Below are 112,001 nucleotides of genomic sequence, written 5' to 3' on the forward strand. Positions count from 1 at the left end.
CCGAGCCCGGTGACGTCGACGGACCCACCGGGGACGACCGGCCCGGGAAGCGCGCGCGGGGTGGGGCCGGGCAGCAGCCCGCCCTCGACCTGCTCGCCGCGGACGAACGCACCCTCGCCCGCACCGTACGGGGCCGGCGCGTCGGTCTCGTGCCACAGAGCCCCGCCGCCCACCTCACCCCGGTGCGCACCGTGCGCGCCCATCTGGAAGAGACCGTACGGGCGCTCACCGACACCCCGCGGCGCGAGCGGCGCACGGCGGCCGAGGCGGCCGCCGAACGGGCCGCGTTCCCGGCCGGGCACCTCGACCGCTACCCGCACGAGCTCTCCGGGGGACTCGCCCAGCGCGCCGCCACGGCCCTCGCCCTGATCGGCGACGCACCCCTGCTGCTCGCCGACGAACCCACCACCGGACTCGACCGCGAACTCGTCGACCGCACCGCCGACGAGCTGCGCCGCCACGCCGACCAGGGCAAGGCCCTGCTGCTCATCACCCACGACCTGGCGGCGGCCCGCCGGGTCGCCGACCGGGTGGCCGTCATGTACGCCGGGCGCATCGTCGAACTCACCTCCGCAGCCCGCTTCTTCGGCGACTCCGGCCCCCGCCACCCGTACGCCCGGGGACTCCTCGACGCCCTGCCCGAGCGGGAGTTCACGCCCGTCCCAGGACTCCCGCCGGCACTCTCCGACCTGCCCGCGGGCTGCGCCTTCGCCCCGCGCTGCTCCCGGGCCGACGAGGCCTGCGCGGTGCGGCCGGAGTTCCGGACAGGGCTCGCCTGCCATCACCCCCCGGGAGCGCCCCGTGCTTGAACTCCACCGCGTCACCGCCGGATACGAGCCGCGCAGCCCGGTCGTCCGGGACGCCGACCTCACCGTCGCCCCCGGCGAGTCCGTCGGGCTGCTCGGCCCGAGCGGCTGCGGCAAGTCCACCCTCGCCCGGGTCGCCGCGCTGCTGCACCGCCCCGACGCCGGCCGGGTCCTCGTCGACGGCACCGAGATCCGGGCCTGGCGACACCGTGCCCCACGCGCCCTGCGCACCTCCCTCGGCGTCGTCTTCCAGCAGCCCCGGCTCTCCGCCGACCCGCGCCTGCGGCTCGCCGACCTGATCGCCGAGCCGCTGCGCGCGACCGGGCGCCGCGACCTGCTTCCCGAGCGGCTCGCCGCGCTCGTGCCGGCCGTCGGCCTCACCGAGGACCTGCTCGCCCGCCGGCCGCACGAGGTCAGCGACGGGCAGCTGCAACGCGCCTGCCTGGCCCGAGCCCTGGTGCTGCGGCCCCGGTGGCTGATCTGCGACGAGATGACCGCGATGCTCGACGCCTCGACGACGGCGGCCCTCGTCGCGGCCGTCGAGAGCTATCGCGCGGAGTCCGGCGCGGGGCTGCTCGCCGTCGGCCACGACCGGGTCCTCCTGGAGCGCTGGTGCGACCGGACGGTCGAGTGGGCGGAGTGCGCCCGTGGTCCGGGAGAGAATGCGGGATGACCAGCCCTTGGACGCCGCTCCCCGACACCCATCCGCTCGGCGGGATGCGGCCCGCCCTGGAGGCGGCGGAGTCGGTGCTCGGCCACGAGCCGCGGCAGGGGTACGAGGACCGCTGCTGGGTGCTGCACACGATCCACGACGGCACGCGCCGGGTGCGCTGGCGTGAGGTCCTGGCGGGAGTCGGCCGGCGTCTCGACGACTGGCCCCTCACGCCCTCGTACCTGGTCTTCCAGGACGTCCCCGGCCGCGAGGCCCACGAGGGCCCCTCGGCCGGGGAGATCGACCGCGACTGTCTCGTCCGGCTCACGGCGCTGCTCGCCCTGCACCACGCCGACGGTCCGGACACGGCCTGCTACGCGGCCCAGGCGCCCATCGAGGACGTCGGCTCGCCCGTTCCGGCCCGCCGCGGGCGCCTCGCCGACGCCCCCGCGCACCACGACCGGTCCTCGGGCCGCGGCGACGGGGGCCCGGCCCAGTTCCCCGCCCAGTGGTGGGCGGTCGACGGCTCCTGGTTCGTGCTGACCGACTGGGACCTGAGCGCCACGGAGGTCTTCGGCAGCGCCGCGCTCGTCGCCGGCCTCCTCGCCGACGACGAGCTGGAGGCCATCCGGCTGCCGAGCATCGCGGAGGCTCTGGGGCACGCCTGAGGAACGGCCTGCTCCGGAAAGTCACCCGGATGGCCGCCCTGCCGTACCGCCGTCCGGATCGTCCCTTCCGTCACACTGTCCGCCGAACGCCGCAATTCCGGTGCGGCGCAAGGAGGGTGAGCACGATGGCCATTTCCGTATCCGTGGTGCTGCTTCTGCTGATCCTGGCGGTGATCTTTCTCCGCAACGGCGGCCTGAAGGTCTCGCACGCCATCGTCTGCGCCCTGCTCGGCTTCTTCCTGGCGAGCACCAGCATGGCGCCGACCATCCAGAACGGGGTGGCCGCGACGGCCAACGTGGTCTCCAGCCTCAAACCCTGACCGTGCTCCGCTCGTACGTTGCATGATCATGAAGTGCCCGTGAAACGGCGGGCGTTTCCATGTACATCTCCAGCACTCGGGCCTAGCGTCGGCCGCCGGCGCGACCTTCGTACGGACCCGAGGAGCCGCATTGACCACCCGACCCCCCCCGCCGGCGAGCCCGCGCACTCGCGCTGGTCGCCGCCGTGAGCGCGACCGCCCTCGCGCTCGCCGCGCCCGTCGCCGTCGCCGACGGGATACCGCTCGCCCCCGGGCACCGGCTCGTCGACCACTACGAGGGGGCGCCCGCCACCGCCCGTCCCGTCCCCGCCGACGCTCCGCCCCAGCACCCGTACCTCGCCCCCAACGGGCGCAGCGGCATGCACGCCGACGCCGCCGGCAGCGGCACCCACCCCTACTCGGGGCCGCTGGGCCGCGAGCCGCGCGTCGACAGCGAGAAGATCGCCGCGCTCGGCGGCGAATGCGCCACCGTCACCTTCGACTCCGGCGGCCGGCTCGTCACCGTGTGCGGCACCTTCCAGGGCTTCCTGCTCAAGCTGCTCGACCCGCGCACGCTCGACACCCTCGCCGAGTACCAGCTGCCGCAGCGCTCCTCCACCGTCGAGGCCATCACCCGGCTCGACTTCGAGAAGATCTTCAAGGACACCTCCGGCGGCGCCTACTTCTACCTCGACGACCGGGACCGGGTCGTCCTCGCCGACTCCCGCCAGCACGTCCTGCGCATCGCACACCGTCAGAAGAGCGACGGAGCGTGGGAGTTCGTCGTCGAGAACGACTGGGACCTCACGTCGCTCGTCCCCCATGACTGCGTGAGCTGGACCAACCTCTTCCCCAGCGGCGTCTGCGACCCCGTCACCTCCGTCATGCCGGACTGGCAGGGCCGCATCTGGTGGGTCACCCGGCTCGGCCGGGTCGGCACCGTCGACCCCGCCACCGGCGTCACCCGCGCCGTCCGGCTCGACGGCGAGGAGATCCAGAACTCCTTCTCCGTCGCCGAGGACGGCGTCTCCATCGTCTCCGACCACGCCCTCTACAGCTTCCGCGCCGACGCCGACGGCACCCCGAGGGTCCAGTGGCGGCAGACCTACGACCGGGGCACCGGAACCAAACCCGGCTCGGTGAACCAGGGTTCGGGCACCACCCCCGACCTCTTCGGCCAGGGCGGCGCGACCTACGTCGCCATCACCGACAACGCCGACGACCGCATGAACGTCCTCGTCTACCGGCGCGGCACCGACGTCGCCGCGGCCGACCGCCTCGTCTGCAAGGTCCCGGTCTTCGGCTCCGGCGCCTCCACCACCGACAACTCCCTGATCAGCTGGGGAAACAGCCTCGTCGTCGAGAACAACCACGGCTACGAGAACCCCACCTCGCTCACCTTCGGCCGCAGCGTCGTGGGCGGCGTCACCCGCGTCGACGTCCGGCCCGACGGCAGCGGCTGCGACACCGTGTGGCAGAGCGACGTCCGTTCGCCGTCCACCGTGCCGAAACTGTCCACCGCCAACGGACTGCTCTACTTCTACGAGAAGCGGCCGAACGTCCTCGGCATCGACGCCTGGTACCTGACGGCCGTCGACTTCCGCACCGGCGCGCGGGCCTGGTCCCGGCTCACCGGCACCGGCCCCGCCTACGACAACAACTGGGCGCCCATCACCATCGGCCCCGACGGCACCGCGTACGTCGGCGTCTTCAACGGCATCGTCTCCGTCCGCGACGGCGCCTGACCCGGCCGGGTCCGCCACGCCCGCGCACGTACGGGTGCCCGGAACCCCCGCGGTCCCGGGCACCCGCAGCCGGTCGGGGCGCGTCGGTCACTCCATCTCGGGCATCTCGCCGACCGTGGTCCTCGTGTCGATCACCGCGAAGGCCGCCCCCTGCGGGTCGAGCAGCGCGGCGAAGCGCCCGAACGGGCTGTCCATCGGGCCGAAGACCTTCCGCCCGCCGGCCGCCTGGGCGGCCTCGACCGCCTTGTCGCAGTTGTCGACGGCGAAGTAGATCTGGATGTAGGCGGGGATCTCCGCCGGGAAGTCGTCCGCCGTCATCACCATCCGGCCGAGCAGCGGGTCGGCGCCGAGGTCGAAGACCCGGTAGTCGATCTTGTCGTCCTTCATCTTCTTCGAGCGGTAGCCGAAGACTGCCGCGTAGAAGGCGTCGGCCTTCGCCGGGTCGCGCGTGAACACCTCGGCCCACACGTAGCTGCCGCTCTCGCCCTCCAGCTCGAATCCCTCGTGGGCACCGGCCTGCCACACACCGAACACACAGCCCGTGGGGTCCTGCGCCAGGCACATCGAGCCGAAGTCGCCCACCTGCATGGGCTCCATCAGGATCGTGCCGCCCGCGCCCTTGATCTTCTCGGCCGTGGCGGCGACGTCGGGCGAGGCGAAGTAGAGGCACCACGCCGACTGCGGCTCGCCGTCCTGTCCGGGCATCGGCGGGACGACGGCGGCGACCGCCTTGCCGTTCTTGTAGGCCTGGGTGTAGTTGCCGAACTCCGAGGCGGACTCGCCGAAGGTCCAGCCCAGCACGTCGCCGTAGAACGACTTCGCACCGTCCGGGTCGGTGAACATCGCGTCGGTCCAGACCGGCGTGCCCAGAGGTCGTGAGGCCATGACGAAGACTCGCTTCCGATCGATGACGTCCTTGTCTCCCCGCCACGCTAGCCACCTCCGGCCCGCAGCGCTCGGTGACGCACGGTGTCCACCCGCGTGTTCCCGGACCTCGCCGCGGGCGGTCGGACCGCTACCGTCCGGTACGGTCCGCTCGGCCGCACCGGCGGGCCGCCGGGGCCCAGGGCCACCGGCGGCGCCACCGGCCGCGCACCGGTCCGGCACGGCCGATCCTCAGCGGCGGTACTCGCGCGCGTGCGGGAACAGCTCCTTGACCAGCGACCAGAACACCGGGAAGTCGGGGATGTCCTTCGCCTCCCGCGCCCAGCCCCCGTCGCCCGAGGTCCGCACCACGACCAGCCCGTCCCCGCGCCACTCGCACCGGCGCACCCGCTCCCACGGAACCACCGCCCCCGACGGCAGCCGGATCCCCTGGCCGTACAGGCCCACCTCGCCGAAGACCACGGCCTCGCCCGCCTCCAGGGCGTCCACCGCGGGCGGCATCGCGCGCCGTACCGTCTCGTCGAGCACGATCTGGGCGAGCTCGCGGATCTGCGAGTCGGCGGGAAGCGGCACCGTCTCCTCGTCGAGGAACCCGCCGACCGTCACCTCGCCCCGGGTGCCGGTCCGCAGCCGGTAGGCGTAGTGGGTGCCCGTGTAGCCGCCGTTCACATGGACGCGGGTGACGTCCTGGTGCATCGCCGTGACACACCGCCATGCCACGGCCCGCGCCTCCCCGCCCTCGCCGGGGAACACCAGCCCCCGCTCGTACAGGTACACGTACTCCCGGGGCCGCAGCGCCGCCACCCTGGTGCGCAGCAGCCGCCACAGGAACCAGGCCGCCGCCCCGAAGGGCACGAGGAGCAGGGGGACGCCGAGCCGTGGTCCGACCGCACGGCTCGCGAGGGCGGGCACCGTGAAGGCCGCGAGGGCGAGGAGGAGGGCGAGCGGCGGCGCCCACGGGGGCCGCCGCAACGCCCCCTCGTCGTCGGTGTGCCGGGCGCGGAACCCGCGCCGGTAGGCGCCGAGTCCCGCTTCCCGCGCCGCCCGTGTCGCCGCCTCGTCCGGCGGCGGCACCGTCACCCGGTCGAGCCGCTCCATAGCGCACCCCCCGACGGCATGATGACAGCGGCCGGGGGTTCGGGCCAGGCCCCGCGGGGTCGGCGCGCGCCCGGAGGGCCGGGGCGGCTACCTCGGTGCGGGCAGGCCCTGCGGGATGACGTGGTACCGGTGGAACGCGGCGTCCGGGAGCGGGAGTTCGGGACGCCAGAACTTCAGGGCCTGTGCCGAGGGCACGAACAGGGCGGTGGGCAGGGCGTCCGGCGGGAACCACTCCCAGCGCTCGATCTTGTCGGGCTCGGCGACGGCCGGGGCTCCGGTGTGGGCGTGCACGACCGTGGCGGCCGTCAGGCGGGTCAGCTCCGCCGTGGTCTCGGTGTCGAGGACCAGGCCGATCACCGACACGTCGGTGGCGGCGGCGACGAGCGTGGTCTCCTCGGCGAGTTCGCGGACCGCCGCCTGCTCGATGGACTCGCCCGGGTCCACCTTGCCGCCGGGCAGCTCCCACACGCCCGAGCGGTGCAGACCGAGCAGCACCCGGCCCTCGGCGTCGGTCACCACCACACCGGCGCCCAGGGAGGCCTGGGCGGCGGGCGGCTGGGCATTGCGGTGGGCGGACGCGGTCATGGTGTCTCCTCCTGCGGGGGCCGGTGCTGCCAGCAGCCAACACCATGCCACCGACAGCTCCGCGCGGCCCGCGGACCCGGCGGACCCGGTCCGCCCCGCGGACCGGGGAGGACCTACAGGACCGCGATGCCCAGCGGACGTGACCCCGCCGGGAGGCGGCGGGTCGAGCCGTCGGCGAGGTCGACGACCGTCAGCCCGTCCCAGTAGCCGTCGCGGGTGAACCCGCCGGTGACGTACGCGGTCCCGCCGTCGGCGGAGACGGCGACGCCCTCGTGCGGGCCGTCCAGCGGGATCACGCGCTCGCTGCCGTCCGGCTCGCGCACGGTCAGCGAGGGGCCCCGGTCGGTCTCCGGGTCGATGGGGCCCGTGCCGACCGTCAGCAGGGTGCCGTCGGGGGCGACGGCGACCCCGTGCTGGTGCGTGTTCGCCGTCATCGGCCGGATCTCCTGGCGCCCGGTGCGCGGGTCGACGACCACCAACCGCTCGCCCTCGAAGGGCAGCAACAGCTTTCCGTCGGCGGGCGACACGGCCGCGTAGTGCGGCTTCAACCAGGAGCCCAGACCGCCCTCGGTGCCGTACGGGGCCACCTCGATCCGGCGGGTGCGCAGGCTGTCGGCCCGCACCACGGTCACGTCGAAGGAGTCGTGGTTCGTCGCGTACACCTCGGACCCGTCGCGCGAGACGTCCACGTCGAAGGGGCGACGGCCGACCGACGCCCGGTCGACGACCCGGAGCGCCGTCGTGTCGATCACCTCCAGGGTGCCGTTGCCGCCCGGCACGTTGACGCCCACGTAGACCCGGCGCCCGTCGGGGGACAGGGCGATGCCCATGCCGCCGCCCCGGTACTCGCCGCTGGTCACCGGACCGGTCGCCGTCCGGAACGGCACGAGCGCGAGGCGGGTGCGCGTCCCGGTGTCCACCACGGCCACGCCCTCGGCCGTCGCGACCCAGGCCCGCCCGTCCGCGCCGACGACGAGGCCGTACGGCGCGGTGCCGACCTCGGCGGACGCGAACGGGCCCCGTGCCGGGTCGACGAACGTGACGGTGTCGGAGCCGAAGTCGGTCACGAGCAGGGTCCCGTCGGGGGTGGCGCCGGTCGGGGAGGGCACCGAGCTCGCCGGCGCGGAGGCCGTGGCCGGCCGGCTCCCGGCGGACCGGGCGGGCACCTCGCCGCCCTGGGCGCAGCCCGCGAGCAGGGCGACGGAGGCGGCCAGCACGGCGAGGGCGCGGGTTCGGTTCATCGGCGGGGCTCCCGGGGGGACGCACGGGTGGACGGACGCGGGGGCGGACCGGGCGGACGGCCCGCCCCCGCACCCATGCTCCGTCCGTCCGCGCCCGTCTCGGATCATCCGATCGGCTGACCTGCCCGTCGTCGCCCCGGACGGCCCCGGGGCCGTCGCCGCGAGCGGTGCCCCGCGTGCGGTGCCCCGTGTGCGCCGCAGGACGCCGCCCCGCCCCTCGTGGGCAGTGGGCGCGCGCGGTGCGGGCACCTGTGGGTGCCGCCCACGGTGACGGCTGCCTGTACGGGGGAGGCGCGCACCGGGTGGGCCGGGGCACGCGGACTGGGGCCCCCGGGGTGGGGGTGTCAGGTGGTCGGCAGGTCGGCCGCGCCGCCCCGGGTCACCGCGCGGACCGGTATGCCCGCGCGGTCCAGCAGGCTCGCGGCGACCGTGGCGCGGCGGCCGCTGCCGCAGAAGGTCCAGATCTCGCGGTCGCGGGGAAGCCCGCCGACGCGCGCGGGCAGGTCGGCGAGGGGGACGGCCAGGGTGCCGGGGACGCCGCCCTCGGGGCGCTCCGGGCGGACGTCGAGGGCGCGGACCTCGCCCAGGCGGGCGCCCAGTTCGGTCACGTCCGCCGTGCGGAAGGAGCGGAGGGGCCGGCCGGCGGCCGCCCATGCGTCCGTGCCGCCCGCGAGGACGCCGGCGACGTTCTCGTAGCCGATCCGCAGCAGCTGGACCAGGGCCGCCTCGGCGGCCTCGTCCTCCGGCTCCGGCAGGACGAGGACGAGCCGGGTACCGAACGGGACGACCTCGGCGACCAGGCTCGCGAACCGGTCGTCGAGCTCCTCGCAGAGCGCCCCCGGCACGTGCCCGGCGGCGAAGGTCCCGCGTCCGCGCCCGTCGACGATCTGCGCGCCCTCGCCGGCGAGCCCCGCGACCATCGAGGGCGACAGCGGCCTGGCCGTGGGCACGCCGCCGAGGACCGCGGGCCCGGAGCGGTTGAGGGGGGCCATGTGGCGGTAGTACGCGGGATACGGCGGCAGGTCCGTGGCACGCGCCGCGATGTACTGGGCCTCGTCGCGCGGCGCCAGTGCCGGGTTGTCGCGCCGTTCGGCGCCGACCGTCGTCGTCCGGCTGCGCCCCCGTGCGACCGGACCGGCCGAGCAGGAGCTGCCCGCGCCGTGCGTCGGCAGGACGCGGGTGGCGTCGGGCAGGCGCGTGAGCCGGTGCAGCGAGCGGTACTGGGCGCGGGCCAGTTCCTCGGTGTGCGCGGCGCCGGACAGGTCGGTACGGCCCGCGCCGCCGACGAGGAGACTGCCGCCGGTGAAGACGGCGGCCGGCGGGCCGTCGGGCTCGTCCAGGACGAGGTACGCGGTGTGCTCGGCGGTGTGCCCGGGGGTCTCGATGGCCCGCACGGTGACGTCGCCGACGGTGACCTCGTCGTCCTCGGCGAGCGGCAGGTGGTCGAAGGCGTACGGCGCGCGGGCGGGACCGGCCACGGTGGCGCCGGTCGCGGCCCGCACTTCCAGGGCGCCGGAGACGTAGTCGTTGTGGACGTGCGTCTCCAGGGCGTAGCGGATGCGCACCCCGCGCTCGGCGCACCGCTCCATCACCGCCCAGCTGTCCCGCTGCGGGTCGACGAGCGCCGCCTCGTCGCCGCTGACGAGGAGATAGCTGGTGTCGCCGAGCGAGGCGGTGGTCATGACCTCGATCTCGTGCACGTCCCGCACCTCCGCACCTCCCGCACCGCGCGTACCGTGCGGCTCAGACGACGACCACCTCGACGGAGGCGACCGGATTGCAGCCGTAACCGCCGGCGTTCCACGGTGCCCGCGGCGGCTGGACCTCGCCGCGCGCGTCGGTCGCCCGGGCGAGGATCCGGTAGCGGCCGGGGGAGTGCGGGGTCCAGGCGAAGGACCAGTCCGTCCAGGCGTACGGCCCGGAGGGCTCCGCAAGGACCGCGTCCCGCCAGGGGTCCGCCTCCGCGTCCGGCTCGTCCTCGTGCACGGTCCGCACCTCGACCCGGCGCACCGCCACCCCGTCGCCCGTCCAGGCGTGCCCCCGCACCACGGTCTCCCGGCCGCGCCGCAGGTCGTCGTCCTGCTCGGGCGCGGTCACCAACGACTTGACCCGCAGCCCGGTCACGGGCCCGCCCGCGGTGCCGTCGGCGTCGACGAAGACGTACTCCTGGGTCTGGAACACCCCCGCGAAGGGCTCGGTGACCGCCCGTACCCCGGCCAGCCACTTCACGTCGGTCACCGCGAAGCGCCCGGGCACCACGAGCCGGACGGGCGCGCCGTGTTCGGGCGTGAGGGGCGCGCCGTCGAGCCGCGTGACGAGCAGGGTGTCCGGGTGGACGGCGACGGCGAGCGGCAGGCTCCGTTCGAAGGAGGTCCGCCGGCCGCGTACGGTCCCGGAGTCGGCGCCGGTGAAGACGAATTCGACCGCCGCCGGTGCGACCCCCGCCCTCTCGGCGAGCAGCCGGAACGGCACGCCGGCGACCCGGACGCAGCCGACCGCCCGCTGCCCCCAGGGCAGACCGCGCGGCCGGGGACTCATCCGGGCGCGCCCGTTCCCCGCGCATTCGAGCACGACGTCGAGCTCCCGGTGCGGGAGGGCGGCCAGCTCGGCGCGGTCGAGGGTGTACGGGTTGCGCACGGCGCCCTCGACGCGCAGCCGCCACGCGCCCGGCGGGGTGTGCGGGACGGCGAAGTGGTCGCGCACGAAGAGGGCGCCGGCGGGGGTGACCGGTGCGGCCAGGGCGGCCGACGGCGTCTGGGCGTTGTACGGGTCGGCGGTCACCGTCTCGGGGGACCAGGCGGTGGCGCCCGGCCCGTGAGGGAGTACGGAGGCGCACATGGTTTCTTCAGGCTACGCCCGGAATCCGCACCTTTCTCGGCAATTCGCTTTTACTGCAATGAACCTATTGACATGCGGTGAATAGGGAGGAGACTCGTCAATACACCGGACAACCGGAGAGAGCCGCACCCGCCGACGGAGACGTCCGAAGGCCCGCGTGACCCGATCTTGGCTCTGGCCAGGCCCCCGGCAGATCCTGGCGGTGAACGGAGTCGTCGGCGACGACCGACGATCCGGGAACCGGACGAGGACTGCCGGGGACTGTCGTGTCCGGCCCCCCTCGGGCGGCGACCGGGCAGCCCTCGGCCCCCCTGCCGGGGCCTCCTGACTCCGACTGACGGACCCTCCTCGTGCGCCCGCGCGTCCCTGCGGCATACTGACCCCTCCTTGATCAACAGAATGTTTAAGGAGGAGTCTTGGCCGCCAGTTTCAAGACGGTCATCGAGGTGGGCCCCGCCCACCTCGCCCAGGCGGAGGCCCTCGGCCACGCCTTCCAGCAGGCCATCGCACCGGCCACCGTCAACTACGACTTCGACCACATCCGCGACGCCGCCGCCGCGCTCCCCGGCAGCGCCATCGTGAAGATGGTCCGCGGCTGGGGGCTGCAGGAGGAGGCCCCGGTCCTGGTCATGGTGCTCTCCCTCAAGGAGGCGGTGCGCCAGGCCCTGCCGCCCGAGGCGGCGGAGGCCTCGTTCTGGGAGACCATCGAGCGCGAACTGGTGAGCGCCTTCACCGGCCTCGCCAACCAGGAGGGCCTGCCCGGGCTCTCGTACTACGAGGTGGGCGCTGACCGCACCCGCTACTACCGGGACCTGTTCTTCGCCCTCCAGGACGAGGAGACCGGCGCCTACCTGTACGCCGTCGCCTTCTGCATCGACGTCACCGTCGGCCTCGACAAGGCCCGCGTCGGCGCGCTGCACATGACCGACATAGCCCCGTTCGCGATCCGCCTCAACGCGATCGTCGTCCGCCAGGAGCTCACGCTCGCCCCCGCGTGATCCCGGTCCGTCACGGCCCGCCGTCCCGGGCCATGGCCTCACGTCCTACCGAGCGGTAGCGTCCGTGCGCAACCGTAGCTCGGCGGAAGGGTGAGGCACGCGATGGACCAGCGGTTCGGCGACTACCAGAACGAGATCTATCTCAACGGGCTCTTCGGCACCCCGCCCGAGCTGCCGATGTCCTTCGCCGGGCTCGAACAGCGGGCCGAGGCCGCGCTCCCGCCCTCCCTCTGGTCCTACGTCGCCGGCGGCGCGGGCGACGAACACACCCAGCGCGCCAACGCCGAGGCCTTCCACCGCTGGGGCCTGGTGCCCCGCATGATGGTCGGCGCCGCCCGGCGCGACCTCTCCGTCGACCTGTTCGGGATGCGGCTGCCCAGCCCCCTGTTCATGGCGCCCGTCGGCGTCATCGGCCTGTGCGCCCAGGACGGACACGGCGACCTCGCCACCGCCCGCGCCGCGGCCCGCACGGGCGTGCCGATGATCGCGTCCACCCTGACCGTGGACCCGATGGAGCAGGTGGCCGCCGAGTTCGGCGACACCCCCGGCCTGTTCCAGCTCTACACGCCGACCGATCGCGACCTCGCCGAGAGCCTCGTGCGGCGCGCCGAGGCGGCCGGCTTCCGCGGCATCGTGGTCACCCTCGACACTTGGGTCACCGGCTGGCGCCCCCGCGACCTCGCCACCGCCAACTTCCCCCAGCTGCGCGGCCACTGCCTCGCCAACTACACCTCGGACCCGGTCTTCCGGGCCCGCCTCGCCAAGGCCCCGGAGGAGGACCCGCAGGCCGCCGTCCTGGAATGGACCGGCATCTTCGGCAATCCGCTGACCTGGGACGACCTGCCCTGGCTGCGCTCGCTCACCCAGCTGCCGATCGTCCTCAAGGGCCTCTGCCACCCCGAGGACGTCCGCCGCGCCAGGGACGGCGGGGTCGACGGCGTCTACTGCTCCAACCACGGTGGCCGGCAGGCCAACGGCGGCCTCCCGGCCCTGGACGCCCTGCCGGACGTGGTCGAGGCCGCCGACGGGCTGCCCGTGCTCTTCGACTCGGGCGTCCGCACCGGCGCCGACGTCGTCAAGGCGCTCGCCCTCGGCGCCACCGCCGTCGGCGTCGGCCGCCCGTACGCGTACGGCCTCGCCCTCGACGGCGCCGACGGCATCGTCCACGTGCTGCGCTCGCTGCTCGCGGAGACCGACCTGATCATGGCCGTGGACGGCTACCCGACCCTCGCGGACCTCCGGGCGGAGGGCGCCCTGCGCAGGCTCTGAGAGCCCGGCGCGTGGCGCGTGGCACGTGGAACTCGGCGCGGGCCGGGCGCGGGTCGGCCCGCGCCGAGGGGATCAGCGCCGGCCGAGGACCTCCGCGATCCGGGAGAAGCCGTCCGCGCCGTGGCCGAGCCCCACCGTCCGGCGGGCCAGGCCCTCGGCGGCGCGCATCACGCCCGCGTCGATGCCGTGCGCCTCGGAGGCGTGCGCGATGTGGCTCATCGACGACACCGCGGAGGTCAGCGGATTGCCCTCGCCCGAGTAGCCGCCGCTTTCCACGTCCTCCGCCCATTCCTGGAACAGCGGCGGCAGGATCGCGCCGATGCCCTGCGCGAACGGGGCCAGCTCGCGCGGCGAGACGCCCTCCGCGCCCGCCACGGCGAGCGCGTGCACGTAGCCCGCCATGGACGTCCAGAAGATGTCGAGCAGCGCGATGTCGTACGCCGCCGCGCGGCCGATGTCCTCGCCGAGGTGGGTGTGGGTGCCGCCCAGCACGTCGAGCACCGGCCGGTGAGCGCGGTAGAGCTCCTCGGGGCCGCTGTGGATGAAGACCGCGTGCGGCGTGCCGATGGTCGGGGTCGGCGTCATGATGGCGCCGTCGAGATAACGGATCCCGTGCGCGTCGGCCCACCGGCCGGTGTCCCGGGCCCGGCCGGGGGTGTCGGCCGTCAGGTTCACCAGGGTGCGCCCCTTGAGCGCGGTGGTGACCGCGTCCTGGCGCAACACGGCGTCCGAGGCGTCGTAGTTGACCAGGCACACGATGGTCAGCGGGCTCGCGGCCACCGCCTCGGCAGCGCTCGCGGCGCCGACCGCGCCCTGGGCGACGAGCTCGCGGTCTCGGCCCGGAGTGCGGTTCCACACGGTGGTGCGCACCCCGGCGGCCACGAACGCGCCGGCCAGCGCACGCCCCATGGGGCCGAGCCCGATCACGGTGACGGCCTGGTCCGACGTGGCCTGCGGGGAAGAAGACATGGGGGAACTCCCTTGTAACGGAGGAAACTGAGGCAGGAACGGCAACGACGAGCCGAGGAAAGAGAAGGACGGGGACGATGGGGCGCATGCGGGCCCGGGACACGGACGTGTGCGGCGTGACCGCCGCCGTCGCCGTGATCGACGGCAAATGGAAGACCCTGCTGCTGTGGCTGCTGGAATCCGGCCCGCACCGGCCCGGCGAACTGCGCCGGAAGGTCCCGGAGATCAGCGAGAAGGTGCTGACCCAGGCACTGCGGGAGATGGCGGCCGACGGACTCGTGCACCGCGAGGTGCACGACGTGGTGCCGCCGAAGACGGTCTACTCGCTGACCGACGACGGCCGCGAGCTCTCCGTGGCGCTGGCCGCGCTCTCGGCGTGGGGCCACCGTCGGCTCGACCGGCTCACCGCGGAGCAGGCCGCCTCCTGAGGCCCCTGGTACCTCGTCACTCTCCTTTCCCTCGGGCACCACCAGGCTCTCCCGGGGCGTGCGCGGCGACAAGTACCCACAAAAAAGTGGGTATGCCGACGAGGTTCGGCGCGGGCCCGCGGTCAGCTCCCGGCATGACGCCCCGTGAAGTACGATGATCGTCGTACTTTGACGATCGGAGGGGGAGACATGGCGGCGACCACCAGGACGGTCAGGTTCCACGCGTACGGCGGCCCCGAGGTGCTGCGGATCGAGGACGAGGCGGTGGGCGGACCCGGGTTCGGCGAGCTGCGCGTACGGATCGACGCCATCGGCCTCAACCGCGCCGAGGTGCTCTTCCGCGGCGGCGTCTACATCGAGGACGTCGAGGAGTTCCCCGCCCGCCTCGGCGCCGAGGCCGCCGGCGCGGTGGAGGCGGTCGGCGCCGGGGTCACCGGCTTCGCGCCCGGCGACCCGGTCAGCGTGGTGCCCGCGTTCTCCATGAACGCGTACGGGGTCTACGCCGAGCGCGCGATCGTGCCCGCCTCCGCCGTGCTGCACCGCCCGGAGGGGCTCGGCGCGGTCGACGGCGCCGCGGTCTGGATGCCGTACCTCACCGCCTACGGGGCGCTCGGTCAGGTCGGCGGCATGAGCGCGGGCGACACGGTCGTCATCACCGCCGCGTCCAGCAGCGTCGGACTCGCCGCGATCCAGATCGCCCGGCGGCTCGGCGCCGTCCCGATCGCCACCACCCGCACGACCGCCAAGAAGGCCGCCCTGCTGGCCGCCGGCGCGGCCGAGGTGATCGTCGACGAGGAGAAGGACCTGGTCGAGCGGGTGCGCGCGGCGACCGGCGGGCGCGGCGCCGAGTTCGTCTTCGACGCCGTCGCCGGGCCCGGCGTGCTCGACCTCGGGCGGGTCGTCGCGCCCGGCGGCACCCTGTTCGTGTACGGCGCGCTGAGCGGCGAGCCGACCCCGTACCCGGGCTTCGACCTCGGCATGCCGGCCCTGAACATGCGCACGTACACGCTCTTCGAGACCACCCGCGACCCCGAGCGGCTGCGGCGCGCCGCGGCGTTCGTCTCCTCCGGGCTGCGGTCAGGGGCCTTTCGGCCGGTCGTCGACCGCACCTTCCCGCTGGAGCAGATCGCCGAGGCGCACCGCTACCTGGAGGCCGGCGCCCAGGTGGGCAAGATCGTCGTCACCGTCGATCACGACGCCTAGGGTGTCCTCCGCCGGTCTCGCCGATCACGCCGGGCTCGCGGCGCCCGGCACCGATCACGCCGGGCGGGCGGTCCGGCGTTCCCGGCGCGGCCGACGGCGGCGCCGGGGGCGGTCGGGCAGCCAGCCGAAGGCCAGCGAGCTGCCGACCAGGCCGAGCAGCATGCCGACGAAGAAGCCGCCCAGGTTCGACGTCACCCAGCTCGCGAGCGAGGCGAGCACGCCGATCACCGAGTAGAACAGGCGCTGGCGGGGGTTGAGCACGATGAGCAGCCCGCACACCACCATGATCATCGGCAGCACGTAGCCCGCCAGGCTGTCGGCGCCGGCCGTGAGGATCACCGAGACGCTGGCCCGCTGGGTCATCAGGATCTCCGCGCCGCCGAGCGCCAGGGCCAGCCCCGCCCCGAACGGACGCCGGTGCCGCCAGCGCCGGAACGCGCGCCAGGGGTGCCGGCGGCCGGACGCTTCCGCCATCAGCAGCCCTTCGAGCTGAAGCCCATGTGCAGATCGGGCAGGGTGAACCGGGTGGCGGTCGTCGCGTAGTTGTTCTGCCGCACGTTCTTGATGTCGACGGTGTCGGCCTGCTGGCCGAAGGAGCCCAACGGGCCCTTGATCGGGGGCTTCTCGAAGGTGCTGGCGTCCCCACCGATCTCGATGTTGTCGAACTCGGCGAGTTTCGCCGCCATTTCCGTGGAGTCGGTGGTGAGCCCCGAGGCCTTCACCGGGGTGCCCTTGTTGCCCGCGGTGATGACCAGGTTCGTGCCGCCCAGCTCGACGCTCTGGCACAGGTTGGTGAGCTTCGCCTCGCGGATCGCGGTCACGATGACCAGCACCTGGCCGCCGGTGTCGCCCGCGTTGGGGCTGCCCTCGGCCATGTTGTCCAGTGCGCCGAACTGTCCGAAGCCCGTGCCCTCCAGGGTGTCCGCGGTCACCGTGAACGGCATGCCGGAGATGGCGAACTGGGCGGCGAGCGCGCCCTGGGCGGTGAGGACCACCAGCGTCGATGCGGCGAGGAAGGCCGGCACGCCCATGAGGGCGGCGCGTCGGTAGCGCACCCCGCCGCGTCTGTCGGAATCGCCCGGCGGGCGGGGGGAGTCGGGCTCGGGGGTGCCTGAGGACAGAGCCATGCGGTGCTCCTGACGTGAAGAAGGAATCGGAGCGCGGCGACGTCCTGGCGCGGACAGTTCCCCAACCCGCCTGGGTCTTCCCGGACTCGTGCGGAGGCAGTCGTGCCGCAGGGAACCGAAACGGACCGTACGCGCGGTATGGCGGCTCGTCAACTACCCAGTAACAAATGCTTGTTGACGATCATTCAGGCACAGTTCCCGGATGGCCGGACCGGTCACCCGGATGCGGTGAAGGGTGCCACGACCACGTGCACGAGCACGTCCAGGAGTTCGGGCAGGCCCCGGCCGGCATCGTCAAAACGGCCCTCGTCCACCGCCCGGATCACCGCCGCGTGGACGGCTCCGACCACGGTGTCCACGAGCTCCGCCCGCGCGACTCCCGGCGGGCCCGGGGGAGCGTCCGCGAAGAACCGGTGAAAACCGGCCAGAAGTTCGACCCGCGCCTGACGGCCCGCGGGCCCCACCGAGCCGATCTCCACCGCCATCGTGGCGAACGCCGGGTTCTGCGCGAGCAGATCGAGCAGCACCCGCAGCCCGGCCCGCACGGCGACCGGCCAGGCGCCCGCGCCGCCCGCCCCGTCGTACGACCGCTGCATGGCCCGCACGACCGTCTGCGTGCCGCCGCGGAACGCGGCGAGCACCGCGTCCTCCTTGCCGGAGAACAGCTCGTAGAAGACCGGGCGGGTCACTCCGGCGGCCCGGCAGATGTCGCTGATCCGCGCGCCCGTGTACCCGTTGGCCGCGACCGTGCGGGCCACCCCGTCGAGCAGCCGCTCCCGCTGCCGGGAGGCCACCTCCTCGGGGGTGAGCCGGCGCGGCCCCGGGCGCAGCGAGCGCTCGGGCTCGCGGCCCGTGCGGGCTCCCGGCAGGACGAGTTCCTCCTCGGCGTCCCGAACGCTCGTCATCGGCCACATCCTTCTGCGGTTGTTGACGTCACATACTCGCCAGGATTACAACCCTGATGGGTTTTCCTCTCGGTGCACCGGGCGGACCGGTGGGGCCGCATCCCCGTGGGACGGGACGCACCTCCACCGCACACCGCGCAGCACACCGAGTATTACGCTCCACCCCGTATCGCGACACCGCCGCAGGAGATCCGTGGCGCCGGATCGTTCCGGCGGTGGCCGTCGCCGACCTCGCAGCCGCGTCACCACGCACACGTCACCCCGCATCCGAGTGCCCGTGCCCGTCCCCCGCGCGCGGTGCTCCCCGGCACGGGGCCGTGGCGTGATCCCCCGCGCGGCGCGCACCCCTCCGACGAGCCCCCACGGGCACGCGTCCGCGTGCCCGCGCACCCACGCCGACCATCGAGTTCTCCCACCCTCCGCCGTCGTGCGAAAGGAACCCCCATGGACAAGCGTGCTCTCTCCGCGGCCTTAGGCGCCGCCGTCGCCGCGGTGCTCGCGGTGACCGCCTCCGCCTCCGCGACCGCCTCCGCAGGCGAGGTCCTGACCACCGGAAGCGCGGGCGGCGCCGCCGTCGCCCCCGGTGACGTCCTCTCGGCCTCGCTCGCCTCCGGGACCAAGGCGAAGATCTCCACCACCGCGGGCGGCAGCACCGGCATCACCTGCAACACCTCCGCCTTCACCGCCACCGCGAACACCAACCCCGCCGCGCCCGGCACCGCCACCGAGACGGTCACGGCCCACACGCTCAGCAGCTGCACCACCAACATCGTCGGCGCGACCGGTGTCCAGAGCATCACCGTCAACAACCTGCCGTTCGCCGCGTCGGTCACCTCCGGCGGCTCGCTCACCGTCTCCGCGGGCGTCGCGGGCCCGATCCAGACGACCCTCAAGATCAACACGATCCTGGGCGTCACGACCTGTGTCTACCGGGCCGGCAGCCTCACGGCGACGCCGAGCAACGCCGACAACTCGCTCACCTTCACCGACCAGCTGTTCAGCAAGTACAGCGGCCCGGGCACCTGTCCGGGCAGTGGCTACTTCTCCGCGAAGTACGGTCCGGTCCTCGACACCAGCCAGGCCGGCAGCCCGGTGGTGTTCGTGAACTGAACGGCACCAAAAGGGACATGACACTCCGTCGTACATGACACTCCGTCGGGCATGACGCCCCGGAGGACGTGACGCGTCCCGCGACGGGGCGGCTCCGGAGCCCGAGGTCTACTGGAGCCGCCCCTTCGCCACGCCCCGCTCCCGCGCGAGCGCACGCCGACCCGGCTCCGCACCCTCGCGGAGGTGCGAGGGCACGGAGCGGGGGGACGCGGGGGGACGGCGGCGGGCCGCCGGGCGCTCAGCCCCGCAGGCGCGCCAGCACGGCACGGACGGCCCGGTCCACCGCCTCCCGGGTCTCCTCGGTGTGGTCCAGCGTCTCGAAACCGTGGCGGGCGTGGGGAACGTCGACGAGGTCGACCTCCGCACCCGTCTTCTCGGCGGCCATGAGGAAATCGTCGACCGTCCTCTGCAGGACCGGGTGCTCCAGACCCGCCCGGGTGAGGACGACCGGCGGGCTCGACGCCCCCACCGCGTCCACCGGTCGGAACCGGCCGGGCACGGCACCCCAGCTCGGCGGCGGTGCCAGCATGGGGTAGTTCAGGGCCACGCACCGCAGCCACGGCGGGGGCGTCGCCAGCCAGTCCGCCGCGAGCAGGCCGCCGGCGGACAGGAACCACAGGGCGATCCGGTCACCGTCCACCCGGGGGTCCGCCCGGACCAGCTCGACCGCCGCGGCGACGTCCTCGGCCGCCGTCGGGTAGGCGTCGGGCCCGTACAGGCGGTGGTCCAGGGTCGCGCCGACCGCTCCCAGGCCCGCCACGTGACCGCCGTACCCCGAAAAGGTCGGCCAGTCGCGCGGCGTGGGCCGCTGGTCCGGCGAGACCGGCCCCCCGTGCACGAACAGCACGGCCGGGCGGGGTCCTTCGGCCTCCGGGAGGTACAGGTCCACCGCCCCCCGGCGCTCGCGAGGGCGTGCCGGCACGTCGAGGAGGAACGTTCCCGTGTCGGCGGGCGGCGCGCACTCCGGGACGGTCAGCCGCTGCCCCTGGTCGGCGGCGGCCAGCAGCAGGATCTCGGCCAGCGGGCCGGGAGCGGAGAGCATCGGCCAGTGGCCGGTGTCGAGCTCGAAGAAGCCCACCCGCGGATCGGCGAGCACCCGGAACTGCGGCGGACCCGACACGACCAGCATCTCGACCATCGAGATCCCCGCACCGTCCGCCGTGCACAGCACGCCCGTCGTCGGCCGGTCGAAGGGGCTTCCGGCCAGGCGCAGCGGCTGGGTGAGGGTGCGCAGCGGTTGCGGCGAGGCCAGCCGGTCGAGCCGCGCCAGGTCCTCGGCGGACAGGCCCGCCGTACTGCCCCAGCGCCCCCACTCCTCGCCCACCGGCGCCGGCACGGACCCGCCGGCCCCCTCCGCTCCGGCTCGTTCGGCGACGGACGGGTCCGGCACGAGCGCGAGGGCCGCGTCGCCGTCCGCCGGCATCCCCGCGTCGAGGTACACCACCCGCGCACACCGCTCCGGCCTGCGGTCGGCGGCCCCGAGCGCCGGATGGATCCCGTAGTCGTGCCCGACAAGCACGACCTCCTCCCCGGGCGCGATGCCGTCGATCACCCCCACCACGTCCTCGATGTGCGTCTCCAGGTCCACGTCCGCGGCCGGGCCGGAGCTCGCCGCCGTGGACACCCCGCCCCCCTCGCCCATCCCGGAGAGCGTCACCCCGTACGCCTCGGACCCGGCCTCCCGCAGCCGGGCCGCCACCTCCTGCCACACCCACCCGCCGGTGAACGGCCCTGACACCAGAACGAAAACCGCCATCGCGTACTCTCCTCGCCTCGCGACGCCCTCATCTCGTACGGCGGCACCGTAGGAACTCCCCCAGGGGGAGGTTCAAGCGAGGACCTCGGGCGGGTTCGCGGGTACCGCGGAGGTCCCGTGGGGGCGCGGGGCCCGGGGGGGCGCCGGGAGGAGCGCGGGTCGCCGGGGGCGGGCCGCGGGAGGGTTGCGAGGGGGCCGGGGGAGGGGCCGCGGGGGGCCGTGGGAGGGGAACGTACGCTCGTGCTCATGGGACTGGACATGACGGTGCTCATCGCCGACCGGGCGTGGCTGGACGAAGTGCCGCCGGGAGAACGGCTGGAGCGCCTGCGGGACGCGTGGTACGACGACGCCACGGGCCTCTGGGACCCGGACCGGGAGCCCCTCGACAGCGGCTGGGAACGCCCCGACGGCCCCCACGCCGACCGGTTCGACGTGTACGAGTTCCCCCACGGCGCCTCGTTCAAGGCGCACTTCTGGGCCGGGATCCGGTGGGAGCACTGTCGCGAGCACGTCGACCCACGGCTGCGCGAGCCGCTGGACACCTTGCTGGGCGGCCTGTTCTGGGACGGGACCGACGGCGAGGCGGAGCACGTCGATCCCGAGGTCTTCGGCGACGGACCGGGCACGTACGGGCTGCTCCTCGCCCGATCGCCTGACCGCGTGCGCGAACTGGCGGCGATCTGGGCAGAGTTGACGAAAGGCCCGGACGGCGGGCTCCGTGCCGTCCGGCCGGCCCACGACGAGCACGCCGCCGATCCCCACGGCCGGATCGGCGATCTGCCCGCGTTCGAGCGGCTCCTGGGCGACTGGGGCCGGATCCTCACCGAGGCGGCACGGCGGGGCTGGGTCGTGGTAGGGCTGAGCGAGTGACGGCGGCACGCCGGCTGCCGCCCGCAGTCCCGCCGCCGGACCTCGGCCGGCGACCGACGCGGTCCGACGAGTGATCATGATGCGAGAGTGAGGCGATGCGGAGGAGCGTCGCGGGAGGAGGCCGGGGCGTGGGATCGGGAACGGTGGCGATCACCGGGGCGGCGGGGACCGTGGGTCCCCCACCGTGGGAGGCGCTGCGCGCCGGGGCGGCGCGGCGGACCCTGGTCGACCGCGTACCCCGCCGCGCGGGCGGTCCGGGGGCGAGGTCCGCGCCAGGGGGCCGCCCGTGACCGAGGACGCCGGTCGGTGGAGCATCGGCGAACTCGCCGAGCGCGCGGGAGTCACCGTCAAGACCGTCCGCTTCTACTCCGACCGCGGACTGCTGCCCGAGGCAGGCCGCAGCGGCGGCGGCCACCGCCGTTACGGACCCCAGGCCTTGGACCGGCTCCGGTTGATCCGGTCGCTGCGCACGCTCGACCTCCCCGTGTCGGACGTCGGCCGGATCCTCGACGAGGACGACGCCCTGGAGGACGTCGTCGCCCGTCGGCTGAGCGAGGTGAGCGGCCGACTCACCGCGCTGCGCTGGCGCGAGGCGTCGCTGCGACTGCTGCGCGACTGCGCCCCGGAGCAGCGGGCCGAGCGGCTGAGGCTGCTCGGTGGTGTCACTCTGCCGCCCGACACGACGGCGCTCGCGCGTTTCTGGCGGCGCACCCTGCCCGTACGCCTGCCGGCCGCCCTCGCCGCCACGGTCGTCGACGCGGCCGTCCCGCAGCCCCCCGCCGATCCGACGCCCGCACAGGTCCTGGTCTTCGCCAGGCTGCACGCCCTGGTCGCCGCGGCGGCCCCGCCCGTCGTCCACCTCGCGGGCCTGGAGCACCGCCCCGGTGTGCTGTACGAGGGGCTCGGCGAGGCGTACGACCTGGCGGGGCCGGACCTGCGGGCCGGGCGGGCGCCCGCCCACGGCGAGGCGCTGGACCGCTTCGTCGCCGCTTACGCGGACGCCCTCGGCACACGCGACACCCGTGCCTTCCGACGCCGGCTCGCCGGACTGATGGTCGCGGGCGCGGACCCGCTGATCGGCCGCTACTGGCACCTCGCGGGCGAGCTGGTCACCGAGCACGACGGCCCCACCCCGGGCGCCGTCCACGGCTGGCTCTGCGCCGCCCTGAAATCGGATCTCCGGCCGTCGTCGGGGATCGAGCCCTGTCCGGCGTGGACCTGGTGAGCGGAGCCGGTGAACCCGGCCGCCCACGACGGCCGGACGGGTGGGCCGGGCGGCTGGGCCGGGGGCGCCGCAGCGCCGCTCACGCCGGCCCGGCACCGCCGCCGCGTCGCTCGTACGCGAAGTGGGCCGCCGCCACGGTCGCCGGCGCCGCGACGGTCAGGGCCAGCGCCCAGCCGAGGCCCGCGTGGAGGAGCACCAGCCCGCCGGTGAGGGCTCCGAGCAGCAGGGTCAGCGCGGAGAGCAGCCGGCGCAGGGACGGGGCGCCCCAGTGGTCGGCCGCCAGACCCGTGAGCGAGCGGGTGAGCACGGTGGTGGTGAGGTCGGGGACCGCCAGCCGGTGCGCGACGGCGTTCTGCAGCCCCATCGCGGTGCCCATCAGGACGAGCACGGGGTACCGGCTCGCACCGGCCTGGTGCGCGACGAGCGCGGCGGCCAGCAGGACCGCCTGCACGACGACCAGGGGACGGAACGGCACCGTACCGGCTCCCCGACGCCATCGCCCGGCCGCCGCCGCACCGAAGAAGAAGGCGGACAGCGCGGTCAGCGAGCCCGCCGTCGAGAGGCCGGCGGCGCCGGCCAGCGCGAGTCCGCAGAAGACCACGTTGCCCGTCATGTTGGCCACGAACACATGGCCCAGACCGAGGAAACTCGCCGCGTCGACCAGCCCGCTCGCGAAGGTCAGCACGACCAGCAGCCACGGGAAGGGCCGGAAGCGCTCGGTGTCCGGGAACAACCGCCACGCCCGCGTCCCCCGATGCCCTCGCCCGGCCCCGCCTTCGCCCGCGTTCACCGCCGAAGACCCGTGGACGCCCCGCCTCCACCCCGCAGCCGCCGTCCTCCGTCCGCCATGACCCCAGTGGATCAGGTCCGCGGAACCGCCGCGACCGGACGGGCGCCGAGTCCTCCCGCCGACGTCCGCCACGCGCCGCCCGAGCCGGCCGCCCCGCCCGCTGGGGCCCTCCCCCGGCGGTTGCCGCCGGCCGGGCAGGGGGCCTCGCCCGCCCCGGCGGGACACCCGCTAGCGCTCCGCGGGTGCACGCAGGCGGCGGAGCTGCGCGTCCGCCCGGCGTACGCCCTCCTGGTAGCCGTGGGCCAGGCCCAGTTCGCGGGCCCGGGCGAGTGCCGCCTCCGCCTCCGAGGCGCGGCCCAGGTCGAGCAGGGCCGTGCCGGCCGTGGTGTGCAGCATGCTGTGGCGGATGCCCACCAGGCCGTTGACGGTGTCCCCGTCGAGGGCGAGGCCCTCGTGCGCGCAGGCGAGGGCGGCGGCCGGATCGCCCGCCGCGAGCAGCTGGCGGGCGCGGTGCTCCACGGCCAGGACCTCCGTCATCACGTCGCCCGTGCCGCGCACGAGGGCGACGGCGCGTGCGGTGTGGCCGAGCGACTCGGCGGTCACGCCCGTTCGGTCGATCGCGACCGCGAGGTTGACCAGGGCGGTCGCCTCGCTGGACGGTTCGCCGGCGCGGGCCGCGAGTGCGGGCGCGAGCCGTAGGTGGACCAGGGCCTCGGCGAGCCGACCGTCCTGGGTGAGCAGCCAGCCGAGCAGCGCCCTGGCCCGTGACTCGGCGTCAGGGTCGTCGACGCGAGCGGCCGAGTCGATCGCGTCCTCCAGGAGCGGCACCCAGCCGTCGTGGCTGTTCCACAGGATGTACGGCCACTGGAGGATGCCGATCCGCCAGGCGCGGTCGTGGTGCCCGGCGGCCCGCGCGGCGGCGACGGCCGCCGCGAGGTTGTCCCGCTCGGCCGCGTACCAGAGAAGCGCGGCGTCCCGGCCCGCGAAGTGCGGAGTGGTGCGGGGCACCCGGGCGTCGGGCGGCGCCGCGCAACACGGCAGGTCGTCGGGCTCGGCGGCCCGGGCGGCCGCCATGGCCGTCAGCGTGTAGTGGTCGAGCAGCCGGAGCAGGGCGTCCTCGTCGGGGTCGAGACTGCGGGCGTAGAGCCGTACGAGATCGTGCAGGGCGTGCCGGCCCGGCGCCCACTCGGTGAGCAGGTGCGCGTCGCAGAGCCGGTCGAGGGCCTCGGCGGCCACCGCGGGTGCCCGGTCGAGCAGCGCGGCGGCGGCCTGGCGGTCCAGATCGGTGCCCGTGACCACCCCCAGCTGCCGGAACAGCCGCGCGGCCTCCTGCGGCAGCCCCTGAACGGTGAGGCGCAGCGCCGCCGCCACGCCCGATCCGTCGGCGCAGTCCGCGCCGTCCACCGAGAGCAGGGCCAGGCGGCGCTGCTCGTCGGCGAGTTCGGCGGCGAGGTCGGCGAGCCGCCAGCCCGGCCGTGCGGCCAGCTGAGCGGCGGTGACCCGCAGCGCGAGAGGCAGCCCGTCGCACAGCTCGGCGAGCCGGCGGGCCGCGTCCGGTTCGGCGGCGACGCGTTCGGCGCCGACCGCCGCCGCGAGCAGCGCGGTCGACTCGTCGATGCCGAGCACGCCGAGCGGCACCGGCCGGGCGAGCTCGCTCACGACCAGCCCGCCCAGCCGCAGCCGCGAGGTCACCACGGTCGCACTCCGTGCCCCGGCAGGCAGCAAGGGCCTGGCCCGGTCGGCGCTGCGCACGTTGTCCAGGACGACCAGCAGGGCCCGGTCCTCGGTGAGCGACCGGTACAGCGCTGCGGCCGCCGTCGCCGACTCCGGCACCTGACGCGGCGGCACCCCGAGGGCCGGCAGGAACTCGCGCAGCACGTCGGCCGCGTCGATCCCGTCGTCGGAACTGAACCCCCGCAGGTCGGCGTACAGCACCCCGTCCGGGAAGTCGCCGGCCCGCCGATGCGCCCAGTGCAGGGCGAGCGCGGTCTTCCCGACCCCGGCGGGCCCGGTGACCAGCGCGACCCGCGCGGTGTCCACGGCGGCGTCGAGCGCGTCGAGCTCCCGGGTGCGCCCGAGGAAGCCACGGGGGGTGCGGGGGAGGAGATCGGGAGCGGGGAGGGACGGGGGAGGGGGAGCGGGGGTGGCCACGGCGCCCCCGGGCGCCACCGCTCCCGCCGGAGCGCTCCAAGGGGTCCCGGGGGGTGCGGCGTCGGCGGAGGGGAAGGCGGAGCCGGGGCCTGGGCCTGGGCCGGAGGCGGAGGCAGCCGAGAACGCGGCGACGCCGGTCGCCCCGCCGCCCCCTGGCAGGACGCCGTCGGTGACGGACCCGGTGGGGTGGGCGCCGATGGGCAGGGACCCGGCAGGCTGGGTGCCCTCTCGGGCGAGCGCGCCGGCAGGCGCGTCACCACCCGCGTGGGACCCGGCGCCGCCCGACGCGTGGCCGCCCCCGTCGACGAACGCGCCGCCCGTGACGTGGGCGCCGTGCGCGAACATCCCGCCCGGGCCGGGTACGCCGCCTGAGCCGGGTATGCCGCCCGGGCCCGGTACGCCGCCCGGGCCGGGGTGGTTCGCGACGCCTGCCGCGCGGGCGGCGCCTGCCGGGTCCGCGAAGGCGGCCGTGCCGAGAGGGCCCGCCCAACCCGAGGTGTCCGGCGCGCCGGCGAGGGACGGCGCGTCCTGTGGGCTCGGCCCGCCCGCGGCGCGGTGGGCGGTGTCGCCCGGGCCGTGGCCCGTCGTGGTCACGCCGTGGCCCGGCGGCCAGGCCGGTGCGGTACGCCCGGCGTGAACGTCGGGTGCGTGGTTCCACACTCCGGGCAGGGTCGGCCGCGCCGGGTCGCCGGCCGGCCGGCGCGGGTCGTCCCCGCGAGCGAGGGCCGCGTCCGGCCCCGGCAGGCCGGCCGGTCCGTGCTCGGTGCCGCCCGGCCAGGGCACGGGCTGACCGACCGACGGCAGCCCGCGCAGCACCGCCTCGTACGCGGCGCGCAGCGCGGGGCCCGGGTCGACGCCGAGATCGTCGGCGAGCTGGGTGCGGGTGCGGTGGTAGCAGTCGAGCGCGTCGGACTGGTGGCCCGCCCGGTACAGCGACAGGATCAGCGCGGCCGCGAGGGACTCGCGCAGCGGGTTCGCGGCGGCCTCCGCGCGCAGCAGGGCTGCCGCCTTCGCGTGTTCGCCGAGGCGCCCGTACGCCGCGGCCAGCTCTTCCACCGAGACGAGCCGGGTCTCCTCCAGGGCGCGGGCCGCGACGAGCAGCGGTTCGCTCGCGACGGTGCCGGTGAGGGCGGGGCCGCGCCACAGGGACAGGGCCTCGCGGAGCATGAGGACGGCGTCCGCCGGGTGCTTCTGGTGTCCGGCGAGCTGGACCAGCTCCTCGAACCGGTGGGTGTCGAGGAGCTGGTCGGGCATGCGCAGCTCGTACGCCTGGGCGTGCGTGGCCAGCTCCACCCCGTAGTCCTCGGCCCCGCCCTGCTCGAAGAGCGCCCGGAGCCGTGAGACGTGTCCCTGGACGACGGTGCGGGCGCGGGCGGGCGGGTCCTCCTCCCAGACCGTGTCGATCAGCCGGTCGACGGGGACGACGGCGTTGGCGCGCAGCAGCAGAGCCGCGAGTACGCTGCGCCGCTTGGCGGGGCCGAGCGGCAGCTCACCTGTCTCGGCCGCGATGGACACCGTCCCGAGCAGGCGGAACTCCACCCGGCCCTCCTTGTCACTGTGTTCTCTTCCGTGGGTCTACCAGTATCCCCACCCCCTCGCCCACGGCCGTTGTCGGAACCCTCCAGACGTCGGATGAGGCCGGAACCCGCGGTCCCGGGCCAGAACCGGCCGTTTCAGGCGTTGGGGTCGAACGGGATGCCCGACGGCATGGAACGGCTCAGGTGGGAGGCGAAGTCGGAGTCGCGGATCTTCAGCGTGGCCGAGCCGAAGTTCGCGCCCGTCAGCTTGTCGCGCAGGCCGGTCGGGTAGCCGTTCCAGCCGACGAGGCGCGGGTAGAACCAGCCGCCCGTGGAGTTCTCGATGCGGTCGTCGGTGCTGTTGGCGAAGCGGTAGCAGTGGGTGGAGAGCCCGTCCTTGTGGTACACGATCTTGGGGTGGGTGCCGTCGAAGCGCACGGCCGAGCGTGCGGCGATCTGGTAGCTGCTGTGCTGGGACACCGACACGTACTTGACCTCGTCGGAGTTGATCCACACCACCACGTGCTCCCAGTCGTGGGTGTGCCCGAGGGCGAGCGGGCCGATCGTCGCCTGGTCCTTCTCGTAGTAGCCGGCGTACATGACGGCGCACCAGCCGTTGTTGCACTTCGAGCGGGAGTAGCTGTTGGCGGAGGCGAGCTGGGCGGGGTCGTGGCAGTTCCCGTTGACGGCGCCGCCGAGCTTGAGGCCCGGGTTGAGGGTGCCGTCGGAGCCGATGGCGGCGGTCATGTAGCAGCCGTCGGTGTCGAAGTCGTACGCCGGGGCGAAGGTCTGGTCGAGGCCGTCGGCGTTCTGGGGGAGCGGGGGGAGCACGGCGGCGTAGGCGGTGGCCGGAACGCCGAGGACGAGGAGCAGGGCGCACAGCGCGGCGGCGAACGCCGACCGCCGGGCCGTCGGTGCGGATAGCAGGTGCATGTCAACTCCTTGCGTGGTGAGGGGCGGCCCAGACCCTCGCAGCCCCGCCGACGGACCGTCAAGGCCGCCCGCCTGAACACCGGTCGAACCCTCGCGGCACGGGCGCGGGTACGGGCGCGGGCGCGGGTACGGGCGGGGGTACGGGCACGGGTACGGGCGCGGGCGCGGGCGCGGGTACGGGTACGGGTACGGGCGCGGGGCCGGGCCCCCGCTCCGGCTGCCCCGGTTCCGGTCCCGGCTCCCGCTTCTGCTCCCGCTCCCGCTCCGGCTCCGGCTCCGGCTCCCGCCGGTTCGGAGTCACCGGCGGCCCGGCCCGCGAGGCCGGAACCCGTGCGGGGCGGGCCTCCCGGACCTCCGGACAAAGGAGTGGCCCCCTGCCGTGCTTCCTTGGCACGATGCGGGTGTGACCACGTTGTTCCTGATGGTCGGCCTACCGGGGGCCGGAAAGACCACGAAGGCCCGACAGCTGGCCGAGGAGCACGGCGCGCTGCGCCTGACGCCCGACGACTGGATGATCCCCCTGTTCGGCGCGGCGGAGGCGGAGGGGAAGCGCGACGTGCTGGAAGGGCGCATGCTCTGGCTCGCCCTGGAGGCGGTCAGGCTGGGCACCGACGTCGTGGTGGACTACGGCTGTTGGTCCCGGGACGAACGCTCGGCGATCCGCTGGCTGGTGGAGGCGGAGGGCGCGCACTTCCACATGGTCTACCTGCCGGTCGACGACGAGACCCAGCGCGCCCGTATCGCCCTGCGTCGGGCGACCGCCCCGGAGGAGACGTTCCCGATGGCCGAGGCCGACATCGTGCACGGACGCGCATGCTTCGAGGAGCCCGACCTGGCGGAGCTGTCGTGCAGCGGGCCCGTGGACCCGCCTCCCGGCGCGGCCGACTGGCGGGAATGGGCCGCCCACCGGTGGCCGTCGTTCGCATGAGCCTTTCGGGGCCGGGACCGGGACCGGGACCGGGATCCGGGCTGGGACCGGGGCCGGGGCCGGGGCCGCGGGCGGGGGCGAGGCGCGGGCGGCACGCCGCGCCTCTGCCTTTCGGCAGAGCGGCGCCTCCACCGTGAGGTGCACGTGTTCGCGGGCCGGCGGCATCGATACTGGTCGGCGTGGTACGCACTCCTCCGTTCTCCCCTTCCTCCCGTGGGCGGCCCTTCCGGCGGCCGGCCTCCGGAGCGCTCCGGGCGACGGCGGAGACGGTCGGCGCCGGGGCCGCGGGGCTCGGGGTGTGGGCAGCGGTCGGCCATCTCGGCTTCCTGGCCCACCCGTTCGCACAACTGCTCGCGCTCGCCGCCGGTGTCGGGCTCTTTCCGCTGCGCCGGCGCTTCCCCCTGCCCGTGCTGCTCGTGCTCGCCGCGCTCACCGGGCTCGCGCCCTGCGTCGGGCCGGTGACCGCCGCGACGGCGTACACGGCGGCCCGCACGACGGCCTCGGCGCGGCGGCGCGGCCGGCTGCTCGGTGGGGCGGCCGTGCTCGTCGTGGGGTGCGCGACGCTGTCCGCCCCCTGGCTCGGGCCGGGGGCGGCGGAGTACGGGTTCGCGCTCGGACTGGTGCTCACCGCGACCGCCGTGGTCGTCCCCGGACTCGTCGGTACCTCGTACGGGCAGCAGCGGCGGCTCGTACGGGCGCTGCGCGAGCGCGGGGACGCGGCCGAGCGGGCCCGGCGGTACGCGGACAGCGAGGCCCGGATCCACGAACGGTCCCGCATCGCCGCCGAGATGCACGACCTCGTCGGACACCGGCTCAGTCTCATCTCCCTGCACGCGGGCGGACTGGAGCTCGCCCTCGAAGGCGCCGACCCCGAACTGCGCGAGGAGGCCGTACTGGTGCGGCGCACCACCCGCGACGCCATGCGCGAACTCCGCCAGGCCCTCGGCGTGCTCGGGCCGCTCGGGCGGGACACCGGGTCCGAGGCGCTCACCGACGCCACCGGTACCCGCGCCGACATCGAGACCCTGGTGGCCGAGTCGCGGGACGGCGGCATCGCCGTACGCCTCGACTGGACCGGGCCCGACCTCGACACCCGGCCCGCCCGGGTCCGCCGCGCCGTGCACCGGGTCGTCCGCGAGAGCCTGACCAACGTGCACCGTTACGCGCCCGACGCGCACGTCACCGTGACCGTCGTCCACGAGGACGGGGCGGTACGGGTCGACGTGCGCAACGGCGCCCCTCCCGCGCCCCCCGCCCCTGCCGACGGCACCGGCACCGGCCGCGGGCTCACCGGCCTCCGGGAGCGCGTCGAGCTCCTCGGCGGGACCTTCGACGCCGCGCCCCTCCCGACCGGGGGCTTCCGGGTCGGCGCGAGCATGCCGACCGAACCCGGCGACGCCCCCGCTCCCGCAGCCGTTCCCGCCCCCGGTCCCGCAGCCGTCCCCGCCCCCGGTCCCGCAGCCGTCCCCGCCCCCGGTCCCGCCCCCGGCACCGTCCCGTCGTCGTCGCAGCCGCCCGGCATCGGGACGTGGGGAGTCGGCGCGTCCTCGGGTGCGCCCGGCGAGGGCGGAGAGGCCGTCGGCGGGCCGGTCGCCGAACGCCTCACCGTGCAGGGGCTCACGCTCGCCCTCGGGCTCGGTGCCCTGAGCGTGCTCATGGTCCTCGGCGTCGCCTTCGTGTACGCGAGCGCGCCGCGCCAGGACGCCGGGCCGCGCCCGCTGCCCCGGGTGGGCATGACCTACGACGACGTGGCGGCGGCCGGGGTCCTGGACAACGCTGCCGTCCGTGCCGCCGCCACCGGGCACGAGCCCCCGCGCCCCGCCGGAACGGCCGGCTGCGTCTACCCGTTCGCGGGCGCCACCGAGTCCCGCCCCGGCGCCCTGACCGTCGCCCGCTACTGCTTCGACTCCGCACGCCGCCTCATCGCCATCGACCGCTTCACCGTCCCGTCGGTCCGGGACGCCGCACCCTGGGAGACCCCGTGACCGGATCCGAACGGCCGCCCGTCCGCGTCCTGCTCGCCGACGACGAGGCGATGATCCGGCACGGCGTGCGCCTGATCCTCCGGCACGCCGAGGGCATCGACGTCGTCGCCGAGGCCCCGGACGGACGGCGGGCCGTCGAACTGGCCGCCGCCCACCACCCCGACGTCGTGCTGCTCGACATCCGGATGCCGGTGTGCGACGGGCTCGCCGCGATCGCCCCGCTGCTGGCCCTCGACCCGGCGCCCCGCGTGGTGATGCTGACGACCTTCGGCGACGACGAGAACGTCGTACGGGCGCTGCGCGAAGGCGCCGCCGGGTTCCTGCTGAAGGACGACGGGCCGCAGGAGCTCATCAGCGCGGTACGGGCGGCCGCCGCGGGTGACGCCGTGCTCTCGCCCGGTGTCACCGGGACGGTCGTCGCACGGATGCTCCGCGCCCCCGACCCCCGGGACACCGGAGGTCCGGCCGCGGACGAACGGATCGCCCGGCTCACCGCACGCGAGCGGGAGGTCCTGACGATGCTCGGCGAGGGCCTGTCGAACCAGGACATCGCCGACCGACTCGGCATCGGCACGGGCACGGTGAAGACCCACGTGGGCGCCATCCTGGACAAGACCGGCACGACCAGCCGCGTGCAGGCCGCCCTCCTGGCGCACCGCACGGGCCTGGCGCCCTGACCGACAGGCCCGGACGACCGTCGTCTTGCCTCCGCCGCCCGGCAGGGACCGGCGGCCCGCGCCCAGGCCCTTCGGCAGGGCCGGGCGCCTCCGCCCTTCGGCAGGGACCGGCGGCCCGCGCCCTGGCCTTTCGGCAGAGCCGTGCTCGTTCGCCCCCGTCCTCCGGCAGAGCTCACGTCCCGCCTCCAGGACGACGCTTTCCGCAGGTCAGGGCCGCGAGGATGAATCCGTCCCCCGGCCCTGGAGAACTCCTCCCGGGCCGTCGCACGCCAGGCGGAGTTGCCATGTCACAGTCCTTGCCCTCCTTGCCCTCCTCCCCTTCCTCTCCTTCCTCCTCGCGCGCCGCGCTCAGGGAGCCGGCCGCCGCGCGCGCGACCCGGCTGACCAAGACGTACGGCAAGGGGGAGACCCGCGTCACCGCGCTCGACGCGGTCTCCGTGGAGTTCGCGCGGGGGCGGTTCACCGCCGTCATGGGGCCCTCAGGGTCCGGCAAGTCCACTCTGCTGCACTGCATGGCCGGCCTGGACCCGGTGAGCTCCGGGTCCGTCCGGATCGGCGACGTCGAGCTGTCCGGGCTGGCCGACCGGGAGCTCACCCGGCTGCGCCGGGAGAAGGTCGGCTTCGTGTTCCAGGGGTTCAACCTGCTGCCCACCCTCACCGCGCTCGAGAACATCACCCTGCCCCTGCGGCTGGCCGGGTGGCGGGCGGACGCCGCGTGGCTGGACGCCGTCGTCGGCACCGTCGGGCTCGCGGACCGGCTCTCGCACCGGCCCGCCCAGCTCTCCGGCGGTCAGCAGCAGCGCGTCGCAGTGGCGAGGGCCCTCGCCTCCCGGCCCGAGATCGTGTTCGCCGACGAACCGACCGGCAACCTCGACTCCCGCTCCGGCGCCGAACTGCTCGGCTTCCTGGGGGACTCGGTGCGCGAACTCGGCCAGACCGTGGTGATGGTCACCCACGACCCCGCGGCCGCCGCCCACGCCGACCGCGTGGTGTTCCTCGCCGACGGCCGCCCGGTCGACGAACTGCACGAGCCGAGCTCCGGGGCCGTCCTGGACCGGATGCTCGCCTTCGAGGCCCGCGGCCGTACGTCCTGAGGCCGGCCGGAGCCCGCCGACCCCGCTGTCCGCCCGGTCGTCGCCGTCCCCGTCCCGCTCCTCGTCCGTTCCTCCTGCGAAAGCGCTCCTCATGCTGCGAACAGCCCTGCGCAACGTCCTCGCGCACAAGGCCCGACTGATCATGACCGTCCTCGCGGTCGCCCTCGGCGTCGCGTTCGTCTCCGGCTCGCTCGTCTTCGCCGACACCACCGCCGCCGCCTACCGGGCCTCCTTCGCGAAGAGCTACGCCGGTGTCGCCGTCACCGTCGAGCCCGTGTACGCCCCGGGCGCGCCCGCCGACCGGCGCGCCCCGGTCCTCGACGACGCGCTCGCGGCCCGGCTGGGGACCGCGCCGGGAGTCGCCGCCGTACGGCCGACGGTCGACGGCTCGGTGACCCTGGCCGCGAAGGACGGCTCCCCGATGCGCGCCGACGACGCGATGGGCAGGCTGGCCGCCGCGTACGTCCCCGGAGCCGACGGCACGGACGACCGGTACCCGCTGACCGCAGGGCGTGCCCCGCGCACGGCCGGGGAGGTGGCTCTGGAGCGCGGTACGGCCGCGGCCGGCGGGTACGCCCTGGGCGACACCGTCAGCCTGGCCGTCGACGGGCCCGTGCTGCGGATGAAGCTGGTCGGCCTGGTCTCCACCGACGACACCCGGGTCACCTCCGGCGGCACCCTCGCCGTGCTCGACAAGGCCACCGCGCAGCGGCTGTTCGCCGCTCCCGGCCGCTACACCGGGATCGACCTGTCCACCACGCCCGGCACCGACGCCGTCGCACTCGCCCGGCAGGTCGAGCCGTTGCTGCCCGCAGGCCGGGCCGAGGCCACCACGGGCGCCGCGAAGGCCGCCCAGCAGGCGGTCTTCATCGGCACCAAGACCGACAGCTACGCCCGGCTGCCGCTGATCTTCGCCGTGGTGTCGCTCTTCATCGGCTCGTTCCTCATCGTCAACACCTTCACCATGCTCATCACGCGCCGCTCGCGGGAGATCGCCCTGCTGCGCGCGATCGGTGCCACCCGCCGCCAGGTGGTCGGTTCCGTGCTCGCCGAGGCGGCCCTGGTCGGCCTGGTCGCGTCCGGCGCCGGGTTCGCCCTCGGCCTCGGTGTCGCGGCCGTCCTGCCGGGGCTGCTGGGCACCGCGGACGACCCGGTGCCGCGGGGACCGCTCGTCGTCGGACCCGCCCCCGTGCTCGCCTCCCTCGTCGTCGGCGTGGGCGTGACCGTGCTCGCCGCGTGGCTGCCGTCACGCCGTGCCGCCCGGATCGCGCCCGTCGAGGCGATGCGCGCCGCCGAGCAGCGGTCCGGGCCCACCGGCGGGGCGTCCCGCGCACGGGCCGCGATCGGCGGGGCCGCGCTGCTGCTCGGCACCGGACTGCTGGTCTCCCTGAGCGACGCCGAGGACGCGTCCGACGCCAACCTCCGGACCGCGATGCTCGGTTGCGCTGTGCTCGTGACGGGACTGATCGTGCTCGCCCCCCTCCTCGCGGGCCCGGTGATCCGGCTCATCGGCCGGCTCACCGCACGCCTCGGCGTCGTCGGCGACCTCGCCAGGGACAACGCGCTGCGCGATCCGCGCCGCACCGCTGCCACCGCCGTCGCCCTGATGATCAGCACGGCGCTGGTCTCCGGCCTCGCCGTGGTCGACCACTCCGCCGCCCGGGCCCTGGACTCCCAGGCCGCCGCGGGCCTCGGCGCGGACCACGTGATCGGCACCCGCGTCCCCACCACCGCCATCGACGCGGCCGCCGTCCGGCGGGTGGCCGAGCTGCCCGGTGTCGCGACCGCCTCCGCCGTCGCCGACTCCACCTTCTCCGTCGGCGGCTCCGTCCGTCAGGTCTCCGGCGTCGACCCGACGACCGTGGGAGCCGTCATGAAGCTGCACTTCACCAGCGGGTCGGTCGAGGACATCGGGCCGGGCCGGATCGCCCTCTCCAGCACCTTCGCCCGCGAGCAGCGGGTAGGCGTCGGCGGCCGGCTCGACGCCGCCATCGGACCCGGCGTCGGCGACGGCCCCGGTCAGGGCGGGCGCGGGGGTCTGCGGTCCTACACCGTCGTCGGTGTCTACGAGGACAATCCCACCGCCCAGGACGTGCTCGCCTTCCGCGGCGACGTCCAGCGCCACGGCTTCCTGCCCGGCTCCGTCCAGCGCGTCCTCGTGACCACCGCCGACCACGGCACCGCCGGGCCCGGCCTGGAGGAGCGGCTGCGCGAGGCCGTCGACCACAACCCGCTGCTGAAGGTACAGAGCCGTGACCAGCTCGTGCGGGAACAGGCCGGGGTCGCCGGCGACCTGATCACCCTGGTCCTCGGACTGCTCGCCATCGGCGTGGTCATCTCCGCGCTCGGCATGGTCAACACGCTCGCCCTCTCCGTCGCCGAACGCACCCGTGAGATCGGTGTCCTGCGCGCCCTCGGCATGGACCGCGCCGGCGTCCGGCGCATGGTCCGGCTCGAATCGCTCGCCGTCGCCGCGTACGGCACGCTGCTCGGGCTGGTCTGCGGCCTGTTCGGTGCATGGCGGGTGAGCGGGCTCGCCAACGGGGCCGTTCCCCAGTACGTGTTCTCACCGCCGTACGGCACCCTCGCCCTGGTCGTCGTGCTCTCGCTGGCCGTCGGCGCGGCGGCGGCCGCGCTGCCCGCCCGCCGGGCCGCCGCGCTCGGCCCCCTGCGCGCGGTCGCCGATGCCTGAGGGCTCCGGGGCGGGGGGCGCGTGAGGGGCGCGCAAGGCGTCAAGCAGGTGTGCCCGCTTCGCCGGATCGAGTGGGACGTGGGGGAAGATCGCGGCACGCGACGCCGGACACGGCAGGATCGGTGACGCCGGGGTCGACGACCGACGGGAGCCGTGGGGGCTCCCGGACCCCGGCCTGAGCGTCGTGCGCCGACATCGCCGCTCACCGCCGCCCCTGGACGAGGCTCCGCTCCGGGGGCGGTTGTCGTGCCTGCCCCCGCCGGGCCTCAGCGCACCTCGGCGTACAGCTCCTCCACGAGCCGGGCGACCGTCTCCGGCTCGCGCAGCATCGGGTAGTGGTCCGAGCCGGCGAGGCGGGCCAGCCGGCAGCCGGGGATGCGCGAGGCCATCCGCTCGTTGCAGCGGACCACCCCGGGGCGGTCCTGCTCGCCGAGGGCGAGCACGGTGGGGGCCGCGATCTCGCCGAGGCGGTCGTAGGCGGGCGGGTCCGGCTGCTGGTGGCCGACGTTGGCGAACCAGGCGGGCAGGACGGCCCGGAAGTGGGCGGCGGCGACCGGGTCGCTCTCGGGGCTGCCGCCGGCGGCCCTGCCCCACAGGCCGAGGCCGAGCCGGACGATGCCCTCCATGTCGCCGGCCTTCGCCAGCCGTTCGACCTCCTGGTAGAGCTCGGTCTCGTCGAGGTCGTCGTAACCGGTGACCACGGGCACGAACAGTGCGAGGCCCGCGACGCGCTCGGGGTGGTCGAGCGCGTAGCTGATCGAGGCGGCGCCGCCCATGCTGGAGGCCACGACGACCGCGCGGTCGAGGCCGAAGTGGTCGAGGACGCGGGCGAGGTCGGCGGCCGGGGAGTAAGGGGTGACAGGGGCGGGGGAGCGGCCGTAGCCGCGGGCGTCGTAGCGGACCAGCCGGCGCCGACCGTCGAGCGCGGGGAGGACCGGGTCCCAGATCGTGGAGTCGCCGACGCCCGGGTGGACCAGGACCATCGGGAGTCCGTCGCCTCCCGTGTCGTCCGCCCAGAGCTCACCGCCGTCGACCGGCACCGTGGTTTCCATGGGCCCAGTCTGGGCGCCGAGAGCAGTCGCACGCCAGCGGATCGGCCGTCGTGTCGACGTCGAGTACCGTGTCGGGCCAACACTTCTGACGGGCTGTCAGTCATGGCGCAAATCCTACCTGGACACCCCTACCGGCCGGTTCTACTCTCAAGTCACTTCGCGCCTACCCCCCACCCCACGCGTCGGGCCACGCGCATCGGCACCGCGTACGCCCGCACACGCTCGCGCACTGCCGTTCCGCATCACGCATCCGCACCTCCTCGCTCCCCACACTCCGACACCGAGGAGATCCCCATGTCCAAGCTGCTCGTCTCCGCGACCGGCCTCGCCGCCGCCGCGGCCCTCACCATCGGCGCCACGGGCCCGCAGGCCGCGTCGCCGACCACCCTGCAGCCGGCCGGCCACTCCTTCTCCGCGCAGCTCACCGGCAAGGCGACGTTCGTCGCCGGCTCCACCACCATGACCTGCACCGTCTCCGCGTCCGTGCCCACGACCGGCGCCAACAACAAGGTCCCGGCGGCCCCCGCCAACCACAACGACGCCGGCCCGGTCGCCGCCCCGATCAACCCGCCGACCTTCAGCGGCTGCACCACCAGCATCGTGGGCGTGAGCGTCACCGTCACCGCCAACGCCACCAACGGGGCCTGGACCCTCTCCGCCCAGAACGGTGCCCCCGCCACCGGCGGATTCACCATCCCGAAGGGCGGCGTCGTCCTCAAGACCAGCGGCTTCGCCTCCTGCACCATCACCGCTTCGCCCGGTGGCCCCACCGCCGTCAACGGCACCTGGACCAACGGCGCCCCCTCCAGCCTGGCGATCTCCGCCGCGCCCGTCCCGGCCACCGTCACCGGCGGCTTCCTCTGCCCGACGGGCAACCAGTCGGCCACCTTCACCGCCACCTACCGCATCACCGACACGACCGACGCGAGCCAGCAGATCACCGTGACGGGCTGATCGGCTCCGCACGGCCGGCCCACCTCACACCGGTGGGCCGGCCGTCGGCGGACGCCGGCGCCCTCAGGCCGCGGCCGCGACCAGCCCCTTGGTCTCCAGGGGGAGCTCCACGACCCGGTCGAGGGCGAGGCCCGCACGGTGGAGCAGCGCCTTGTAGTCGTCCAGGGAGCGCTCCCGGCCGCCCTCCACCACCAGCAGGTGCAGGTCCCACAGCGCGGCCAGCATGCCCGTGCCGTCGTCGGTGGGCATCCGGTCCAGAACGAACACCCGGGCGTCCGCGGTGAGTTCGTCGCGCACCCGACCGAGCAGGCGTACGCAGTGCCGGTCGTCCCAGCGGCCGAGCACCCGCGACAGCAGGTACACGTCGCCCCCCGCGGGCAACGCGGCCTCGAACATGTCCTGGCCGAGCAGCTCCACCCGGTCGAGGCCGACGGAGGCGGCCAGATGGTCGCGGGCCGACGGCAGGGTGTGCGGCAGGTCGACGAACACCCCGCGGGCGTCCGGGGCGGCCGTGAGGACCGTGGCGAGCAGCCGCCCGTTGCCGCCCCCGACGTCCACGACCCGCTGCCCGCCCGACAGTCCGAGGGCGGCCGGCACCGCGTCGAAAACGGCGTTCCCGGCGTCGCCGATCGCCCGCTGGAAGCGCCCCGCCGCCTGCTCGTCCTCGGCCAGGTACGCCAGGAGCGACTCTCCGTGGGCCAGCTCGAAGCCGGGGGTGCCGGTGGTCAGGGACTCCTCGGCGTGCCCCCAGGCCCGGTAGAACTCCTCGCCGTACAGCAGGCACGTGTCGCGCAGCGAGCCCGGCCGGTCCCGCAGCAGTTCGCCGACCGGGGTCGTGCGCCAGCCGCCCTCGCCGTCCGTCTCGAACACCCCGAGCAGCGCGAGGAGCCGCAGCAGGCGGTGGACGACGTCCTCGTCCACACCGGTGGCCGCGGCGAGCCGCGCGGTGTCGCGGTGGTCGGCGGCCACCAGGTCCGGCAGCCGCAGCCGGGCGGCGACATGGACGGCCTGGGTGCGCCAGGCGCCGGTGACGAGCTCGATCGCGGCCCGGAGGGCCTGCGGGTCGGTGGTCATGACGGGGTCTCCTTCTCGATGTGCGGCGTTCCGATGCCCGGGGAGCGCAGCTGCTCGACGGTGCGAGGGGAGCGGAGCGTGGACTCGCGCGTCATGGGTTCCTTTCGGTACGGGGCGGGGCCGGGTCACGGCTGGAGGCGGCAGGTCCGCCAACCCTCGGGGCCGCGTTCGTAGCGCAGCCGCTCGTGCAGCCGGCCCGTGCCGTCGGCCCAGAACTCCATCTCGTGGGGGACGAGTTCGAGGGCGATGTACGCGGCGGGGCGCGGCTGGGCACCGGCGGCGGCGAGCCGCTCGGCACGGGCGCGCAGCGCCGCCACCTCGTCGAGGCCGGTCAGCGGGGCGCTCTGTCGGGAGGCCACGGTCATGGCGTGGGTGGAGACGGGCCGGGCCGCCCAGAGGGCCTCCGCCGCGGTGTCGGGCAGCCGCCGCACCCGCCCGCTCACGCTGATCTGCCGGCTCGTCTCCCGCCAGTAGAGCAGCCCCGACGCCCAGGGGTTGGCGCGCAGTTCGCGTTCCTTGCGGCTGTCGTGATGGGTGGTGAAGACCAGGCCGGTGGCGCGCACCCGGGTCACGGCGACGATCCGGGTGGACGGCCGTCCCGCCAGGTCGGCGGTGGCGAGCGCCAGGGCCCGCGGCTCGCGGACGCCGACCGCCTCCGCGCCCGCCAGCCAGTGGCGCAGCAGCCCGATCGGGTCGGCGGGCGGCGCCGCGTACTCGGGGAAGGGCAGCGCGACCGTGCCGGTCAGGGTCTCCGACGGGCGCCGCTCCCGTCCGGTACCGGTGTGTTCAGACATGGATCCTCCCGTGGGCCACGGTGACGGCCTCGCCGCCCACCTCGACGGACACGACGTCCTCCCCGGACCCCTCGGCCCTGGCGAGCATCAGGGAGTCGCGGCCCAGCTCGACCCCCTGCCGGATCCGGACCCTCCGCCCGTACGGCACCCGCCCGTGCCGGGCCAGGTGGACGGCGAGCGGCCCGGCGGCCGAACCGGTGGCGGCGTCCTCGACCACGCCGTACGCGGGCGAGAACATGCGGCTGCGCCAGTGCGTCCCCGACCCGGCGAAGCAGTTCGCGGCCAGGTCCTCGAAGGCGGCGAGCGCCCGGTGGTCGGGCCGCAGCGCCGACAGCGCGGCGACGCTGCCGACGCCGACGAAGACGTGCCGGGGCCCGTTGCGGTAGACCTCCACCGGCAGCGTGGACGCGGCCACGCCGAGCGCCGCGAGCAGCTCCGCGGCCCGGTCGAAGAGCTGCCAGCGGGGTACCGGCTGCCGCATCCGGGCCGCCACGACCCGGCCCGCCCGCCGCTCCAGGACGAAGGGCACGGGCCCCGTCGCGGTCTCCAGGACGAGCCGCTCGCCGCGCGTGTACGGGCCCAGCGCGACGGCCGTCCCGAGCAGTGGGTGCCCGGCGAACGGCAGCTCGTTCACCGGGGTGAAGATGCGCACCCGGGCGTCCCCGCCTGCCGTCGGCGGCAGCACGAAGGTCACCTCCGACAGGTGCATCTCGCCGGCGATCCGCTGCATCACGCCGGCCGTCAGATCGGCGCAGTCGAAGAACACCGCCACCGGATTGCCCCGCAGGGGCTCCCGGGCGAAGGCGTCCACGACGACGTACGGACGCATGCCGGACCTCCTCTCATCGGCCGCGGGGGCCGGAGGGCTCCCGCAGGGCCTGCCGCGCGGCGCGGGCGAGGATGCCCGGCCCGTCGCGGGTCAGCACGGACTCGGGGTGGAACTGGAGCGTCGTGAAGCGCGGACCGCGCAGTGCGTGCACCTCGCCGCTGACCGGGTCGCGGCACAGCTCCACCGGGCCGACCCCCTCGACCACAGTGCGGTCGGCCGCGCCACGCGCCGCGAACGTGTTGTAGAAGCCGACCCGTTCACGCCGGCCGAAGAGGTCGATCTCCCGCTGCACGCCCTGATGGGGCACGTCCCTGCGGACCAGCGGCAGTCCGAGCTCCAGGCTGACGAGCTGGTGGCTCAGGCACACGGCGAGGAACGGACGCCGGCGCGCGAGCAGTCGGCGTGCCACCGCCCGGATCGTGTCCATCCGGGGGTGCCCGGCCTCCGCCGGATCGCCGGGGCCCGGGCCGAGGACCACCAGGTCGAAGGCCTCGGGCGGGCAGCCCTCGTCGTAGCGGCACACCGTCACATCGAGTCCGAGCGAGCCCAGTTGGTGCCCGATCATGGCGGTGAAGGTGTCCTCGGCGTCGACGACGAGCACCGTGCGGCCCGCGAGCCCGGGCGAGCCGGTGGTCCGCCCGGCACCCAGCCAGAAGCCCGACAGATCCGCGTTGCGCTGCTCCAGGGCGGCCCGCACCTCCGGGTGGGTGCCGAACGGCCCCGGCCCGTCGCCCTCCAGGGCGGCGAGCAGCCCGGCCGCCTTCGCCCGCGTCTCTGCCGCCTCCGCGTCCGGGTCGGAGTGGCGCACCACGGTGGCGCCCACCCCGATCCGCATCCGGCCCGCGGCGTCGATCTCGGCGGTGCGGATGAGGATCGCGGAGTCCAGCGCGCGGCCGCCCCGCTCGTCCCGCCCGATCAGCGCCACGACCCCGCTGTAGTAGCCGCGGCCCGTCGCCTCGTAGCGTGCGATCACCCGGCAGGCGCTCTCCAGCGGGGAGCCGGTCACCGTCGGCGCGAACAGGGTCTCCTTCAGGAGCTCCCGCACCTCGTGGTCCGTGCGGCCCTCGATCAGGTACTCGGTGTGCGCGAGGCGCGCCATCTCCTTCAGGTACGGCCCCACGACCCGGCCGCCGCCCTCGCAGATCCGCGCCATCATCTTGAGCTCCTCGTCGACCACCATCGACAGCTCGTCGCGCTCCTTCCGGTCGGCCAGGAAATCCATCACCCCGGGCAGGCTCGGCCCCTCGGGCGGGTGCCGGTAGGTCCCGCTGATCGGGTTCATCACGGCCGTCCCGCCCCGCAGGCTGACGTGCCGCTCCGGTGACGCGCCGACGAAGGTGGCGGCCCCGGTGTGCACGAGGAACGTCCAGTAGGCCCCCGACTCCTGTTCCAGCAGGCGCCGGAAGAAGGCGAGCGCGGTGTCGGGACCGTAGTCGCCCAGGTCCGCGAGGAAGGTGCGCCGCAGGACGAAGTCGGCGCCCGCGCCCTCGCCGATCGCCTCCCGTACGACCCGCCCCACCAGCTGCGCGTACGCCTCGTCGTCGAGGTCGAAGCGTCCGCCGGTGAGCGTCGTCGCCGTGCGCGGCAGCCGGGCCAGGGCCTCGCGCACCGGCACCGTCGACTGCCCGGTGACCGTCATGGCGATCAGCGGAGCACCGTCGTCGGCGCAGCGGAAGCCGCGCTCCGTGATCTGCCGGTACGGCACGACCACCAGGGACTCGTGGTGCGCGCCCCGGCCCGGCCCCGGCGGCCGGTCCGGCAGCGGGATCCCGGCGAGCGTGGGGGGCAGCGACACCCGGCCCACGAGCACGTCGAGCACGTCGGCGGCGTCCGCCGCACCCGTGCGGCCCGCGCCGGGCCGGTGCAGGAGCGCGTAGGCGGCGGGCCGGGGACCGGCGCCGAGGACAGCTTCCAGCGGCTCGGTCATGACAGGACCTCCTCGGTGGTGACGACCATGGCACAGCGCTCGGCGGCGTACCGCAGGGCGGCGTCGTGGTGCTCCCTGGAGAAGTCGCCGACCGCGTCGGCGACGAGGAAGACGCGGATGTCATGGGTGAACGCCTCGACCGCCGTCGCCAGCACCCCGACGTGGGCGTACACCCCGCACAGGACGAGCTGGTCCCGGTCCGCCTCCCGCATCCGGGCCAGCAGCCCGGAGCGGAAGAACGCGCTGTAGCGGCGCTTGACCAGGACCCAGTCGTCGACGGCAGGCGCGAGCTCCGGCACGACCGCACGGTCCTCCTCCGCCGCCCGCATGCCCGGCCCCCAGAAGTCCCCCAGCAGCCCGCGCTCCTGACGGGACATCGAGCCGGGCTGAGCGGTGTAGGCGACCGGCATCCCGCGCCCGGCACACCCGTCGCGCAACACCGCGGCCCGGCGCACCAGCTCCCCACGGGTCGGGGCCGGGAACGGGGCGAGGAAGTAGCGCTGCATGTCGTGCACGAGCACCACCGCCCGGCCCGGATCGATCCGCCACCGGGCGGTGTTGGCGGGCAGTTCGCCCGTCGACGGCAGGCGATAGGAGGGGATCGCCGGGATGCCGGTCATGACTCCTCCTGCCAGGCCCGGACGACGTCGAGCGCCTGCCACGGATTGAGCCGGGGATCGCAGAACGTCGTGTAGTGCTCCCCGACCCCGTCGAGGGCGTCGCGGTCCGAGGCGCACTCGGTCACCTCGTCCGGCGTGGTCTCCAGGTGCAGCCCGGCCGCCACGCCCCCGGCGGACGCCACCGCCCGCCGGAACAGGGTCACTTCGCGTCGCACGGTGGGCACGACCCGGGTCTTGGTGCCGTCGCCCGCCCGCACGGTGTTGCCGTGCATCGGGTCGCACAGCCAGCTCACCGGGTGTCCCGCCGCCTTCGCCGCCGCGACCAGCGGCGGCAGCCGGTCGGCCACCAGGTCGGCGCCCATCCGGGCGATCAGCGTCAGGCGTCCCGGCGTCCTGCCCGGGTCCAGCCGCTCGCACAGCGCGAGCAGTTCGTCCCGGGGCAGATCGGCGTCGACCTTGCAGGCGACCGGGTTGGCGACCCGGGCGAGCAGCGCCACGTGGGCCCCGTCGACCGCGCGCGTGCGCTTCCCGATCCACGGCCAGTGCGTGGTCCCCAGGTACAGCCGGCCCTCGTCGTCCCGGCGCAGCATCGGCACCTCGTAGTCGAGCAGCAGGGCCTCGTGGCTCGTCCACACCGGGGGCTCGGGGCCACGGGCGACCGGGTGCCCGTGCCAGCCCAGGTGCTCCATCACGTCCCCGGCCGCGAGGTAGCCGAGCAGGAGGCGCAGCGGATCGGGGGTCCGGCTCTCCACGTCGGGCTCGGGGCCGTTGACCATGTGCCCCTGGTACGAAGGGATTTCACGGCCGTCCACCCGCTCGTACCGGCTCGACCGCGGCTTGGCGTACTGGCCGGCGATCCGGCCCACCCGCAACACCGGTCCGCGCCCGGCCGTGCGCAGCTCCCCGGCCAGCAGATCGAGCACGGCGACCCGGCGTCCCACACTCCCCGCGGTCCGCTCCTCCGGGTCCTCGGCGCAGTCGCCGGCCTGGACGACCAGGGCTCCGCCCTCGGCCACCCGGCCGAGCAGCAGCCCGAGCGCCCGCAGGTCCTCGGACCGCACCAGTGCCGGCCGGCCCGCGAGGGCGGCCCGGACCCGCCGCGTCTGCCCCGGGTCGGGCCAGACGGGCTGCTGCTCGGCGCCCCGCTCCCGTATCTCGTGCAGCAGGTCTTCCACCACGGTGTTCGGCTTCATGTCGGTATTCCCTCGCGGTGGACCGAGGGCACCGGGATGCCCAGGGCGCGCAGCTGCGCGAACGGGTTCATGAACTCGCGGTTGCGCACGATGCGCCCGTCGGACAGTTCGAACGAATGAAGGAAGTGGTTCTCGTAGAACCCCTCCGGATAGCCGGGGAAGCGGATCCGGCCGTGGCCGTCGCACTCCACCCAGAACTGGTTCGGGTCCTGCGTCTCGAAGACGCGCACGCCGTACCACCGCCAGTCGGGGAAGCAGCGCAGCGACCACACCGCGTGCTCCGCGAGCCGGTCGCGGCCCCGGATCTCGATCGGGGCGCCGGTGTCGTTGGTCCACAGGCCGCCGCTGCCGTCCTCGGTGAACAGCTCGTGCCTGCGGAGCCGCTCCGGACCGAAGGTCTCCATGTACGTCTCGACGGTGCGGCGGTTGCGGCGGCGCAGCGCGTCCGCCTCGGCGAACCCCTGCTGCGGTGCGGTGCCGGACATCTCGGGCCTCCAGTGGTGCGCGGTGGGCGACGTCATGCGTCCACCCTCCGCGTCCCGGCGACCCGGGCACCCGGGGCTCCGGCCCGGCTCCGGCCCCGACCGCGACCGGGGCGGGGAGCCCGGTGCGCACCGGGACGCGAACGGGCCACCCGCCTCATGCGCCCGGCCCGCCGGGCGGTGGAGGCTGACTCCTCACGAACCGGAGGACCGGCCACGAGCCCGAGCGAAGGGCGACGGGCCCGGGCCGGCCCACGCCGTGCCGGGCGCGCCGTGAGACGCGCCGCGAGACCGGCCGCGAGCGGGAGGAGGCGCCATGGGGAGCGGGTCAGTCGTGGCGGGGCGGGACCGCCCCGTCGGTGCCGAGGCCCGCGTTGCGGGCCCGGACGATGGCCTGCGCCCGGTCGTTGACCTGGAGCTTGCTGAAGATGTTGGTCACGTGGTTGCGGACCGTCTTGTCCGAGATGGTCAGCCGGCGGGCGATCTGCCGGTAGTCGAGACCGCTCGCCAGCAGGTCCAGGACCTCCAGCTCGCGCGGCGTGAGGTCGGGGAACACCTCCCGTCCCGGCGCCGTCGCGAGCGCCCCGAAGAACGACTGCAGCCGCTCGGCGATCCGCGGTCCGAACACCGCGCCGCCGCCCGCCACGGTGCGGATCGCACCGATGATCTCCTCGCGCCCCGCGCCCTTGACGAGATAGCCGCTGGCCCCCGCGCGTACCGCAGCGAGGAGGTTGTCGTCGTCCTCGGACATGCTCAGGACGAGCACCCGCGTCTCCGGCCGGTCGCTGAGCACCCGCCGGGTGACCTCGATGCCGGAGGCGTCGGGCAGCCCCAGGTCCAGCACCACCACCTGCGGTGCGGTCCGCGCGCTCAGCGTGACCGCGTCCGCGGCCGACGACGCCTCGCCCACCACCCGGAACCCGTCCTCCGGCAGCAGCGCCCCGCGCAGGCCGTCCAGGAACATCGGGTGGTCGTCCACCAGGAGCACCGTCACCGCGGACGCGGCCGAGCCCTGGGAGCCTTCATCCGTCATGTCGATTACTATAGGTATGCATATGAACGCATGGAGTGAGAACGCGCCGTCGGGTTCCCACCGGGCGGAGGGCGAGCGCCAGCTGGCCGCCGCCGCCCTGTGCGCGGCCGTCACCCTCGCCCTCAGCGGCCTCTGGGTCTGCTACCTGCTCGTCAACCTCGGCTCGCCCGGGGTGGCGGAGAGCGCCCAGACCCTCCGCGTCCTCGTGTACGGGCTGCCCGCCGTGGCGGCCGGTGTCCTGATCCACGCGCACTGGCCCGGCCGCCCCGTCGGCTGGGTGCTCATCGTGTACGGGATGGCCGCGATCCTGCCCTACGCCGTGTCCGCCCCGATGTGGCTGGAGCACCCCACCGCCCCCGTGCGGGCCGCCGCACTGGGCCTGGAGGCGGCCGCCAACTGGGTCAAGATCACCCTCTGGTACTCCCTCCCGCTGTGGTTCCCCGACGGCCGGCTCACCCGTCGATGGTGGTGGTACGTGGCCGGCGTGGCCGTGTGGGTGGCCCCACAGGCCTTCTCCTACGCCGCCACTCCCGAGCGGTTCGGCGCGCCGAACCCCCTGGCCTCCGGCTGGTGGGCCGAGACCTCCGCCGCTCTCGACGTCCACCTCGCCGAGGCCCAGAACATCAGCGACTTCGTCCTCACCGCCGTCGGCAGCGCCGTGCTGCTCGACCGGATCCGTCGGGCCGCGCCCGGCCGGACGCGGCGGCTCCTCTCGCTCCTGCTCGGCACCTACCTGCTGTGGGCGGCCGCGCAGAGCGTGGCGTACTACCTCGACGACCAGTGGCAGTGGCCGATGCTCTGGCTGAGGGTGGTGGCCTCGGCCCTCTGGCTGGCTTCGGTGAGCTACGTGGTGGTCCGCACCGGCTCCTGGCGCATCAACCGCTCCGCGCGGCGCGTCCTCGCCGGACTCCTCGTCGTGGCGCTGCTCACCGCCGCCGACGTCGGCCTGGTGGCCGCTCTGGTCGGCGGCATCACGCCCAGCCGCGACGCCGACATCCTGGTCCTGGTGGCGGTCGCCTTCCTCATGGGGGCGGGACTCCGTCGCCTGGTCGCCTGGGCCGTGGGAGTGATCGACCGGCTCTACTACGGGGACCGGGCGCACCCCTATCAGGTGCTGCACACCCTCGCCGAACGCATCAGCCATGCCGGCAGCGCCCAGGACATCCCGGTCACGCTGTGCGCCACCGTCGTGGAGAGCCTGCGCCTGCCGGCCGCCGTCCTCACCGTGCACACCCGCGCCGGGTTCCGGACCCTGGCCGCCGCGGGGCGCCTCGGGGAGCACCCGCACCACTTCGACATGCTCCACCACGGCACCGTCGTCGGCCGGCTCTCCGTGAGCTCCCGCGAGGGCCAGCAGTCACTCGACGAGCAGGACACCCGCATCCTGTCCTCCCTCGCCAGCCAGGCCGCGCCCGCCGTCGCCTCCCTGCGGCTCCAGGAAGACCTGCGCAGCAGCCGGGAGCAGATCGTCACCGCCCGCGAGGAGGAACGGCGCAGGCTGCGCCGCGACATCCACGACGGCCTGGGCCCCGCGCTCGCCGGGCTCCGGCTGCGGGTCGAGAACGCCACCGCCCGGATGCCCGCCGAGGACACCCTGCGCGAGGCGCTGCGGCACGTCTCGGACGACCTCGGCATGGCCATCAAGGAGGTGCGGCGGATCACCGACCGGCTCGGCCCCGCTCCGCTCGGCGAACTCGGCCTCGACGGCGCGCTGCGCCAGCTCGTCTCCTCGTTCGACAGCGCCAGGCCGACCGTGGACGCCGTCCTCGAACCGTCGCCCTTGCCTCCGCTGCCGGCCGCCGTGGAGGTGGCCGCCTACCGGATCGCCGCCGAAGCCCTGAACAACGTCATGAGGCACGCGCGCGCCACCCGCGCCGAGGTCGGGGTGCGGGTCGACGGCGAGGCGCTGGTCCTCACCGTGGAGGACGACGGCGACGGCTTCGGCCACGAGGCGGACCACCGCGGGGTGGGACTGCGTTCCATGGCCGAACGGGCCGCCGAGATCGGCGGCCGGTGCACCGTCGACACCCCCGTGCGCGGCGGGCGCGGGACCCGGATCCGCGCATTCCTGCCCTGCTCGGTCGCCTCCGCGGCGAAAGCGCCCGCGACGGAGCTGCCGACGCCCGGCTGAGCGGGCGACCGGTCGGGCGCAAGGGCCCGTGGCGCGCGCGGCCGGTGGAGCGCACGGGCCGGTGGAGCGTAAGTCCGTCGGGCGCGCGGGCCGGTGGAGCGTACGGCCGGTGGCGCGCACGGGCGTACGGCCGGTCGGGCGCGCGGGCCCCGATGGCCGAGCGCACGGGAGAGCGCCCGCTGCCGGGTGACAGCGGGCGCCGCGGGTCCTGCAGGCCGGACTACGGCGGGCACTTCGGGCAGTCCCGCACGTGGTGCGGTGTGCAGGGCTGCCCGGGCCCGGCGCCCTTCGTCGCACGTGCGGCCCTCGATCCGAAGAGCGCGGCACTCGCGAGAGCCGCGAGGGCGAGCACGGATCCGATGATCTTGCGCTTCATTTCTGCTCTCCTCCTGTCGGTGCTCCGAGGGGGCGGATTCCTGTCTCATCGTGACCCCCGAGGTGTCCCGGGCACATGAGGCCCCTGACCCACCCCGGCCCATTCCGCCCCATCCTTCACAGGGCGACCGTCCGGCGGGTGAGCGCCGGCAGATCGGCCGGGCTCTTCGCGCGGACCGGCGGCCGGACCGGGCGGCGTACGGTCGCCCCGTACTCCTCCCGCCACAGCTCGAACATCACGAGCGCCCAGACGGTCCGCGCCAGCCGCTCCGACGGCCGGGCGAGCTGGGCGGCCAGCAGCCGCTCCACCGAGCGCCGGCTCAAGAGCCCGGAGACCCGGAGCCGGGACGGAGCGAGCGTCTCGCGGACGAAGTCCATGAGCGCGCCGCCCGGCACCAGCAGTCCGGAGAGTGCCCGGGCCGGTCCCGGGCCCGTGGGGTGCGCGGTGGAGTACGGCTCGGCGGCCACCCACAACCGGCGCGTCGGCCAGGGCAGCACGCCCCGGACGCCGTGCGCGGCTCCGAGATGGGCCGTGCGCCGCAGTCCGCGGGCCGGCAGCAGTTCGTCCAGCTCGAAGGCCGTCAGGGCCGCCCGGCGTGATCTGCGGTCCGCCTCCGTGCCGAGCCGCGCCGCCAGGCCCCCCGCCGCGTCGCCGCGGTCCGCGAGGTACGCCGCGTAGTCGCGGCTGTAGAGCCGGGTCCGGTGCGCGGCGGGGACCGGCGCGAGGGCCTCGACGTAGCGGGCCGCCCAGTCCTGGGCGGAGTCGCCGACGGCGAGTTCCACGCGCCGCCGCCCGCCGACCACCACATCGGCCGCGTCGGAGGCGAGGACCGTCCCGAGACCCTGCCGCCGCGCGGTCCCGTAGGCCGCGTACGCGACGAGGGAGCCCGGGTCGGCCTCGGGCAGCCCGAGGCGCCAGGCCAGCGCCGGCAGCACCTCGGGCAGGTCCCGGGCCGCACGCCGGTCGAGCGGGTCGGAGCCGGCCCGGTCCCGGGGCCCGGGAGGACGGTCCGGCGCTCCGCCCACGGCGTCCCGTACCGGCACGCCGTACGGCGCCCGGTCGGCGGCCGGGCGGTCGGCAGCGGCCGGTTCCGACGTCCCGGAGTTGCCGTCCGCGGCCGGTCCGACGGACGGCAGGTCCGACCCGGCCAGCTCCCGCAGGAGGGCCGCGCCCCCGCCCGGCGAGCCGAGCAGCGCGTCCGCCGCGGGCCCGGCGCCCCGTCGCCGGGCCCGCTCCCCGAGGAGCTCGCGCCCCGGTGCGGGCGCGGGCACCTTCGGCGTCCCCGCCGGGGTACGGCGGACGAGCCGGAGGTCACGCCCCCGTTCGCACACGGCGGTCGTGGCCGGCGGCAGCATCCGCACGCCGTCGAGCACGGTCGCCCCGTCGAGCGTGGCGCCCACGGCGAGGTAGGCGTCGAAGCCCGGCTCCCTGAGCGAGGGACGGTCGGGCAGCAGGGCGATCAGGGCCGGGAGTTCGGTCGCGAACCGCACGATCCGGCGCACCGGGTCCCAGTGGTAGTAGAGCGGCACCGACCCGGCGTCGTCGGTGGCGAGCACGAGGAGCGGCACGCCACGCGTGTCGGCGACGGCCACCGCGTAGCCGCCCCGCAGACGCTCGGTGAACTCCGGCCCGTCCGCTTCGTGAGCGGCCCGGACCAGCGCCGCGTGGTCGTGCTCGGCGACCGCGTGCCCGGCGGCTTCGAGCCGGGACAGCAGCGGCAGCCGCACGTCGAGCCGACCGGTGAGGACGGCCGCCACGCCACCGGCGGCGCTCGCCCGCTCTCCGGCGAGCGCCCAGCCGCCGCCGCGCAGCACCCGGCCGCCGGCCTCCGCCCGATCGGCGGCGAACCGCAGCAGGTGCGGCGCGATGTCGGTGCCGAACTGGCCCAGGATCCGTGACATGGTGATCACGTCCTCTCACAGGGGCTGATGACATGCCCCTACGCTCGGCCGCCCGCCGTCCCGTCCACACGGGCACCGGGTCCGGTTCCGCTCCCACCCGGTTCCCGGGACCCGTCGCGCGACCGGCCGATCTTGGGCATCCTGGTGGCTCGAAGTAGGCCCCGGGAGGGGCGAGTCGGGGTGGGGAAGCGTAGGGGGGAGCCGTAGCCATGAGCGCGCGCGAACAGGCGGGGGAGCAGCAGGCCGGGGAGGAGAGGGCCTCGTCGGTGTCCGGCGGGGAGGCGCCGGGACCGGAGCAGCGGGGTGCGCAGGCGCAGGCGCAGGCCCGTGGTGCGACGGGGCCGGACGACGGGACGCCCGCTCCCACGGCCGGAACCGGGTCCCGGGACGCGACCGGGACGGGCGCCGCCACCGGGGCCGCCGCGGGGACGGGCGCCGCCACCGGGGCCGCCCGGCGGCGCCGCCCGCGGGCGCGGGTCGTGCTGCTCTGCGCGCTCGGCCTCTTCGTCACGGCCGTGCTGCTCACCGCCGGCGTCGGCTACTGGGCGTACCAGCACTACACCGGCCGCGTGGAGCGGATCCCGCAGACCTTCCCCACGAACGCGCCGGTGCCCGCCGCCTCCAAGGGCGGCCAGAACTTCCTGCTCATGGGCCTGGACTCGCGGTCGGACGTCCCCACGACCGGCAGCGACGCCAAGGGCAAGCTGTGGAAGTACGGCGACCAGCGCAGTGACGCGATGATGCTGGTGCACATCCCGGACGACCACTCCGCCGCCTACGTCGTGTCGCTGCCGCGCGACTCCTGGGTCGACGTCCCCGGCCGGGGACGGGCGAAGTTGAACGCGGCCTTCTCCTGGGGCGGCCCACCGCTGCTGATCGACACGGTGCAGCGGCTCACCGACGTCCGCGTGGACCACTTCGCCGTGATCGACTGGAACGGATTCCGCAAGCTGACCGACGCCGTGGGCGGCGTCGAGATCCTCATGGCGGACGGCGAGCGCCGGCAGATGAACGGAGAGCAGGCTCTCGCCTACGTCGGCGAGCGCAAGAACCTGCCGAACGGCGACTTCGACCGGACCCACCGGCAGCAGAACTATCTGCGGACGCTCCTGGAGAAGGTGATGGGTTCCGCGTCCCTGAAGGAACCGCTCCAGCTGAAGAAGACCCTCGACATCTTCACCGAGACGGTGTCCGTCGACGAGCGCTTCGGCGACGACGAGATGCGCCAACTGGTGTGGAACATGCGGGAGGTGAGGGGAGGGGACATGACCTTCATGAACGCCCCGGTGAAGGGCACCGGAACGGTGGGCGGGCAGTCGGTGGTCCACCTCGACCGGGCGCGCTGCGCGACCCTGTGGCAGGCCTTCAAGGACGACGCGCTGGGGACCTACGTGGACACCCACCCCATCGACCGACTGCGGCCCGCGACCAACTGACGGTCCGTGCCGGGGCGTCCGCGACCGGGCGAACAGCCGCCACATCGCCCGGCTCGCCTTCTGGCCCGCCGACCGCGACCGCGGTTGCCCCGGCGGCGGAGTCGTCGAGAACCGCTCCGGCAACAGCCGGACCGACTCGCGGTTCACGAAGACCCCCGCCGGGTTCACGGCCGGCCGGCGAGCGACCGCCCCCAGGAGCGCGGCTCCGGGTCAGCCGGACTCCGGGAAGTGGCAGGCCACCTCCCTCGCCTCCCCCGCCGCGGTGATCCGCAGCAGGGGAGGCTCCTTCCGGCAGATCTCCCGGGCCTTCGGGCAGCGCGGATGGAAGGTGCAGCCCGGCGGCGGCGCGGCCGGGCTCGGCGGGTCGCCGAGCAGCGTGATCCGCTCACGCGCCCGCTCGGCCGCCGGGTCCGGCAGCGGTACGGCCGAGAGCAGCGCCCGGGTGTACGGGTGGGCGGGAGCCCCGTAGACGCGGTCCTTCGGCCCGATCTCCACGATCCGGCCCAGGTACATGACCGCGACCCGGTCGCACACCCGCTTCACCACCGACAGGTCGTGGGCGACGAAGAGATAGGCCAGTCCGAGCTCGGCCTGGAGCCGCTCCATCAGATTGACGATCTGCGCCTGGACCGACACGTCGAGCGCGGAGACCGGCTCGTCGGCGATCACCAGACGGGGCCCCGTCGCCAAGGCACGTGCGATGCCGATGCGTTGGGCCTGCCCGCCGGAGAACTCGTGCGGGTAGCGGTCCAGATGCTCGGGGATCAGGCCCACGAGCTCCATCAGCTCGGCCGCCCGTTCGCGCGCGGCGGCGGCCGAACCGCCCTGGATCAGCAGCGGATCGGCGATGATCCGGGCCACCGTCCGACGTGGGTTGAGCGAGGAGTGCGGGTCCTGGAAGACCATCTGGATCTCGCGCCGCAGCGGCTTGAGATCCCGCTGCGGGAGCCGGCCGATCTCGCGTCCGTCGTACGTGACGGAGCCCGACGTCGGTTCGAGCAGCCGGACGATCATCCGGCCGGTCGTCGACTTGCCGCAGCCGGACTCCCCGACCAGGCCCAGGGTCTCGCCCCGCGCGATGTCGAAGGAGACGCCGTCGACGGCCCGCACCCGGGCGGCCCGCCGGCCCCGCCCCGGGAAGGTCATCGTCAGGTCCCGCACGGACAGGAGCGGGGACGTGCGCGGTGTGGTCATCGGACGACGCCTTCGTACGTGGGGAAGTGGCAGGCCGCCGGATGGGCGGCGGGGCCCGTGAGGACCGGGCGCTCGCTCGCGCACCGCTCCCGCTCCGCCTCGGGACCGAGGGCCGGACGCGGGCAGCGGGGCGCGAACGCGCAGCCCGGCGCGGGGTCGAGCAGGGACGGCGGGGAGCCCGGGACGGCCCGCAGCGGGGTGTCGTCCCGGTCGTCGAGCCGTGGCAGCGAGTCGAGCAGCCCTCGGGTGTACGGATGCGCGGGAGCCGCGAACAGTTCGTCCACCGGAGCCCGTTCGGCAGCCCGGCCCCCGTACATCACCAGGACCTCGTGGGCCACCCGGGCCACCACGCCCAGGTCGTGGGTGATCATGACGACGGCCAGGCCGCGGTCCTGCTGCACCCGGGCGATGAGCTCCAGGATCTGCGCCTGGACGGTGACGTCGAGCGCCGTCGTCGGTTCGTCGGCGATGAGCAGTTCGGGTTCGCAGACCAGCGCAGCCGCGATCATGACGCGCTGCCGCATGCCGCCCGAGAACTGGTGCGGATACTCGCCGGCCCGCCGCCCGGGTTCGGGGATGCCGACCTCGGCGAGCGCGTCGACCGCCAGGCGACGGGCGACCGCACGGCGGGAGCCGAAGTGCACCCGGTGGTGCTCGGCGATCTGCTCGCCGACGGTGTAGTACGGGTGCAGACTGGACAGCGGGTCCTGGAAGATCATCGCCATCCGCCGGCCACGCAGCCGGTTCAGCTCCCGCTCGGACAGCCCGACCAGCTCGCGCCCGCCGAGGGTGACCGAGCCGGAGACCTCCGCGCCGGTGTGCAGGCCCAGCACCGCCAGAGACGTGACGGACTTCCCGGAGCCCGACTCGCCGACGATGCCGAGGGTCCGGCCGCGCGGCACGTCGAAGGAGAGCGCGTCCACGGCGCGCACCGGGCCGTGCCGGGTCGGGAACACCACTGTGAGGTCCCGCACCGAGAGGAGGGGCTCGGGACCGGTCGTCATCGCGTCGGACATCAGTACCTCACTCGCGGGTCGACGACGGCGTAGAGCAGGTCGACGCACAGGTTGGCGACGACGATGAAAGCGGCCGCGAGGAGCGTTACCCCGAGGATCACCGGCTGGTCGCCGGTGGCGAGCGCCCCGTAGAAGAGCCGACCGACACCCGGCAGGCCGAAGATGGACTCGGTGATCACCGCGCCCGCGAGCAGCCCGCCGAGGTCCATGCCGAAGATGGTGAGGATCGGCGTCATCCCGGCCCGCAGGCCGTGCTTGACCACCACGGTCCGCCGTGGCAGACCCTTGGCGCGCGCGGTGCGGATGTACGGCTCGGCCATCGACTCGATCATCGAACTCCGGCTCTGCCGGGCGTACATGGCCGCGTACAGGACCGCGAGCGCCAGCCACGGCAGGAGCAGGTTCGACGCCCAGGAGACGGGGTCCGTGCCGAACGGCACGTACTGCGGATAGGGCAGCAGGCCGGCCACCCGGATCAGTCCGTAGATCAGCATCACCGAGGTGAAGTAGACGGGCAGCGAGGCGGCGGCGACCGCACCGACCATGAGCGCCCGGTCGGTGAGGGTGTCCTTGCGCAGGGCCGCCGTGATCCCGGCGCCCAGGCCGAGCGCCAGCCAGATCGTGGCCGCGCCGACGGCGAGCGAGGCGGAGACCGGCAGCCGGTCGACGAGCAGGTCCCAGACGGGCTGGCTGTTCTCGTACGAGTAGCCCAGGCACGGGAAGTCGCAGCGCAGCGCGTACGGGCCACTGCCGACGGTGCGCCCGGTGAAGATGCCGGTCACGAAGTCGCCGAACTGGCGCCACAGCGGCTGGTCGAGGCCCATGTGGGCGCGGATCGCGGCGAGCCGCTCGGTGCTGCACGACTTGCCGCACGCGGCCGCGGCCGGGTCGGAGGGCAGCACGTAGAAGATGACGAAGGTGATGGCGGCCACGGCGACGAGGACGCCGAGCACTCCGAGGAGCCGTCGCCCGAGGTAGACGATCACGTCCGGCCTCCCCGCGGGTCGAACACGTCCCGCAGCGCGTCACCGAGCAGCGTGAACGCGAGGACGGTGAGGAACAGGCAGAGGCTCGGCACCACGAAGTACATGGGGTCCGTGTCGTAGAAGGCGACGCTCTCGGCGATCATCTGCCCCCAGGAGGGGGTCGGCGGGCGGACCCCGACGCCCAGGTAGCTGAGCGCGGCCTCGGTGGCGATCATCCCGGGGACGATCAGGGTGGTGTACGCGATGACGGGGCCGGCCACTCCGGGCAGGACGTCGCGGGTGAGGATGCGCCAGTCCGAGGCCCCGCTGACGCGGGCCGCGTCCACGTACTCGCGGTGCTTGAGGGAGAGCGTCTGCCCCCGCACGATACGAGCGATGCCGGGCCAGCCGAACAGGCCGATGACCAGGGTCATGAGCAGGATCCGGTTGACGTCCTTGGCCACCGACATCATCGCGATCATGAAGATGAGGGAGGGGAAGGACATGGTGAGGTCCATGAGCCGCGACAGGACGCTGTCGACGCGGCCGCCGAAGTAGCCGGCCGCGACGCCCGCCGCGACCCCGGCGACGACCACGATCGCGGTCGCGGCGAAGGCGATGAGCAGGGAGACCTGGGCGCCGTGCACGACCCGGGCGAACAGGTCGCGACCGGTGACGGGCTCGACCCCGAGCCAGTGCTCGGCGGAGATTCCGCCGAGCGGTCCGAGCGGCAGTCCGCCCAGGTACGGGTCGACGGCCGACTTGTCGAACTCGTCGGGGCGCCAGCCGCCCAGGGCGCTGAGCAGCGGCGCGGTCAGTGCCACGAGGGCGAAGAGGGCGACGACGCCGAGGGCGACCAGGGCGGAGGTCCGGCGGCGCAGCTCGGCCCGGGCGAGCCGCCAGGGCCCCGTCGGGGCCGGGGGCCGCTTCGCGGCCGGTGCGGGAACGGTGGTGGTGGTCATGGCGGTGGATCAGCTTCCGCTCTTCGCGGGGTCCTTGAGGCCGACCGTGGCGTAGTCGAGCTGACCGCCGTACGAGGAGTGGCCGAAGGCGCCGGCGATGTTGGGGCCGACGAGCAGCGGCCGGCGCTCGACGACGGCGGGTGCGGTGGGGGCCTTGGCGAGGATCTGTCCGTCGAGCTCCTGCCAGGCCTTGTTCGCCCGCGCGGCGTCCGTCATCGCGGCGATCTCGTCCATGCGCTTCATGGTGGCCGGGTCGCGGAAGAGGGAGTGGTTTCCGGAGTTGCCCTTCTCCTTGATGTAGCGCCCGTCGAACACGAAGGGCAGGAAGGTGGAGCCGGAGGGGTAGTCGGGACACCAGCCGGTGTAGACGAGGTCGGTGCGGTTCTTGGTGTCGCCGATGGTGTCGTAGAAGGCGGACGGGTCGACGGTCTCGATGACGACCGTGATCCCGGCGCGGCCGAGGGACTGCTGGACCGCCTCGGCGACGCCCTTGTCCCCGTTGGAGACGGTGATCCGGGTGCTGAAGCCTCCGGGCTTGCCGGCCTCCTTGAGGAGCTGCTTGGCCTTCTCCACGTCGCCGGTGAGCGGGATCTTCAGGGTGTCGGGCTGCTTGCCGCCGGTGAAGAGTGAGCCGGGCATGAGCGCGGAGGCCGGGTCGTTGAGCGCCGGGCCGCCGGAGGCGGTGAGGACGGCCTCACGGTCGAGGGCGTACTGCACGGCCTTGCGCACCCGTACGTCGTCGAAGGGGGCACGGCCGGTGTGCATCTGCACCATCTCGGTGCAGTTGGTGGACTCGGCGAGGAGCCGGGCCCGGACGTCGGGCTCGGTGAGGACCTTCGGGGTGCTCTCCGGGCGGAGCTTGTCCCAGGGGACGGCGGAGGCGTCCGTGCCGGTGGCGGCGACGAGCCGGTCGTCGATCTGGTTGGCCTTGAGGCCCATCGTGACGACGATCCGGTCGGGATAGGCCTTGCGCACGGTGTCGGTGGCCGCGTCCCAGTGCGGGTTGCGGACCAGGGTGAGCTGCTTGTCCCGGGCGTACGACTCGATCTTGTACGGCCCCGAGGAGAAGGGGCGGTTGTCGTACTGGGGGCCCCTGTCCTGGGACTTGGGGACCGGAGCGAAGGTGGGGAGCACCGTCGCGTAGGGGAACTCGGCGAAGGGCGTGCGGAGTTCGAAGACGATGGTCCGGTCGTCGGGGGTCCTGATCGAGTCGAGGTGCCGGCCGCCGGCGGGTCCCTGGTAGCCCTCGGCGCCGGCCAGGTAGCGGGCGGCGTAGTCGGGGCCGCCGGGCAGGTCGGGGGAGAAGGAGCGCTCCACGTTGTACTTCACGTCCTGCGCGGTGACGGGGGAGCCGTCCTCGTACTTCAGGCCCTTCTTCAGTCGGAAGGTCCAGGTCCTGGCGCCGTTGGAGGAGGTTCCGAGGTCCTCGGCGAGGTCGGGGGTCAACTCGCCGCCTTTGACGCCCGGTTCGGCCTTGTAGGTGAGCAGGGTGCGGTAGAGCAGGCGGGTGCCGAAGTCCATGTCGCCCATCACCCAGTTGCGGGCGGGGTCGAGATGGGTGAAGTCCTGGTTGGACAGCACGTTGAGGGTGCCGCCCTTGACCGGGGTGCCGCCCACGATCCTGCCGTTGTTGCCGGTCGCGGGGTTGGCGCCGGTGCGACCGCTGCCCGCGGCGCCGCCGCCCGAGCCGGAGCAGCCGGAGGCGCCGAGGGTGAGGGCCGTCAGCACGGCCAGGGCAAGGGCGTTTCGGGTGTGCTTGTCCATCAGGAGTCACTTCCGAGTGCAGAGTTCGGGCAGCCGCGGGCCGGAGCCTCGGGGCGCGGGGCGCCGAGGGTGGCGTGGACTGAAAATGTGACCCGTAAAATAGTAATGTGAAATTGTACTGCGCAAGCCCTCGGACACCACAGAGAAGGTTCGTCGCATGACCGTCATCTCCCGCAACCCCGCCGACCCGGCCGACGTCCTCGTCCACATGCCGGCCCCCGGCGCCTTCGCCGCGGCCGACGCGGTCGAACAGGCGCGCGCCGCCCAGGCCGGCTGGGCCGCCGGCGGGGCGGCCGCCCGCTCCGCCGCCCTGGGCGCCGTGGCCGCCGCCGTCGAGGCCGCGGGGGCCGAACTCGCCGCGCTCGCCGTGCGCGAGGTCGGCAAGCCGCTGACCGAGGCGCATGCCGAGATCGCCCGTACCGTCGCCATCTGGCGTTACTACGCCCAGGCCCCCTACGAGCCCACCGGTGCCGTCCACGACACCGCGACCGGCCCCGGCCTGCTGCTCACCCGCAGGCGCCCGCACGGCGTCGCCGGACTGATCACGCCGTGGAACTTCCCCTTCGCCATTCCCAGTTGGAAGGCCGCCCCGGCGCTCGCCGCAGGCAACGCCGTGGTCCTCAAGCCCGCCCCCGAGGCCACCGCCTGCGCCCAGCGGCTCGCCGAGATCGTCGAACAGGTCCTGCCCGGAGGCGTGTTCACCGCCCTGCCCGGCGGCGCCACCGAGGGCGGTGCGCTCGTCTCCGCCGCCGACGTCGTCTCCTTCACCGGCTCCTCCGCCGTCGGCCGGGCCGTCGTCCGCTCCGCCACCGCCCGGGGCATCCCGGTGCAGGCCGAGATGGGCGGCCTCAACGCGGCCGTCGTGCTGCCCGACGCCGACATCGCCCGCGCGGCGGCGCACATCGCCGCCTCCGTCGCGGGATACGCCGGCCAGAAGTGCACCGCCACGAGCCGCGTGGTCGCCGTCGGCGCCGCCCTCGAACCGCTGCGCGAGGCCCTCGCCGAGGCGCTGCGCTCCGTGCCGGTCGGCGACCCCGCCGAGGGGGCGACCGTGTGCGGGCCGCTCATCACCGAGGCCGCCCGCGCCGACGCCGCCGCCGCGTGGCAGGGCCTGTCCGTCCTCGCCGGCGGCACCGTGCCCGACGCCTCCGGCTGGTACGCGGCGCCGACCCTCGTCGAGAAGGTCACCGCAGGACACCGGCTCCTGCGCGAGGAGGTCTTCGGCCCCGTCGCCGCGCTGCTTCCCGCCCGCGACCTCGATCACGCCGTGCGGATCACCAACGCGGCCCGCTACGGCCTCGTCACCTCCGTCCACACCGCCGACCTGAGCGCCGCCCTGCACGGCCTCGACCGGCTCGACACCGGCATGATCCGGATCAACGCCCCCACCACCGGAGTCGACTTCCACCTGCCGTTCGGCGGCGCCAAGGCCTCCAGCTACGGCCCGCGCGAACAGGGCCGGGCCGCACTGGACTTCTACACGTCCTCCCGTACGTACACGCTGTCGCCCGACCGGACCCCGTGACGCGGCAGACCGGCGCGCACGCCGCGGGGAGTTCGTGAACACCGCGTGCGGCACCGTTCCGATGGCGGTCGTGCCGGGGCCGTCGCAGCATGGAAGGGAGCCGGTTCCCTTCCATGCTGCGACCTTGGGAGCGACCATGCCCATGCTGCTGATCAAGGGATCCTTCCATCTTTCCGGCCGTACCAGCCCCGACGGGGACACGCTCCCGTTCACTCCCGACTACGTGGGCGAGTGGAAGCTCGTCCGGGGATGCGAGAAGCCGGAGCCCGCGTGGGACGGCCGCGTCAGCGTGCGTCTCGAAGGCGTCGACGCGCTGGAAACCCACTACGACGGGGTCTACGGGGAACTGGCCCGGCAGCCGCGTGAGTTGGGGGACGCCGCGACGAACGCGCTGCTGAAGTGGCTCGGCTTCCGCGACATCCGGCGCGTTCCCGACCCCAAGAAGCCCGGCCTGGAGAACATCTCCGCGATACCCGAGACGGTTCCGGGCTACATCCTCACCAGCGGCACCGACGCCTACGGGCGCTGCGTGGCGTTCGTCGGCCGGGGCGCCCCGCCCGGGCCCAGCGGCTACGAGCTCAACGTGTCCAAGGAGCTCCTGCGGGAGACGGCCAACCATCACATGCTGACCCAGGGCCTGGCCTACCCCATGTTCTACTCCGGTCTGCCCAGGGAGCTGCGCGAGGAGCTGGCCGTGGCCGCCCTGCAGGCGAAGGCGGCGCCCGGGAGGGGCGTGTGGCGGCGCGACGCGAACGGCGAGACGGTCGACGTCACCCTGCGCGGGGCGAAGGTCATCGGCATGACCTCGATCACCGACGAGGCCGTCATCCTGCCCAAGCTCTTCCGCCGCCTGAAGGAGTACCTGTCCCTCGGCGGCACCACGCTGGACTCCTTCCCCGCGTACCTGGGTGGAGCCATGGACAGGTTCCGCATCCTGGCGCCGAACCCCTCGGACGAACTGGTCGGCCTGCATCATGTCGTCAGGGTCGTCAACGGTGGGACCGTCCTGATGACCCACGCCTCGGAGGACCTCCTCTTCATCGAGAAATGAGCACCGCATGAGCGCACTCCTCGCCGTCGCCGGCGCCACCGGCCGGATCGGCCGCCGCGTCACCGGCCGCCTCGTCGACGCGGGGGCCCCGGTGCGCGCGCTCGGGCGCGACCCGGAGAAGCTGGCGGCGCTGCCGGCCGACGACACGAGGACGGCGTCCTACGACGACGCGGACGCCATGCGGGCCGCCCTCGACGGTGTGGACGCGCTCTTCCTCGTCTCCGCGCACGAGGGGCCGGGCCGGGTCAGGACCCATGCCACCGCCGTGGACGCCGCCGTCGCCGCCGGGGTGCGGCGGATCGTCTACCTCTCGTACCTCAATGCCGCGCCCCACGCGACCTTCACGTTCGCCCGCGACCACTGGCACACCGAGCAGCACATCCGTTCCACCGGCGTGGCCTTCACCTTCCTGCGCGACAGCACCTACCAGGCCGATCTTGCCGCGATGGCGTCACCCGAGGGCGTGCTGCGCGGCCCGGCCGGGGACGGCCGGGTGGGGGCCGTCACCCACGACGACGTCGCCGACTCGGCGGCGGCGGTGCTGCTCGCCCCGGGCCACGAGCACGACGGCGCCACGTACGACATGACCGGCCCGGAGGCGCTGAGCTTCGCCGAGGTCGCCGCCGCGCTGAGCAGGGCGACCGGGCGCACGGTCACCTACGTCCCCGAGACGCGCGACCAGGCCTACGCCTCGCGCGCCCGCTACGAGGCGCCCGACTGGCAGGTGGAGGGCTGGGTGACCTCGTACGAGGCGGTGGCCGTCGGCGAGATGGACGACGTGTCCGACGACGTCCGCACCCTCACCGGCCACCCGCCGCAGTCCTTCGACGACTTCCTGGCCGCCCATCCCCGGAGCCACCGGCACCTGCTGCCGCACTGATTAGCGCACATGTTCGAATGGCGAGGTAGGCTGGTCGTCATGACAGCGGCACGACCCGGCATCCCGGACCTCCCCGGCCTCCAGGGGTCCCTCTTCGACCAGGGAACCGACATCGGCCCCGGCTCCCTGGAGGGCGTCCGGCGCACGGAGCTGGGCGACGGCGCCTGGGTCGACCACCTGCCCGGCTGGCTGCACGGCGCCGACGCGCTGTTCCAGGAGCTCGTCACGGGCGTGCCCTGGCAGGCAGAGGAGCGCCGGATGTACGACAACGTCGTCGCCGTCCCCCGCCTCCTCGCGTACTACCGCGAGGGCGCCCCGCTCCCGCACCCCGCGCTCGTCGAGGCCCGCGACGCGCTCGGCACCCACTACGCCGGCGAGCTCGGCGAGCCCTTCGTCACGGCCGGCCTCTGCCTCTACCGCGACGGGCGCGACAGCGTCGCCTGGCACGGCGACCGCACCGGCCGCTCCGCCACCCAGGACACGATGGTCGCGATCCTCGCCCTCGGAGACCCCCGCGACCTCGCCCTCCGCCCGCGCGGCGGCGGCCCGGTCGCCCTTCGCCTGCCCTCGGGCCACGGCGACCTCCTGGTCATGGGCGGCTCCTGCCAACGCACCTGGGAACACGCCGTCCCCAAGACCACCCGCGCCGTAGGCCCCCGCATCAGCGTCCAGTTCCGCACGCGGGGGGTGGGCTGAGCCCCTACGCGTCCCGGAAGCCGCGGAAGGTCCCGCCGTCGTCGTCGGCGGCGTCGGCGAACTCGGCGAAATCCATGTTGGCGATGCTGAGGTTCGCCGACACGTCGGCGAACCACCGCACCGGCACCCGGAACGTCCGCCCCGGGTCGTCCGCCAGATCCACGGCGAGCAGGGGGTACGAGGGGTCGGCGAGGGCGGCGGTGTCCGCGAGGAACAGGTGGAACACCCGCTCGTCCTCCCCGGCGGCGCGGTCCACCGCGGCCAGCCCCGGCACCTCCACCTCCGCGAAGCGCGCGTCGCTCACGCAGGTCGCGTGCGGATGGCTGTCCAGCGCGTCGAGCGCCGCACGCAGCGGCCCAGGCCTGGTCGTCGGCGAAGTCGGTGCGCAGGACGAGGGACGTGAGGTCGTCGGGCTGGGGAAGAGTCATGCCGATGATCGTCTCATCGGCGGCCGCGGTGCCGTCACCGCAGTTGGCGCCGTACCAGTTCGTGGAACAGGCCGTCCGGGTCGGCGAGGAGTGCGGCAGGGGGGCCCTGCTGGACGACGCGCCCGTCCGCCATCGCGATCACGCGGTCCGCGTCCATGATCGTGGAGAGGCGGTGGGCGATGACGACGCGGGTCGCGCGGAGGGCTCGGGTGGACTCGATGACCACGCGCTGGGCCTCGTTGTCGAGGGCGCTCGTGGCCTCGTCGAGGAAGAGGACACGCGGCTTGCGGATGAGGGCGCGGGCGATCATCAGACGCTGGCGCTGGCCGCCGGAGACGGTGCCGCCGCCGTCCGAGAGCATCGTGTGCAGCCCCATCGGCATGGCCTGGACGTCCTCGGCGAGGCCGGCGAGCGCGAGGGCCTCCGCGACCTCCTCCAGGGTGAAGTCCTCGGCGCCGCGCACGCAGTCGAGGATCGAGCCGGACAGCGGCTGGGCGTTCTGCAGGACGACCCCGCACTGGCGTCGGACGGCCGCCTGGTCGAGGGCGGCGAGGTCCTGCCCGTCGTACAGCACGCTGCCCTCCGTCGGCCGGTCGAAGCCGATGAGCAGCCGCAGCAGCGTCGACTTGCCGCAGCCGCTGGCCCCGACGATCGCGACGAACTCCCCGGGCGCCACCCGCAGATCGACGCCGTCGAGGACGAGCGGCCCGTCCTCCGCGTAGCGGTACGACAGCTGCCTGGCCTCGAGCGCGCCGGTCAGCACGCCGGGTCGGGCCGCGCCGTCGCGCACCTCGGGCGCCGCGCTCAGGATCGGCTCGACCTGCTCGAAGACGGGCAGGACCGCCGCCACCGACAGCAGGGCGCCGGTCAGCTGGGTGACCGAGGACAGCAGCATCGTCAGGGCGGTGCTGAAGGTGAGGAACCCGGCCGCGGACATGCTGCCGCGGGCCGGGCCGGCCAGGAGCACGAACATCACCAGGGTGCACAGCGGCAGGCACACCGCGCTCAGCACGGCGAGCGTGTTCTGGATCCGCCCCACCCGCTGCTGGAGCACCCGGGTCCGGGCGAACTCCCGCGCCCAGGCGGCGTACGCGAAGCTCTCGGCCGCCGCCACGCGCAGCTTGGGCAGCCCGCGCAGGGTCTGGTACGCCTGGTTGTCGAGGCGGTTGCCGAGCTCGATCAGGCGCCGCTGGTAGCGCAGCTGCCACAGCCCGAGACCCAGGAACACCGCGCCCACGACGAGCAGCATCGCGAAGGCCACGAGCGCCAGCGGCACGCTGTGCACGAGCAGCAGGACCAGGTTCATCACGCCGACCGTGACCGCCTGCAGGCAGACCGGCGCGACGCCCGACAGCATCCGCCGGACCGCGCTGATGCCCATGGCCGCGTTGGCCAGTTCGCCCGTCGACCTGCCCGTGAAGAACGTCGCCGGGAGGCGGAGCAGGCGGTCCCAGACGGCCGGCTGCAAGGTGGCCTCGATCCGACCCTCCATGCGCAGCAGCGCGACGTTCTGCAGCAGCAGGAACGCGGCGCCGACCACGGCGGCCGCGACCAGCGCGAGCGCGGTCCGCACGATCAGGTCGTTCTCCGCGGCCGGCACGAACTCGCCGAGGATCCGGCCCGTGGCCACGGGCACCGTCGCCCCCAGGACGACGGAGACGAGACCGCCGAGCAGCAGGTCGCGCAGCTCCGGGCGGTTGCCCCGCACACAGAACCGCACCAGTCGCGGCAGACTCAGCCGGCCCTCGGGCAGCGGGCGGTAGAACATCACGGCCCGCGATGCGAAGTCGCCCTCGTTCCGGCCGTCGATCCGCTCCCGCCGGCCTCCCGGTTCGACCGCCACGTACCCGCCGCGCCGCCACAGCAGCGCCACCGGCGTCCCGTCCTCCTCGCGCCGGCCCACCAGCGGGCCGCAGTTCTCGCGCCACCAGCGTCCCCGCAACCCGACCGTCCGGGTGCGCAGGCGCGAGGCGAGCGCGATGCCCTCGACAGGGTCGGTCCGGTCGTCGGCGCCCGGCCCGACCGTCGCGGACAGGGCGATCCGGGCGTCGCCCGCGACCAGCCGGCACACGGCGAGCGTCGCGTCGGCGCCGCCGCCCCGCCGGGCGCCCCGGCCGGCCCGCCCGATCGCGTCGAGCAGCGCGCGGTCCGCCTCGCTGCCGGCCGCCCGGCCCGCCGCGAGCCCCGCGGCCGTCCGGTCCTCGTGGGCGCGCTCGCGCTCCTCGATCCAGTGGTCGAGGGCGTACAGCAGCCGGTACTGCTGCTCGACCATGCCCTGCCACATCGTCGCGTCGACCAGCAGGGTCCCCGCCGCCTGCGCCTCGTAGGCGGCGCCGTAGCGCACGCTGCCGGGCGCGATCGCCATCCACACGACGTCGTCGTCGGTCCCGTGCGGCGAGGCGCCGGCAGCCCCGCCGAGCGGGGCCTCGTACAGCACGCGGAGGCCGCGCCCGATGCCGAGCGCGAAGGCGCTCTCCAGTGGGCTCAGGGCGGCCGGCGCGGCGGCGTCCGGCCCGTACCACTGGCCCCCGTACCACTGGCCGCCCGCCCCCTGTCCGTCGGTCCACTGCCCGTCGGTCCACTGCCCGGTCCGCCAGGTGTCGGTCCGCCAGGTGTCCGCCTGCCAGGCGTCGGCGGGCCGATGGCCCGGGTGCCCCGGCTGCTCGTACGCCGACGGGTGCAGCTCCCTCAGCTCCACGCGGCGCAGCAGGCACTCCCGGGAGGGTCGGCCCACCAGGGTGTGGTGGGGGCCCGCGGCGGGGCCGAGGAGGAGCGCGCCCGCCTCGGCGCGGCCGAGGAAGTGCCAGGCGCCGCGCCGGCCGGCGTCGACGGCGAACAGGTCGAGGGCGCCGTGCACGACGAGCCACAGCACGGACGGCCCTTCCAGGGACAGGCTGCGCAGGCCGGAGCCGTCGATTCCGGTGCCGAGCCCGCCGAGCGCGGCGACCACGGGGTCGTGCGGGTCGGCCCGGTCCTGCGGGACGGCCGGGTCGTACGTGCCGGGCCGGACGTCGGCGTCGGCCGGGACCGGGGGAGTCGTGGCGGGGTGCGGGGTCGTCACCTCAGTGCTCCTTGACCAGCTCGGCGTACGGGCCGCCCGCCGCCACCAGGTGCTCGTGGCGGCCGCGTTCGACGACCGTGCCCCGGTCGAGGACCAGGATCTCGTCGCTGTCGCGGACGGTGCTCAGCCGGTGCGCGATGACCACGCACGCGCAGCCGCGCCGCCGCAGGTTGTCGATGACCTCCCGCTCGGTGACCGCGTCCAGCGCGCTGGTCACCTCGTCGAGGACGAGCACGCTGGGGTCGCGGACCAGCGCCCGGGCGAGCTCGAGCCGCTGGCGCTGGCCCCCGGAGAAGTTCCGGCCGTCCTGCTCGACCCGGCTGTGGATGCCACCGGGGCGCCGGGAGACGACGTCCAGGACGGCGGCGTCGGCGAGCGCGGCGACGACCGCCTCGTCGGGCACCGAGGGGTCCCACAGGGCGATGTTGTCCCGGACGGTGCCCTCGAAGAGGAACACGTCCTGGTCGACGAAGGACACGGACGCGGCGAGCGCCCCGCGCGGGATGTCCTCCACGCGCATCCCGTCGACGCGTACGGCGCCCTCCCAGGGCGCGTACAGGCCCGCGATCAGCCGGGAGACGGTGGACTTGCCGCTGCCGGAGCCGCCGACCAGGGCGACCTGCTGCCCGGGACCGACCGCGAGCGAGAACTCCTTGAGCAGCGGCGCGTCGAGCGGGCTGTAGCCGAAGGTGACGTGGTCGAGCTCCACATGACCGGTGAGCCGGCGGGCCCCGCCGGGGTCGCGCCGGGTGTGGACCGGGTCGACGGGGAAGTTCTCGACGTCCTTGAGCCGGGTGACGTCGGCGGCGAAGTCCTGGATCCGGCCGGCGACGCCGTTGAGCCGCGTGATGGGCGCGGTGAAGCCGGTGACGAGGGCCTGGAATGCGACGAGCAGACCGACCGTCAGATGCCCCTCGACCGCCCGCAGTCCGCCGATCATGAGGATGAGCGCGCTGTTGAGCGCCGCGAGCGTGGGGGCGACGACCGCGAGCCACGCGCTCGGTACGCCGAGCCGCTGCTGCACGTCGAGGGTGACCGCGTGCTGCCCCGACCAGCGGCGGAAGAAGCCGCTCTCGCCGCCGGTGGCCTTGATGTTCTCGATGAGCTGCAGACCGCTGTACGAGGTGTTGGTCAACCGGGCGCTCTCGGCGCGCAGTTTGCGGGTGCCGGTGGCCCGGACGTGGATCGTGATCCGCATGGCGACGACGTTGAGCAGCGCGACGCCGATGCCGACGACGGTCAGCTGCGGGTCGTACGTCCACAGCAGCACCGCGTACAGCAGCACCACGACCGCGTCCACACCGGCCGCCGACAGGTCGCGCGCCAGGGTCTCGGCGACCGCGTCGTTGGACCGCAGCCGCTGGACCAGGTCGGCCGGGCTGCGCTGCGCGTAGAAGGCGACGGGCAGCCGGAGCAGATGCCGCAGGAAGCGGGCGCCGCCCAGGGTCGAGGAGACGATGCGTCCGCGCAGCAGGTTGGCCTGCTGGAGGGCGGTGAGCGCCGCCGTGAGCACCAGCGCGGTCGCCATCGCCGCGAACAGCGTGCCCAGCAGCGAGGACCGCCCGCCGATGAGGAACATGTCGATGTACGTCCGGCTGAGCGCGGGCACCCAGGCACCGACGGCCACCAGCAGGAGGCTCGACAGCACGGCCGCCGCCATCGTGCCCGACGTGCCGCGCAGCCGGCCCGGCACGGCGCCCAGGACGCCGGGTCTGCGGCCGCCGCGCCGGAAGGCGGGGCCCGGTTCGAAGACCAGCACGATGCCGGTGAAGGCCGGGTCGAACTCCTCCATGGGCACGAACCGACGGCCCTTGCCGGGGTCGTTGATCCACACGCCCCGGCGGCCGAGGCGCCGGCCCATCCCGTCGTAGACGACGTAGTGGTTGAACTCCCAGAACAGCACGGCCGGGGCGGCGACCTCGGCGAGTGCCGCCAGGTCCATCTGCATGCCCTTGGCCTGTAGCCCGTAACTCCGCGCCGCCTTCAGCAGGTTGCTCGCGCGCGAGCCGTCCCGCGAGACGCCGCACGCGATGCGCAGCTCCTCCAGCGGCACGAAGCGGCCGTAGTGCGCGAGCACCATGGCGAGGGCGGCGGCGCCGCACTCGACCGCCTCCATCTGCAGCACGGTGGGGGTGCGTACGGTCCGTGGCCTGCGGCGCGGGATCGAGCGGCCGCGGGGGGCCGGGCGGGGCCGGGTGCGGGAGGTCTTCTTGCGCGGGTTCACGGGAGCAGCCAGTCGACGGGGCGTTGCGAGGAGAGGTGGACGGAGCCGGAGACGGTGGTGCCGGAGTCGACGGCGTACGGGGGGCCGTCCGCGGACGACCACGCGTAGCCGGACGCGGTGGCGGTGGAGCGCTTCAGGGACACCAGGACCTCCACCGGGCTGCCCTGCCGGGTGAACTCGGCCGCGAGCCCGTCGTCACCGAGGAAGCCGCCGATCTGCGCGCGTGTCCGGGGGGCGCTGCCCACCGCCGTGACCCGGCCGCGCAGCACCCCGTACCGGTCGCGCGCGACGGACCGGACGCTCAGGTCGACGGAGGCCCCCACCCGGATCGAGGAGGCGTCGCCGCCGGCCGGCACGTACAGGACGGCGACCAGCGGGTCCTCGGGGCCGGTGACGCGTTCGACGGTCGCCACGTCGGCGCCGGTCGTCACGACGGTGCCCGTGCGGGCGAACAGCGCGGTCACCCGGCCGGCGGCCACGGCGCGTACGGGACGGTCGCCCTGCTCGGTGCGGACCACGAGGAGCGGCTGCCCGGCGGAGACCGCCCTGCCCTCGGCGACGAGCACCTCGGTCACCTGTCCGGCGACCGGGGTCTGCAGCAGATAGCGGCCCTCGGGATGGGTGAGGATGCCGGGCGCGCTCAGTTCCGAGGTCACCGTGCCGGTGAACGCCCAGAAGGCGGCGACGGCCGTCACGAGGACGGTCACGGCCAGCACGAGGCGCCCCTGCGGGCGCGCGAAGCGCACCGGAAGATCGAGTTCTTCGGGCGATTGCAGCTTGGAAAGCGCCTTTTGGCGAAACTGCATGAACCAATTCCTTCGACTGCATTTCCCGCGCTCCGGCGGCCGGGCGTCCGGGAAGGGGGTGTGAACCCCGGGGCGGGGAAGGCCCCGGGGTTCACGACCGCGGGGTCGCTCAGAGGCCGGCGACGCCGAGGCCGGCGTTCACCTGCACGCCGGTGATGCCCTGGGCCAGGCCGGGGACGCCGCTCACGAGGCCCTCGACGTTCGCCACGGTCTGCAGGGAGCCGACGGCGCCGAGGACGGTGTTGACGTCGCCCGACACGGCGCCGACGAGGCCGCCGTTGACGCTGATGACACCGCCGGACACGGCGTCCAGCTCGGCGTCGTCGATCACACGGGTCTCGAGGTCGTTACGCATGAAGCGCACCTTTCATCTCAGTGGGGGGAATCCGAATTACCGCGGCGCCGCAGATCAAAGCATGCGAACGGGTAACCGAGCCAATTGCGTTGACGCCTATTCAGCGCCGTTCGTGGACCCCGGACGACCCCGCGTGCAGCTAGATTCACCGAATGGCGACAGCTTCTCCGCAGAACGGAGTAACAGATTCCGCAGGCCGTGGAGCCCCACGGGAGGAAACGGGCGCACTCCGGCAGAAGGGCACCCGCACCGCACCGGCCCGCGAAGCCGTCGAGGAGACCCGGTCCGCATCACGCACACAATGTGCAAGTTTCCGGCAGGCGCCGTCGGGGTCTCCCCGAAGGGTTCACAGCCATCCGGAGCGCTGTGCCTGCAGCGCCATCTGGAAGCGGTTCGCGGCGCCGAGACGCGCCATCAGGATCTGCAGACGCCGGAACAGGGTGCGGCGGCTGACCCCGAGTTCGCGGGCGATGACCTCGTCGCCCGCGCCCCCGGCGAGCAGCCGCAGCAGCCGCCGGTCGGCCGGTGAGAGCCCGGCCGGGCGGGTGGTGCGGCCGTGGAACGGAAGGGCGTTGTTCCAGGACTGTTCGAACAGCGCCACGAGCGCCGAGAGCAGCCCGCACGGCTGCACCACCAGCATCGTGTTCACCACGTCCGCCTCCTGGATCGACAGCGACACCAGCGCGTACGCGTCATCGATGATCAGCAGCTTCACCGGCACCGACGGCAGCACCCGCGCCTGCTCGCCCGCCTCGATGCACGGCTCGATGACGTCCTTCAGGTGCCCGGGGTGCTCCAGCGACTCCCGGGAGTACACGACCCGCTGGGTGACCCCGCGCGCGAGCGTCGCCAGGGCGTCCTCGGTGGCGCCGACCAGCGGCACGTACGGCGGCGACTCGAACTGCCGGATCTGCTCGCGCGCGCTGGCCCACGCGTGCCGCATCCGACGCCCGATCGCCTCCCCGGTCACGACCTCCACGAGACCGTCGTTGTACGCCGCGAGCCGGTGCCGGCGGAAGGACTCGAAGGCGCCGCCGACGGCGATCCGCGACTCCTCCAGCTCCGCCGCCCGGTGCCTCGCCAGGATCTCCAGGCCGGCCGCCGGCGGCACCGGGGCCACCACGTCCCCGTCCCCGTCCGCCGCGCTGGCCAGACCGGCGTCCACCAGCTCCCCGTACGCCGCCGCGAGCGCGGCGCCGGACACCCCCGCCGCTTCGCCGATCGAGCCGAGCGGGGCGGGCGCCCCGTCGAGCAGCGCCAGGTAGACCCGGCCGGCGGCCCCCTCGATGCCCAGGAGCCGCAGGGCCTCGCCCAGTCTCTCGTTCGTCATACGCCCATTGTCGGCGCCGTCCGGCCGGCCGGTGTCCGATCAGTGCCACTGACACTCCCCGGCACCCGGCGCCCGGATCCGGGGCTAGCGTCCCTGCCGACGCAACGGGAACCGACCCGGACGAACACGAAGGGGCACGACGTGGCCAAGGGCCGAAAGAACGGTCTGTACGCAGGGATCTCCGACGAGCTGTCCGCGCTCATGCGCACCGGCTGGGCGGACACCGAACGGCACGACCTCACGCTCGACGAGCAGGCCCCCTACGCGGCCCGCCGCCGCGCCGCGCTCTCCGCGCGCTTCCCCGGCGAGCGCCTGGTGATCCCCTCCGGGAACCTCAAGACGCGCTCCAACGACGACACCTACCCGTTCCGGCCCTACTCCGGCTACGTGCACCTCACCGGCGACCAGGCCCGGGACTGCGCCCTCGTCCTCGAACCCCGCGCGGACGGCGGCCACGACGCCCACTGCTACCAGCTGCCCCGCGACAGCCGCGACGACGACGAGTTCTGGAGCGGCTACCACGCCGAGCTGTGGATGGGCCGGCGCCGCTCCCTCGCCGAGTCGGAGCGCGTCCTCGGACTGCCCTGCCGCGACGTCCGCACCGCGGCCCAGGACCTCGCCGCCTCCACCGTGCCCACCCGCATCGTCCGCGGCGTCGACCCGGCCCTGGAGGCCGCGGTGCGCACCGACGAGGAGCGCGACGCCGACCTCGAGGAGGCGCTGAGCGAGCTGCGGCTCGTCAAGGACGCCTGGGAGATCGGCGAGCTGCGCAAGGCCGTCGACTCCACCGTGCGCGGCTTCACCGACGCCGTCGCCGAGCTCTCCCGCGCCGTCGACACCTCCGAGCGCTGGATCGAGGGCACCTTCTTCCGGCGCGCACGTCTGGAGGGCAACTCCGTCGGCTACGGCTCGATCTGTGCCGCCGGCGACCACGCCACGATCATGCACTGGACGGACAACGACGGTCCCGTGCGCCCCGGGGACCTGCTCCTCTTCGACGCCGGCGTCGAGACCAACAGCCTCTACACCGCCGACGTCACGCGCACCCTCCCCATCAGCGGCACCTTCACGCCGGTGCAGCGCAAGGTCTACGACGCGGTGTACGAGGCCCAGGAGGCCGGCATGGCCGCCGTGAAGCCCGGCGCCGCCTACCGCGACTTCCACGAGGCCGCCCAGCGCCACCTCGCGGCCCGGCTCGTCGAGTGGGGCTTCATCCAGGGCCCCGCCGAGCGCGCCTACGAACTCGGCCTCCAGCGCCGCTTCACCATGGCCGGGACCGGCCACATGCTCGGCCTCGACGTCCACGACTGCGCGCAGGCCCGCAACGAGGAGTACGTCGACGGCGCCCTGGAGCCCGGCATGGTGCTCACCGTCGAGCCCGGCCTGTACTTCCAGCCGGACGACCTCACCGTCCCCGAGGAGTGGCGCGGCATCGGCGTCCGCATCGAGGACGACCTGCTCGTCACCGAGGACGGCCACGAGAACCTGTCCGCCGGACTGCCCCGGTCCGCCGACGAGGTCGAGGCCTGGATGGCCCGCCACGCCGGCTGACCGGGCCCGTGCCCGCGGCGCCGCGCCCACGGGGGGTGCGGCGCCGCGCCGGTCGCCGCCCGGTCCGCGAATGGACCGTCGCGGGGGCTGGGGCTAGTGTCGATACATAGGCCATAGGTGCGCCGACGCTCCCGCGGTCAGGCCGTTTTTCGCACGCCTCCTAGCCCCGCGGTGGAGGGCTCGAGGGCGCGCGGAAGGAGCCTGCCATGACCCGTACAGTGCGCGCGGCGATCGCCGTCGCGGGAACTGCGATCCTGTCCCTGAGCGTGGTGGCCACCAGCGGCGTCGCCCAGTCGGCGTCGGACTCGGACCAGCGTCAGGACATCAAGATCGGGCTGCTGCTCCCCGAGAGCAAGACCACGCGGTACGAGAAGTTCGACAAGCCCTACATCGAGCAGAAGATCCAGGAGCTGGCGCCCGGCGCCCAGGTCGACTACTACAACGCCGCCGAGAGCGCGACCACGCAGCAACAGCAGGTCAACACCGCGCTCGCGAAGGGCGACAAGGTGCTCATCCTGGACGCGGTGGACTCCAAGTCGATCCAGTCCTCGGTGGAGAAGGCCAACAAGGCCGGCGTGAAGGTCGTCGCCTACGACCGACTCGCCCAGGGCCCGGTCGACTCCTACGTCTCGTACGACAACCGCAAGGTCGGCGAACTGCAGGGCAAGGCGCTCCTCGACGCGCTGGGCGGCAAGGCCAAGTCCGGCGTGATCGTCATGCACAACGGCTCGCCCACCGACCCGAACGCCGCCGACTTCAAGGCCGGCGCGCACTCCGTACTCGACGGCAAGGTGCAGATCGGCAAGGAGTACGACACCCCCAACTGGGACCCGAACAACGCCAACCAGCAGATGTCCGGAGCCATCAGCGCGCTCGGCAAGGACAAGATCGTCGGCGTCTACTCCGCCAACGACGGCCTCGCCGCCGGCATCTCCACCGCCCTCAAGGCGGCGGGCATGAACGTGCCGCTGACCGGGCAGGACGCCCAACTGGACGCCATCCAGCGGATCCTGATCGGTGATCAGACCATCACCATCATGAAGCCGTACAAGCCCGAGGCCGACATCGCCGCCACGATGGCCGTCACTTTCGCCGAGGGCAAGCCGCTCCCGAAGGACCTCGCCCCCCTCACCGTCACCAACGGCAGCGGCAACAAGGTGCCGGCCAACCTGCTGACCCCGATCGTGGTCGACAAGACCAACATCGGTGACACCGTCGTCAAGGACGGTCTCTACACGGTCGACGAGATCTGCACGCCGACCTACGAGGCCGCGTGCAAGCAGGCCGGTCTGGAGTAACCGCCCGGCAACGGGCCTGGCAGGGGTCGGAGGCGGTTGCGGTGCCGGAAGCACCTGTGCTGACGCTACGGGGGATCTCCAAACGGTTCGGCGCGGTCCAGGCCCTGTCGGACGTCGACCTGGAGGTCCACGCCGGAGAGGTCGTCGCCCTGGTCGGCGACAACGGAGCCGGCAAGTCGACCGCCGTCAAGGCGATCGCCGGGGTGAACCCGCCCGACGAGGGCGTCATCGAGTGGCAGGGCAGGCCGGTCTCCATCAACCGGCCCCACGACGCCCAGAACCTCGGCATCGCCACCGTCTACCAGGACCTCGCGCTCTGCGACAACCTCGACGTGGTCGGCAATCTCTTCCTCGGCCGCGAGCTGCGCCGCTTCGGCGTGCTCGACGAGGTCCGCATGGAGCAGCGCTCCCGCGAGCTCCTGGAGACCCTGTCCATCCGCATCCCCAGCGTCCGCATCCCGGTCGCGTCCCTGTCCGGCGGCCAGCGCCAGACGGTGGCCATCGCCCGCTCCCTGATCGGCGACCCCAAGGTCGTCATCCTGGACGAGCCCACCGCCGCGCTGGGCGTCGAGCAGACCGCCGAGGTCCTCGACCTCGTCGAGCGGCTCCGCGAGCACGGCCTCGGGACCATCCTCATCAGTCACAACATGGTGGACGTGATGGCCGTCGCGGACACCATCGCGGTGCTGCGGCTCGGTCGCAACAACGGTGTCTTCGACAAGCGCGCCACCAGCACCGAGGAGATCATCTCCGCCATCACCGGGGCCACCGAGAGCGCCGTGACCCGGCGTCAGGCCCGCATCCGCGAAGAGCGGCAGGCTCGCGGGGAGGAGCAGCCATGAGACGCGACCGGAAACCCGGCGGGCCCGGTGGCGCCACCGGCCAGGAACCCGCGCCCGAGGCCGTACCCGCCGTCGACAGCCGGCTGATCGTCCGCGAGGAGGGATTCCGCGGATACCTGGGCGAGTTCAAGCGCAAGCTGCGCAGCGGTGAGCTGGGCTCGCTGCCCGTCGTCGTCGCGATCGTCATCATCTGGACCGTCTTCGGCAGCCTCGACAGCACCTTCCTCTCCGCCCAGAACCTCTCCGACCTCAGCCAGCAGATCGTCGGCACCGGCATGATCGCCGTCGGCATCGTCTTCGTCCTGCTGCTCGGCGAGATCGACCTCTCCGTCGGCTCCGTCAGCGGCCTGTGCGCGGCCGTCTTCGCCGTGCTCAACGTCCTCAACGGCATGAACGAATGGCTGGCGCTGCTGGTCGCCGTCGCCGGGGGAGCGGCCGTCGGCCTCATCCAGGGCTTCTTCTTCGCCAAGGTCGGCGTGCCCGCCTTCGTCGTCACCCTGGCCGGCAACCTCTTCTGGAACGGCCTCATGCTCCAGGTGCTCGGCAGCTCCGGCACCGTCAACATCCCCAGCGAGAGCATCGTCTCCAAGCTCTACTCGACCATCTTCCACAGCCCGGCCACGGCCTACGTCGCGGCCGCCGTGGGCGTCGGACTCTTCCTGCTCGCCTCGCTCCAGGACGCCAGGCGCCGGCAGGCGGCGCACGTGCCGTTCCGGCCGGTCGCCGAGATCGTGCTGCGCACGGTCGTCATCGGGGCCATCGCCTTCGCCACGGCGTACATCCTCAACCAGTACCAGGGCCTGCCGCTCGCCCTGCTGATCTTCCTGATCCTGCTGGTCGTCCTCGACTTCGTGCTGCGCCGCACCCGGTACGGCCGGCAGATCTTCGCGGTCGGCGGCAACATCGAGGGCGCCCGCCGGGCCGGTATCAGTGTGGCCTTCGTGCGCATGAGCGTCTTCACCATCGCCGGCACCATGGCCGCGGTCGGCGGCATCTTCCTCGCCGGCCAGATCCAGTCGGCCAGCCAGACCTCCGGCGGCGGCAACCTCCTGATGAACGTCATCGCCGCAGCCGTCATCGGCGGCACCAGCCTGTTCGGCGGCCGCGGCTCGGTCTGGTCCGCCCTGCTCGGCGCCCTCGTGATCGGCTCCATCCAGTCCGGGATGAACATCATGGGCGTCAGCAACGCCGTCCAGTTCATGATCACCGGTGCGGTGCTGCTCGCCGCGGTGGTCGTCGACTCCCTGTCCCGCCGCAGCCAGAAGGCCGCGGGGCGCGCCTGATCCCGCTCGGAGGCGCGACCCGCGACCCTCGGCGTCGCCAAGGGTGTCTCGCCGGTCAGGTCGGGCTCGCGCCCGGTCGACGGGACGCTACGGCTGCTGGAACCGCACCTCCGGATGGGCGGCGCTCGGCCCGGCCAGCAACGCCTGCGGGACGCCCTTCAGGTGCGCGTCGAAGAACGCGCCGAGGTAGGCCCGCGTCACCGTCAGCGCCCGGTCCGCCGGGATGGGGCCGGCCGGCAGGCCGAAGTGACGCTGGATCACCGGCGCGTCCGAGAACGTGAAGTGGTCGGAGCCCGCCACCGTCAGCCAGCGCTTCCAGCCGTCGAGCGCCCTCCAGGTGGTGTCCCAGGTGGTGTCCGTGCCGCCCGGACGGTGGGTCTCGTCGTCCGTGCCCAGGAAGAGGAACGGGCGCCCGCCCAGACCGCCCGCCGGCAGCGTGTCCCAGAAGGCGCCGTCCATGTTCACCCCGGCGTCGATCCGCCGGTCCGCGAGCATCGCCGCCGCGGCGCTCGCGCCGCCGATCGAGTGCCCGGCCATACCGATCCGGGTCCGGTCGATGGTCCGCGCGTACGGCCAGGCCGGTCGCGGACCGGTCAGCCGGTCGAGCACGAACCGCACGTCGGCCGCCCGGGCCGCCGTGACGTCGCCGCCCTTCGCCCGGCCGTCCTCCAGGGCTTCGCAGGCCACGCACGTGAGGATCCGCCCGCCCGGCACCGCGGTGCCCGAGGTCTCGTAGGCGTGGTCGACGGACGCGACGACGTAGCCCCGCGAGGCGAGCTCGACGGCCAGGTTCGTGAGCGTGAACCTCGGCACCCCGAACCCCGGCGACAGCAGCACCAGCGGATGCCGCCCCGGCGCGGGCCGCACGTCCTTCGCGCTGTAGGTGCCCATGCCGGCGAGCGCGCTCACGGACGCCGGGTCCGTGACGCCGACGCCCTCCAGGACACGCCGGGCCTCCTCCCGGGTCGCGTACGGAGCCGACGGCCCGGCCGTCCTGCGGGCCGCCGGATAGTGCAGCGTCACCATGAGTTCGCGGCCGTCGGCCTCGGGCACCCAGGGGTCGGGACGCGACCGGTCGACGAGATGGAGCACGGAGGTCCCCACGCCGGACTTCCCGGTGGGAGCCGGAAGCGCGAGCGGCCCGACGGAGTCGGGAGGGGGGAGAGCGCCGGGGGAGGCGGCAAGGGCGGAGACGGGCGGCGCGGGGGTGGCCGCCGTCGCGGGCAGGGCGGTCGCCGGTAAGGCGACCGCGCAGGCGAGAAGGGCGGCCGCGGCCGCCCGAGTCGGTGTGAGCATGCCCAGGACGCTACGGCGGCCGCCGCGCGACCCGCGTCAGACCACGGTCGGAACCCCGGGCACCGGCGTACCCCCGGAGAGGGACGCCCCCGTACCCCGCACGTCGCGTGCACCCCGGCGTCGGGGTGCCGGCGGTTGCGGATGCGGCCCACGGCGGGGTCCGGGATCATGTACGGGACAGGGGGGCCACTCTAGGAGGGCCGCGATGTCCATGATGGACAAGCTCAAGCAGATGCTCAAGGGCCACGAGGAGCAGGCCGGACAGGGCATCGACAAGGCCGGCGACTTCGTCGACGAGAAGACGCAGGGCAAGTACAGGAGCCAGGTCGACACCGGTCAGGACAAGCTCAAGCAGCAGATGGGCGGGTCGGCGCAGCAGCCCCCGGAGGAGCCGCCGCAGCGGTGACGCGCGGCGGCCGGCAGGCCCCGGTCCGGACGCCGGTCGGCGCCCTCCCGGCGCGCATCCCGGCGGGACGGCGCCACCGGCACCACCGGCACCACGAGCTCCTCGCCGTCCCGCGGACGGCGAGGAGCTCGACGTTCCTTCACCCGGTGACGGCCCGGCTCCCCGCGCCGGCGTGGGCGGCCCGCTCCAGGACGTCGACGATCGCCGCCGAGAAGGCGTCGAGGTCGGCAGGGCGGCGGGAGGTGATCAGCGGATGGCCGCCGGAGGTGTCGACGACCACCTTCCGGTCCCGCCAGTTCGCCCCCGCGTTCTCCAGGTCCGTACGCAGTGAGGGGTACGAGGTGATCTCGCGGCCGCCGACCACGCCGCTCTCCAGGAGGAGCCAGGGGCCGTGGCAGATGGCGGCGACGGGCTTGCCGGCCGCCGCGAAGGCCGCGACCAGACGTTGCGCCTGACCGTCGGTGCGCAGCCGGTCGGCGTTCACCGTGCCGCCGGGCACGACGACCGCGTCGTACTCCGCCGGTGCGGCCTGGGCCAGGGTGGTGTCCGGTTCGACGACGGCGCCGGGCCGGCGGTCGGAGACCAGCGTGAGAACGGGCTCGTCGCGCTTCGCGGCCACCGTGACGTGGGCGCCCGCGCTGCGCAGGTGCGCCATCGGTCTCTTCAGCTCGTCCTGCTCGATGCCGTAGTTCGTCGTCAGGAAGAGGACATGCGTGCCGTCGAGCGTCACGATCGCTCGCTCCTTCGATGTCCGCGGTGTCGGTGGCGGGTGCCGGTGGCCTTTCGCGAAGAGGCCTTCCACCAGCCGCTGCCCGGGCCGTCGGGGTTCATGCGGCATATCGTGTCAAAGCGGTGCAAACAGGGAATCATCTCTTCAGGACGCTCGACCGACGGACCCCGCCGTACGCGGCGCAGGCCCACCGCCACCGTCGAAGGAAACGCATGTCCTCCTCCACGCTCCGTTCCACGCCCGCTCCCCCCTCGTCCGGTGCCGCGATGCGGCGCGACGCGCTGCACGGCCTGCCCGAGGTGGACCGGCCGACCCAGGTCTCCACGGACCGGGCCCAGACCTTGTCCGCGGCCCTGCTGGCCCGACTGCGAGAACTGGAGCCGGGCACCCCCGAGCACGCCTACGTCCGCAACACCCTCGTGGAGCTCAACCTCAGCCTCGTGCGGTTCGCCGCACGCCGGTTCCGGAACCGGCCCGAGCAACGGGAGGACATCGTCCAGGTCGGCACGATCGGCCTGATCAAGGCGATCGACCGCTTCGACCCGTCGCGCGGCATCGAGTTCTCGGCCTTCGCGCTGCCCACCGTCGTCGGCGAGATGAAGCGGTTCTTCCGCGACACCAGCTGGGCGGTCCGGGTTCCCCGACGCCTCCAGGAGCTCCGCATCGACCTGGCCAAGGCGGGCGACGCCCTGGAGCAGCGGCTGGGGCACCGCCCGACCCGCGCCGAGGTCGCCGCCCACCTGCACCTGCCCGAGGACAGCGTCGCCGAGGGCGAACTGGCGGCCCGCGGCTACACGGCGCGGTCGCTGGACGTCTCCGTCGCCGACGACGGCGACACCCCGCACGTCGGCCCGAGCCGGCTCGCCGCCTCGGAACCCTCCTACGAGCTCATCGAGGACTTCGCCTCCCTGAAGCCCCTCATCGCCCGCCTCGACGAGCGCGACCGGCGCATCCTGGCCCTCCGCTTCGGCGAGGACCTCACACAGGCCGAGATCGGCGAGCGCCTCGGCCTCTCCCAGATGCACATATCCCGCCTGCTCACCCGCATCCTCGCCGAGCTCCGTACGGGCCTGCTGACGGACGCGCCCGAAGAGCGCACGGCCACCACGAAGGCCACCTGACCCGCCCCGCCCTCCCGGTGCTCCTGGGCTCCCGCCCCGGAGCACCGGGAGGTGTGCGCGGGGGAGCACCGGGAGGTGTACGCGCCGGGAGGTGTCGCACGGGAGACATGCGCACCGGGAGGTGTCGCACGGGAGACATGCGCACCGGGAGGTTGTGCGCATCGGCCGGTCCCGTCAGGCGGCGGCTCCGGGCACCACCGGGTCCGGCGGCTCCGGTGCGGTCGCCATGGGGCGGGGCGTCATGGGCTCGTGCGGCGGGGCCGGCAGGTGCTCGACCATGAGACGGTGGCGCTCGAACGCCAGCTCCCGGCCGTCGGCGTCGGTGAACCGACCCGTCACCTCGTAGACCCCGCAGTGCGCCCGTCCCACCGGCAGCCGCTCCGCCGGCAGCCGGACCTCGTACGGGCCGCCGGGACGGAAACCGCCGAGGACCGTCCTGGTGCTCGCGATCGTCACCCCGTCCCACGCCCGGGTGTCCTCGAAGGCCAGGCCGTCGATCTCCTGGCCGAGCCGGAAGGTGAGACCCACACTGACCACGGCGCCTTCCGGAAGCACCAACGGCTCCCTTTCCACGGTGTCCCGCAAGGGCACTTCGACGGGTCCCAGCCCCTCCGTGTGCAGGCACACGCCCAGCAGGGTGAAGTCCTTCGCGACCTGGTCTTTCACGACGGGTCACCGCCTTTCGGAACGGGGGCGGTGTGCCGGGCCGGTGCCGCGCAGGGCGAGGGCCGCGAGCGCCGACGCTCCCACCGTCGCACCCGCGACGGCCCGGCCGGCGGCCGGTGGCGGGCGAGAGCGGTATACGGCGAGTGTACGGCGGCCGCGGTTCCGAAGGCCCGGTGGTGCGCCGCGGTCCCGGCCGCGGACACCGTCGAGGGGTATCCGGCCCCGGACCGCGCCCCCGCCCGGAACCACGCGACGGCCCACCACGGGATCATGGCCGTGGTGCTTCGTGGAGCGGTGCTCGCGCCGCCGTGGCGCCCGCGCGGCTCACCACCGGTACCACCGGCTGCCGCCGGCGCGCAGCAGGAAGCCGAGCAGCCACACCACGAGCAGGGCGATGGCGATCCACCACAGGAGGTGGAGGGCGAAGCCGCCACCGAACAGGAGCAGGATCACCAGCAGGACGAGAAGAATCGCGAGCATGACGGGCCTCCTTGCACCGGCCGGTCGTCCGCGCGGGGTCGCGCACTACATGTGGCCCGGGGGGACGGGGTCGGGCGGCGGGTTGCCGGAGGACGCCGGGGGCGCCGAGGACACCGGCGGTGCCGGGGGCTCCGAGGGAGCCGGGGCGGCCGCGGACGCCGGGGTCTCCGCAGGCGCGTCCGGGGTTTCGGGCGGGGCGTCGCCGGGGCGGAGCCTGCCGCGCCAGCCGCCGGTGGCCCGCCCGCGGTCCTCCATGAACGTCTTGAACCGGTACAGGTCCCCCTGCACGCGGCTGTCGACCATGCCCAACGCGGCCCCGGCCCTGTCGGTCAGGGACTGCGGCTCGACGTCCATCGCCAGGCTCACCCGGGTGTGGGCGTCGTCGACGCGCCGGAACGTGACCACGCCCTTCTGCCGTACGTCACCGCCCACCGTGCGCCAGGAGATGCGTTCGTCGGGGAGCTGGTCGACGATCTCGGTGTCGAACTCGCGGGTCACCCCGGCGACCTTGGTCCGCCAGTGGCAGAGCCGGTCGTCCACCTGCCGGACCTCTTCGACGCCGTCCATGAAGCGGGGGAACTCCTCGAACTGGGTCCACTGGTCGTACACCTGCCGGAGGGGAGCCTCCACCTCGATCGTGTCGTGCACCATCGCGGGTCATCTCCCTCGGTCGGCGCGGTTCCCGTCGCCTGCGCGGCTACCCCCGAGCGCGTTCGGTAACCGTCGCCACGGGACCCGGGCGGACGGGACCGAGGGGCGGTCGCTCGCCGCCCGCGGGTCGCCCGGCGCGCGCCGGGCGCGTCGAGCATCGACGGCTTCCCGGTCCATGCCGGGCTCCCGCGGGACCGGTACGTGGCCGCCCGCTCCGGTTGAACTCCCGGCGCGCGGAATCCTCTTGACGTGCTGCCGACAGCCGGACCGCGGCCCGATCACCGGCCCGCGCGGCCGTTCCCCGCGCTCCGTCCGACGCCTCGCGCTGGTGCGCGCGCACGTCGACCGGGGGTCCCCGTCGGCCCACCTTCAGGACCCGTGTCGGCGAAGGCGGACCGCGCCCCGGCTCCTGGGGCGCACGTGACGTGGGAGTGCGATCACGGGGGCGTCTGCCTAGCCTGTTTCCTACGCGCCCGCCGAGGCGCCGCCGGGGCCGTGGAGGGCCCCGTTCGTCAGCCCGCTCGTGACGTGGCGGGAGATCCTCCCCGACACGCCCCGTGGAAGGATGCATGCAGCACGTTTCTCCCGATACTTGGTGAGCCGCCTGTCCTGACCTCCCCGTCGCGTGGCGGGGCCCACCGCGCGGCCGGAAGGAGATCGTCATGCTCATCAGTCACGCCTTCGAGGACGGCGTTCTGCACGTGTCGCTCCTGCGCGACCTCGACGTCACCAGCCGGGCAGCGGCGTTCCTGGAGACCGAGGCCCTCCTCCACTCCCACCGGCCACGGCTGGTCCGGGTCCAGCTCCCGACCGCCGACCCGTCGCCCGCCTCACTGAGCGCGCTGTCCCGGGCCCGGCGGCTCTGCGAGGCCCTCGGCATCCCGCTCACGGTGGTCGGTCCCATGAAGGTCCCGCGCCGGCCGCCCCACCCCACGGCGGCGTAGGACGGGGCGAGGTGTAGGACGGGGCGGCGCGGTCCGACCCGGTCGGCTCAGGCCAGGAACTCGCCGTCGCGGGCCACCACGAGCCCGCCGTGCACGACCACGTCCCGCCGCGGCATGTCCACCACGACCTGCGGCAGGCACTCGCCCCGCACGAGGACGAAGTCGGCCGGCGCGCCGGGCGCGAAGTCGGCGTGCGGGAGGCGCATGACGTCCGCACCGCCGTGCGCGGCCACGCGGTAGCAGTCGGCGAGTTCGTCGTCGAGCCGGACGTCCGTCACCCAGCCGAGGATGTGCGCGCGGTGCAGCATGTCCGCGTCGCCGAACGGGCTCCACGAGTCGCGCACACCGTCGGAGCCGAGCCCCACCCGGACGCCGTGCTCGCGCAGCTTGGCGATCGGCAGCACGAGCGAGTCCGACGGCGCGACCGTGGTCAGGGCGATGTCCAGCTCGCCCAAGTCGGCAGCGACGGAGGCGAGTTCGCCGTCCGACAGGGCGGGCAGGCAGAAGACGTGGCTGACCGTCACCTTGCCCGCCAGACCCAGGGCGCGCGTGCGGTCGATGATGCCGCGCAGGGTGGTGACGCCCTTGGCGCCGCGGTCGTGCAGGTGGATGTCCACGCCGGTGCCGTGGCGCTCCGCGATCCCGAAGACGAGGTCGAGCTGCTCGTCGAGCGCCTGGTCGAAACCGAGGGGGTCGATGCCGCCGATCATGTCGACGGCCCCGCTGCGCGCCGCCTCCTCCAGGAGCCGCGCCGTACCCGGGGTGCGGATCACGCCGTGCTGCGGGAACGCCACGATCTGTACGTCGAGCGCGTGACGCAGCCGCTCGCGGGCTTCGTTCAGGCCCTCCACACCGGCCAGACCGTAGGCCGGGGCGACGTCGGCGTGCGCCCGCATGGCCCGGGTGCCGCGGGCGACGGCGTCGGACATCAGGCCGTACGCGCGCTCCGCGACCGGGCGGCGCTGACTGCGGAACAGCTCCACGTCCTGGGCGACGTAGTCGGCGATGGCGCTCGCGGGCTTGCGCGACACCCAGGAACCGCCCCAGGTCGTCTTGTCGGGGTGGATGTGCGCGTCCACGAGCGACGGCAGCGCGATCCGCCCGCCGCCGTCGACCACCTGCGCGCCCCGGGGCGCGGGCCCGTCGGTGACGCGTCCGTCGACCACCACGAGGTCCTGGGCCCGCGCCTCTCCGAAGGGGCGCACATCGCGGAACACCACGGCCCGGGCCCGCCGCCCGGCGCCGTGTGCGGTGACCGGGGCAGCGGCGGAGCCGGGGGAGGGCGCGGCCTCGGCCGGAGCGGCGGACGCGCCCGTCGCGGCCGTCGTGCCGGCGAGGGCGGCGGCGCCGGCGAGCACGGTGCGGCGAGAGAGCGAGCCGACGGAAGAGACGGACGACGAGGCAGCGGCGGCGGAGGAGGACTGCATCGGGGCTCCTTGGATGCGGAGGCGGGGGCTCCCCATTTTGTATACCAAGCTCACGCGAGTGGACAAGGGTCATCGCATCCAACAGGGATTTCCCGGGGATGGTGGATGTTCTCGGCGTTCTTGGTATACAAATAGCGGGGCAGTGGTGGCGTCCCACCCTGGCCACGGCCTCCGCCACGGCCTCGCGGAGGCCTCCGCCGCTGCCCCGCCGAGGCCTCGGCCACGGCCCTCGCCGGAGCCTGGCGCAGCCGTCCCTCGCTCAGGCCGCCCCGAAGAGGGTGCGCAGGGCGACCGTCCTGCTGTCGCGTACGTGCAGCAGCGTGCTCGCCGCCGCGGCCTCCGCGTCGCCGGCCGCGATGTGCCGGTGCATCTCGGTGTGCTGGGCCCGCATGTGCGCGGGCTCCGCACGCAGCCCGAAGAGCAGGCGCAGCTGCCAGCTCAGCTGCTCCATCGTGCGCGCGAGCAGCGGATTCCCGGCCATGGCCACGACACCCTCGTGGAACGCCGTGTGGGCGGCCACCTCGCGCGGCCCCTCGCCCTCCGCCGCCGCGGACTCCGCCTGCCGCAGCGTCGCCTCGAGACGGGCGAGCTCCTCGGTGGCTCCGGCGGCCACCGCCCGCGCCGCCAGTCGCGACGCCTGGACCGCGAGGGGTTCCCACACCTCGTACAGGTGCTCCACGTCGGCGCGCTCCAGGCGCCGCACGCGGACGCCGCTGTGCGGCAGCAGTTCCAGGAGCCCCTCCGCCACCAGCGCGCGCAGCGCCTCGCGCACCGGGACGCGCGACATGTTCAGCTCCTCGGCGACCTCCCGCTCGACCAGCCGCGAGCCCTGCGCGTACCGCCGGTCGACGATCCGCTGCAGCACCGCCTCGCGGGCCTGCGCGCTCAGCGACGGGGCGGCCCCGCTCGTGCGGGGGCCGCCCTCCGCGCCGCTGACTCCCGCCGCCGTGTCCCCGCTGCTGCCGTCCGCCACCTGCTCCGACCTCTTCACGTCCACTTCCGTCCCTCGCCGCGCGTGCCCGCCGAGAATACGTCCGCCCGGCGGCGCCCACCGCCCGGCGGGCGCGGCCCGGACGCCGGGCTCCGCGCCCTTCTCCCGCGCCGGGGCAGGACGGGTGCACGCGAATCCGGATCGCAGCCGCCGACCCCCCGGCCGCACCTGCGCCCCGGCGCGTCACCAGCCGAAGCGGCGGTCCACGATGGCCGCGAACTCCTCGAAGGACAGGACGCGGTCGCCGTTCTTGTCGGCCTCGTCGAACAGCGCCGAGGAGTCGTCGGCGTCGCCCACGCCCCAGACCGGGATCACGCCCTGCGCGGCGAGGGTCGGGCCCTTGGACCGGAGGGCGGCGATGACCTCGGCGCGCGTCAGGGTCCCGTCCTGGTCGAGGTCGAGCGCGTCGAAGAGGATCCGGGCCTTGTCGCTCATCGTGTGTCCTGTTCCGCTGTGTGCTCCGGCCGCCGGGCCGGCCGACGCGTGTCGTGCGGAAGGACGCCGGAGCGGCCCCCGGAGTTGCCTCCGGCGGCCACCGGACCCGGACCGGGGTCCGGTGGCCGCCGAACGTCCACCTACGACGTTACGCCGTCACGCGCCACCGTCACGGCGCGTTCCGCACGGTGCCCGTGAACTCGGGTCCCCGCACCCGCTCCCAGTTCCCGTCGTAGGTGAACATCGCGGCCCGCAGCGACTCCGTCGGCTCGGCGACGTCGTCCTTGACGGTGGGCACCCGCACCTCGGTGCTCGTCTGCCCGGCGGGCACCGAGAACGCCGCGTACGCGCCGGCCTCGACCGGCTGGGACAGCGGGCGGGGCGGATCGGGCACGGCGTAGAAGGTGTCCTGGACCCAGCGCTGGTCGGCGTCGGCCGTCGACAGCTCCGTGCCGTCGGTGACCGGCAGGAACTCGATCCCGCCCGTGATCTCGGCGTCGGCGGCCGTGGACAGCGCCACCCGCCAGGTCAGGGCGTCGCCCTCGGCCACGGCGTCGGCGACGGGTGTCAGGGTCACCTCGGGCATCGGGTCGTCGTTCCGCGCGGTCACGCCGCCGCGATGCGCGCCGACCACGGCGCCGCGCACCGCCTTGACGAAGGCGTCGTGCGTCTCGTCGTAGCCGTACCGGCCGTTCCCCCTCACCTCGACCGGGACGTCGATGTCCTGGCGGCCCGGACGGACCGTGACCAGGCGCGAGGTGACCTCGTCGGTGCCGGGCTTCGGGACGAACAGGCGGACCTGGCCGCTGCCCTTGCCGGACACCCGCACCGGAACCCGGTAGGTGCGGACCCCGGAGTCGCCCTCGTCGACCGTCAGCCGACCGACGTCCACGCGCGCCAGCGCGGCCGGTCGCACCGCCGGGGTGCCGGGGCGCCAGCCCCAGGCGTCGACGAGCCAGGCGCGTCCGGTGGCGGTGCGCGGGGTCACCTCGAGCGCCCCGATCCGCTGGAGGTCCAGGCCGGCACGGGCGGCGGCGGCCAGCGGCACACGGACCTCGCGGGCCCAGTACGAGGCGGTGCGCTCGGTGCCCGGCATGCCGTCCACACGGACCCGGCCGAGCTGCGCGCGGCGACCCGACGCGTCGGTCACGGCGACGTCCAGGACGGTGCCGGTGCTGTTGGGCGGCACGATGAGGCGCATGGCCAGGGACTCGGCGCCCGCCAGGGACACCGGCCGTACGGAACGGACCGCGACCGGCGTGCCCGCGCGGGTCCAGTGCAGCGCGACGGCGTCGCGGTCCGGCTCGGCAGAGGTCTCCCAGTACGCGAAGTGCGGTGACCGGCCGGCCTCGTCGGGCGACAGGCAGGACTTGGCGGCGTCGGGGTCGATCTGCGCGCACAGCCGGCCCGCGCCGGCCACCGTGAGCGACGGGCCGGGCAGGAACGCGGGGGTGCGCTGCGCGCCGACGGCGTTCGTGACGACCCGGGCCGGGTCGGCCGAGGGGGCTCGGCGGCCGGTGCCGTCGAGCAGCGGACGGATCCGGTCGTCGCCGTCGACGAACAGCCGGGCGGCCGCCGCGATGTAGGTGGCGCCCGCGGCCTGCTGCTGGGGGGCGGTCAGGCGGGTGCGCGTCCCGGGGGAGCAGACCGGGTCGGCGCCGTCCTCGGACGAGAAGTCGTCCATGGCGAACGCCTTCGCCTGTCCCGGGGTCCACTCGCTGTTGAAGTAGTTGTGGTTGGCCCCGACCATGTAGACCGAGCTGTGCAGCGCGGTGCCCTGGCTGATGCCGCGGGTGCCGTCGGCGTAGATCTGTCCTTGGAGGTCGGCCACGTCGCCGTCGCACCCCGGCAGGATCGTCGCGGACGGCACGTCGGGCGCCGGGTTGTGACCGAAGATCGTGGGGCCGATGAGGACGTTGCCGCGGATCTTCCAGCGCACGGGGCCGCGGTACCCGTCCTGATCGGCGGGCGGTGCGTAGAGGCTGTCGACCGCGGCCCGGTTGACGCCCTCACCGCCGCGCGAGTGGCCGACGAGCAGGACGCGCGACAGGTCCGCCGCCGCGATCCCGCGCACGGCGGCCGGGGCGGCCGTGGGCTTCGCGGCCCAGTCGGCCCAGCGCGCCAGGTGCAGCCGGACCAGGGACGAGCGGGCCTGGGCGCCGCCGTCCTCGGCCCGGAAGTCCTGGCCGTTGATGCCGTTGGCTGATATGGACAGGGTCACGTACCCCTGGGAGGCCAGGAGCCGTTGGGCCTGCAGATAGCCCTGATGGCTCGGTATCGGCCGCATGCCGACCGGGCACGGCCACGCGCCGTTCACGTCCTCGGTGCCGGGCGTGTAGCAGGTGCCGTGCCGGCCGTGCAGGAAGAGGGCCACCGGCCGCTTCCCCGGGGCGTCGGCGGGACCCACCACGGCGGCGCGCATCTCGACGGGCTCAGGGAATCCGGGCAGGCGCACCGACGCGAGGGCGTACTCGCCGCTCACCGTGCGGTAACGGCCCGGCGTGCCGGGGTCGACGGGGTTGGCCGGCAGCGGGGTCTCGGCCCGAGCGACCGGCGGCGCCTGGGGACTCATGCGCGCCGAGCGGCCCGGGCCGGTCCCGTCCAGATCCCGGCCGCCGGCCGTCGCGCGCAGCCGCGTGCCCTCAGGGAACCGCTCGTCGCCGAGCGGCAGCCGGAAGGACCGGCCGTCCGGTAGCGCGACCGGATGGCCGAGGAGCCGCCCGTCCGCCCGGAACTCGACCCTGGCGTTCCCCATGGGGACCTGTTCGTCCGCCGTCCACACCAGGTGCCGGCCGGCGCCGGTCCCGGTGATCCGCCAGCCGTCGGGCATCCCGGGGTTCCCCTCCCGGGCTCCCGAGGGCGCCGCCGACGGCGACCCCGGCGACGGCTGGGCGTACGCCGGTCCTGGCGACGCGGTCGCCAACGCGAGTAGCGCCACGGCGGTGGTCACGCCGCGTGTGACACGTATCAAGACGTCTTCCTCACGATCCGAATCGTCGGGGCACCACCGGAAGACCCGACGTCGGACCCCCCGGTCCCTGGCGCCCCCCTCGATCCCGGAGGACGGGGGCGGAGACCGGGAGGTTGCGTGATGTGTCAGATATGGCTGATCTCTGATGTGGCGTCAGTGGCGTCAGTGGCGTCAGTGACATCAGTTGTGTCACTGACAGCAGCGATGACGACGGCCGTGGGCTGGAGGGCGTCTGCCCCTACGGGCCGTGGCTCCTTGACGGTTGCCGGTTGATCAGCCGCATCCGACGATCGGTGACCGATGCGATGCGGCGTGGAACGCCCTCCGCGGTGCGGGCTTGGCCAGGGTCGACGCATCGCTCTGCCGGGATGACCGCACGGGGTTCAGTGGTGCTCGGTCGTTCCTCTGCCTGCCTGGCGAAGGGCAACAGAGATCAGGAGGACGAACGCAGCTGCCGCGGTGCAGGTACGGGCGTCGTTGAACAGTTCCCAGCGGCTCAGGAACTCCGCATGGTCGGCCGGCGGCGCGGTGGCGGCCCACTGCTTGATGCGGCCGTTGATCGGGACGTTCCCGAACCGGGTGATCAGGAAGGACGCGACGGTCAGGAGCCCTGCGGTGGCTGCGAGGACGCGGGCTCGTCCGCGTGTCAGGGCGGCCAGGACGAGGGCACTGAGGGCCGAGACCGCCATCGCCCCCTGCACGGTGATCCCGTTCATCCTCATCAGCTCGCTGTGGAAGTCGAGCCTCATGTCGATCGGCACGGAATGGAAGGTGGGGACCAGGTTGGCTGCGCCGTAGCCGAAGGCTCCGGCGAGCAGACCGGTGGAGAACAGGGACAGACCCAGGAGGAGGCGGGTGCGCATCGGGTTCACGCCTCCTCGGCGGATCGCGTGAAACGGTTGATCGATTCTCCTCGCAGCCGGCCATCCGGAAGTCGGCGACCGTAGGCCAACAGCAGAAGGTCCTGTGCGGCGCCGAACACGGGTGAGCCGGAGCCGTAGGACCAGTCGAGGTCCTCGGCACACAGCTGCACCCCGGCAAGGTCGGCGCCGAAGAACTTCAGGCCGCTGGGCCGGATGTCGTTGAGCAGGATGCGCAGCCGGTTCTCGGGCACGCGCCGGTCGAGGCCGAGGGCGACGGTGATGTCCAGTCCGTGCACGACGTCGTGGCCGAGCGCAGCCGTGAGCCCGCCGACAGGTGGCGTCCAGGGATGGTGGGCGTTGTCCCGCAGGAAGGCGGCGAGCTCGGCGGTGGAGTGGGCGGCCGCATCCCTGCGCGCGACCCGATCGGTCATGCGGTGCAGGTTCCCGCGCGCCCTGACCAGTTCACCGAGCGTCGTGGGCAGGGAGAGCCGGAACCCCATCGACATGTGCGCCGTCACTTCGCGAACACGCCATCCCGCGCAGAGGCTCGGCTCGTTCCACTGGCCGGTTCGCAAGGTGTCGAACAGGTCGGCCAGTTCTCGGCGTTCCGCCGCGATCGCTGCCCTGACGTCGGCACTCTTCCCTCTGCGGGCTGTCGCGTTCTCCATGTGATCAAGCCTGCGGCCGACGGGCCGATAACGCCAGTAGATAGTTCTTCTGCGAACTAGAATCGCTGGTTATGGAACTCCGCCAGCTGCGCTACTTCGTCTGCGTCGTCGAGGAGGGCGGTTTCACCAGGGCCGCAGCCCGGCTGCATCTGGCCCAGCCCGGGCTCAGCGCCCAGATCCGCCAGCTGGAGAGGGAGTTGGGGCAGCCCCTTCTCGACCGCACCGGCCGGTCGGTGACGCCGACCGAGGTGGGCCGGGCGGTCCTGCCGTACGCCCGCGCCGCACTGGCCGCGGCAGAGTCGGTACGGCAGACGGTCGATGCGTACACGGGGCTGCTGCGCGGCCGGGTCACGCTCGGACTGGTCTCCGGCGCCACCGGCCACGCCTTCGACATCGCCGCTCTGCTCGCGGACTTCCACGACGCCCACCCCTCGGTGGAGGTGGCTCTCACCGAGGACGCCACGGAGCGGATGCAGGCCGCGCTCCTGGCCGGCGAGCTCGACATCGCCATCCTCGGAACGGCGGAGGAGGTGCCCCCGCCCGGAGCGGCTTTCCAGACGGTGATCGATGTCCCGCTGGTCGCCGCTGTCGCGCCCGGTGATCCGGTGCTGGACCGCGTCGACGGTGCGAGCGTCCCGCTCGCCGAGCTGCGGGACCGGCCGCTGATCTGCCTGCCGCGCGGCACCGGGGTGCGCACGACGCTCGAACGGGGCTGTGCGCAGGCGGGATTCCGGCCCCGCGTCGCCTTCGAGGCGGCAGCCCCCCACGTGCTTTCGCGGCTTGCCGCGCGGGGACTGGGCATCGCCGTGGTGCCTGCCGGTGAGGACGGGTCCCCACTCGACGGGCACCTTCGCACCCTGCGGATCGTTCGGCCCGAGATGCGTGCCCGCATCGTGCTGGCCTGGCAGTCCGGCGGCCCTGCGAGCCCCGCGGCCAGGGTTCTCCTCGACCGCCTGCGCGATGTCATCCCCAAGCCGTCCGCTTCCTAGGCTGCCTCCGATGCCGGTCATCGCCGTGCCCCAGCTGAGAAGGGCGGCGGGGTGGAGTGCGGCCTGATAGGCGATGGCGAGTCTGTCGCATCGCGTGGCCGGGCCGCGCCAGTGCTCGAGGCGGCTGATGCAGCGTTCGACGGTGTTCCGCTGCTTGTGGGCCTCGGGGTCGAAGCCGGGTGGTCGGCCGCCTCGGCGGCCTCGCCGCAGGCGGCGGACGACCTGGTCGGAGGGCTGTGGAACCATTGCGCGGATCCCGCGTCGGCGCAGGTGGGACCGGATGGCGCGGGAGGAGAGGCCCGGTCCGCGAGCACGGCCGACGGTCGTGTCCGTGGCCTGCCCGGCCCCGTCTCGCGGCACGCGGATGCGGGCCGCGACCGCTCGAAGGCCGGTGCGTCGCCGGCCTGTCCCGCGATGACGGTCAGGGCCGGGGGCCGTGCTTGGCCGTCCGCGGCGAGGTGGTGCGGTACTTCCATGCGATGGCCTCAAGGGTGCGACGGTGATCGGCCCACCGCCTGCCGCGGACCGGATCGGCCGGCATCAGCGGCCCGATCCCGCCCCACATCGCATCAGTGATCAGTCATCGGACGGACACATCCGATCAACTGACCGACCCATCAAAGAGACACGCTTCAGGCGTCCCAGTCCCAGGTGTCGAAATAGGCCGCCGTACCCGTGCGGCGGGCGTCCATCACGGCGGCGAGCCGGTCGAAGTCCCGCACCGGCATGAGATCACGCCACCGCTCCACCGGCAGGACCCGCACCTCGTCGTGCTCCTCGGGGGAGAGCGTGATCCCCGCGATCTGGCGGTCGGTCAGCCGGCCGCCGTCGAACACGTACCCCGCCGAAGCGTGCGGCCACGCCGCCCCCGGGAGCCCGAAGACCGCCGCCAGCATCCGCGGCGGCCCGGTCACCACGAGCCCCGTCTCCTCCTTCGTCTCCCGGACTGCGGTCTCCCACGGCCGCTCCCCGGCTTCCGCCGTGCCGCCCGCCCACTGCCAGGGGTGCTCCGGGCTGTAGACGGAACGCAACTGCACCGGCCGGTCCCGCTCGTCGGTGAAGAAGACGCACCCGAACACGGTCGCCTTCGGCAGCGACGCCGCGTACTCCTCGGTCGGCAGCCAGCTCTCGCTCACGCCGCACGTCCTTCCAGGGCGGGCGCGTCGCGCAGGTGCGCACGACACGGGCCGTGGCTGTCGACGATCAGCACGGGCGTGCTGGGGCCGTCCGTGCGGTGCTGCGCCGAAGCGGAGCCGGAAGCGGGCACGGCACTCACCTCTCCTCGGTTGCGGTCACGTGAGTTCTCGATGTCATCGGGACCAACGACCGGACGGCACCCTTCGACCTCACCTCTTTCGGACGATGTCGTGACGCGACACCCCGCCCGGCGCCCGGCGGGGCCCAGCGGGCCACCTGGTCGTCAGGGTCGGGGCGAGGGCCGCGCGGGCCGACGCGCCCGCCGCCGTCACGTCACCGTCAACGTCGTCGAAGGAGAAGCCATGACGCCCGCCGAGCACGCCACCGGATCCGCAGGCGGCCCGGCGGTCGAGCGATTCGGGCTGGGAACGGCCGCCGTAGGGCGTCCCGGCTACATCACCCTCGGACGCGACCTCGACCTGCCGGCCGACCGCGGCGTCCGGGCTCTGCGCGCCCGCACGCACGCCCTGCTCGACGCCGCCTACGCGGCGGGCGTGCGGTACTTCGACACGGCGCGTTCCTACGGCCGTGCCGAGGAGTTCCTCGCCGGGGGGCTCGACGCCCGGCCCGACGCCTCGGGCCAGGTGACGGTCGGGAGCAAGTGGGGCTACACCTACACGGCCGACTGGCACGTCTCCGGCGTGGCCGCGCACGAGGTCAAGGAGCACTCGGTGGCGGTGTTCGACCGTCAGATCCAGGAGACCCGGGCGCTGTTCGGCCGCAACCCCGACCTGTACCTGGTGCACTCGGTCACCCCGGACAGCCCGGCGCTCTCCGATCCCGCGCTGCACGCCCGGCTGGCCGGGCTGGCCGCCGAGGGCGTACGGGTCGGCCTCTCCACCAGTGGCGCGCGGCAGGGCGACACCGTGCGCGCCGCGCTGGAGGTGACGGTGTCGGGGACGCCGCTGTTCGCGGCCGTGCAGTCCACCTGGAACCCCCTCGAACCGTCGGCGGGACCGGCGCTCGCCGAGGCGCACGCCGCGGGATGGCGCGTGTCAACCGTCGTCCGACGGCGACTCCATGGACCGCATGGCCTCCTCGGCCCGCTTCTCCATCTCCTCCTCCGGAACGTCCTCGGTGTGCGTGGCGATGTTCCAGCGGTGGCCGAAGGGGTCCTCCAGCTGCCCGGTCCGGTCGCCGTAGAACTCGTCCCTGACCGCCCGCAACTCCTTGGCACCCCGGGCGAGCGCCTCGGCGAAGACCGCGTCGACGTCCTCGACGTAGACGTGCAGGGTGATGGGCGTGCCGCCGATCGCCTTCGGCGAGCGGAACTCCATCCCGGGGAACTCGTCGGCGAGCATCACGACCGAGTTGCCCAGTTCCAGTTCGGCGTGGCCGATCGTGCCGCCGGGGGCGGGCAGCCGCATGCGCTCGGTCGCGCCGAACACGGAGACGTAGAAGTCGATCGCGTCCGCGGCTCCGTCGATACAGAGGTACGGCGTGACGCGCGGATATCCCTCGGGGATGGGCCGGACGGCCATGGCTCCCGCCTTCCTGGCAGTGACAGTGAAAGTGTCAGTGACTGCGACCACTGATAGCCCGCACGCGCCGACCCGCGTGGGCGCCGCGCGGCAGTCCGTTCCCGGATACCCCGAAGGGCGGGCCGAGGGCGGGGCTCCCGTGGGGTGAGCCGTGTCTCATCGGAGCCGGTCCGCCTTGCTATGCAACTCGTTGCATAGCAGGATCGGCGGCATGGCGCTCGAACACGCGATCCTCGTCTCGCTGCTGGAGAAGCCGGGATCCGGTTACGAGCTGGCCCGGCGGTTCGAGCGGTCCATCGGCTACTTCTGGACCGCCACCCACCAGCAGATCTACCGCGTGCTCAAGCGCATGGAGAACGACGGCTGGGTGGAGGCCAGAGAAGTGCCCCAGCAGGGGCGGCCCGACAAGAAGGAGTACTCCGTCGCCGACCTCGGGCGGGCGGCGCTGTCCTCCTGGCTGGGCGAGCCGATCGAACCCGAGAGCGTCCGGCACGATCTCGCGGTCAAGATCCGGGGCGCCGCCTTCGACGACCCGGCCGCCCTCGTCCGCGAGGTCGAGCGGCACCGCCGGACGCACACCGAACGCCTCGCCCACTACCTCTCCGGCGAGACCCGGGACTTCACCGGACCCGATGCCCGCACACCGGCGCCCCCGGACGGCTCCCTCGACGCCGAGCGGGAGCTGCAGCACGTCGTGCTGCGCGGGGGCATCGCGTACGAACGCATGATGATCGCCTGGCTCGACGACGTCCTCGCCACCCTCGGCCGCTTCGGGCCCGGGCACTGACCTGGGGCTCGCCCCTGGACCGCGTTCCACCACCCGCAACCCTCGGCCGAGGGCTCCCGACCGAGCAGCCCCGGGTCGGAGACCTTCAGACCGAAGCTCTCGGCCGAAGACCTCCCGACCGAAGACCTTCCCACCGCAAACCTCCCATCCGAAAGGCGGCAACCATGGCCGACCCGCTGCTCTTCAACCCGCGGACCTACGACCCCGCGCACTTCGACCCGGAGACCCGCCGGCTGCTGCGGGCCACGGTCGACTGGTTCGAGGAGCGCGGCAAGCGACAGCTGATCGAGGACTACCGCACCCGCGCCTGGCTCGGCGACTTCCTCGCCTTCGCCGCCAAGGAGGGCCTGTTCGCGACCTTCCTCACCCCGAGCTCCGCCGCCGAGGGGGAGGGCCGGGACGACAAGCGCTGGGACACCGCCCGGATCGCCGCCCTCAACGAGATCCTCGGCTTCTACGGCCTCGACTACTGGTACGCCTGGCAGGTCACCATCCTCGGCCTCGGCCCCGTGTGGCAGAGCGACAACGCCGCCGCCCGCGCCCGCGCCGCCGAACTCCTCGCCCAGGGCGAGGTGTTCGCGTTCGGCCTGTCCGAGAAGACCCACGGCGCCGACATCTACTCGACCGACATGCTCCTGGAGCCGGACGGTGACGGCGGCTTCCGTGCCACGGGCTCCAAGTACTACATCGGCAACGGCAACGCGGCCGGCCTCGTCTCCGTCTTCGGCCGCCGCACCGACGTCGAGGGCCCCGACGGCTACGTCTTCTTCGCCGCCGACAGCCGCCACCCGGACTACCACCTCGTCAAGAACGTCGTCGACTCGTCGAAGTTCGTCAGCGAGTTCCGCCTGGAGGACTACCCGGTTGCGGCCGAGGACGTCCTGCACACCGGGCGCGCCGCGTTCGACGCCGCCCTGAACACCGTCAACGTCGGCAAGTTCAACCTGTGCACCGCCTCCATCGGCATCTGCGAGCACGCGATGTACGAGGCCGTCACCCACGCCCACAACCGCATCCTCTACGGCCGTCCCGTCACCGCCTTCCCGCACGTGCGGCGCGAGTTGACCGACGCGTACGTCCGGCTCGTCGGCATGAAGCTGTTCAGCGACCGCGCCGTCGACTACTTCCGCTCCGCCGGCCCGGACGACCGCCGCTACCTCCTCTTCAACCCGATGACGAAGATGAAGGTGACCACCGAGGGCGAGAAGGTCATCGACCTCATGTGGGACGTGATCGCCGCCAAGGGCTTCGAGAAGGACAACTACTTCGCCCAGGCCGCCGTCGAGATCCGCGGACTGCCGAAGCTGGAGGGCACGGTCCACGTCAACCTCGCGCTGATCCTCAAGTTCATGCGGAACCACCTGCTCGACCCGGTCGCCTACGAGCCCGTCCCGACCCGCCTCGACGCGGCCGACGACGCCTTCCTCTTCCAGCAGGGACCGGCCCGCGGCCTGGGCTCGGTGCGCTTCCACGACTGGCGGCCCGCCTTCGACGCGTACGGGCACCTGCCCAACGTCGCCCGCTTCCGCGAGCAGGCCGACGCCCTCTGCGCGTTCGTCACCACCGCCGCCCCGGACGAGGCGCAGAGCCGTGACCTCGACCTCCTCCTGGCCGTCGGCCAGCTCTTCGCCCTCGTCGTGCACGGCCAGCTCGTCCTGGAGCAGGCCGGCCTGACCGGTCTCGACGAGGACGTGCTCGACGAGCTGTTCGCCGTCCTCGTCCGCGATTTCTCCGCGCACGCCGTCGAACTCCACGGCAAGGACTCCGCGACCGCACAGCAGCAGGAATGGGCGCTCGGCGCCGTCCGCCGCCCGGTCGTCGACGAGGCCCGCACCGGGCGCGTCTGGCAGCGGGTCGAGGGGCTGTCGGACGCCTACGAGATGCCGGCGTAGGCGCGGAGCCGCCGCGGGCGCGAGGCCCCGGGGGCTGTCTCGGCCCGGGGTCGCGGACCCCGGGCCGAGGGGGTGCGCCGCCGCAGGGGCACGGCCGCGCACCGGCATGTCACCGGCACCGCCTACGATGACCGCCCATGAACACGAGTGACGACGACGGCAGACCCCTGGTCGACGGACGGTTCCGGCTGGTCTCCCGCCTGGGCAGCGGCGGGATGGGCACCGTCTGGCGAGCGCGCGACATCGCACTGCACCGCGATGTCGCCCTCAAGGAGGTCCGCCCGCCCGACCCGGCGGTCGAGGAGGCGAACCCCGGCTTCGCCGCGCAGCTGCGCGAGCGGGCCGTCCGCGAGGCCCGGGCCCTGGCGCGCCTGTCCAACCCGCACGTCGTGACCATCCACCACATCGTCGAGCCGCTCGACGGCGCGCACCCGTGGATCGTCATGGAGCTCGTCGAGGGTCGCTCGCTCTACGAGCGCCTGGCCGAGGGCCCGATGCCGGTCGCCGAGGCCGTCGTCCTCGGCCGGCAGGTGCTGTCCGCCCTGCGGGCCGCGCACGCCGCGGGCATCCAGCACCGTGACGTGAAACCGGCCAACGTCCTGCTCCGGCCCGACGGCAGCGCGGTGCTCACGGACTTCGGCATCGCCGCCTTCGACGAGGCGACGTCGCGGCTCACCTCCAGCGGCGACCTCATCGGCTCCGCCGAGTTCATCGCCCCCGAGCGGGTCCGCGGCGAGGAGGGCAATCCCGCCTCCGACCTGTGGTCGCTCGGCATGCTCCTGTACGTGGCGACCGAGGGCCACCACCCGCTGCGCCGCGCCACGAGCCTGGCCACGGTGGTCGCGGTCCTCGACGACCCGATCCCCGCGCCGGTGCGCTCCGGCGCGCTCACCCCCGTGCTGGACCGGGTCCTCGTCCGCGACCCGGCCCTGCGGCCCGACGGCGCCCAGCTGGAGCAGCTGCTCGCCGAGGCGGAGACCCGGGCCGCGGTGGGCCAGGGCCAGTCCGCTGCGGCGGCGCCCGGCGGCGCCGTGCCGCCCGCCGCCGGCCCGCCCACCCCGCCGCCCTACGCCCACCCCGCCTACGGGCCGCCCGGCGGATTCGGGCCGCCGCCCGCGACCCATGGCCACCCCGCACCCGGCGGCTTCGGCCCGCCCGTGGCGGCGCCGACCGTCCCCACCGGCGCGCCCCGCCCCGCAGGGGCCCGTCCGGCCCGGCGGGTCGCCGTCCTCGCGGGCTCCCTCGCCGTGGCGACGGCCGTCGTCATCGGTGTCGTCAACCTCGTCCCGGACGGCGGGGACAAGGGCGACGGGGCGAAGGGCGGCTCGACACCGACGAACAGCAGCCGCACACCGGGCGGGACGCCCGGCACCACCACGGCGAGCCCGCCCCCCACGACCCCCCCCGCGGCCGGCGGCACCCTCCTGACGACCGCGGGGGTCCGCGGCGTGATCGAGGCGTTCCGTAAGGCCAGCGGGAGCACGAACATGGTGGAGCTGACGATCTACGAGGAGTACGCGCTCGCCAACATCCCGACCCGGCCGGGCGCGAAGACCTACGACGCGTGGGAGTACCGCGGCGGCGTGGTCCGGAAGACCGGCCCCGGCGGCACCATCACCGCGAGCTTCGCCGACGAGCAGCCGATGGACGTCGCGGCCATGGCGTGGGACACGCTGCCCGCGCTGATGAAGCGCGGTGAGAAGGACCTGAAGGTGGAGAACCCGAACATGCGCTATGTCGTCGTCGAACGCTGGACCTTCAACGACGACCGTCCCACGATGCGCTTCTACCTCAGCAACGAGTACAGCGCGTCCGGCTACCTCGCCGCCGACAGCAGCGGAAAGGTCGTGTCGAGCCATCCGGCGGGCTGACGCGGGCTGACGCGGGCTGACGCCGGCCGACGCCGCCCGCGGGAAGGCTCACGCCGCGCTCACCTTGTCCAGCACCTCGTCGAGGGTCGTCGCCGCCATGATGAGGGAGAGATGGGTGAACGCCTGGGGGAAGTTGCCCAGTTGTTCGCCGCTCGGCCCGATCTCCTCCGCGAACAGGCCGACGTGGTTGGCGTACGTGAGCATCTTCTCGAAGGTGAAGCGGGCCGGCCTGATCCGGCCGGCCCGGGCCAGGGCGTCCACGTACAGGAAGGTGCACAGGCTGAACGTGCCCTCCGAGCCCCGCAGGCCGTCGGGGGAGACGCCCGGGTCGTAGCGGTGGACGAGGCTGTCGTGGACCAGGCCGCGGTCGATGGCGTCGAGGGTGCTCAGCCAGGCCGGGTCGGTCGGGTTCAGCAGGCCCGCGCGGGGGATGAGGAGCAGCGACGCGTCGAGGACGTCGCCGCCGAAGTACTGGACCAGGGCCTGGCGTCTCTCGCTCCAGCCGCGGTGCATGACCTGCGTGAAGATCTCGTCCCGCGCGGCGCGCCAGGCGTCCAGGGCGGCCGGTCGGCCGAACTCCTCGGCGAGCCGCAGCCCGCGGTCGAAGGCCACCCAGGACATCACCCGGCTGAAGGTGAAGTCCTGCTGCCCGCCGCGGGTCTCCCAGATGCCCTCGTCGGGACTGTCCCAGGACGCCGCGAGCCAGTCGAGCAGGCCGGACACGGCCTTCCAGCCCTGATAGGTGGGCTGGGGGTCGAGACCGCGGCCCTGTGCGAGGGCGTACAGGGCCTCACCGTAGATGTCGAGCTGGAGCTGGTCGGCCGCCCCGTTGCCCACCCGCACGGGGGCCGAGCCCCGGTACCCCTCGAAGTCCTCCAGGATCTCCTCGGGGAGCCACGGGTCCCCGTCCACCCGGTACATGATCTGCAGCGGGCGGCCGCCGGCGGAGGGCGCGCCGGCCCGCTCGGTCACGCGCTCGGTGAGCCACCCGGTGAACGCGGCGGCCTCGTCGACGAACCCGAGGTCCAGCAGGGCCCGTACGGCGAGCGAGCCGTCCCGGATCCAGGTGTAGCGGTAGTCCCAGTTGCGCTCGCCGCCGACGAGTTCGGGAAGGCCGAGGGTGGCCGCGGCGATCGGGGCGCCGGAGGGCAGGTACGTGAGGAGCTTCAGTGTGATGGCCGAGCGGTGCACCATGTCGGGCCAGCGTCCCCGGTACCGCGCCATGCGCACCCACTTCTGCCAGAAGTCGACGGCGTCCCACAGCGCCGCCTCGACCTCCTGCTCGTGCGGCAGCGGCGGGGCGGGCGCTTCCGGGCCCGCCACGGTGAAGGAGGCGCCGGCCATGTGCCCCTCGGTGAGGCCGAGGCGGCCGTGGACGTCGTACGGCCCGTCCTGCTCCAGCGGGACGTTCGTCTGGAGGAAGGCGCTCATTCCGGGGGCCCGGAAGGTCGCCGTGCGCCCGTCGACCCGCGTCTCGTGCGGATTGCTGCCGAAGCCGAACCGGGGCCGGCACTCCAGGGTGAACGTGACGGTCCCGCGGGTGCACCGCATCACGCGCAGGATGGCGTGCTCGTCCGTGGGCCGCCCGGTCCGGTCGGGGGGCATCCAGTCGATCAACTCGCCGACGCCGTCGGCCGACAGGAAGCGGGTCACCAGCAGCGCCGTGTCGGGGTAGTAGAGCTGCTTGACCGTCACGTCGGGACCGTCGACGGAGAGCCGGAAGTAGCCGCCCCGGTCGTGGTCGAGGAGTGCCGCGAAGACTCCCGGCGAGTCGAAACGGGGCGCCGCGAACCAGTCGACCACGCCCTCGTCCGAGATGAGGGCGGCGGTCTGCAGATCCCCCACCAGGCCGTGATCGGCGATGAGCGGGTATCGCTTCATGCCTCCACTATCGGCGACGGGGACCGAGGGCGACATCGGGGGACGCGGCCCGGCGGTGGCGGCCGCCGGTGCGGGCGGCGGGCGGGTTCGCGGGCGTCGAGATGCCGCCGCCGGACGGAGGGCGAACAATTGACTGCAGGACCGGCACACCCGCACGGCGTCGGAGCAGTCTTTCCGCTCGGGGACATTCCCATCCGAACTCGGCGGTGCCATGAACGCAGCAAGCCCGGCCCAGGGCAGACCGTCAGCGCACAGGCCCACGATCAGCGCCAAGGCGCAGAAGAGCTCTCTCTACCGGCTGGGGCACTGGTGCGCCCGGCATTTCATCGTCGTCATCGTCCTGTGGCTGGCGGCCGTCGCCGGACTGCAGATCGCCGACCGGGCGGTCGGCGGCCAGTACTCCGACAACTTCTCGCTTCCCGGTGTGCAGTCCACCGAGGGACTCGACGTGCTGCAGGCGCACGATCCGTCCGCCGGCGGTTACGGCGCCCAGGTGGTCCTCAACAACCCCTCCGAGCCGCTCACCCAGGACGCCTCCACGGTGAACTCGGTGGTCGCGTCGCTCCAGAAGCTGCCCGACGTGCTCACCGTGCAGAACCCGCTGCCGCCGCCGGGCACACCCCCGCCGACCCCGCCCTCGGGCGTGCCCAACACGGGCCCGCTGTCCACCGACGGCAAGACCGCCTACATCACCATCCGCTTCAGCGTCCCGCCGTCCACCCTGGGCGACGACTACCTGAACGGCGTCGACGCGGCCGTACAGCCGCTGCGCGCCGCCGGAGTCGACGTCGAGTACGGCGGATCGCTCGGTGAACTGGCCAGGCCGGCGGCCGACGACCGCACCAGCGAGGCCATCGGCTTCGCCGTCGCGATCGTGGTGCTGCTGATCGGCTTCGGCAGCGTCATCGCCGCGGTCATGCCGCTGGTCACCGCCCTCATCGGGGCGATCTGCGGACTCGCGCTGCTCGGTCTGACGGCGGCGGCCTTCACCTTCGGCACGGTCTCGCCGACCCTGGCCACCATGATCGGACTGGGCGTCGGCATCGACTACGCGCTGTTCCTGATCACGCGTCACCGCCAGAACGTCATGAACGGGCACGATCCCGCCGAATCCGCGGGTCTGGCGACCACGACGAGCGGCCGGGCGGTCCTCGTCTCCGGCTGCACCGTGATCATCGCCCTGTCCGGGCTGTGGGTCTCCGGCGTCACCTTCATCGGCAAACTCGGCCTGGCGGCCGCCTTCACGGTCGTCACCGCCGTCATCGCCGCGCTCACCCTGGTCCCGGCCATGCTCGGACTCGTCGGGCGCCGCATCGACCGCTACCACGTGCGCAAACCCGTCGCGGAGACCGACGCGGAACCCGGTGCCACCGCGCACGGCACCTGGCACCGCTACGCCCAGCGGGTGGAGCGGCGGCCTTGGTACTTCCTGGTCGGCGGCGTGGTCGCGCTGGTCATCCTGGCCTTCCCGCTGCTCTTCATCCAGCTCGGGCACATCGGCGACGGCGCCGACCCCAAGTCGTTCACCGACCGGCGCGCCTACGACCTGATCTCCACGGCCTTCGGGCCGGGCGCCAACGGGCCGTTGACCCTCGTGGTGGACCAGACCGCGGTGCCGGCATCCGATCGCTCGGCGCTCGCCGGCAAGCTCCAGCAGTCGCTCGCCAACGTGCCCGACGCGGCCTCCATCACCCCCCTGCAGCCCACTTCCGACGGTGACGTGCTGATCGGCACCGCCTACTCGGTCGCCTCCCCGCAGGACGAGAAGACCACCCAGCTCACCAACCACCTCGTCGACGACGTGCTGCCGCAGGCGGTGGCCGGCACGGACGCGAAGACCTACGTCACCGGCACCACGGCTTCCCAGGTCGACTTCCTCGACATCGTCTCCAGCCGGCTGCCGTTGATCATCGCGGTGGTGGTGGCGCTCGCCTTCCTGGTCATCCTCATCGTCTTCCGAGGGCTCCTCGTGGCCGTCAAGGCCGCCGTCCTCAACGTGCTGTCCATCGCCGCCTCGTACGGCGTCGTCGTGGCCGTCTTCCAGTGGGGCTGGGGCGGTCCCGCGCTCGGCGTCTCCGGCAAGGTGCCCATCGAGAGCTACGTGCCGATGATGATGTTCGCCATCGTCTTCGGCCTCAGCATGGACTACGAGATCTTCCTGCTGTCCCGGGTGCGGGAGGCGTGGCTGCGCACAGGCGACGCCGAGGCGAGCGTCGCCCACGCCCTGGAGATCACCGCGAGGGTCATCACCTGTGCCGCACTGATCATGGTGAGCGTCTTCGCGGCCTTCATCGTGTCCGACAACATCGTCATCAAGATGCTCGGCCTGGGGCTCGCGGTCAGCGTCCTGATCGACGCCACCATCGTGCGGCTCCTGCTCGTCCCCGCCGTGATGACACTGCTGGGCAGCCGTGCCTGGTGGACGCCGCGCTGGCTCGACCGGATCCTGCCGCACCTCGACACCGAGGGCGAGGACATGGAGGCCGACGAGGAGCCCAGCCGCGCGCCCGCGCGCTGACCCACATCGTGCACATTCGGACAAAGAGGTAGATGTCCCGCTATTGAGCTCCAATGCCGGAATGCTGAAGGAATTCCGGCATTGGAGCTATTTCTCTGCCGTAGTGGTGCACGGTGCGGTGTGCGTGATCTGAGTCACGGCCATTTCGCCCCGGAGAGTGCTGCCGGGACGTCAGATGCGCGCTGTCGGGGAGGGGTTGGCGAGCACCGCGTGGGTGAGTGGATTGATCCTTTCTATTTCCCGGAATGATCCATTTGCTTTGATTAATTTCCGTCTTGTTTTCGCCGGATGAATTCGCTTACGGTCACCCGGCAACCGGACGGAAACGCCTCATCCTGCCGCCGCCCGGGAACCGCACACACGACCACTTCCGGCAGGAGCGGGGGACCCAGGTTCGCCGCCGTCCCCGGATACCGGGGCGGCTCGGGGTGAAGCCGTGCCTCATGCGCGGCCGGGCATCTCCAGCCCGAACCCGACAGCTCACCTCGCAGGCGGAGGAGAGGACCCCGCCATGCGTGGACACGCCAAGCACCGCCGTTCCAAGAAGTCCCCGTTCGCCCGCGGCATCGCGGCCGTCGGCATCACCGGCAGCGCCGCGCTGGCCCTGCCGCTGGCCGGCGCGACGACCGCCGGGGCGGTCACCCCGCAGGCGGCCCAGACCGTCGCAGTCGAAAAGGCCGCGGCTCGGGTGGCCCAGGTCGCGCAGGTGGCGAAGGCGCCCGGAACGGTGCGCTATTCCGTCGTCGCCGGCGACTCCCTTTCGAAGATCGCCCGGAAGTACGCGGTGAAGGGCGGCTGGAAGAAGGTCTACCGCGACAACAGGAGCGCCGTCGGTGCCGACCCGGCCCTCATCCGGCCCGGCATGCGGCTGACCGTCGACGCGACCGGCGCGGCGCTCTCCGGGGTCAAGCGCGCGGCGGCCCCGACCGCCACGAAGGCGAGCACCGGCGCGGGCGCGGGCGCCGCGGTCCAGGCGGCGGCGCCGGCGAAGGCGACCTCGTACCCGGACAACCTCGACGGATGGATCCGCGAGGCGCTGGACATCATGGCCAAGAAGGGCATCCCCGGCAGCTACGACGGCATCCACCGCAACATCATGCGCGAGTCGTCCGGCAACCCGCTGGCCATCAACAACTGGGACTCCAACGCCCTCGCCGGCACCCCCTCCAAGGGCCTGCTCCAGGTGATCGACCCGACCTTCCGGGCCTACCACGTCGAAGGCACGGCCAACGACCCGTACGACCCCGTCGCCAACATCACGGCGGCCTGCAACTACGCCGCCGACCGCTACGGCTCCATCGACAACGTCTTCGGCGCCTACTGACACCGCTGACAGAAGGACAGTGCTCCCGCACCGGCCGGCCGGGCCAGGTGCGGGAGCACTGTCGTGTCCGCCCCAGGAGTCCCTGGGGGCGGACGGATCAGGCGAGGGCGGCCACGGCGGTACCGGCGAAGGCGTGGTCCTGCTCCGGGGCGCCGCCGCCCACACCGACGGCGCCGATGAGCCGTCCGTCGCGGTGGACGGGCAGGCCGCCGGCGATGAAGAGCAGCGGCCGGTCGAGCGCGGTGGTGAGGCTGTGGAACGGGCCGTCCGGCTTGACCAGGTCCACCAGGTCGGCGGTGGGGGCGTCGAGCTGCAGGGCGGTGTACGCCTTGCGGGTGCTCGTCTCGCCGGAGATCAGCACCGCCCGGTCGTCGCGGCGGAAGGCGAGCAGGTGCCCGCCGGCGTCGAGCACGGTGACGCTGACGGCCACGCCGGCGGCCTCGGCGGCTCGGCGGGCGGTGGTGAGCAGGGTCTCGGCCTCGGCGGTGGTCAGCGGGGTGACGGCGGTGGTGCTCATGGCGCTTCTCCTGGGGGATGGGGTGCGGGAGGAGGGAAGGGGGCGTGGGGGAGGGGGTCAGTGGTGGACGAGGACGCGGGCGTCCGCCCCGGCGTCCGCGGCGGGGGCCGCGGGGGCCCGCCGCTCCAGCGCGGCGGACCAGACGGCGAGGCCGAGGGCGGCGGCGGCGAGGACGGCGCCGACCCAGTTCGGGGAGGTGTAGCCGAAGCCGGCGGCGATGACGAGGCCGCCGAGCCAGGCGGCGAGCGCGTTGCCGAGGTTGAAGGCACCGATGTTCACGGCGGAGGCCAGGGTGGGCGCGCCGTGTGCCTGGTCGAGGACGCGCTTCTGCAGCGGGGGCACCGTGGCGAAGCCGAGCGCTCCGACGAGGAGGATGGCGATCGCGGCGAGGACCTTGCTGTGGGCGGCCACGGTGAACAGCGCGAGGACGAGCGCGAGCCCGCCGAGGGTGGTGTACAGCAGGGGCATCAGCGCGCGGTCGGCGTACCGGCCGCCGAGCAGGTTTCCGAGGAACATGCCGACGCCGAAGAGGACCAGCAGCCAGGTGACCGCACCGTCGGAGTAGCCGGCGACCTCGGTCATCATCGGCGCGATGTATGTGATCGCGGCGAAGACGCCGCCGAAGCCGAGCACGGTCATCGCCATCGCGAGCAGCACCTGCGGGTTGCGGAACGCCTTCAGCTCGCGGCGCAGCTGGGCGCCCTCGGGGCGGGGCATGGCGGGAACGAGCCTGACGATGCCGAGCAGCCCGATCACACCGAGTGCGGCGACGATCGCGAAGGTGGTGCGCCAGCCGACCGCCTGGCCGATGAAGGTGCCGAGCGGCACGCCGACGATGTTGGCGACCGTCAGGCCGGTGAACATGGTGGCGATGGCGCCGGCCTTCTTGCCCGGCGCGACGAGGTCGGCGGCCACGACGGACCCGATGCCGAAGAACGAGCCGTGCGCGAGCGAGGCGATCACGCGGCCGGCCAGCATCGCCCCGAAGCTCGGGGCGAGGGCGGAGACCAGATTGCCGATCACGAACAGGCCCATCAGCAGCGTGAGCATCCGCTTGCGGCTCACCTTGTCGCCGAGGACGGTCAGCAGGGGCGCGCCGATGACGACGCCGAGCGCGTAGCCGGTGACCAGCAGGCCCGCGGTGGGGATGGAGACGCCGTAGTCGGCGGCGATCTCGGGCAGCAGTCCCATGACGACGAACTCGGTCGTGCCGACCCCGAAGGCCCCGACTGCCAGGGCGAGGAGTGCGAGCGGCATGGCTCAACCCTTTCATGATTGCTTGAGTGGGCTCTCTATGTGCCTCCACAATAATTGCATACGCGCGATAAGTGCAATCGCGGGGTAGTCGGGGCGCTCACGCCCGCGCCACGGGTCGTCCACCGGGCCAGGGCGCGGCACGCCCGTCACCCGACCGCCCCACACGACGGTGAGCCGGTCCGGTGCGCGGCGGGTCGCGTGGTACCACGTCCAGAACACCCGGTGACCGCCACGATGCCGACGCAAGTCGGGCCAAGGAGCTGATAGGCATGTCGGCCGACAGCCCCGCCGGAGCACCGGACGAGCCGCCTCCGGATCCCTTCGCCCTGGTCAGGACCCGCGGATACGTCGGGCTCCTGGTCATGGCGGCGGCTCTCGGCGTGCCGATCTCCGCGGCCGCGTACGGCTTCCTCGCCCTGGTCGACGAGCTCCAGCCGTGGACCTACACCAGCCTGCCCAAGGCCCTGGGCTTCCGGACGACCCCTCCCTGGTGGCCGCTGCCGCTGCTCGCCGTCGCGGGCCTGCTGGTCGGAGCGACCATCCGCTACCTTCCCGGCATCGGCGGCCACAGGCCCGCCGAGGGATTGTCGACGAGCGGCGCCCCGAAACCGCGCGAGCTTCCGGGAATCCTCCTCGCCGCCGTGGCCACGCTGGCCCTCGGCGCCGTGCTCGGTCCCGAGGCGCCCCTCATCGCCCTCGGCAGCGGCACGGCCGTCTGGCTCGTACGCCTGCTCAAGCCGGACCTGCCGCAGCAGGCCGTGGCCGTGGTCGGCGCAGCAGGAAGCTTCGCCGCGGTCAGCACCCTGCTCGGGTCACCCCTCACCGGGGCGTTCCTCCTCATGGAGGCGTCGGGGATCGGCGGGCCGATGCTCGGGATCGTCCTGGTGCCCGGTCTGCTCGCCGCCGGCATCGGCTCGCTCGTCTTCATCGGTCTGGACAGTTGGACCGGCCTCGGCACGTACTCCCTCGCGCTTCCGGAAGTCCCGCACGCCCACACGCCCGACATCGCCGAGTTCGGCTGGGCGCTCGTCATCGGACTGGCGGCGGCCCTCGTCGGCACGGGCATCCGGCGGCTCGCCCTCCTGGCGCAGGCCCGTGTCGAGCGGCACCGTGTGACCGCCACCGTACTGATGGGCCTGGCGGTGGCAGCGCTCGCCATCGCCTACGCCGAAGGCACGGGGAGAGCCGCGACCGAGGTGCTGTACTCGGGGCAGTCCGCCCTGGGCCCGCTGGTCGCGAACAGCGCCGAGTTCTCCGTCGGTACGCTGGCCCTCCTCCTCGCCTGCAAGGGCCTGGCGTACTGCGCCTCGCTGAGCGCCTTCAGGGGAGGCCCGATCTTCCCGGCGATGTTCCTCGGAGCAGCGGGCGGGATCGCGCTGTCCCACCTTCCGGGGCTGGATCTGACCCCCGCGTTCGCGATGGGGATCGGGGCCATGTCGGTCACCATGCTCGGGCTCCCGCTGACCTCGGTGCTGTTGGCCACCCTGCTGCTGGGATCGCAGGGCCTCACCGTCATGCCCCTCGTCATCGTCACGGTCGTGGTCGCCTACGTCGTGTCCAAACGACTCGGTCCGCGACCGACCGTCGGGCCGCGGACTCCCGAACCCCACGGGCCGCCGACACCGACGCGGTGACATGCCGTCATGCGTCCGGGCGGCGTCGGCTCGCGCGCCGGGCGACCCCTCAGGAGTGCGCCGGGGGCCCGTTCAGGAGTACCAGGAGGCCTCGGTCGGGCGCGAGCGCCGGGGCACCTCGCGGGCCGGCATGGGCCTGCGTTCGCCGTCCGCGACCAGGGTGCTCGACGGCTCACCGCCGAGCGCGCCCGGGAGCGCCACCTCGACCTCGATGCCGCGAGGGGGGTCGGTGGGCAGGAGCGCGCTCATCACCGCCGTCCGGGCGCGGTAGCCGCTGACGCGGGCGGCGGCGACCTCCTTGCCGTCCACGAGGAGATCCAGCTCCCGCGTCCCGCCCGTTCGCAGGTCCACGGTGACCGAGCAACCCGCGTGCTCGCAGTGAAAGTGGTACTCGCGGCCCATGATCGCCTCCCTGAGGCGCCCGGAGACACATCCTCCCTTCATCGTGGCACCGGATGACGGCCGCGTCAGCCGGGGCCCGGCCGGCCCCTGCGCAGGCGGCCGGTGCGAGAGACGATCGAGGTAGGGCATGCCCCGCCGGCCGTGTGATCGCCGGGTGCCGGATCCCGAACCCGCGCGCCCGAGCGGATCGCCGACCTCCGGGCGAACGCGTCAGCAGGAGAGGAACATGAATGCGAGCAACGCGTCGAAGGGCGGGCGGGTCGGGCAGCCGGCTCGACCGTCGGTGACGGAAGGCCCTCGGCAGCCGGGTGCGGGGTCCGCGGCACGGAGAGGTGTCGGCCGCGTGCGGCGTGCGGCCGAGTGGGGCAGGGGGAGGTACACGGGGTCGTGGGCCGACTCCCTGCGGCAGCGGCTGGGCGCGGTGGACTTCATCGGCCAGGCCATGGTGCTCGCTGCCACGCTGCTGCTGTGCGCGGTGCCGTTCTTCCTGATCGTGACCGCTCTGGCCGGACAGTCGGCCGCATCGGCGCTGTCGCGACGGTTGGGCCTCAGCGAGCAGGCGGCGGCGGACGTCGGTCAGCTCTTCGCCTCCTCGTCCGCCATCTCCGCCGCGGTGACCGGGATGTCCTGGGTGTTCTTCGTCCTGGCGGGGCTCGCCGGGGCGAAGGCGGTCCAGCAGTTGTACCAGCGGGTTTTCGACGTCTCCGGCAAGGGGGTGGCGGACTCGGTACGCGCCTTCCTCTGGTTGGCGCTGGTCGTGGGCGCCATGTTCGCGGTCTCCGTGGCGGGGCCGGGGCTGCGCGCGAGCGGGCCGGTGCTGTTCTGGGCGACCCACCTCGTGGCGGCCGTCGGCTTCTTCTGGTTGTCGATGTGGTTCCTGCTCGCCGGCCGGGTCGCCTGGCGCGGGCTGCTGCCGTGCGCGGTCGCGACGGGTGTCTGCTGGGTGGGCATGATGGCGGTGTTCTCGGTGATCTTCTCCGACCTGATCGTCAGCTACGACGAGAAGTACGGCTTGATCGGGACCGTGTTCGCGTTCATGTCCTTCTTCATCGCGATCGGGGTGGTGCTGGTCCTGGGAGCGGCAGTCGGTCTGGTGTGGACGGAACACGGCCTGTCGTTCCGGGGTGCCCTGCGCAGGTTGCGCAGGAGGTCATGAGCGGCCGCGCCACGGCCGGCGGATCCGGGACGTCCAGGCGTCCATGACGGCCGCCGCGTCGCTCTGCCCCTTGGCTACGGGCCGCGCCGCGGCCGGCGGATCCGGGAGAGGGGGCAGGACCGGCCCGCGACTTCGCGCCCTCAGGGCGGCAGCAGCGTGCCGAGCGGGCCCAGGTCGAGATTGAGGTCCTCCAGCGTCAGCCCGTAGTGGTCGCAGAGTTCGACCATCCGGTCGTGGAGGAGCATCAGCGTCAGGCCGAGCCTTTCCTCCTGCTCCTCGGTGAGATCGCCTTGGTCCACGCGGTGCAGGGCTTGACGTTCCATCAGCTGGCGCAGCAGTTCGACGATGGTCAGGACGAGGGCGACGAGGTCCCGCTCCACCGTGTCCGGGTCGGCGTGGAGACGTCGCGCGGGACTGCGCCTCCGGTGCTCGGCGTCCGACAGTTCGTCCGCGCGCGCCGGCAGCAGGGCGAAGGCGCGTCGCGCGGCGTCGGCGACCTCGCGCCGCCGGACGGACCCCGCTGCGACGGGGCGGTCAGGGGGCGTGGTCACCGTGCCGTCCCTCCGGGGCGAGTGCGGGACCCGGAGCGTCGGCGGGGCCCGGCGGGAGGGGGGTGAGGGTCCACCGGTCGTCCTCCTGGACGGCGATGATGAGGGCGCGCAAGGAGATCCGCACCAGGTCGACGTCCGCGATCGACAGCACGAGGTCGCCGGTCAGGACGACACCTCCGCTCAGCAACCGGTCCAACAGGTCGATGAGGGCCACCTCCCGCTGGGCGAGCGCCGCCTGGTCGCGAGCCGTCATGGTGTGCGCATCTCCTCCGGCGCGTCGGGTTCCGTGAGCACGGCGAAGGAGTAGGGCGCCCACGGTCCGGTGATCTCGACGCGTACCCCGGGCAGGTCCAGGGTCGAACGCCGGACGCGTTCACAGAACTCGTCCGACCGGTCGTTCGGCACGAGGTAGGAGTCGTTGGCGACGTTCTCCCCCGTCCCGACGGCCAGTTGGCCCTGCTGCGGTCGGTGGTGCGCCAGCTCCACGGCAACCCCGCCGGCCTCCGCCTCGATCCTCCGTACCGCCTCGGCGGCGGCCGACCAGGCGGCCCCCCGGTCCTCGCGCTGCTGTCGACGCCGGCGGAGGTAGGCCCGGCCGGGGTCGGGGGCGTCCGCGTCGGCGCCGTCCGGCGCGGCGGGGCCGCGGGGTGCCTCGGCATAGACCTTCACCCCCCACTCCACGTGGTCGGCGAACCGGTTCAGCATGCGCGTGAAGGTCTCCGCCCCCCGGTGCAGCACGTCGCGCACACGGGCGTCGTCCACGTAGACCGTCGCCAGTCGGAGGGGGAGCACCGTCGTGCGGGCGGCGAGGAACTCCACGACGCCGTGGTGCGCACGCGCCACCCGCTCGAGCCAGTCCAGGTTCTCCAAGCGGACCTTGAGGGCCTCTTCGGAGAACTCGCCCTCCGGGACGGAACTGACCGCGGCCGCCACCGCGCCCGCGTCGACCAGACGCACCGCTGCCGACGCGACGCCCTCGACGCCGCGCAGGGCGTCCTCGTCCAGTGCGGAGGCGGGGCGGACGACGGCGTACGCGTAACTGAGCTCTTCGTCCATGACGTCAGTCCCGGTCTTCTTCGCTCACGTCGTCGACCTCGGTCTCGCTCTCCGCGCCCGCCTCGGCATCGGTGTCCTCGTCGGCTCCGGTGTCCGCTTCGGCACGGGCGCGGCTCTTCCTGCCCTCGGCCTCCCGGCGTCGGCTCCTGCGCTCGGGCGCCGGCCGCCGCTCGGCCTCCGACTCGGACGCACGGCGCCGTCGGGTCGAGCCCTCCGGAAGTTCGGAACGGGACCGGGACCGCGCGCGCAACGCCTTGACCTCGGCGCGCAGACGTTCGTTCTCCTCCTCCAGTTCCCGCCGGGGTTCGGCCCGCGAGGACAGGTCGGGGTCGTGCTCCCACCAGTCGATCCCGATCTCCCTCGCCTTGTCGACCGAGGCGACCAGCAGCCGGAGCCTGATGGTCAGCAGCTCGATGTCGAGCAGGTTGATCCTGATGTCTCCGACGATGACGATGCCCTTGTCCAGCACCCGCTCCAGGATGTCGGCGAGGTTCGCGCCCTGGGACTGCCCGTACGGGGAGAGCGGGCGCGCGACCGAGGGGCCGGCGGGGTCCGATGCAGCCACGACGGTTCGACCTCGCTCCCTGGGCGTCAGCGCTTACGGCTCCGACGGGTGGGGTGTTCTTCCTCCGCCGCCTCGTCGTCCTCGTCTTCGTCGTCCTCGTACCGTTCCTCGGGCTCCTCCTCCTCTTCCTCCTCCTCGTCGTACTCCTCCGCCTCGGCCTCCGCACCGGGCCGGTCGTCCTCGTCGTCTTCCTCGTCCTCGTCCTCGTCGTACTCTTCGTCCGGTTCTTCCCCGGCCTCGTACTCGTCCTCGGGCTCGCCCCCGTCCTCCTCCTGATCCCTGTCCTCCTCGTCCCCGCCCTCGCCCCGGGACTCGTCGTCCTCGTCGTCAGGGGCCTCGTCCCGGGGGCTCTCGTCGGACTCCTCGTCCGGGCCGGCGACGACCTTGCCGCCGCGGATCTCACCACGCCAGCTGCCGGTCGCCTCGCCCTTCATCATGACGAAGGTGCGGAAGGCCTTGAGGTCGAGCCGGGTGCGCCGGCCCTGTGCCCGTACGAGGCTGCCCGCCTTCTCGATGATGCCCTTGGGGTAGTACTCCATGACCAGCAGGACCTTGGTCAGGTTCTCACCCAGCGGGTGGAAGGTGACCACGCCTCTGGTCGTGCCCTTGGCGCCCTCGGAGGTCCAGGCGATGCGCTCGTCGGGGACCTGTTCGGTGATGGTTCCCTTGAAGGCCCGGTTCGACTTCGCGACCTTCACCTGCCACTGCGTGGTCGTCTCGTCCTCCTGCTCGACCGACACGACGCCCTTGGCGAACTGGCTGAACTCCTGGAACTGCGTCCACTGGTTGTAGGCCTCCGCGACCGGAACCCCGACGTCGATGTCCTCGATGATGGTCAGGTTCTTCTTGCCGGCGTTGGAGGCGGAGGAGCGCGGCTCGTCCGAATCACCGGGGGTCACCTTGTCCACGATGGCGTCCTTGGCGGCCGCGGCCGTGTCCTTGGCGTGGGACAGCCGGTCCTTGGCGTGGGAAGCCGTCTCCGCGATGTGGGAGGTCGCCGAGGAGACCTTGTCGGGCGTCACGGCCTCGACCAGCTTCTTACCGCCGTGACCGGCCACGTGCATGAGGGCGCGCGGTCCGATGTGCGCCCCGCCCACCTTCTCGGCCGCGTCACCGATGCGGTGGCCGACCCCGGTGAGCGCCTTCTCCAGGCGGGCCTGGAGGTACGACTCGAGCTCCTCCGTCAGGCGGTTGGCACCGGGGTTCCGGTCCAACAGCTTCTGTCCTCCGGACCCGCCGGAGCCGCGGGCGGCGTCCGAGCCGTCCTTCGCTCCCCGTTCCGAGCCCTTCCTGTCAGCCATCGTCCCGCCTCCTGGTACTTCCTGAACGGGTGCTCTTCGACGACGCGGACGTGGACGCCCGGTGCGTCGACCGCTTGGCCGTTCCTTCGGACTTCGCCGCCGGGGATGTGCTGCGGCCGGAGGAAGAAGTGCTGCGCCGCGGACGGGACTTGCTGCCCTCGTCCTCGTCGGCCGACTTGCCCTTCTCGCCGCGAGGCGGACGCTCGTCCTCGTCGGCCGTGCTCTTCCGCTTCTGCTCCGAGCCGTCCTCGCGGTCCGGGCTCTCGTCGTCCGGCGACTCCTCCGTGTCCTTCGCACGGTCGACGTCGCCCTCCTCGTCCTCCTCCCGCTTCCCTTCGCGCATGCCTTCGGTCCGGTCGTGCAGGGCGTCCGCCAAGTGCTCGGCCTTGGCGTTGAGCACCGTCGTCGCCGCTGCCTTGCCCGCCGTCATGAGCTCGCCGCGGACCTGCTGGTTCACATTGCTGAGGAACGGCGAGTGGGCGAGCGTCTTCCCGACCTGCCCGGGCTTGATCTTCGACCCTGCCAGGGCCATCGCCAGCCCGAGTGCGAGTTTCCCCTTCTTCGTGCGTCCCAGCACGTAGCCGCCGACCAGGGCGGCGCCGATCTTGCCGTTGTTCATGATGATTCTCTCCTCGCCGCGGCAGCCGCTCCTGCTCCGGCCTGCCGACCGACCGGGGCGCCGCCTATCCGCCGCCCGCCCCGGCATTCCGGAGCTGGTACGCCCGGATCTCCTCAAGGCGCTGCATGAGCGGCTCTTCCCGCTCCTCGAACTCCTCGTCGCCGATGAGGCCTTCCTCCCGTTCCCGTTCGAGGGCGGCGAGCGCCTCCTGAACCGGTCCGGGGTCGTAGTACTCCTGCTCGGCGGCCTGCACCACCTTGTCCAGCACCCACCCCACGCCTCGGAAGGGCGCGGCCGGCAGCATCAGGATCTCGGTCACCAGTCCCACGGTCTCTCCCTGCGGTTCCTTCCCGGCCGTACTCCGGCAGGTCGCGGTCAGGCGAAGCTGTACGGAGGCAGCGGCCCTCGGACACGTATCTCGACTCCCTCGGGCAGTTCCTCCGAGCCTTCTTCGGCGGCACGCGTGAACTCCTCGGCCTTCCCGCGGTCCACCAGGAAAGAGGCGCTCAGGAAGTACTGCTGGGACGGCTCCGCCAGACGTTCGGCCTGCGCCAGCGGTCTCAGTGCGGCGAGCACCGATTCGGCGAGCGCCGCCTGCCGGGCCTGCACCTCGTCGTTGAGCAGCCGGCCGAGTTCCAGCCGGTCCTCGTAGGCGCCGCCGCCGTCACGCGTGGCCTCGTTGAGCCGCCGGATCTGCTCCGACTCGTCCACGATCTGCCGCAGGACGGCCTCTTCCTCCTGGAGCCCCTTGACGTTGAACTCCACGCGATCGGTGAGTTCTTCGAGGCGGGCCGTGAACTGCTCGGCTTCCTCGTCGAGTACGGCGCGTACGGCCTCGTCGTTCTCGGCGACGAAGCCGAAGCTCAGCGGCAGCGTG

At 73.9% G+C, this 112,001-nt stretch carries 100 protein-coding genes, 3 pseudogenes and 1 riboswitch (2 of these 104 running past the window's edge); of the genes and pseudogenes, 40 read left to right on the forward strand and 63 right to left on the reverse strand.

All coding sequences use genetic code 11. The annotated features are described in order from the left end of the window. The 5 genes from AB0M16_RS05750 to AB0M16_RS05770 all read left to right on the forward strand — a co-directional run. On the forward strand, positions 1-809 hold the 3' portion of the coding sequence (locus AB0M16_RS05750) for an ABC transporter ATP-binding protein (RefSeq protein ID WP_365339122.1). Its footprint begins 274 nt before the window's first position; 809 of the gene's 1,083 nt are visible here — the last part of the coding sequence; its start codon lies beyond the left edge, outside the window; the stop codon is at positions 807-809. Then, on the forward strand, positions 802-1,479 hold the full coding sequence (locus AB0M16_RS05755; protein ID WP_365339124.1) for an ATP-binding cassette domain-containing protein: 678 nt from the start codon (positions 802-804) through the stop codon (positions 1,477-1,479). Before AB0M16_RS05750 ends, AB0M16_RS05755 begins: the two co-directional genes overlap by 8 nt. After that, positions 1,476-2,126 carry a hypothetical protein gene (locus AB0M16_RS05760; protein ID WP_365339126.1) on the forward strand — a complete coding sequence of 217 codons (651 nt, stop codon included), beginning with the start codon at positions 1,476-1,478 and terminating at the stop codon, positions 2,124-2,126. The genes AB0M16_RS05755 and AB0M16_RS05760 overlap by 4 nt, the downstream gene beginning before the upstream one ends. 125 nt (positions 2,127-2,251) lie before the next feature. Continuing rightward, complete coding sequence (locus AB0M16_RS05765) at positions 2,252-2,446, forward strand: hypothetical protein (protein ID WP_365339128.1); 195 nt, start codon at positions 2,252-2,254, stop codon at positions 2,444-2,446. A 185-nt stretch (positions 2,447-2,631) separates the two neighbouring features. After that, entirely contained in the window at positions 2,632-4,170 is a 1,539-nt protein-coding gene (locus AB0M16_RS05770; RefSeq protein ID WP_365339130.1) for a hypothetical protein, read from the forward strand. Positions 4,171-4,257: 87 nt separating this feature from the next. Here the strand turns inward: AB0M16_RS05770 and AB0M16_RS05775 are convergent, their stop codons facing one another. The 6 genes from AB0M16_RS05775 to AB0M16_RS05800 all read right to left on the reverse strand — a co-directional run bounded on the left by AB0M16_RS05775 (position 4,258) and on the right by AB0M16_RS05800 (position 10,817). Continuing rightward, positions 4,258-5,055, reverse strand: a complete 798-nt coding sequence (locus AB0M16_RS05775) for a VOC family protein (protein WP_365339132.1) — start codon at positions 5,053-5,055, stop codon at positions 4,258-4,260. Between the two features lie 231 nt (positions 5,056-5,286). Further along, on the reverse strand, positions 5,287-6,153 hold the full coding sequence (locus tag AB0M16_RS05780) for a DUF6585 family protein (RefSeq protein WP_365339134.1): 867 nt from the start codon (positions 6,151-6,153) through the stop codon (positions 5,287-5,289). 87 nt (positions 6,154-6,240) lie between these two features. Then, positions 6,241-6,738: an NUDIX hydrolase gene (locus AB0M16_RS05785; protein WP_365339136.1), complete on the reverse strand. Its 498-nt coding sequence runs from the start codon at positions 6,736-6,738 to the stop codon at positions 6,241-6,243. A gap of 113 nt (positions 6,739-6,851) precedes the next feature. Then, a complete protein-coding gene (locus AB0M16_RS05790) occupies positions 6,852-7,979 on the reverse strand; it encodes a YncE family protein (RefSeq protein WP_365339138.1) in 1,128 nt (375 codons plus the stop codon). 344 nt (positions 7,980-8,323) lie between these two features. Beyond that, positions 8,324-9,679 (reverse strand): rhodanese-like domain-containing protein, encoded by a 1,356-nt coding sequence (locus tag AB0M16_RS05795; RefSeq protein ID WP_365339140.1) that lies wholly within the window; start codon positions 9,677-9,679, stop codon positions 8,324-8,326. A gap of 43 nt (positions 9,680-9,722) precedes the next feature. Next, positions 9,723-10,817 (reverse strand): molybdopterin-dependent oxidoreductase, encoded by a 1,095-nt coding sequence (locus tag AB0M16_RS05800; RefSeq protein ID WP_365339142.1) that lies wholly within the window; start codon positions 10,815-10,817, stop codon positions 9,723-9,725. Positions 10,818-11,233: 416 nt separating this feature from the next. On the opposite strand from AB0M16_RS05800, the gene AB0M16_RS05805 reads away from it, so the two are divergent. Then, positions 11,234-11,815: a Type-2Aa cytolytic delta-endotoxin gene (locus AB0M16_RS05805; protein ID WP_365339144.1), complete on the forward strand. Its 582-nt coding sequence runs from the start codon at positions 11,234-11,236 to the stop codon at positions 11,813-11,815. 102 nt (positions 11,816-11,917) lie between these two features. Next, positions 11,918-13,084 carry a lactate 2-monooxygenase gene (locus AB0M16_RS05810; RefSeq protein WP_365339146.1) on the forward strand — a complete coding sequence of 389 codons (1,167 nt, stop codon included), beginning with the start codon at positions 11,918-11,920 and terminating at the stop codon, positions 13,082-13,084. A 72-nt stretch (positions 13,085-13,156) separates the two neighbouring features. Here the strand turns inward: AB0M16_RS05810 and AB0M16_RS05815 are convergent, their stop codons facing one another. Then, complete coding sequence (locus tag AB0M16_RS05815) at positions 13,157-14,053, reverse strand: NAD(P)-binding domain-containing protein (protein ID WP_365339148.1); 897 nt, start codon at positions 14,051-14,053, stop codon at positions 13,157-13,159. 77 nt (positions 14,054-14,130) lie between these two features. On the opposite strand from AB0M16_RS05815, the gene AB0M16_RS05820 reads away from it, so the two are divergent. Both AB0M16_RS05820 and AB0M16_RS05825 read left to right on the forward strand, forming a co-directional pair. Next, on the forward strand, positions 14,131-14,481 hold the full coding sequence (locus AB0M16_RS05820) for a helix-turn-helix domain-containing protein (protein WP_365339150.1): 351 nt from the start codon (positions 14,131-14,133) through the stop codon (positions 14,479-14,481). 189 nt (positions 14,482-14,670) lie between these two features. Next, positions 14,671-15,684 (forward strand): zinc-dependent alcohol dehydrogenase family protein, encoded by a 1,014-nt coding sequence (locus tag AB0M16_RS05825; protein WP_365339152.1) that lies wholly within the window; start codon positions 14,671-14,673, stop codon positions 15,682-15,684. A 54-nt stretch (positions 15,685-15,738) separates the two neighbouring features. On the opposite strand, the gene AB0M16_RS05830 is transcribed toward AB0M16_RS05825, so the two are convergent. The 3 genes from AB0M16_RS05830 to AB0M16_RS05840 form a co-directional block, all read right to left on the reverse strand. Further along, positions 15,739-16,158 (reverse strand): DUF6114 domain-containing protein, encoded by a 420-nt coding sequence (locus AB0M16_RS05830; protein ID WP_365339154.1) that lies wholly within the window; start codon positions 16,156-16,158, stop codon positions 15,739-15,741. Next, on the reverse strand, positions 16,158-16,811 hold the full coding sequence (locus tag AB0M16_RS05835; RefSeq protein ID WP_365339156.1) for a DUF6230 family protein: 654 nt from the start codon (positions 16,809-16,811) through the stop codon (positions 16,158-16,160). Before AB0M16_RS05835 ends, AB0M16_RS05830 begins: the two co-directional genes overlap by 1 nt. Before the next feature lie 215 nt (positions 16,812-17,026). Then, positions 17,027-17,716 (reverse strand): TetR/AcrR family transcriptional regulator, encoded by a 690-nt coding sequence (locus AB0M16_RS05840; RefSeq protein ID WP_365339158.1) that lies wholly within the window; start codon positions 17,714-17,716, stop codon positions 17,027-17,029. A 444-nt stretch (positions 17,717-18,160) separates the two neighbouring features. Between AB0M16_RS05840 and AB0M16_RS05845 the strand changes: the two genes are divergently transcribed. Continuing rightward, entirely contained in the window at positions 18,161-18,826 is a 666-nt protein-coding gene (locus tag AB0M16_RS05845) for a Tat pathway signal sequence domain protein (RefSeq protein WP_365339160.1), read from the forward strand. 238 nt (positions 18,827-19,064) lie between these two features. Here AB0M16_RS05845 and AB0M16_RS05850 read toward each other — a convergent pair whose 3' ends face one another. Then, a complete protein-coding gene (locus AB0M16_RS05850; RefSeq protein ID WP_365339162.1) occupies positions 19,065-20,582 on the reverse strand; it encodes a dienelactone hydrolase family protein in 1,518 nt (505 codons plus the stop codon). Between the two features lie 246 nt (positions 20,583-20,828). Between AB0M16_RS05850 and AB0M16_RS05855 the strand changes: the two genes are divergently transcribed. Together AB0M16_RS05855 and AB0M16_RS05860 are read left to right on the forward strand one after the other, a co-directional pair. Beyond that, positions 20,829-21,452, forward strand: a complete 624-nt coding sequence (locus AB0M16_RS05855) for a hypothetical protein (protein ID WP_365339164.1) — start codon at positions 20,829-20,831, stop codon at positions 21,450-21,452. Between the two features lie 286 nt (positions 21,453-21,738). Next, positions 21,739-22,677: a MerR family transcriptional regulator gene (locus AB0M16_RS05860; protein WP_365339166.1), complete on the forward strand. Its 939-nt coding sequence runs from the start codon at positions 21,739-21,741 to the stop codon at positions 22,675-22,677. 79 nt (positions 22,678-22,756) lie between these two features. Here the strand turns inward: AB0M16_RS05860 and AB0M16_RS05865 are convergent, their stop codons facing one another. From AB0M16_RS05865 to AB0M16_RS05875, 3 genes are all read right to left on the reverse strand, one after another. Continuing rightward, positions 22,757-23,410: a YoaK family protein gene (locus AB0M16_RS05865; RefSeq protein ID WP_365339168.1), complete on the reverse strand. Its 654-nt coding sequence runs from the start codon at positions 23,408-23,410 to the stop codon at positions 22,757-22,759. A gap of 285 nt (positions 23,411-23,695) precedes the next feature. After that, a complete protein-coding gene (locus AB0M16_RS05870; protein ID WP_365339170.1) occupies positions 23,696-27,157 on the reverse strand; it encodes a BTAD domain-containing putative transcriptional regulator in 3,462 nt (1,153 codons plus the stop codon). Positions 27,158-27,291: 134 nt separating this feature from the next. Beyond that, on the reverse strand, positions 27,292-28,068 hold the full coding sequence (locus AB0M16_RS05875; RefSeq protein WP_365339172.1) for an NPP1 family protein: 777 nt from the start codon (positions 28,066-28,068) through the stop codon (positions 27,292-27,294). Positions 28,069-28,471: 403 nt separating this feature from the next. Between AB0M16_RS05875 and AB0M16_RS05880 the strand changes: the two genes are divergently transcribed. From AB0M16_RS05880 to AB0M16_RS05900, 5 genes are all read left to right on the forward strand, one after another. Beyond that, a complete protein-coding gene (locus tag AB0M16_RS05880; RefSeq protein ID WP_365339173.1) occupies positions 28,472-28,996 on the forward strand; it encodes an AAA family ATPase in 525 nt (174 codons plus the stop codon). Between the two features lie 179 nt (positions 28,997-29,175). After that, complete coding sequence (locus AB0M16_RS05885; protein ID WP_365339175.1) at positions 29,176-30,981, forward strand: histidine kinase; 1,806 nt, start codon at positions 29,176-29,178, stop codon at positions 30,979-30,981. Next, on the forward strand, positions 30,978-31,658 hold the full coding sequence (locus AB0M16_RS05890; RefSeq protein ID WP_365339177.1) for a response regulator transcription factor: 681 nt from the start codon (positions 30,978-30,980) through the stop codon (positions 31,656-31,658). The genes AB0M16_RS05885 and AB0M16_RS05890 overlap by 4 nt, the downstream gene beginning before the upstream one ends. A gap of 284 nt (positions 31,659-31,942) precedes the next feature. Continuing rightward, on the forward strand, positions 31,943-32,752 hold the full coding sequence (locus tag AB0M16_RS05895) for an ABC transporter ATP-binding protein (protein ID WP_365339179.1): 810 nt from the start codon (positions 31,943-31,945) through the stop codon (positions 32,750-32,752). Between the two features lie 91 nt (positions 32,753-32,843). After that, positions 32,844-35,444 (forward strand): FtsX-like permease family protein, encoded by a 2,601-nt coding sequence (locus AB0M16_RS05900; RefSeq protein ID WP_365339181.1) that lies wholly within the window; start codon positions 32,844-32,846, stop codon positions 35,442-35,444. A gap of 266 nt (positions 35,445-35,710) precedes the next feature. On the opposite strand, the gene AB0M16_RS05905 is transcribed toward AB0M16_RS05900, so the two are convergent. Next, positions 35,711-36,496: an alpha/beta hydrolase gene (locus AB0M16_RS05905; RefSeq protein WP_365339183.1), complete on the reverse strand. Its 786-nt coding sequence runs from the start codon at positions 36,494-36,496 to the stop codon at positions 35,711-35,713. 294 nt (positions 36,497-36,790) lie between these two features. On the opposite strand from AB0M16_RS05905, the gene AB0M16_RS05910 reads away from it, so the two are divergent. Continuing rightward, complete coding sequence (locus AB0M16_RS05910; RefSeq protein ID WP_365339185.1) at positions 36,791-37,450, forward strand: hypothetical protein; 660 nt, start codon at positions 36,791-36,793, stop codon at positions 37,448-37,450. Positions 37,451-37,513: 63 nt separating this feature from the next. Here AB0M16_RS05910 and AB0M16_RS05915 read toward each other — a convergent pair whose 3' ends face one another. From AB0M16_RS05915 to AB0M16_RS05950, 8 genes are all read right to left on the reverse strand, one after another. Further along, positions 37,514-38,524 carry a methyltransferase gene (locus AB0M16_RS05915; RefSeq protein ID WP_365339187.1) on the reverse strand — a complete coding sequence of 337 codons (1,011 nt, stop codon included), beginning with the start codon at positions 38,522-38,524 and terminating at the stop codon, positions 37,514-37,516. Between the two features lie 125 nt (positions 38,525-38,649). Further along, positions 38,650-39,318: a phenazine biosynthesis FMN-dependent oxidase PhzG gene (gene phzG, locus AB0M16_RS05920; RefSeq protein ID WP_365339189.1), complete on the reverse strand. Its 669-nt coding sequence runs from the start codon at positions 39,316-39,318 to the stop codon at positions 38,650-38,652. Continuing rightward, complete coding sequence (locus tag AB0M16_RS05925; RefSeq protein WP_365339191.1) at positions 39,311-40,147, reverse strand: PhzF family phenazine biosynthesis isomerase; 837 nt, start codon at positions 40,145-40,147, stop codon at positions 39,311-39,313. The genes phzG and AB0M16_RS05925 overlap by 8 nt, the downstream gene beginning before the upstream one ends. Positions 40,148-40,160: 13 nt before the next feature. Beyond that, positions 40,161-42,074, reverse strand: a complete 1,914-nt coding sequence (locus tag AB0M16_RS05930) for a chorismate-binding protein (protein ID WP_365339194.1) — start codon at positions 42,072-42,074, stop codon at positions 40,161-40,163. Continuing rightward, on the reverse strand, positions 42,071-42,694 hold the full coding sequence (locus AB0M16_RS05935) for an isochorismatase family protein (RefSeq protein WP_365339196.1): 624 nt from the start codon (positions 42,692-42,694) through the stop codon (positions 42,071-42,073). Before AB0M16_RS05935 ends, AB0M16_RS05930 begins: the two co-directional genes overlap by 4 nt. Continuing rightward, entirely contained in the window at positions 42,691-43,869 is a 1,179-nt protein-coding gene (locus tag AB0M16_RS05940) for a 3-deoxy-7-phosphoheptulonate synthase (protein ID WP_365339483.1), read from the reverse strand. Before AB0M16_RS05940 ends, AB0M16_RS05935 begins: the two co-directional genes overlap by 4 nt. A 14-nt stretch (positions 43,870-43,883) precedes the next feature. Next, positions 43,884-44,408 carry a PhzA/PhzB family protein gene (locus tag AB0M16_RS05945; protein WP_365339198.1) on the reverse strand — a complete coding sequence of 175 codons (525 nt, stop codon included), beginning with the start codon at positions 44,406-44,408 and terminating at the stop codon, positions 43,884-43,886. 289 nt (positions 44,409-44,697) lie between these two features. Then, entirely contained in the window at positions 44,698-45,402 is a 705-nt protein-coding gene (locus AB0M16_RS05950) for a response regulator transcription factor (RefSeq protein ID WP_365339200.1), read from the reverse strand. Positions 45,403-45,424: 22 nt separating this feature from the next. Here AB0M16_RS05950 and AB0M16_RS05955 point away from each other — a divergent pair, with 22 nt between their 5' ends. After that, positions 45,425-47,533: an ATP-binding protein gene (locus AB0M16_RS05955; RefSeq protein ID WP_365339202.1), complete on the forward strand. Its 2,109-nt coding sequence runs from the start codon at positions 45,425-45,427 to the stop codon at positions 47,531-47,533. 220 nt (positions 47,534-47,753) lie between these two features. Here AB0M16_RS05955 and AB0M16_RS05960 read toward each other — a convergent pair whose 3' ends face one another. After that, on the reverse strand, positions 47,754-47,909 hold the full coding sequence (locus AB0M16_RS05960) for a hypothetical protein (protein WP_365339204.1): 156 nt from the start codon (positions 47,907-47,909) through the stop codon (positions 47,754-47,756). 116 nt (positions 47,910-48,025) lie between these two features. Next, complete coding sequence (locus AB0M16_RS05965) at positions 48,026-49,810, reverse strand: asparagine synthase-related protein (protein ID WP_365339206.1); 1,785 nt, start codon at positions 49,808-49,810, stop codon at positions 48,026-48,028. A 209-nt stretch (positions 49,811-50,019) separates the two neighbouring features. On the opposite strand from AB0M16_RS05965, the gene AB0M16_RS05970 reads away from it, so the two are divergent. After that, positions 50,020-51,246, forward strand: coding sequence for an LCP family protein (locus tag AB0M16_RS05970; RefSeq protein ID WP_365339208.1), 1,227 nt, complete (start codon positions 50,020-50,022; stop codon positions 51,244-51,246). Between the two features lie 210 nt (positions 51,247-51,456). Here the strand turns inward: AB0M16_RS05970 and AB0M16_RS05975 are convergent, their stop codons facing one another. From AB0M16_RS05975 to AB0M16_RS05995, 5 genes are read right to left on the reverse strand one after another with little or no spacing between them, the layout of a single operon-like run. After that, entirely contained in the window at positions 51,457-52,440 is a 984-nt protein-coding gene (locus tag AB0M16_RS05975; RefSeq protein WP_365339210.1) for an ABC transporter ATP-binding protein, read from the reverse strand. Further along, positions 52,437-53,456: an ABC transporter ATP-binding protein gene (locus tag AB0M16_RS05980; RefSeq protein ID WP_365339212.1), complete on the reverse strand. Its 1,020-nt coding sequence runs from the start codon at positions 53,454-53,456 to the stop codon at positions 52,437-52,439. The genes AB0M16_RS05975 and AB0M16_RS05980 overlap by 4 nt, the downstream gene beginning before the upstream one ends. Continuing rightward, on the reverse strand, positions 53,456-54,442 hold the full coding sequence (locus AB0M16_RS05985) for an ABC transporter permease (RefSeq protein WP_365339214.1): 987 nt from the start codon (positions 54,440-54,442) through the stop codon (positions 53,456-53,458). The genes AB0M16_RS05980 and AB0M16_RS05985 overlap by 1 nt, the downstream gene beginning before the upstream one ends. Beyond that, on the reverse strand, positions 54,439-55,383 hold the full coding sequence (locus AB0M16_RS05990) for an ABC transporter permease (RefSeq protein WP_365339216.1): 945 nt from the start codon (positions 55,381-55,383) through the stop codon (positions 54,439-54,441). Before AB0M16_RS05990 ends, AB0M16_RS05985 begins: the two co-directional genes overlap by 4 nt. Positions 55,384-55,392: 9 nt before the next feature. Further along, entirely contained in the window at positions 55,393-57,147 is a 1,755-nt protein-coding gene (locus AB0M16_RS05995; RefSeq protein WP_365339218.1) for an ABC transporter substrate-binding protein, read from the reverse strand. Positions 57,148-57,304: 157 nt separating this feature from the next. Here AB0M16_RS05995 and AB0M16_RS06000 point away from each other — a divergent pair, with 157 nt between their 5' ends. The 4 genes from AB0M16_RS06000 to AB0M16_RS06015 all read left to right on the forward strand — a co-directional run bounded on the left by AB0M16_RS06000 (position 57,305) and on the right by AB0M16_RS06015 (position 61,299). Continuing rightward, positions 57,305-58,672 (forward strand): aldehyde dehydrogenase family protein, encoded by a 1,368-nt coding sequence (locus AB0M16_RS06000; RefSeq protein WP_365339220.1) that lies wholly within the window; start codon positions 57,305-57,307, stop codon positions 58,670-58,672. Between the two features lie 136 nt (positions 58,673-58,808). Then, a complete protein-coding gene (locus AB0M16_RS06005; protein WP_365339222.1) occupies positions 58,809-59,723 on the forward strand; it encodes a nuclease in 915 nt (304 codons plus the stop codon). Positions 59,724-59,730: 7 nt separating this feature from the next. Next, positions 59,731-60,603: an SDR family oxidoreductase gene (locus tag AB0M16_RS06010; protein WP_365339223.1), complete on the forward strand. Its 873-nt coding sequence runs from the start codon at positions 59,731-59,733 to the stop codon at positions 60,601-60,603. A 39-nt stretch (positions 60,604-60,642) separates the two neighbouring features. Further along, the gene (locus AB0M16_RS06015) at positions 60,643-61,299 is read left to right on the forward strand and encodes an alpha-ketoglutarate-dependent dioxygenase AlkB (RefSeq protein ID WP_365339225.1); all 657 of its coding nucleotides are present in this window, start codon (positions 60,643-60,645) and stop codon (positions 61,297-61,299) included. Between the two features lie 4 nt (positions 61,300-61,303). Here AB0M16_RS06015 and AB0M16_RS06020 read toward each other — a convergent pair whose 3' ends face one another. From AB0M16_RS06020 to AB0M16_RS06045, 6 genes are all read right to left on the reverse strand, one after another. Next, complete coding sequence (locus tag AB0M16_RS06020; RefSeq protein WP_365339227.1) at positions 61,304-61,603, reverse strand: hypothetical protein; 300 nt, start codon at positions 61,601-61,603, stop codon at positions 61,304-61,306. A gap of 158 nt (positions 61,604-61,761) precedes the next feature. After that, positions 61,762-64,677 (reverse strand): NHLP bacteriocin export ABC transporter permease/ATPase subunit, encoded by a 2,916-nt coding sequence (locus tag AB0M16_RS06025; protein ID WP_365339485.1) that lies wholly within the window; start codon positions 64,675-64,677, stop codon positions 61,762-61,764. 112 nt (positions 64,678-64,789) lie between these two features. After that, positions 64,790-66,952 (reverse strand): NHLP family bacteriocin export ABC transporter peptidase/permease/ATPase subunit, encoded by a 2,163-nt coding sequence (locus tag AB0M16_RS06030; RefSeq protein ID WP_365339487.1) that lies wholly within the window; start codon positions 66,950-66,952, stop codon positions 64,790-64,792. A gap of 56 nt (positions 66,953-67,008) precedes the next feature. Then, positions 67,009-67,818: an HlyD family efflux transporter periplasmic adaptor subunit gene (locus AB0M16_RS06035; RefSeq protein ID WP_365339229.1), complete on the reverse strand. Its 810-nt coding sequence runs from the start codon at positions 67,816-67,818 to the stop codon at positions 67,009-67,011. Positions 67,819-67,927: 109 nt separating this feature from the next. Beyond that, the gene (locus AB0M16_RS06040; RefSeq protein WP_365339231.1) at positions 67,928-68,173 is read right to left on the reverse strand and encodes a hypothetical protein; all 246 of its coding nucleotides are present in this window, start codon (positions 68,171-68,173) and stop codon (positions 67,928-67,930) included. 346 nt (positions 68,174-68,519) lie between these two features. After that, entirely contained in the window at positions 68,520-69,503 is a 984-nt protein-coding gene (locus AB0M16_RS06045; protein WP_365339233.1) for a helix-turn-helix transcriptional regulator, read from the reverse strand. A gap of 141 nt (positions 69,504-69,644) precedes the next feature. On the opposite strand from AB0M16_RS06045, the gene AB0M16_RS06050 reads away from it, so the two are divergent. The 4 genes from AB0M16_RS06050 to AB0M16_RS06065 all read left to right on the forward strand — a co-directional run bounded on the left by AB0M16_RS06050 (position 69,645) and on the right by AB0M16_RS06065 (position 74,477). Then, positions 69,645-71,054, forward strand: coding sequence for an aminopeptidase P family protein (locus tag AB0M16_RS06050; RefSeq protein ID WP_365339235.1), 1,410 nt, complete (start codon positions 69,645-69,647; stop codon positions 71,052-71,054). Between the two features lie 206 nt (positions 71,055-71,260). Continuing rightward, positions 71,261-72,352 carry a substrate-binding domain-containing protein gene (locus tag AB0M16_RS06055; protein ID WP_365339237.1) on the forward strand — a complete coding sequence of 364 codons (1,092 nt, stop codon included), beginning with the start codon at positions 71,261-71,263 and terminating at the stop codon, positions 72,350-72,352. Positions 72,353-72,393: 41 nt separating this feature from the next. Next, positions 72,394-73,194: an ATP-binding cassette domain-containing protein gene (locus AB0M16_RS06060; protein ID WP_365339239.1), complete on the forward strand. Its 801-nt coding sequence runs from the start codon at positions 72,394-72,396 to the stop codon at positions 73,192-73,194. After that, complete coding sequence (locus tag AB0M16_RS06065; RefSeq protein WP_365339241.1) at positions 73,191-74,477, forward strand: sugar ABC transporter permease; 1,287 nt, start codon at positions 73,191-73,193, stop codon at positions 74,475-74,477. The genes AB0M16_RS06060 and AB0M16_RS06065 overlap by 4 nt, the downstream gene beginning before the upstream one ends. Before the next feature lie 87 nt (positions 74,478-74,564). Here the strand turns inward: AB0M16_RS06065 and AB0M16_RS06070 are convergent, their stop codons facing one another. Next, positions 74,565-75,773, reverse strand: coding sequence for an alpha/beta hydrolase (locus tag AB0M16_RS06070; protein ID WP_365339243.1), 1,209 nt, complete (start codon positions 75,771-75,773; stop codon positions 74,565-74,567). Positions 75,774-75,978: 205 nt separating this feature from the next. Between AB0M16_RS06070 and AB0M16_RS06075 the strand changes: the two genes are divergently transcribed. Beyond that, positions 75,979-76,179 (forward strand): antitoxin, encoded by a 201-nt coding sequence (locus AB0M16_RS06075; RefSeq protein WP_365339244.1) that lies wholly within the window; start codon positions 75,979-75,981, stop codon positions 76,177-76,179. Positions 76,180-76,318: 139 nt separating this feature from the next. On the opposite strand, the gene AB0M16_RS06080 is transcribed toward AB0M16_RS06075, so the two are convergent. Further along, positions 76,319-76,909 carry a type 1 glutamine amidotransferase domain-containing protein gene (locus tag AB0M16_RS06080; protein ID WP_365339246.1) on the reverse strand — a complete coding sequence of 197 codons (591 nt, stop codon included), beginning with the start codon at positions 76,907-76,909 and terminating at the stop codon, positions 76,319-76,321. A 266-nt stretch (positions 76,910-77,175) separates the two neighbouring features. On the opposite strand from AB0M16_RS06080, the gene AB0M16_RS06085 reads away from it, so the two are divergent. Beyond that, positions 77,176-78,030, forward strand: coding sequence for a SigB/SigF/SigG family RNA polymerase sigma factor (locus tag AB0M16_RS06085; protein WP_365339489.1), 855 nt, complete (start codon positions 77,176-77,178; stop codon positions 78,028-78,030). Between the two features lie 174 nt (positions 78,031-78,204). On the opposite strand, the gene AB0M16_RS06090 is transcribed toward AB0M16_RS06085, so the two are convergent. The 3 genes from AB0M16_RS06090 to AB0M16_RS06100 all read right to left on the reverse strand — a co-directional run bounded on the left by AB0M16_RS06090 (position 78,205) and on the right by AB0M16_RS06100 (position 79,827). Next, positions 78,205-78,696, reverse strand: a complete 492-nt coding sequence (locus AB0M16_RS06090) for a hypothetical protein (protein WP_365339248.1) — start codon at positions 78,694-78,696, stop codon at positions 78,205-78,207. Positions 78,697-79,020: 324 nt separating this feature from the next. Further along, positions 79,021-79,176, reverse strand: coding sequence for a hydrophobic protein (locus AB0M16_RS06095; protein WP_365339251.1), 156 nt, complete (start codon positions 79,174-79,176; stop codon positions 79,021-79,023). 45 nt (positions 79,177-79,221) lie between these two features. Then, complete coding sequence (locus tag AB0M16_RS06100; RefSeq protein ID WP_365339253.1) at positions 79,222-79,827, reverse strand: SRPBCC family protein; 606 nt, start codon at positions 79,825-79,827, stop codon at positions 79,222-79,224. Between the two features lie 662 nt (positions 79,828-80,489). Between AB0M16_RS06100 and AB0M16_RS06105 the strand changes: the two genes are divergently transcribed. Beyond that, positions 80,490-80,771 (forward strand): hypothetical protein, encoded by a 282-nt coding sequence (locus tag AB0M16_RS06105; RefSeq protein WP_365339255.1) that lies wholly within the window; start codon positions 80,490-80,492, stop codon positions 80,769-80,771. A gap of 47 nt (positions 80,772-80,818) precedes the next feature. Here the strand turns inward: AB0M16_RS06105 and AB0M16_RS06110 are convergent, their stop codons facing one another. The 6 genes from AB0M16_RS06110 to AB0M16_RS06135 form a co-directional block, all read right to left on the reverse strand. Beyond that, positions 80,819-82,198 carry an amidohydrolase gene (locus tag AB0M16_RS06110; protein ID WP_365339257.1) on the reverse strand — a complete coding sequence of 460 codons (1,380 nt, stop codon included), beginning with the start codon at positions 82,196-82,198 and terminating at the stop codon, positions 80,819-80,821. Between the two features lie 259 nt (positions 82,199-82,457). Then, positions 82,458-83,087, reverse strand: a complete 630-nt coding sequence (locus AB0M16_RS06115; protein WP_365339491.1) for a GntR family transcriptional regulator — start codon at positions 83,085-83,087, stop codon at positions 82,458-82,460. Positions 83,088-83,372: 285 nt separating this feature from the next. Then, entirely contained in the window at positions 83,373-83,624 is a 252-nt protein-coding gene (locus AB0M16_RS06120) for an EF-hand domain-containing protein (protein WP_365339259.1), read from the reverse strand. A 169-nt stretch (positions 83,625-83,793) separates the two neighbouring features. Then, entirely contained in the window at positions 83,794-86,454 is a 2,661-nt protein-coding gene (locus AB0M16_RS06125; RefSeq protein ID WP_365339261.1) for a hypothetical protein, read from the reverse strand. A 524-nt stretch (positions 86,455-86,978) separates the two neighbouring features. Then, positions 86,979-87,458, reverse strand: coding sequence for a DUF1772 domain-containing protein (locus AB0M16_RS06130; protein WP_365339263.1), 480 nt, complete (start codon positions 87,456-87,458; stop codon positions 86,979-86,981). A 5-nt stretch (positions 87,459-87,463) separates the two neighbouring features. Beyond that, complete coding sequence (locus tag AB0M16_RS06135; protein ID WP_365339265.1) at positions 87,464-88,126, reverse strand: maleylpyruvate isomerase family mycothiol-dependent enzyme; 663 nt, start codon at positions 88,124-88,126, stop codon at positions 87,464-87,466. 71 nt (positions 88,127-88,197) lie between these two features. Here AB0M16_RS06135 and AB0M16_RS06140 point away from each other — a divergent pair, with 71 nt between their 5' ends. Next, a complete protein-coding gene (locus tag AB0M16_RS06140) occupies positions 88,198-89,115 on the forward strand; it encodes a LysR family transcriptional regulator (protein WP_365339267.1) in 918 nt (305 codons plus the stop codon). Positions 89,116-89,145: 30 nt separating this feature from the next. On the opposite strand, the pseudogene AB0M16_RS06145 reads toward AB0M16_RS06140, so the two are convergent. The 3 genes and pseudogenes from AB0M16_RS06145 to AB0M16_RS06155 form a co-directional block, all read right to left on the reverse strand. Continuing rightward, positions 89,146-89,680: pseudogene (locus AB0M16_RS06145) on the reverse strand (transposase); the annotation flags it as partial. A gap of 67 nt (positions 89,681-89,747) precedes the next feature. Next, positions 89,748-90,251, reverse strand: a complete 504-nt coding sequence (locus AB0M16_RS06150; protein ID WP_365339269.1) for an NUDIX hydrolase — start codon at positions 90,249-90,251, stop codon at positions 89,748-89,750. Continuing rightward, positions 90,248-90,382 (reverse strand): hypothetical protein, encoded by a 135-nt coding sequence (locus tag AB0M16_RS06155; RefSeq protein WP_365339271.1) that lies wholly within the window; start codon positions 90,380-90,382, stop codon positions 90,248-90,250. Before AB0M16_RS06155 ends, AB0M16_RS06150 begins: the two co-directional genes overlap by 4 nt. A gap of 232 nt (positions 90,383-90,614) precedes the next feature. Between AB0M16_RS06155 and AB0M16_RS06160 the strand changes: the two are divergent. Beyond that, positions 90,615-91,298: pseudogene (locus AB0M16_RS06160) on the forward strand (aldo/keto reductase); the annotation flags it as partial. A gap of 9 nt (positions 91,299-91,307) precedes the next feature. On the opposite strand, the gene AB0M16_RS06165 reads toward AB0M16_RS06160, so the two are convergent. Then, positions 91,308-91,793: a VOC family protein gene (locus AB0M16_RS06165; protein ID WP_365339273.1), complete on the reverse strand. Its 486-nt coding sequence runs from the start codon at positions 91,791-91,793 to the stop codon at positions 91,308-91,310. A 211-nt stretch (positions 91,794-92,004) separates the two neighbouring features. Between AB0M16_RS06165 and AB0M16_RS06170 the strand changes: the two genes are divergently transcribed. From AB0M16_RS06170 to AB0M16_RS06180, 3 genes are all read left to right on the forward strand, one after another. Beyond that, positions 92,005-92,580, forward strand: coding sequence for a PadR family transcriptional regulator (locus AB0M16_RS06170; RefSeq protein ID WP_365339275.1), 576 nt, complete (start codon positions 92,005-92,007; stop codon positions 92,578-92,580). A 164-nt stretch (positions 92,581-92,744) separates the two neighbouring features. Beyond that, complete coding sequence (locus AB0M16_RS06175; RefSeq protein ID WP_365339277.1) at positions 92,745-94,472, forward strand: acyl-CoA dehydrogenase family protein; 1,728 nt, start codon at positions 92,745-92,747, stop codon at positions 94,470-94,472. A gap of 137 nt (positions 94,473-94,609) precedes the next feature. After that, positions 94,610-96,343 (forward strand): serine/threonine-protein kinase, encoded by a 1,734-nt coding sequence (locus AB0M16_RS06180; protein ID WP_365339279.1) that lies wholly within the window; start codon positions 94,610-94,612, stop codon positions 96,341-96,343. Between the two features lie 48 nt (positions 96,344-96,391). Here AB0M16_RS06180 and AB0M16_RS06185 read toward each other — a convergent pair whose 3' ends face one another. Then, positions 96,392-98,224, reverse strand: a complete 1,833-nt coding sequence (locus tag AB0M16_RS06185; protein ID WP_365339281.1) for a glycoside hydrolase family 15 protein — start codon at positions 98,222-98,224, stop codon at positions 96,392-96,394. Positions 98,225-98,435: 211 nt separating this feature from the next. Here AB0M16_RS06185 and AB0M16_RS06190 point away from each other — a divergent pair, with 211 nt between their 5' ends. Together AB0M16_RS06190 and AB0M16_RS06195 are read left to right on the forward strand one after the other, a co-directional pair. Further along, a complete protein-coding gene (locus tag AB0M16_RS06190) occupies positions 98,436-100,742 on the forward strand; it encodes an MMPL family transporter (protein ID WP_365339283.1) in 2,307 nt (768 codons plus the stop codon). Between the two features lie 351 nt (positions 100,743-101,093). Then, a riboswitch (cyclic di-AMP (ydaO/yuaA leader) is annotated at positions 101,094-101,249 on the forward strand. A gap of 4 nt (positions 101,250-101,253) precedes the next feature. Then, positions 101,254-102,066: a LysM peptidoglycan-binding domain-containing protein gene (locus AB0M16_RS06195; protein WP_365339284.1), complete on the forward strand. Its 813-nt coding sequence runs from the start codon at positions 101,254-101,256 to the stop codon at positions 102,064-102,066. Positions 102,067-102,163: 97 nt separating this feature from the next. Here the strand turns inward: AB0M16_RS06195 and AB0M16_RS06200 are convergent, their stop codons facing one another. Both AB0M16_RS06200 and AB0M16_RS06205 read right to left on the reverse strand, forming a co-directional pair. Beyond that, on the reverse strand, positions 102,164-102,583 hold the full coding sequence (locus AB0M16_RS06200; protein ID WP_365339286.1) for a heme-binding protein: 420 nt from the start codon (positions 102,581-102,583) through the stop codon (positions 102,164-102,166). Between the two features lie 57 nt (positions 102,584-102,640). Continuing rightward, positions 102,641-103,840, reverse strand: a complete 1,200-nt coding sequence (locus AB0M16_RS06205) for an MFS transporter (RefSeq protein WP_365339288.1) — start codon at positions 103,838-103,840, stop codon at positions 102,641-102,643. A gap of 269 nt (positions 103,841-104,109) precedes the next feature. Between AB0M16_RS06205 and AB0M16_RS06210 the strand changes: the two genes are divergently transcribed. Beyond that, the gene (locus AB0M16_RS06210) at positions 104,110-105,474 is read left to right on the forward strand and encodes a chloride channel protein (RefSeq protein WP_365339290.1); all 1,365 of its coding nucleotides are present in this window, start codon (positions 104,110-104,112) and stop codon (positions 105,472-105,474) included. Between the two features lie 72 nt (positions 105,475-105,546). On the opposite strand, the gene AB0M16_RS06215 is transcribed toward AB0M16_RS06210, so the two are convergent. Continuing rightward, a complete protein-coding gene (locus AB0M16_RS06215) occupies positions 105,547-105,876 on the reverse strand; it encodes a hypothetical protein (RefSeq protein ID WP_365339292.1) in 330 nt (109 codons plus the stop codon). A 343-nt stretch (positions 105,877-106,219) separates the two neighbouring features. Between AB0M16_RS06215 and AB0M16_RS06220 the strand changes: the two genes are divergently transcribed. Beyond that, a complete protein-coding gene (locus AB0M16_RS06220) occupies positions 106,220-107,032 on the forward strand; it encodes a YhjD/YihY/BrkB family envelope integrity protein (RefSeq protein ID WP_365339293.1) in 813 nt (270 codons plus the stop codon). Positions 107,033-107,172: 140 nt separating this feature from the next. Here AB0M16_RS06220 and AB0M16_RS06225 read toward each other — a convergent pair whose 3' ends face one another. The 8 genes and pseudogenes from AB0M16_RS06225 to AB0M16_RS06260 form a co-directional block, all read right to left on the reverse strand. Next, on the reverse strand, positions 107,173-107,583 hold the full coding sequence (locus AB0M16_RS06225) for a gas vesicle protein K (RefSeq protein ID WP_365339295.1): 411 nt from the start codon (positions 107,581-107,583) through the stop codon (positions 107,173-107,175). Next, positions 107,567-107,836, reverse strand: a complete 270-nt coding sequence (locus AB0M16_RS06230; protein ID WP_365339297.1) for a gas vesicle protein — start codon at positions 107,834-107,836, stop codon at positions 107,567-107,569. Before AB0M16_RS06230 ends, AB0M16_RS06225 begins: the two co-directional genes overlap by 17 nt. Next, on the reverse strand, positions 107,833-108,639 hold the full coding sequence (locus AB0M16_RS06235; RefSeq protein ID WP_365339299.1) for a GvpL/GvpF family gas vesicle protein: 807 nt from the start codon (positions 108,637-108,639) through the stop codon (positions 107,833-107,835). Before AB0M16_RS06235 ends, AB0M16_RS06230 begins: the two co-directional genes overlap by 4 nt. Positions 108,640-108,880: 241 nt before the next feature. Further along, positions 108,881-109,204, reverse strand: a pseudogene (locus AB0M16_RS06240) (gas vesicle protein); the annotation flags it as partial. Between the two features lie 26 nt (positions 109,205-109,230). Further along, positions 109,231-110,505 (reverse strand): SRPBCC family protein, encoded by a 1,275-nt coding sequence (locus AB0M16_RS06245; RefSeq protein ID WP_365339301.1) that lies wholly within the window; start codon positions 110,503-110,505, stop codon positions 109,231-109,233. Beyond that, a complete protein-coding gene (locus tag AB0M16_RS06250) occupies positions 110,498-111,124 on the reverse strand; it encodes an ABC transporter substrate-binding protein (RefSeq protein ID WP_365339303.1) in 627 nt (208 codons plus the stop codon). Before AB0M16_RS06250 ends, AB0M16_RS06245 begins: the two co-directional genes overlap by 8 nt. A 64-nt stretch (positions 111,125-111,188) precedes the next feature. Beyond that, positions 111,189-111,452, reverse strand: a complete 264-nt coding sequence (locus tag AB0M16_RS06255) for a gas vesicle protein GvpG (RefSeq protein ID WP_365339305.1) — start codon at positions 111,450-111,452, stop codon at positions 111,189-111,191. A gap of 47 nt (positions 111,453-111,499) precedes the next feature. Then, positions 111,500-112,001 carry the 3' portion of a GvpL/GvpF family gas vesicle protein gene (locus AB0M16_RS06260; protein ID WP_365339307.1) on the reverse strand. 212 nt of this gene lie beyond the right edge of the window, so only the last 502 of its 714 coding nucleotides appear in the window; the start codon falls outside the window, past its right edge; its stop codon occupies positions 111,500-111,502.

The sequence above is a fragment of the Streptomyces sp. NPDC051921 genome, from assembly GCF_040680975.1.
Lineage (GTDB): Bacteria > Actinomycetota > Actinomycetes > Streptomycetales > Streptomycetaceae > Streptomyces.

Excerpts from the sequence above, each read along its gene's own strand:
- AB0M16_RS06200 (WP_365339286.1), bottom strand. The coding sequence starts at position 102,583 with ATGAGCACCACCGCCGTCACCCCGCTGACCACCGCCGAGGCCGAGACC.
- AB0M16_RS06110 (WP_365339257.1), bottom strand. The coding sequence starts at position 82,198 with ATGCAGTCCTCCTCCGCCGCCGCTGCCTCGTCGTCCGTCTCTTCCGTC.
- AB0M16_RS06075 (WP_365339244.1), top strand. The coding sequence starts at position 75,979 with ATGTCCATGATGGACAAGCTCAAGCAGATGCTCAAGGGCCACGAGGAG.
- AB0M16_RS06105 (WP_365339255.1), top strand. The coding sequence starts at position 80,490 with ATGCTCATCAGTCACGCCTTCGAGGACGGCGTTCTGCACGTGTCGCTC.
- AB0M16_RS06085 (WP_365339489.1), top strand. The coding sequence starts at position 77,176 with ATGCGGCGCGACGCGCTGCACGGCCTGCCCGAGGTGGACCGGCCGACC.
- AB0M16_RS06035 (WP_365339229.1), bottom strand. The coding sequence starts at position 67,818 with ATGCAGTTTCGCCAAAAGGCGCTTTCCAAGCTGCAATCGCCCGAAGAA.
- AB0M16_RS06010 (WP_365339223.1), top strand. The coding sequence starts at position 59,731 with ATGAGCGCACTCCTCGCCGTCGCCGGCGCCACCGGCCGGATCGGCCGC.
- AB0M16_RS06165 (WP_365339273.1), bottom strand. The coding sequence starts at position 91,793 with ATGGCCGTCCGGCCCATCCCCGAGGGATATCCGCGCGTCACGCCGTAC.
- AB0M16_RS05835 (WP_365339156.1), bottom strand. The coding sequence starts at position 16,811 with ATGGCTCTGTCCTCAGGCACCCCCGAGCCCGACTCCCCCCGCCCGCCG.
- AB0M16_RS05915 (WP_365339187.1), bottom strand. The coding sequence starts at position 38,524 with ATGACCACCGACCCGCAGGCCCTCCGGGCCGCGATCGAGCTCGTCACC.
- AB0M16_RS06120 (WP_365339259.1), bottom strand. The coding sequence starts at position 83,624 with ATGAGCGACAAGGCCCGGATCCTCTTCGACGCGCTCGACCTCGACCAG.
- AB0M16_RS06055 (WP_365339237.1), top strand. The coding sequence starts at position 71,261 with ATGACCCGTACAGTGCGCGCGGCGATCGCCGTCGCGGGAACTGCGATC.
- AB0M16_RS06170 (WP_365339275.1), top strand. The coding sequence starts at position 92,005 with ATGGCGCTCGAACACGCGATCCTCGTCTCGCTGCTGGAGAAGCCGGGA.
- AB0M16_RS05825 (WP_365339152.1), top strand. The coding sequence starts at position 14,671 with ATGGCGGCGACCACCAGGACGGTCAGGTTCCACGCGTACGGCGGCCCC.
- AB0M16_RS05905 (WP_365339183.1), bottom strand. The coding sequence starts at position 36,496 with ATGGAAACCACGGTGCCGGTCGACGGCGGTGAGCTCTGGGCGGACGAC.
- AB0M16_RS06190 (WP_365339283.1), top strand. The coding sequence starts at position 98,436 with ATGAACGCAGCAAGCCCGGCCCAGGGCAGACCGTCAGCGCACAGGCCC.
- AB0M16_RS05850 (WP_365339162.1), bottom strand. The coding sequence starts at position 20,582 with ATGGCGGTTTTCGTTCTGGTGTCAGGGCCGTTCACCGGCGGGTGGGTG.
- AB0M16_RS05855 (WP_365339164.1), top strand. The coding sequence starts at position 20,829 with ATGGGACTGGACATGACGGTGCTCATCGCCGACCGGGCGTGGCTGGAC.
- AB0M16_RS05830 (WP_365339154.1), bottom strand. The coding sequence starts at position 16,158 with ATGGCGGAAGCGTCCGGCCGCCGGCACCCCTGGCGCGCGTTCCGGCGC.
- AB0M16_RS05800 (WP_365339142.1), bottom strand. The coding sequence starts at position 10,817 with ATGTGCGCCTCCGTACTCCCTCACGGGCCGGGCGCCACCGCCTGGTCC.
- AB0M16_RS06135 (WP_365339265.1), bottom strand. The coding sequence starts at position 88,126 with ATGGAGAACGCGACAGCCCGCAGAGGGAAGAGTGCCGACGTCAGGGCA.
- AB0M16_RS05930 (WP_365339194.1), bottom strand. The coding sequence starts at position 42,074 with ATGACCGAGCCGCTGGAAGCTGTCCTCGGCGCCGGTCCCCGGCCCGCC.
- AB0M16_RS05950 (WP_365339200.1), bottom strand. The coding sequence starts at position 45,402 with ATGACGGATGAAGGCTCCCAGGGCTCGGCCGCGTCCGCGGTGACGGTG.
- AB0M16_RS06250 (WP_365339303.1), bottom strand. The coding sequence starts at position 111,124 with ATGAACAACGGCAAGATCGGCGCCGCCCTGGTCGGCGGCTACGTGCTG.
- AB0M16_RS06235 (WP_365339299.1), bottom strand. The coding sequence starts at position 108,639 with ATGGACGAAGAGCTCAGTTACGCGTACGCCGTCGTCCGCCCCGCCTCC.
- AB0M16_RS05765 (WP_365339128.1), top strand. The coding sequence starts at position 2,252 with ATGGCCATTTCCGTATCCGTGGTGCTGCTTCTGCTGATCCTGGCGGTG.
- AB0M16_RS06125 (WP_365339261.1), bottom strand. The coding sequence starts at position 86,454 with ATGCCCGACGGCTGGCGGATCACCGGGACCGGCGCCGGCCGGCACCTG.
- AB0M16_RS05895 (WP_365339179.1), top strand. The coding sequence starts at position 31,943 with ATGTCACAGTCCTTGCCCTCCTTGCCCTCCTCCCCTTCCTCTCCTTCC.
- AB0M16_RS06180 (WP_365339279.1), top strand. The coding sequence starts at position 94,610 with ATGAACACGAGTGACGACGACGGCAGACCCCTGGTCGACGGACGGTTC.
- AB0M16_RS05965 (WP_365339206.1), bottom strand. The coding sequence starts at position 49,810 with ATGTCACGGATCCTGGGCCAGTTCGGCACCGACATCGCGCCGCACCTG.
- AB0M16_RS05995 (WP_365339218.1), bottom strand. The coding sequence starts at position 57,147 with ATGGACAAGCACACCCGAAACGCCCTTGCCCTGGCCGTGCTGACGGCC.
- AB0M16_RS06130 (WP_365339263.1), bottom strand. The coding sequence starts at position 87,458 with ATGCGCACCCGCCTCCTCCTGGGTCTGTCCCTGTTCTCCACCGGTCTG.
- AB0M16_RS05785 (WP_365339136.1), bottom strand. The coding sequence starts at position 6,738 with ATGACCGCGTCCGCCCACCGCAATGCCCAGCCGCCCGCCGCCCAGGCC.
- AB0M16_RS06065 (WP_365339241.1), top strand. The coding sequence starts at position 73,191 with ATGAGACGCGACCGGAAACCCGGCGGGCCCGGTGGCGCCACCGGCCAG.
- AB0M16_RS06205 (WP_365339288.1), bottom strand. The coding sequence starts at position 103,840 with ATGCCGCTCGCACTCCTCGCCCTGGCAGTCGGGGCCTTCGGGGTCGGC.
- AB0M16_RS06070 (WP_365339243.1), bottom strand. The coding sequence starts at position 75,773 with ATGCTCACACCGACTCGGGCGGCCGCGGCCGCCCTTCTCGCCTGCGCG.
- AB0M16_RS06095 (WP_365339251.1), bottom strand. The coding sequence starts at position 79,176 with ATGCTCGCGATTCTTCTCGTCCTGCTGGTGATCCTGCTCCTGTTCGGT.
- AB0M16_RS05845 (WP_365339160.1), top strand. The coding sequence starts at position 18,161 with ATGGACAAGCGTGCTCTCTCCGCGGCCTTAGGCGCCGCCGTCGCCGCG.
- AB0M16_RS05955 (WP_365339202.1), top strand. The coding sequence starts at position 45,425 with ATGAACGCATGGAGTGAGAACGCGCCGTCGGGTTCCCACCGGGCGGAG.
- AB0M16_RS06045 (WP_365339233.1), bottom strand. The coding sequence starts at position 69,503 with ATGACGAACGAGAGACTGGGCGAGGCCCTGCGGCTCCTGGGCATCGAG.
- AB0M16_RS05820 (WP_365339150.1), top strand. The coding sequence starts at position 14,131 with ATGGGGCGCATGCGGGCCCGGGACACGGACGTGTGCGGCGTGACCGCC.
- AB0M16_RS05900 (WP_365339181.1), top strand. The coding sequence starts at position 32,844 with ATGCTGCGAACAGCCCTGCGCAACGTCCTCGCGCACAAGGCCCGACTG.
- AB0M16_RS05815 (WP_365339148.1), bottom strand. The coding sequence starts at position 14,053 with ATGTCTTCTTCCCCGCAGGCCACGTCGGACCAGGCCGTCACCGTGATC.
- AB0M16_RS06005 (WP_365339222.1), top strand. The coding sequence starts at position 58,809 with ATGCCCATGCTGCTGATCAAGGGATCCTTCCATCTTTCCGGCCGTACC.
- AB0M16_RS06230 (WP_365339297.1), bottom strand. The coding sequence starts at position 107,836 with ATGACGGCTCGCGACCAGGCGGCGCTCGCCCAGCGGGAGGTGGCCCTC.
- AB0M16_RS05990 (WP_365339216.1), bottom strand. The coding sequence starts at position 55,383 with ATGACCACCACCACCGTTCCCGCACCGGCCGCGAAGCGGCCCCCGGCC.
- AB0M16_RS06175 (WP_365339277.1), top strand. The coding sequence starts at position 92,745 with ATGGCCGACCCGCTGCTCTTCAACCCGCGGACCTACGACCCCGCGCAC.
- AB0M16_RS06215 (WP_365339292.1), bottom strand. The coding sequence starts at position 105,876 with ATGGGCCGCGAGTACCACTTTCACTGCGAGCACGCGGGTTGCTCGGTC.
- AB0M16_RS05980 (WP_365339212.1), bottom strand. The coding sequence starts at position 53,456 with ATGTCCGACGCGATGACGACCGGTCCCGAGCCCCTCCTCTCGGTGCGG.
- AB0M16_RS05840 (WP_365339158.1), bottom strand. The coding sequence starts at position 17,716 with ATGACGAGCGTTCGGGACGCCGAGGAGGAACTCGTCCTGCCGGGAGCC.
- AB0M16_RS05780 (WP_365339134.1), bottom strand. The coding sequence starts at position 6,153 with ATGGAGCGGCTCGACCGGGTGACGGTGCCGCCGCCGGACGAGGCGGCG.
- AB0M16_RS06185 (WP_365339281.1), bottom strand. The coding sequence starts at position 98,224 with ATGAAGCGATACCCGCTCATCGCCGATCACGGCCTGGTGGGGGATCTG.
- AB0M16_RS05935 (WP_365339196.1), bottom strand. The coding sequence starts at position 42,694 with ATGACCGGCATCCCGGCGATCCCCTCCTATCGCCTGCCGTCGACGGGC.
- AB0M16_RS05875 (WP_365339172.1), bottom strand. The coding sequence starts at position 28,068 with ATGCACCTGCTATCCGCACCGACGGCCCGGCGGTCGGCGTTCGCCGCC.
- AB0M16_RS05790 (WP_365339138.1), bottom strand. The coding sequence starts at position 7,979 with ATGAACCGAACCCGCGCCCTCGCCGTGCTGGCCGCCTCCGTCGCCCTG.
- AB0M16_RS05760 (WP_365339126.1), top strand. The coding sequence starts at position 1,476 with ATGACCAGCCCTTGGACGCCGCTCCCCGACACCCATCCGCTCGGCGGG.
- AB0M16_RS05810 (WP_365339146.1), top strand. The coding sequence starts at position 11,918 with ATGGACCAGCGGTTCGGCGACTACCAGAACGAGATCTATCTCAACGGG.
- AB0M16_RS05910 (WP_365339185.1), top strand. The coding sequence starts at position 36,791 with ATGTCCAAGCTGCTCGTCTCCGCGACCGGCCTCGCCGCCGCCGCGGCC.
- AB0M16_RS06000 (WP_365339220.1), top strand. The coding sequence starts at position 57,305 with ATGACCGTCATCTCCCGCAACCCCGCCGACCCGGCCGACGTCCTCGTC.
- AB0M16_RS06040 (WP_365339231.1), bottom strand. The coding sequence starts at position 68,173 with ATGCGTAACGACCTCGAGACCCGTGTGATCGACGACGCCGAGCTGGAC.
- AB0M16_RS06210 (WP_365339290.1), top strand. The coding sequence starts at position 104,110 with ATGTCGGCCGACAGCCCCGCCGGAGCACCGGACGAGCCGCCTCCGGAT.
- AB0M16_RS05775 (WP_365339132.1), bottom strand. The coding sequence starts at position 5,055 with ATGGCCTCACGACCTCTGGGCACGCCGGTCTGGACCGACGCGATGTTC.
- AB0M16_RS06015 (WP_365339225.1), top strand. The coding sequence starts at position 60,643 with ATGACAGCGGCACGACCCGGCATCCCGGACCTCCCCGGCCTCCAGGGG.
- AB0M16_RS06140 (WP_365339267.1), top strand. The coding sequence starts at position 88,198 with ATGGAACTCCGCCAGCTGCGCTACTTCGTCTGCGTCGTCGAGGAGGGC.
- AB0M16_RS06100 (WP_365339253.1), bottom strand. The coding sequence starts at position 79,827 with ATGGTGCACGACACGATCGAGGTGGAGGCTCCCCTCCGGCAGGTGTAC.
- phzG (WP_365339189.1), bottom strand. The coding sequence starts at position 39,318 with ATGTCTGAACACACCGGTACCGGACGGGAGCGGCGCCCGTCGGAGACC.
- AB0M16_RS05975 (WP_365339210.1), bottom strand. The coding sequence starts at position 52,440 with ATGACCACACCGCGCACGTCCCCGCTCCTGTCCGTGCGGGACCTGACG.
- AB0M16_RS06195 (WP_365339284.1), top strand. The coding sequence starts at position 101,254 with ATGCGTGGACACGCCAAGCACCGCCGTTCCAAGAAGTCCCCGTTCGCC.
- AB0M16_RS05925 (WP_365339191.1), bottom strand. The coding sequence starts at position 40,147 with ATGCGTCCGTACGTCGTCGTGGACGCCTTCGCCCGGGAGCCCCTGCGG.
- AB0M16_RS05960 (WP_365339204.1), bottom strand. The coding sequence starts at position 47,909 with ATGAAGCGCAAGATCATCGGATCCGTGCTCGCCCTCGCGGCTCTCGCG.
- AB0M16_RS06245 (WP_365339301.1), bottom strand. The coding sequence starts at position 110,505 with ATGGCTGACAGGAAGGGCTCGGAACGGGGAGCGAAGGACGGCTCGGAC.
- AB0M16_RS05945 (WP_365339198.1), bottom strand. The coding sequence starts at position 44,408 with ATGACGTCGCCCACCGCGCACCACTGGAGGCCCGAGATGTCCGGCACC.
- AB0M16_RS05970 (WP_365339208.1), top strand. The coding sequence starts at position 50,020 with ATGAGCGCGCGCGAACAGGCGGGGGAGCAGCAGGCCGGGGAGGAGAGG.